Source organism: Candidatus Neptunochlamydia vexilliferae (assembly GCF_015356785.1).
Taxonomy (GTDB): domain Bacteria; phylum Chlamydiota; class Chlamydiia; order Chlamydiales; family Simkaniaceae; genus Neptunichlamydia; species Neptunichlamydia vexilliferae.
Genome location: NZ_JAAEJV010000003.1, coordinates 1 through 95,838, shown reverse-complemented (window position 1 = coordinate 95,838; position 95,838 = coordinate 1). Strand labels below are relative to the sequence as shown.

Annotated in this window: 74 protein-coding genes and 2 pseudogenes; 32 read left to right on the top strand and 44 right to left on the bottom strand. The window is 45.4% G+C overall.

The features are described 5' to 3' along the window. Nucleotides 1–188 precede the first annotated feature (188 nt). Nucleotides 189–443: pseudogene (gene tnpA / locus NEPTK9_RS01450) on the bottom strand (IS200/IS605 family transposase); the annotation flags it as partial. Nucleotides 444–466: 23 nt separating this feature from the next. Here tnpA and NEPTK9_RS09950 point away from each other — a divergent pair. Together NEPTK9_RS09950 and NEPTK9_RS09805 are read left to right on the top strand one after the other, a co-directional pair. After that, nucleotides 467–592 (top strand): annotated as a pseudogene (locus NEPTK9_RS09950) (helix-turn-helix domain-containing protein); the annotation flags it as partial. Between the two features lie 16 nt (nucleotides 593–608). Further along, complete coding sequence (locus NEPTK9_RS09805; protein WP_267239219.1) at nucleotides 609–743, top strand: hypothetical protein; 135 nt, start codon at nucleotides 609–611, stop codon at nucleotides 741–743. Between the two features lie 396 nt (nucleotides 744–1,139). On the opposite strand, the gene NEPTK9_RS01440 is transcribed toward NEPTK9_RS09805, so the two are convergent. Beyond that, nucleotides 1,140–1,661: a hypothetical protein gene (locus tag NEPTK9_RS01440; protein ID WP_194847047.1), complete on the bottom strand. Its 522-nt coding sequence runs from the start codon at nucleotides 1,659–1,661 to the stop codon at nucleotides 1,140–1,142. 272 nt (nucleotides 1,662–1,933) lie between these two features. On the opposite strand from NEPTK9_RS01440, the gene NEPTK9_RS01435 reads away from it, so the two are divergent. Then, nucleotides 1,934–3,319 (top strand): dihydrolipoyl dehydrogenase, encoded by a 1,386-nt coding sequence (locus NEPTK9_RS01435; RefSeq protein ID WP_194847046.1) that lies wholly within the window; start codon nucleotides 1,934–1,936, stop codon nucleotides 3,317–3,319. A 15-nt stretch (nucleotides 3,320–3,334) separates the two neighbouring features. Here the strand turns inward: NEPTK9_RS01435 and NEPTK9_RS01430 are convergent, their stop codons facing one another. From NEPTK9_RS01430 to NEPTK9_RS01415, 4 genes are read right to left on the bottom strand one after another with little or no spacing between them, the layout of a single operon-like run. Further along, entirely contained in the window at nucleotides 3,335–4,519 is a 1,185-nt protein-coding gene (locus NEPTK9_RS01430) for an amino acid permease (protein ID WP_228546959.1), read from the bottom strand. Continuing rightward, complete coding sequence (locus NEPTK9_RS01425; RefSeq protein ID WP_194847044.1) at nucleotides 4,519–5,064, bottom strand: isochorismatase family protein; 546 nt, start codon at nucleotides 5,062–5,064, stop codon at nucleotides 4,519–4,521. Before NEPTK9_RS01425 ends, NEPTK9_RS01430 begins: the two co-directional genes overlap by 1 nt. Further along, the gene (locus NEPTK9_RS01420; protein WP_194847043.1) at nucleotides 5,061–6,506 is read right to left on the bottom strand and encodes a nicotinate phosphoribosyltransferase; all 1,446 of its coding nucleotides are present in this window, start codon (nucleotides 6,504–6,506) and stop codon (nucleotides 5,061–5,063) included. The genes NEPTK9_RS01425 and NEPTK9_RS01420 overlap by 4 nt, the downstream gene beginning before the upstream one ends. Continuing rightward, nucleotides 6,503–6,853, bottom strand: coding sequence for a hypothetical protein (locus tag NEPTK9_RS01415; protein ID WP_194847042.1), 351 nt, complete (start codon nucleotides 6,851–6,853; stop codon nucleotides 6,503–6,505). Before NEPTK9_RS01415 ends, NEPTK9_RS01420 begins: the two co-directional genes overlap by 4 nt. Before the next feature lie 80 nt (nucleotides 6,854–6,933). Here NEPTK9_RS01415 and NEPTK9_RS01410 point away from each other — a divergent pair, with 80 nt between their 5' ends. The 4 genes from NEPTK9_RS01410 to NEPTK9_RS01395 all read left to right on the top strand — a co-directional run bounded on the left by NEPTK9_RS01410 (nucleotide 6,934) and on the right by NEPTK9_RS01395 (nucleotide 17,945). Further along, entirely contained in the window at nucleotides 6,934–7,923 is a 990-nt protein-coding gene (locus NEPTK9_RS01410) for a hypothetical protein (protein ID WP_194847041.1), read from the top strand. A gap of 71 nt (nucleotides 7,924–7,994) precedes the next feature. Then, a complete protein-coding gene (locus NEPTK9_RS01405) occupies nucleotides 7,995–12,059 on the top strand; it encodes an ankyrin repeat domain-containing protein (RefSeq protein WP_194847040.1) in 4,065 nt (1,354 codons plus the stop codon). Nucleotides 12,060–12,068: 9 nt separating this feature from the next. Beyond that, complete coding sequence (locus tag NEPTK9_RS01400; RefSeq protein WP_194847039.1) at nucleotides 12,069–12,920, top strand: endonuclease/exonuclease/phosphatase family protein; 852 nt, start codon at nucleotides 12,069–12,071, stop codon at nucleotides 12,918–12,920. 90 nt (nucleotides 12,921–13,010) lie between these two features. Beyond that, nucleotides 13,011–17,945 (top strand): putative nucleotidyltransferase substrate binding domain-containing protein, encoded by a 4,935-nt coding sequence (locus NEPTK9_RS01395; RefSeq protein WP_194847038.1) that lies wholly within the window; start codon nucleotides 13,011–13,013, stop codon nucleotides 17,943–17,945. A 110-nt stretch (nucleotides 17,946–18,055) separates the two neighbouring features. Here the strand turns inward: NEPTK9_RS01395 and nth are convergent, their stop codons facing one another. The 5 genes from nth to ruvC all read right to left on the bottom strand — a co-directional run bounded on the left by nth (nucleotide 18,056) and on the right by ruvC (nucleotide 22,641). After that, entirely contained in the window at nucleotides 18,056–18,664 is a 609-nt protein-coding gene (nth, locus tag NEPTK9_RS01390) for an endonuclease III (RefSeq protein WP_194847037.1), read from the bottom strand. Continuing rightward, complete coding sequence (gene mnmE, locus NEPTK9_RS01385) at nucleotides 18,661–20,022, bottom strand: tRNA uridine-5-carboxymethylaminomethyl(34) synthesis GTPase MnmE (protein WP_194847036.1); 1,362 nt, start codon at nucleotides 20,020–20,022, stop codon at nucleotides 18,661–18,663. The genes nth and mnmE overlap by 4 nt, the downstream gene beginning before the upstream one ends. 20 nt (nucleotides 20,023–20,042) lie before the next feature. Further along, complete coding sequence (locus NEPTK9_RS01380; protein WP_194847035.1) at nucleotides 20,043–21,197, bottom strand: ATP-binding protein; 1,155 nt, start codon at nucleotides 21,195–21,197, stop codon at nucleotides 20,043–20,045. Nucleotides 21,198–21,375: 178 nt separating this feature from the next. After that, a complete protein-coding gene (gene ruvA, locus NEPTK9_RS01375) occupies nucleotides 21,376–21,981 on the bottom strand; it encodes a Holliday junction branch migration protein RuvA (RefSeq protein WP_194847034.1) in 606 nt (201 codons plus the stop codon). 144 nt (nucleotides 21,982–22,125) lie between these two features. Continuing rightward, a complete protein-coding gene (gene ruvC, locus NEPTK9_RS01370; RefSeq protein WP_228546956.1) occupies nucleotides 22,126–22,641 on the bottom strand; it encodes a crossover junction endodeoxyribonuclease RuvC in 516 nt (171 codons plus the stop codon). A gap of 45 nt (nucleotides 22,642–22,686) precedes the next feature. Between ruvC and waaF the strand changes: the two genes are divergently transcribed. From waaF to NEPTK9_RS01345, 5 genes are all read left to right on the top strand, one after another. Then, the gene (waaF, locus tag NEPTK9_RS01365; RefSeq protein WP_228546955.1) at nucleotides 22,687–23,721 is read left to right on the top strand and encodes a lipopolysaccharide heptosyltransferase II; all 1,035 of its coding nucleotides are present in this window, start codon (nucleotides 22,687–22,689) and stop codon (nucleotides 23,719–23,721) included. Beyond that, on the top strand, nucleotides 23,718–24,629 hold the full coding sequence (locus tag NEPTK9_RS01360) for a glycosyltransferase family 9 protein (protein ID WP_194847032.1): 912 nt from the start codon (nucleotides 23,718–23,720) through the stop codon (nucleotides 24,627–24,629). Before waaF ends, NEPTK9_RS01360 begins: the two co-directional genes overlap by 4 nt. Next, nucleotides 24,622–25,371, top strand: coding sequence for a UTP--glucose-1-phosphate uridylyltransferase (locus NEPTK9_RS01355; RefSeq protein WP_194847031.1), 750 nt, complete (start codon nucleotides 24,622–24,624; stop codon nucleotides 25,369–25,371). Before NEPTK9_RS01360 ends, NEPTK9_RS01355 begins: the two co-directional genes overlap by 8 nt. Before the next feature lie 28 nt (nucleotides 25,372–25,399). Then, on the top strand, nucleotides 25,400–26,398 hold the full coding sequence (locus NEPTK9_RS01350) for an NAD(P)H-dependent glycerol-3-phosphate dehydrogenase (RefSeq protein ID WP_194847030.1): 999 nt from the start codon (nucleotides 25,400–25,402) through the stop codon (nucleotides 26,396–26,398). Between the two features lie 114 nt (nucleotides 26,399–26,512). After that, entirely contained in the window at nucleotides 26,513–28,006 is a 1,494-nt protein-coding gene (locus tag NEPTK9_RS01345) for an NAD(P)H-hydrate dehydratase (protein WP_194847029.1), read from the top strand. On the opposite strand, the gene NEPTK9_RS01340 is transcribed toward NEPTK9_RS01345, so the two are convergent. Further along, nucleotides 27,941–28,906 (bottom strand): NAD-dependent epimerase/dehydratase family protein, encoded by a 966-nt coding sequence (locus NEPTK9_RS01340; RefSeq protein WP_194847028.1) that lies wholly within the window; start codon nucleotides 28,904–28,906, stop codon nucleotides 27,941–27,943. The genes NEPTK9_RS01345 and NEPTK9_RS01340 overlap by 66 nt on opposite strands. A gap of 6 nt (nucleotides 28,907–28,912) precedes the next feature. Between NEPTK9_RS01340 and NEPTK9_RS01335 the strand changes: the two genes are divergently transcribed. Continuing rightward, nucleotides 28,913–29,950: a polysaccharide biosynthesis/export family protein gene (locus NEPTK9_RS01335; RefSeq protein WP_194847027.1), complete on the top strand. Its 1,038-nt coding sequence runs from the start codon at nucleotides 28,913–28,915 to the stop codon at nucleotides 29,948–29,950. Then, nucleotides 29,947–32,454: a hypothetical protein gene (locus tag NEPTK9_RS01330; RefSeq protein ID WP_194847026.1), complete on the top strand. Its 2,508-nt coding sequence runs from the start codon at nucleotides 29,947–29,949 to the stop codon at nucleotides 32,452–32,454. The genes NEPTK9_RS01335 and NEPTK9_RS01330 overlap by 4 nt, the downstream gene beginning before the upstream one ends. Here the strand turns inward: NEPTK9_RS01330 and NEPTK9_RS01325 are convergent. Both NEPTK9_RS01325 and NEPTK9_RS01320 read right to left on the bottom strand, forming a co-directional pair. After that, nucleotides 32,451–33,386 carry a hypothetical protein gene (locus tag NEPTK9_RS01325; protein ID WP_194847025.1) on the bottom strand — a complete coding sequence of 312 codons (936 nt, stop codon included), beginning with the start codon at nucleotides 33,384–33,386 and terminating at the stop codon, nucleotides 32,451–32,453. The two genes, NEPTK9_RS01330 and NEPTK9_RS01325, sit on opposite strands and share 4 nt — an antisense overlap. A 28-nt stretch (nucleotides 33,387–33,414) precedes the next feature. Next, the gene (locus NEPTK9_RS01320; protein WP_194847024.1) at nucleotides 33,415–34,845 is read right to left on the bottom strand and encodes an O-antigen ligase family protein; all 1,431 of its coding nucleotides are present in this window, start codon (nucleotides 34,843–34,845) and stop codon (nucleotides 33,415–33,417) included. A 257-nt stretch (nucleotides 34,846–35,102) separates the two neighbouring features. Between NEPTK9_RS01320 and NEPTK9_RS01315 the strand changes: the two genes are divergently transcribed. Beyond that, entirely contained in the window at nucleotides 35,103–36,224 is a 1,122-nt protein-coding gene (locus tag NEPTK9_RS01315) for an RNA-guided endonuclease InsQ/TnpB family protein (protein ID WP_228546953.1), read from the top strand. Between the two features lie 12 nt (nucleotides 36,225–36,236). On the opposite strand, the gene rho is transcribed toward NEPTK9_RS01315, so the two are convergent. The 14 genes from rho to NEPTK9_RS01245 form a co-directional block, all read right to left on the bottom strand. Then, nucleotides 36,237–37,463: a transcription termination factor Rho gene (rho, locus tag NEPTK9_RS01310; protein WP_420887660.1), complete on the bottom strand. Its 1,227-nt coding sequence runs from the start codon at nucleotides 37,461–37,463 to the stop codon at nucleotides 36,237–36,239. Between the two features lie 113 nt (nucleotides 37,464–37,576). Next, a complete protein-coding gene (gene coaE / locus NEPTK9_RS01305; RefSeq protein WP_194847022.1) occupies nucleotides 37,577–38,161 on the bottom strand; it encodes a dephospho-CoA kinase in 585 nt (194 codons plus the stop codon). 2 nt (nucleotides 38,162–38,163) lie between these two features. Then, nucleotides 38,164–40,800 carry a DNA polymerase I gene (polA, locus tag NEPTK9_RS01300; protein ID WP_194847021.1) on the bottom strand — a complete coding sequence of 879 codons (2,637 nt, stop codon included), beginning with the start codon at nucleotides 40,798–40,800 and terminating at the stop codon, nucleotides 38,164–38,166. Between the two features lie 27 nt (nucleotides 40,801–40,827). Continuing rightward, nucleotides 40,828–41,871 carry a S49 family peptidase gene (locus NEPTK9_RS01295; protein WP_194847020.1) on the bottom strand — a complete coding sequence of 348 codons (1,044 nt, stop codon included), beginning with the start codon at nucleotides 41,869–41,871 and terminating at the stop codon, nucleotides 40,828–40,830. Between the two features lie 64 nt (nucleotides 41,872–41,935). Then, a complete protein-coding gene (locus tag NEPTK9_RS01290; RefSeq protein WP_194847019.1) occupies nucleotides 41,936–43,138 on the bottom strand; it encodes a dicarboxylate/amino acid:cation symporter in 1,203 nt (400 codons plus the stop codon). Next, nucleotides 43,135–44,187, bottom strand: coding sequence for a PDDEXK nuclease domain-containing protein (locus tag NEPTK9_RS01285; protein WP_194847018.1), 1,053 nt, complete (start codon nucleotides 44,185–44,187; stop codon nucleotides 43,135–43,137). The genes NEPTK9_RS01290 and NEPTK9_RS01285 overlap by 4 nt, the downstream gene beginning before the upstream one ends. Nucleotides 44,188–44,429: 242 nt before the next feature. Then, nucleotides 44,430–44,936, bottom strand: a complete 507-nt coding sequence (locus tag NEPTK9_RS01280) for a CDP-alcohol phosphatidyltransferase family protein (protein ID WP_194847017.1) — start codon at nucleotides 44,934–44,936, stop codon at nucleotides 44,430–44,432. 6 nt (nucleotides 44,937–44,942) lie between these two features. Then, entirely contained in the window at nucleotides 44,943–45,551 is a 609-nt protein-coding gene (locus NEPTK9_RS01275) for a DedA family protein (protein WP_194847016.1), read from the bottom strand. A gap of 53 nt (nucleotides 45,552–45,604) precedes the next feature. Continuing rightward, nucleotides 45,605–47,182, bottom strand: coding sequence for an Npt1/Npt2 family nucleotide transporter (locus NEPTK9_RS01270; protein WP_194847015.1), 1,578 nt, complete (start codon nucleotides 47,180–47,182; stop codon nucleotides 45,605–45,607). 314 nt (nucleotides 47,183–47,496) lie between these two features. After that, nucleotides 47,497–48,666 (bottom strand): phosphoglycerate kinase, encoded by a 1,170-nt coding sequence (locus tag NEPTK9_RS01265; RefSeq protein ID WP_194847014.1) that lies wholly within the window; start codon nucleotides 48,664–48,666, stop codon nucleotides 47,497–47,499. Continuing rightward, nucleotides 48,663–49,412, bottom strand: a complete 750-nt coding sequence (locus NEPTK9_RS01260) for a putative quorum-sensing-regulated virulence factor (protein WP_194847013.1) — start codon at nucleotides 49,410–49,412, stop codon at nucleotides 48,663–48,665. The genes NEPTK9_RS01265 and NEPTK9_RS01260 overlap by 4 nt, the downstream gene beginning before the upstream one ends. A 16-nt stretch (nucleotides 49,413–49,428) precedes the next feature. Further along, a complete protein-coding gene (gene yihA, locus NEPTK9_RS01255; RefSeq protein ID WP_194847012.1) occupies nucleotides 49,429–50,013 on the bottom strand; it encodes a ribosome biogenesis GTP-binding protein YihA/YsxC in 585 nt (194 codons plus the stop codon). Beyond that, complete coding sequence (gene tsaE / locus NEPTK9_RS01250) at nucleotides 49,994–50,413, bottom strand: tRNA (adenosine(37)-N6)-threonylcarbamoyltransferase complex ATPase subunit type 1 TsaE (protein ID WP_228546952.1); 420 nt, start codon at nucleotides 50,411–50,413, stop codon at nucleotides 49,994–49,996. Before tsaE ends, yihA begins: the two co-directional genes overlap by 20 nt. Beyond that, nucleotides 50,397–51,122 carry a DUF2709 domain-containing protein gene (locus NEPTK9_RS01245; protein ID WP_194847011.1) on the bottom strand — a complete coding sequence of 242 codons (726 nt, stop codon included), beginning with the start codon at nucleotides 51,120–51,122 and terminating at the stop codon, nucleotides 50,397–50,399. The genes tsaE and NEPTK9_RS01245 overlap by 17 nt, the downstream gene beginning before the upstream one ends. A gap of 213 nt (nucleotides 51,123–51,335) precedes the next feature. On the opposite strand from NEPTK9_RS01245, the gene NEPTK9_RS01240 reads away from it, so the two are divergent. The 3 genes from NEPTK9_RS01240 to NEPTK9_RS01230 all read left to right on the top strand — a co-directional run bounded on the left by NEPTK9_RS01240 (nucleotide 51,336) and on the right by NEPTK9_RS01230 (nucleotide 58,218). Continuing rightward, complete coding sequence (locus NEPTK9_RS01240) at nucleotides 51,336–54,719, top strand: tetratricopeptide repeat protein (RefSeq protein ID WP_194847010.1); 3,384 nt, start codon at nucleotides 51,336–51,338, stop codon at nucleotides 54,717–54,719. Nucleotides 54,720–54,903: 184 nt separating this feature from the next. Then, nucleotides 54,904–56,640, top strand: coding sequence for an arginine--tRNA ligase (gene argS / locus NEPTK9_RS01235; protein ID WP_194847052.1), 1,737 nt, complete (start codon nucleotides 54,904–54,906; stop codon nucleotides 56,638–56,640). Nucleotides 56,641–56,796: 156 nt separating this feature from the next. Beyond that, nucleotides 56,797–58,218 carry an AAA family ATPase gene (locus NEPTK9_RS01230; RefSeq protein ID WP_194847009.1) on the top strand — a complete coding sequence of 474 codons (1,422 nt, stop codon included), beginning with the start codon at nucleotides 56,797–56,799 and terminating at the stop codon, nucleotides 58,216–58,218. Here the strand turns inward: NEPTK9_RS01230 and NEPTK9_RS01225 are convergent. Genes NEPTK9_RS01225 through NEPTK9_RS01215 form a run of 3 tightly spaced genes read right to left on the bottom strand, consistent with a single transcriptional unit; the run spans nucleotide 58,213 to nucleotide 61,495 of the window. Beyond that, complete coding sequence (locus NEPTK9_RS01225) at nucleotides 58,213–59,166, bottom strand: KamA family radical SAM protein (RefSeq protein ID WP_194847008.1); 954 nt, start codon at nucleotides 59,164–59,166, stop codon at nucleotides 58,213–58,215. The two genes, NEPTK9_RS01230 and NEPTK9_RS01225, sit on opposite strands and share 6 nt — an antisense overlap. Nucleotides 59,167–59,180: 14 nt before the next feature. Further along, the gene (gene murA / locus NEPTK9_RS01220; RefSeq protein WP_194847007.1) at nucleotides 59,181–60,539 is read right to left on the bottom strand and encodes a UDP-N-acetylglucosamine 1-carboxyvinyltransferase; all 1,359 of its coding nucleotides are present in this window, start codon (nucleotides 60,537–60,539) and stop codon (nucleotides 59,181–59,183) included. 8 nt (nucleotides 60,540–60,547) lie between these two features. After that, complete coding sequence (locus tag NEPTK9_RS01215) at nucleotides 60,548–61,495, bottom strand: ATP-grasp domain-containing protein (RefSeq protein ID WP_194847006.1); 948 nt, start codon at nucleotides 61,493–61,495, stop codon at nucleotides 60,548–60,550. Nucleotides 61,496–61,851: 356 nt separating this feature from the next. Between NEPTK9_RS01215 and NEPTK9_RS01210 the strand changes: the two genes are divergently transcribed. Together NEPTK9_RS01210 and ispF are read left to right on the top strand one after the other, a co-directional pair. After that, on the top strand, nucleotides 61,852–62,487 hold the full coding sequence (locus NEPTK9_RS01210; protein WP_194847005.1) for a hypothetical protein: 636 nt from the start codon (nucleotides 61,852–61,854) through the stop codon (nucleotides 62,485–62,487). A gap of 31 nt (nucleotides 62,488–62,518) precedes the next feature. Next, nucleotides 62,519–63,001 (top strand): 2-C-methyl-D-erythritol 2,4-cyclodiphosphate synthase, encoded by a 483-nt coding sequence (ispF, locus tag NEPTK9_RS01205; protein ID WP_194847004.1) that lies wholly within the window; start codon nucleotides 62,519–62,521, stop codon nucleotides 62,999–63,001. Here ispF and NEPTK9_RS01200 read toward each other — a convergent pair. From NEPTK9_RS01200 to gltX, 3 genes are read right to left on the bottom strand one after another with little or no spacing between them, the layout of a single operon-like run. Then, complete coding sequence (locus tag NEPTK9_RS01200) at nucleotides 62,982–63,326, bottom strand: hypothetical protein (RefSeq protein WP_194847003.1); 345 nt, start codon at nucleotides 63,324–63,326, stop codon at nucleotides 62,982–62,984. The genes ispF and NEPTK9_RS01200 overlap by 20 nt on opposite strands. A 26-nt stretch (nucleotides 63,327–63,352) precedes the next feature. Beyond that, nucleotides 63,353–64,354, bottom strand: coding sequence for a flavodoxin domain-containing protein (locus tag NEPTK9_RS01195; RefSeq protein WP_194847002.1), 1,002 nt, complete (start codon nucleotides 64,352–64,354; stop codon nucleotides 63,353–63,355). Further along, nucleotides 64,332–65,825: a glutamate--tRNA ligase gene (gltX, locus tag NEPTK9_RS01190; protein WP_194847001.1), complete on the bottom strand. Its 1,494-nt coding sequence runs from the start codon at nucleotides 65,823–65,825 to the stop codon at nucleotides 64,332–64,334. The genes NEPTK9_RS01195 and gltX overlap by 23 nt, the downstream gene beginning before the upstream one ends. 319 nt (nucleotides 65,826–66,144) lie before the next feature. On the opposite strand from gltX, the gene NEPTK9_RS01185 reads away from it, so the two are divergent. Next, nucleotides 66,145–67,293 (top strand): ATP-binding protein, encoded by a 1,149-nt coding sequence (locus tag NEPTK9_RS01185; RefSeq protein WP_194847000.1) that lies wholly within the window; start codon nucleotides 66,145–66,147, stop codon nucleotides 67,291–67,293. Here the strand turns inward: NEPTK9_RS01185 and tsp are convergent. Then, nucleotides 67,274–69,190 (bottom strand): tail-specific protease Tsp, encoded by a 1,917-nt coding sequence (gene tsp / locus NEPTK9_RS01180; protein ID WP_194846999.1) that lies wholly within the window; start codon nucleotides 69,188–69,190, stop codon nucleotides 67,274–67,276. The genes NEPTK9_RS01185 and tsp overlap by 20 nt on opposite strands. 297 nt (nucleotides 69,191–69,487) lie before the next feature. Here tsp and NEPTK9_RS01175 point away from each other — a divergent pair, with 297 nt between their 5' ends. Continuing rightward, entirely contained in the window at nucleotides 69,488–69,922 is a 435-nt protein-coding gene (locus tag NEPTK9_RS01175; protein ID WP_194847051.1) for a helix-turn-helix domain-containing protein, read from the top strand. 293 nt (nucleotides 69,923–70,215) lie between these two features. On the opposite strand, the gene NEPTK9_RS01170 is transcribed toward NEPTK9_RS01175, so the two are convergent. Next, complete coding sequence (locus NEPTK9_RS01170; RefSeq protein WP_194846998.1) at nucleotides 70,216–75,123, bottom strand: tetratricopeptide repeat protein; 4,908 nt, start codon at nucleotides 75,121–75,123, stop codon at nucleotides 70,216–70,218. A gap of 204 nt (nucleotides 75,124–75,327) precedes the next feature. On the opposite strand from NEPTK9_RS01170, the gene NEPTK9_RS01165 reads away from it, so the two are divergent. Together NEPTK9_RS01165 and NEPTK9_RS01160 are read left to right on the top strand one after the other, a co-directional pair. Further along, entirely contained in the window at nucleotides 75,328–75,621 is a 294-nt protein-coding gene (locus tag NEPTK9_RS01165) for a hypothetical protein (protein WP_194846997.1), read from the top strand. A 68-nt stretch (nucleotides 75,622–75,689) separates the two neighbouring features. Beyond that, nucleotides 75,690–76,874: a hypothetical protein gene (locus tag NEPTK9_RS01160; protein ID WP_194846996.1), complete on the top strand. Its 1,185-nt coding sequence runs from the start codon at nucleotides 75,690–75,692 to the stop codon at nucleotides 76,872–76,874. 534 nt (nucleotides 76,875–77,408) lie between these two features. On the opposite strand, the gene recJ is transcribed toward NEPTK9_RS01160, so the two are convergent. Both recJ and secD read right to left on the bottom strand, forming a co-directional pair. Beyond that, the gene (gene recJ / locus NEPTK9_RS01155; protein WP_228546949.1) at nucleotides 77,409–79,148 is read right to left on the bottom strand and encodes a single-stranded-DNA-specific exonuclease RecJ; all 1,740 of its coding nucleotides are present in this window, start codon (nucleotides 79,146–79,148) and stop codon (nucleotides 77,409–77,411) included. A gap of 61 nt (nucleotides 79,149–79,209) precedes the next feature. Further along, nucleotides 79,210–83,925 carry a protein translocase subunit SecD gene (secD, locus tag NEPTK9_RS01150; RefSeq protein ID WP_228546948.1) on the bottom strand — a complete coding sequence of 1,572 codons (4,716 nt, stop codon included), beginning with the start codon at nucleotides 83,923–83,925 and terminating at the stop codon, nucleotides 79,210–79,212. Nucleotides 83,926–84,073: 148 nt separating this feature from the next. Here secD and uppS point away from each other — a divergent pair, with 148 nt between their 5' ends. The 7 genes from uppS (at nucleotide 84,074) to NEPTK9_RS09945 (ending at nucleotide 88,677) form a co-directional block, all read left to right on the top strand. Further along, the gene (gene uppS, locus NEPTK9_RS01145; RefSeq protein WP_194846995.1) at nucleotides 84,074–84,847 is read left to right on the top strand and encodes a polyprenyl diphosphate synthase; all 774 of its coding nucleotides are present in this window, start codon (nucleotides 84,074–84,076) and stop codon (nucleotides 84,845–84,847) included. Continuing rightward, nucleotides 84,848–85,705: a phosphatidate cytidylyltransferase gene (locus NEPTK9_RS01140; RefSeq protein ID WP_194846994.1), complete on the top strand. Its 858-nt coding sequence runs from the start codon at nucleotides 84,848–84,850 to the stop codon at nucleotides 85,703–85,705. 169 nt (nucleotides 85,706–85,874) lie between these two features. Beyond that, nucleotides 85,875–86,549 carry a (d)CMP kinase gene (gene cmk / locus NEPTK9_RS01135; protein ID WP_194846993.1) on the top strand — a complete coding sequence of 225 codons (675 nt, stop codon included), beginning with the start codon at nucleotides 85,875–85,877 and terminating at the stop codon, nucleotides 86,547–86,549. Nucleotides 86,550–86,632: 83 nt separating this feature from the next. Next, nucleotides 86,633–87,193 (top strand): 1-acyl-sn-glycerol-3-phosphate acyltransferase, encoded by a 561-nt coding sequence (locus NEPTK9_RS01130; RefSeq protein WP_194846992.1) that lies wholly within the window; start codon nucleotides 86,633–86,635, stop codon nucleotides 87,191–87,193. Between the two features lie 285 nt (nucleotides 87,194–87,478). Next, on the top strand, nucleotides 87,479–87,826 hold the full coding sequence (locus tag NEPTK9_RS01125) for a helix-turn-helix domain-containing protein (RefSeq protein ID WP_194846991.1): 348 nt from the start codon (nucleotides 87,479–87,481) through the stop codon (nucleotides 87,824–87,826). 341 nt (nucleotides 87,827–88,167) lie between these two features. After that, a complete protein-coding gene (gene trxA / locus NEPTK9_RS01120) occupies nucleotides 88,168–88,473 on the top strand; it encodes a thioredoxin (RefSeq protein ID WP_194846990.1) in 306 nt (101 codons plus the stop codon). Continuing rightward, on the top strand, nucleotides 88,474–88,677 hold the full coding sequence (locus tag NEPTK9_RS09945) for a DUF2905 domain-containing protein (protein WP_420887659.1): 204 nt from the start codon (nucleotides 88,474–88,476) through the stop codon (nucleotides 88,675–88,677). It abuts the gene before it with no gap. A gap of 545 nt (nucleotides 88,678–89,222) precedes the next feature. On the opposite strand, the gene NEPTK9_RS01110 is transcribed toward NEPTK9_RS09945, so the two are convergent. From NEPTK9_RS01110 to NEPTK9_RS01085, 6 genes are all read right to left on the bottom strand, one after another. Then, the gene (locus NEPTK9_RS01110) at nucleotides 89,223–89,675 is read right to left on the bottom strand and encodes a tRNA (cytidine(34)-2'-O)-methyltransferase (protein ID WP_194846988.1); all 453 of its coding nucleotides are present in this window, start codon (nucleotides 89,673–89,675) and stop codon (nucleotides 89,223–89,225) included. Between the two features lie 15 nt (nucleotides 89,676–89,690). After that, complete coding sequence (locus tag NEPTK9_RS01105) at nucleotides 89,691–90,467, bottom strand: FKBP-type peptidyl-prolyl cis-trans isomerase (RefSeq protein ID WP_194846987.1); 777 nt, start codon at nucleotides 90,465–90,467, stop codon at nucleotides 89,691–89,693. Nucleotides 90,468–90,681: 214 nt separating this feature from the next. Further along, the gene (gene aspS / locus NEPTK9_RS01100; protein ID WP_194846986.1) at nucleotides 90,682–92,481 is read right to left on the bottom strand and encodes an aspartate--tRNA ligase; all 1,800 of its coding nucleotides are present in this window, start codon (nucleotides 92,479–92,481) and stop codon (nucleotides 90,682–90,684) included. Then, entirely contained in the window at nucleotides 92,471–93,769 is a 1,299-nt protein-coding gene (hisS, locus tag NEPTK9_RS01095; RefSeq protein ID WP_194846985.1) for a histidine--tRNA ligase, read from the bottom strand. The genes aspS and hisS overlap by 11 nt, the downstream gene beginning before the upstream one ends. Nucleotides 93,770–93,787: 18 nt before the next feature. Then, nucleotides 93,788–94,249, bottom strand: a complete 462-nt coding sequence (locus NEPTK9_RS01090) for a hypothetical protein (RefSeq protein ID WP_194846984.1) — start codon at nucleotides 94,247–94,249, stop codon at nucleotides 93,788–93,790. A gap of 71 nt (nucleotides 94,250–94,320) precedes the next feature. Then, nucleotides 94,321–94,902, bottom strand: coding sequence for a hypothetical protein (locus NEPTK9_RS01085; RefSeq protein WP_194846983.1), 582 nt, complete (start codon nucleotides 94,900–94,902; stop codon nucleotides 94,321–94,323). Nucleotides 94,903–95,030: 128 nt separating this feature from the next. Between NEPTK9_RS01085 and NEPTK9_RS01080 the strand changes: the two genes are divergently transcribed. Beyond that, nucleotides 95,031–95,838 (top strand): hypothetical protein (locus tag NEPTK9_RS01080; protein ID WP_194846982.1); only part of this gene is annotated, 808 nt, incomplete at its 3' end.

Below are 95,838 nucleotides of genomic sequence, written 5' to 3'. Positions count from 1 at the left end.
ATAAACACGATATGGTATTTACAATCCCATTTAGAATGAGATAAACTCTCAAAAGACGATGTTGTATTCATAATTTTTTCCTTTGTTGGTCTGCCAAGCCCAACAAGGAAAATACAACATCGTCTTTTTTCACTAAATCTTAAGGCCAAGCCTTGAAAGTCCACTGGTCAAACCAGTGGCTTAACTGTCAATGAGTTAACTAAGTTAGAGATAGCAACCTTTGGAGGGTAGTTAATAAGTAGATGTACATGATCGTACTCTCCTTCAAATTCTATAAGCTCTGCTTGAAAATCTTGGCAGACCTTTTGGAAGATTTCTCTTAGCTCCTTAAGAACCCTTTTCGTGAAGACCCTCTTTCGATACTTTGTAACAAAGACCAAATGAGTATGTAATAGAAAAACACACGACCTTCCTCTTCTTAAATTTTTTGTTGACTTAGGCATAGACCAAAGAGTAAAATGTCTCTATGATTATTCGCAAAGCCTTTCGATTTCGCATTAATACAAACAAGGAATTAAACCAGCAGCTATCAGAATATGTTGGGTGTTGTAGGTTTTTGTGGAACAAGGCATTAGCATTAAACCTTTCTCGTTTAGAAGAAGGGTATAATGCCACCAATAGACATAGACACAATGAAAAAAGCTTCTATGGCAGTAGGAAGAAAATTAGCAGTGATTATGCATCGGATGATGTTGGATAAAACAGACTTTGTATATGGAGAAGAAAAGAAAAAAGCAGCATAGGGTTGTGGATATGTTCACAAACAAAGTTTGCAAACAGACCCACAACCAGCAGGGCTTCGGTCATTCATAAGTTCACAGCAGGCTGTAAACTTATGAACAACCTCGCCCTAGAAGAAGAACTATAAACCTTCCTTTAAATAGAAAGGAGGATGCAAAGAGAAAAAGCAGAAGCTAAAAAAATTATGAAAAACCCGAGGAAAGAGTAAATGACGAACCTGAGTTGGCTCAATTGGAAGCCGTCCAAAACATTGTCTTGCTCATTCTTCGAAAAGTATGTTGGGGCGAGGAAATTTTAATATTCCTCAAGGAAGACCCCGGAGAGAACCATGGACGTTTTTCATAAAAATAGGTTTTTTAAGGAAAAAGCTTGACTTCTGCGCGATTAGAGAACTGATGTTACTTAACGCAGCGGGCTTCGGCGATCTTTAAGTAAGAGTAAAGCGCTAGATCATACTGCCTCTCAGCAAGGGACTCGATCATCACCTTGTGATAGTTAAGACCCTTATCGTGAGGACACCGATCCCCAAGAGCACTTTCCATAAAGGCAAGCTCTTTTTGGATCCCTCCCTTATGGAGAACATAAGAGGTGTTGTAGCGATAATACTTATCATCGACCGAACACTTGAGAAGACGCCCTAGAGAAGATACGGCCTCCCCTAGATCCTCTTGCTCCCCACTCTCAAAGGAAGAGATGAACTTTTCTGCTAATGCAGAAATTTCTGGGTTCACATCCTTTTCATAGACATGAAGCCTTTTGGCAAACGCCTCTCGCTTGCTTTGGTCGATAATCTGCGATTCTTCCCTAAGCATCCCAAAAACCGCTTCGGTAAAGCCATAAAGATCTTTTGCTCGATCTTCTTTTTCATCTGCAAAGGCTGCAACGCCAAAGACTAAAAAAATGAATATCCACTTCTTCATAAGTCAAATCCTACTTTTTTCCCTCATTATAACCCGGAGTGCTACTACTGTCAATTGCTTGAATTTTTCTTTTCCTCCAGGTTCAGAGGGGCAAAATGACCCCTACTTTAATCAAGTATGTGGTCATTTTGCCCCCATAAACCTGAAAAAAAATCGAAAATCCCCTCATTTGACAGTAGTAGCACTCCGGGTTATACCGAAAAGGGAATAGGGATGCAACAGGGGTAAAAATTTCCTTGAAGTTTGGAGTACAGAGGACTATTTTAAGCCTTATGACAAGTAAACATTATGATGTGATTGTGATTGGATCGGGTGGGGGCACCAAGCTGGTGACCCCGGTCGCCAATCTGGGGAAGAAGGTGGCGATCATTGAAAAAGGTCCCCTTGGGGGAACCTGTTTGAATCGGGGGTGTATCCCCTCTAAGATGCTCATCCACACCGCTCAGCTCGCCTCTCTGATTCGAGATGCGGTCCGCTTTGAGATTCAGATGGAGGGCTCTTTTGAGATCGACTTTAAGCATTTGGTCCAGTGTGTCTCTGAAACCATCGACAAAGAATCAGAAAGCATTGCCCCTTATTATCACGACCACCCCAATATCGACTACTACCCCTACGAGGGCCACTTTGTTGATAAAGAAGTGCTCGAGGCGGGAGGAGAGCGGCTCACCGCCGATAAGATTTTCTTAGCGGTAGGCGCGCGAGCTGCCATTCCTAAAATTCCTGGATTGGAAGGGACCCCCTACATGACCTATCAAGAGGCACTCCGCAACCTCAAAAAACCGAAAAAATTGATTGTGATCGGTGGTGGCTTTATCGCAACAGAGCTCGGCTATTTTTTCTCTGCGATCGGTGTGGAAACGGAATTTTTGGTGAGAAGCATCCTCCTTAGACCTGAAGATGATGATGTGCGGGAAGCTTTTCAAGAGGCGTTTGCAAAACAGGTCAAGCTCCGCCTCAAGTGTGACTTCCAAGAGGTGGAATATAAAGATGAGACCTTTACCGTCACCTATAAAGATGGGGAGGGAAAGATTCAAAAAGCGGAAGGAGATGCCCTCATCGTCGCCACAGGGATTAAGCCATGGACCGATACCCTTCATCTAGAAAGGACCGATATCGAAGTCGATGAAAAGGGCTTTATCAAGGTCGATGATCACTTAAGGACGACGCAAAAAAATGTCTGGGCTCTTGGCGATTGCGTGGGCAATTATCTTTTCCGCCACTCGGTCAACTTTGAAGGGACCTACTTATTCCGTACCCTCTTTGAGAGTCCCAGCGACCTCCCCATCGTCTACAAGGGTGTCCCCCACGCTGTCTTCTCCTGTCCGGAGATCGCGGGGGTGGGAAAAACGGAGCGCGAACTCAAAGAGACAAAGGTCCCCTATATCGTCGGAAAAAATAGCTACGCTGCGAGCGCTCGTGGCATGGCTCTTCTTCCAGAAACGGGGTTCGTGAAACTCCTCTTCGAAAAACATTCTTTAAAGCTCCTAGGTGCTCATATTATTGGGGAGGAAGCGTCCAACATGGTCCACATGTTGATCCTTGCCATCCAGATGGATGCGACCCTCCACGATCTACTTGAGATGATTTACATCCACCCCGCTCTTCCCGAAATTGTCCGGAATGCGGCTCGCGATGCTCTCAAACAAATTCAATCATAAAATAAGCTTGATTTATTAAGAAGACATAAAAACTATTTTAAATTCTATGGCAATTACAAAGAGGGTATAGACTGTTAAAAGGGCTAAAACCCCTTTATTTTCGAGCCAGGTGAGGTCTGCCTTGAGCTTATAGCTATATTTTCCGATCCAGAGGAGCCCTATCGGGAGGAGACCATTGAGAAAAGCCTCTCCAAATCCCCCTGCCACGCCAAGAGCCGTGGTAAAAATATCGGGGTTGAGGGCAGCTAAAGTAAAGGGAGGGATGAAAGTCAGTAGGGTGAGGCCAAGCCGCTTGAGCCCTGTCCGCTCTTTAAGCCGAAACCCATCGCCAAGGAAGTCAACCATTGAAAAGGCTACCCCCAAGGTGGAGGTGACGATGGCAAAGAAGGCAAAAAAGCTCCCCACTCGGATGAAAAGGGTCTCCCCGGTTACCGACTGAAAAGCGGTGGTGATGGGAACCCCTTCTCGGAGCGCCTGAGCAATCGTCTCTTGAGGAACGGCTCCGATAATGAGCCACTGCCAAACGATATAGACAATAAGGGGGAGGAGCGATCCCCAAAAGAGGGCGAAGCGGAGCGCCCGCTTATCCCTTTTGAGATAGGTGCACAGAGAGGGAATCACATTATGAAACCCAAAAGCGCTAAAGAGGACAGGCATTGCAAAAAGCATTGAAGACCATTTCGTCGAGGTGAGCCGCTCTGTTTTCACGTCCTCTGCTCCACTTCCAATGAGGACAAACCAAGCGGCGATCATTGCTATACTCATCATGATATTGACCCGATCGATTGACTTGGGACCAATGGCTACTACAGCTCCAAAAACAACCCCAAAAAGGGCAAACATCTCCCACCCGGTAAAGGTGATTCCAAAAGCTGAAAAACCCTCGGCTAAAAGGGGGGCTCCCGCGGCAAAATAGGCGATCATTAAACAGTAGTAGAGGAAAATAAACATTGCCCCTGAAAAAAGGCGTCCTCCCTTCCCTAAAAAGCGGTGGGCAATGGAGAGGACATTGCTCCCATCAGGCATCCAGAGGGTCACCTCTAAAAAAAGGAGGCCGGTGCAATACATAAAAAACCAGACAATCGTCGTGACCAAGATCCCGGGTAAAAAGCCTGACGCCCCCGTCACAAGGGGGATCCCCAGCATCCCTGCTCCAATCATCGTCCCTGCAATGAGAAAAGTGCCGCTAATGACCCGCATCAAGAGACCTCTTTTGAGGTGATGATTTTAGCGCCAGCTTTTTCCATTTCTTCTAAAGCCCCCTTTTCATCATGGACGGCGCGGCAGCCATCTTTAAGTACTGTCACCTCGTAGCCCAGCTCAAGGGCATCGAGAACGGTAAACTTGACGCAGTAGTCGGTGGCAAGGCCCACGATATAGAGCTCGGTCACCCCTTTTTCTTGGAGAAAATCGTCGAGGCCACTTTTTGTTTTTTTATCATTATCAAAAAAGACGCTGTAGCTATCGACTTTGAGATCAGTTCCCTTATGGAAGTAACGGTCGATGTGATCTCGCTTGAGCTCTTTGACAAGAGCGGCTCCATGAGTTTTTGCCACGCAGTGGACGGGCCACTGCCCAAAACTGATATGCCCTTCTGGGTGCCAGTCTTGGGAAGCAATGGTATAGTCAAACTTCCCCACTAAGCGGTTAATAATGGGAACCACCCGATCTCCTTCGGGAACGGCAAGGGCTCCCCCCGGCATAAAGTCATATTGAAGGTCAACAATGATAAGGACCCGTGTCATGGATGCCCTTTGATGTCGTCTATAAGGCGCATTTTAAGATCGTAAACCCCCTTTTCAAGGCCGACAAAGTAGATGTGGGGGTTGAGGAACCGGCGGTAGTGAGGGTCAAGGGTCTCGAGCTCTTTTTTGGTGTTGGCTTGGATCTCTTGTAAAGAGGGGGAGGTGTAGACCTGTTTCCCCCGCTTAAAAATAGGGATGAGAAGATCGCGCCCTTCCCCACTATCGATTTGCTTCCGTCTTGTGGGATCAAGGGGATCGATCAGCTCTAAGTTTTTTTCGCAGCCCATTTCCATGTCGTAGAGCATATCACAAAGGGCTTTTTTCTCTCGATCATAAAAGCGGCGGACCTGCAAAATCCCCGGATTGGTTGTCTTGACAAGCTGCTCTGAAATTTTGAGCTTGTAGACCCACTCCCCTTTCTCATTTTGGATAGCGGCAAGTTTATACACGCCATCGAGAGCGGGCTGATCTGTGGCAGTGATCAGGTTGGTCCCCACTCCCCAAACATTGATCTTTGCCCCTTGCTGTTTGAGATCGCGGATGATGAGCTCATCGAGCTCGTTGCTCGCCATAATTTTGGCATCTTCAAAGCCCGCATCATCGAGGAGTTTGCGGATCTTGATGCTCAACTGCGCCAAATCGCCTGAATCCAGGCGAACACCCAGCATCTTGGTCTTCTTTTTTTGGGCCACTTTAATCGCTTTTTTGACCCCTTCCACGGTGTCATAGGTATCGACAAGATAGATGCAGTTATCGGGGAGGACATCGGTATAGGCATCAAAGGCCTCTTCCTCTCTATCAAAGGCCATGATCCAACTATGGGCGTGGGTCCCCTTCACCGGAATCCCAAAATATTTCCCGGCAATAACGTTGGATGTCGACTGACACCCTCCGACAAAGGTGGCCCGCGTTCCTGAGAAAGCTCCATCAATTCCTTGGGCGCGGCGGAGGCCAAACTCGATCACCTCATCCTCTTCTGCTGAAGCGCAGATCCGGGCTGCTTTGGTGGCGATGAGAGTCTGGAAGTTGACGATGTTAAGAAGGGCGCTTTCGAGAAGCTGCGCCTGCAAAATGGGTCCGCGGACAAGGATGAGTGGCTCATAGGGGAAAACGGGGGTCCCTTCGGGCATCGCAAAGATGTCGCAGTTAAAGGTGAAGGTGCTGAGATAGTCGAGAAATCCTTTTTCAAAAAGGGGCTCTCCATTCGGAGATGTTAAGCTTTCTAGATAGTCAAGGTCTGACTTTTCAAACCGAAAGTTTTTGATAAATTCGATTGCTGTTTCAAGGCCAGCTGCTAGAGCATAATTGCCTCCAAAGGGACGTTTACGAAAAAAGAGAGTAAAGACCGCTTCTCGATCCATCATCCCCAGCTTCCAATACCCATAAGCCATTGTCAGTTCGTAGAGGTCGGTTAAAAGGGCAAGGGAAGATTTATAAATCATGGTTGGGGGTTATAATCGATGCCTTGCTGCTTTAGGATGGTTACTTTGCGCGCTTCCAATTTATCGATTTCTTCTTGGTAGCGGGCGGCGATTTCTCGGCTCGTATCGGCCTCGTTCCAATAGCGTCTAGCATCATTGAGGTTATGGGGTTGGAACTGGAGGCGATCCCCCTGATTTTGAGCCCAGGCGGCGTTGGCGAGCTCTTTGTTCCTTAGGTCGGTGAGTTTTGCGACTGCTTCATCGATCGTTGTGACCTCTTGCTTCCAGTTCGAGGGGGGCTGCTCCTTGACAAGAGCCATCCCTTGAAGGGAAAAGCAAAGGCATGCTAGTAAAATCCAAAATTTCATTATCATTGCTCCGGTTTTATACTCATATATTTACCTGATCTCCCTTTTGAAGAAAACCTCTTTGTGGTAAAATTTCGGCTATGAAGACATTTTTTTTCCTCTTTATTTTTTTAGCGCACTCCTTATTTGGGCTCACTTTGAAGGATAAATTCGAAGTGGCCGAAGTGGGAAGTTATATCGTGACCGAGCAAAATCAGCTCGTCTCTCTCTTGCACCTCCATACAGTTCGGGACCATAAGCTCATTTTTGAAGAGATTAGCATTCCCCTCCACAAGGCAAAAAAGATCGATTGGAAAAGATGGGTCGAAAAAGGGTCCCCCGGCAACACCTCTTGGATCCTCTATGAAATGGACCTAGAAAAAGGAGCGGTGACCGAATGTTATTCAGTGACACGAAAAGCGTGGGTGCGTACTGAAGAGATGAACGCTTTTTTGATTCCCCTGTTCTCTTTAAAACTCCAGGCACTTTCTGAAGAGGAACGTTTCCAAAAGGGAGCAACGGCCACCCCTGGAAAAGTAGGACATCGCCCTTGGGGCCCACCCCAAACAATCGAAGGCAAAAAGATCAAAGACCCCGAGTATGATGTTTATACTACCCGGTGGCCCCATGACGAGAGCGATCTTTCCGATAAGCCGATCGTTCTTTATTTTGATAAGAGTCACCCCACCTTTCCTTTCCCCTACTGGATGCAGATCCGTGATGGAGCGCTAAAGTTTAAGATGCGGGCTCTTGACTCGGGAAGTGGCCTCTACTCCCCTTTTACCGACATTCCCAGGCGGAAACCTTTTTTTACCCGCTCTGCCCAAAAAGTAGATGGAAAAGTTGTTCTAAGCCTCCATAGTCCTACCTACTATACCAAGCTCGATCTTCTTGCGATTGATATGAGCGCTACCCCCCGTGTGACCCACCTCATTCCTTTTGAGAAAAAGGTCGATGGAGAAGCTGTTTCTATACAGATCGATGAGGAAAAATTGCGCTCTCTTCTTACCCCAGGACATACCCATCTTTGGGTTGTCTCTTCGGAAAACCCCGATATCGCCGTCGAGTCTCCTTACTCTTTTGTTCCCTAAACTTTTTTGTTGACTCAAAATAAATAAAAATTAAATAATCAATTATGTTTTTATTAAGTAGAGGTAAAGAAATGGCAAACCTAATCGACAATCAAAATATTTTTTTAAAAAAAACCTTTCAGCTAGAGCAACGCATCTGCGATAATGAGATCAAGGATAAAAGCTCTGTTTTTGTCAAAAAGGAGTTTCAAATCTTTAAAGCTCTCAGCACTTTGAGAAAAAAGCGACAACTCCCCGACTTTTTAAAAACCCTAGATTTTCCGGAAAAATATCTCTATCCCCACAAGGAAAAGCAGTGGTACCAGTATGAAAAAGACTCTTTAACTCAAAAACACCCACTCTTCGCCACCTTACAAGAGAAGGTTCAAACAATTGATGAGCTGCTGAAAGCTAAAAAATATGAGAGCATGACTGACTCCCTAAAAAAAATTTCTCTCTGCTATAAAACCTATATCGAAGCAGCCTGTCAATCCAAGGGAAAGGCAAGAACAGCCCTTTTCCAAGGACCTGCTAGACTCATTGCAAAGGTTAATGGCTTTGTAACCTGCAAAAATCTCACACAAGAGCGGGGAAGAGCTTTGATCTCTAGAGGCCCATACTTCGGAGATACCCGTTCCAACAAACACGGATCAAGCGCTGTCTACCACGATCAAGAAAATAATGTATTTTACAAAAGGGCCGTTATTAATCCACTAACCCCTGGTAAAGAATATGCTGTCACAGAGTTCAACTACCTGTTTTTTGGTTTTGGGGCACCTCCAACCTCACTCTTTAAAGTACAAAATGTCTTTATTAGAGAGCCCCAATCGCCGGCTAAGGTCAAAGGAAATCTCTTTATTAATCTTCTCTCAAGAAACACCAGCTCTGAGACCACACAAAAGGAATTTATCGAAAGTCATGCGGAGTTTAAATCCCATCCTTTTAAAGAACATCATATCCAAGAGCTTATTCAAGCCTCTATAGGAATCAAGGGGCAAAGCTTTCATACATTTTTGCAAAAAGCTGATAAAGAAGAGGTCCGAAACAATATTGATCCCTACAACTTTTCAACAATGGTCATCCTTGCTCTTACACTTCGCCCCGATGATGCAAGGGCAGATAACTACATCTTGCAGAAAGGGAAAAATGGGAAAAAAGCCTCTATTATTGGAGTCGATAACGATAGAGTCATGAATAAACCGACTCTCAGATCCCTCAAAGGAACCCATGTTGTCCGCTTAAGAACGGTTCTCTTTCTTCTCCCAATGATGGAAGATATAATCGATGAAAAATTTGTCGAAAACTTCATCCATATCGATATCGAAGCCCAATTTTTCAATTGGCTTCAAAAGCTTAGAAAATACAATACCCGGTTCGTCAAAGATCTTCACACCTCAGGAGCTCTGAGCATGGGAGAAATAAAAGATCTTGATCTCCCTCTGCGCTTATCTGATAAAAACCTCTTCTCGTTGTACCATACCATGAAGCTCCTCCAACAGTCGCTAATTAAGAATCCCAAACAAACCCATAACGACCTTTTCAAACTTACCTTTCCTCTTATCCATGAAACCTACCAAGTCGCTCTGAATAAAACAAAAGGAAACATTCTTGAGGCACAAAGACTCTTTTTCCAGTGGAAGACGCTCCCTATTGAAGAGCTCCTTGAAAAGCCGATAGAAACCATTAAGAAACAGGCCCAATCCCTTCCCGGTCAGTATGAAGAACAAGAAAAGCACCTAGCTGTAAGCATCGAAGAGCTCACCCCCCTTTTCCTAAAAAAAGCCCTTGCTGCAGTTGACGGTAAAAAGCAGCTCAAGATTGTTAAAGAGTCTTGGCAAAAACTCCCTCAAAACCAATCCCTTCCACTTGTGAAAACCCGATTTGCCGACCACGACCTTTTAGAGCTGATTGAAGACCTCAAACCTCAAGAGGTTATCATTGAAGAAGCTTCAGAGATCACACCCAATGGAGTGGTGACGCTGATGAGCCGCAACCCTCACCTCAAGGTTGTTCTTGGAAAAAACAAAAAATTTAATGGCCCGTCAATCATCAAAACCATCGAATTTGCTAAAAAAGAGGGGCGCTCTCTTTTCTACAAAATAGGGCGTGGAAAATATAGCCTTACCCAAAAAGATCTCACCAACCTGATGCTAGAAGCCCTTAAATTGGGAGATATTCCCTTAGCAACCGCCCTCACTGAGTTTGGGGTTAACCTGCAACGAAACACCGATAAAAAGGGGTCCACACTCTTCCACTTGATCGCAGAAAAAGGACGAGCAGAAAGCCTCCATTTCCTCGCGAAAATTGGGTTTTCAGTCCATATGACAAATAGCGATGGAGACTCTCCCCTCCATTTTGCCGCAAGAGGAAACCGCGTTGAAAACCTCCGGGCCCTCTTTGAAATCGAAGAAGAGCAGCAAAAAGAGGGAGGGCTCGAGCTCAGAAACAAAAAAAGAGAAACCCCTTTCAACACCGCAACATCGAGCGATGCTAAAGCCCATGATGCAGGAGCTTTCCTCCTAGAAAAAATCACTCAAAGCCCCCAGCTAAAAAAGCACCTCAGAAAAGATCCTGAAGGGTATACCCCTCTCCACCTAGCAGCAAAATATGGAATGAAAGAGGCCGCTAAACTCTTCCTAAAAACATTTGATATCAATACTAAAGGCTATTACGATCGAACACCCCTCCATATGGCCTCCTTTAACTCTCAGTTAGAGATGGCCCAGTTCCTCCTCGAAAATGGGGCCGATGTCAATGCACAGGCTGCTAACGACGCCTCCAAAACCCCCCTTCATGATGCAACACTTCATGCAGACCTTGCCATGGTTAAACTCTTAGTTGCCGAAAAAAAACTCGACTTCTCAAAAACCGATGTCAAGGGAGACTCCCCCCTCCGCTATGCCGTTGAAGGGGACCTTGTCGAAATAGCCACACTCCTTCTCACCCACCCCAACTACAGTTCCCCACAAAAAGGACCCAATAGCCTCGATGAACTCATCGAACGAGGAAAAAAGGTAGGAAGCCACCGGGTCCTTCCCATTTTATATACCCAAAAAAGTTTAGAAATCCTCAAGAATGTCTCCACAGAAGGAACCACACTTAGCCACTATACGATCATCCAAAAGCTCTACGAAAAAATCACCTCAACTCTCCTCAATCCCAAGCTTAAGGACCTTTCCAAGGAAACCATCTATGTTGCACAAGACAAAGGAACCAAACAACTTCTAGAAAGCACCTACATCCCTTTATCAGCAAACCTCCAGCCCGAGGTCTTTGAAATCGAAGGAAAATCCTACTCCCTACAAAACCCCACCTTGGGAGATGGAGCCTGCGCCATCCATGCCCTTATCGGACAAGTCTCCTCAGAAGGATGGTGGACCTATATTTCAAAAGAGGCCGCCCTAAAAAAAGAAAAAGTGCAGGAAGGAGCAAAAAAAGCCTTCCTATCCGCCCTTGCCGATACGATCAAAAAAGGAAAACACCAAGAGCTTGTCACCACCTGCCTAAAAGACTTCTTTTCAAACTTCCCCAACTATAAAAAAGAGCGTGAAGCCATCCAAAAAGCGGTAGATGAAGAAACAAAAAAACTCTCAGACCTCTACTTAGAAATCATCGAAGACTTCTCACCTTCCCTTATGCGACTCATTAGACGAGGAGCGAAAAAAGGAACCAAAAAATTCAAAGAGTGGGAATCTCTAGACAATGAAGAGCTTGTAAGTTTACTAAAAAAGAACCCTCAAGCCTGCTTTGATGCCTTTGAGCCGATTCGTGACCTTCTTTCAGACGATTACCTCTCTGCAGACCATCTCTCTAAGCTCAAAAAAACCATCCAAGAGCGAGAAAACAAATGGATCAAAGCAGACCTTAGGATTGAGAACTTTCTCCTCAAACAGATCGACACCTACAAAGCAACTGCCCTTTCCCCAAGCTACTACCTCACAGATAACGAGCTTGCCCTAGCTGCGCACCTCTTTAATAAAAAGCTTCTCCTTCTTTCCGAAGAGAGCAAAAAACCACGAATTCTCGGAGCTAAAAATGGCCAAGAAGTTGTTATCTACCACAAAGGAGTCCACTATTCCCGCCTGACAGCCAAACAAGAACCCAAGGGAAAAACAAGCACCTCTGCTGCAAGTTGCAGCCATCTATCCAACAAATAGGAGAAAACCATGACCGTTACCCTAGCCACCTATAACACCGCCTCCTACTCAGACTACCTCGCTATTCATAAACTGGACAAGAAAAAATTTTCCGAAGACACCCGCAATGAAATGGGAAAAAAAGTGATCGCTCTACTAAAAAATTATGGAGCTGAAATCTTTGCCCTCCAAGAGAGCTGGGATGCTCTCGACCATTGGCTCGACCCCAAGGAGTATCATTGGATCGGGAGAAAATCGGGAGAGGCTATCGTCTGGAACCCCAAACGATTCACCCCTCTTGCCGGAAGTCTCCAATCGGGAGACATGTTCATTGCACTTGACCTCCTCGACCAGCAGACAAACAAGGTAGTCAGGATCGCCTCCATGCACATCATCGGCTACAATCTCGAAGCACTCCAATCGAAAGATCATCCCCAACACCAAGATACCCTCCATACCCTCCAAAAAGAGACCGAGCCCAAGCTCTCTCTCATCCTTAAAACCCTCACAGCAGAAAACTCCTACAACCTCTGTCTCATCGGCAGCGATACCAACTCAGACCCCTCCATCTATACCGGCATCCACGAATGTTTCCAAAACCAAGGCTTTTCCTATACAAACGCTCAAGCCTCCACCAACTACAACCCCTTTTCCCAAAAGCTCCCCAAACGAAACCTCGATTTCATCTTCACCAGCGAAAAAGCCTCTACCTACCTCCCTCTCAAAGAGCTCAAGCTTGGCGATCCCCAAAACCCAAGCGACCACCTCCCCCTCATCCAAACCATCGGTCTCCCCTCCAGCATCCTCAAAACCCTTACCTCTTACTTCACCTCCCATAAACCCCTAAAAAAAGTTAATAAGCAGTTCATCTCAAACCTTTAACCAAGGAGCCAATTGCAAAATTACTGGTTAATCGATTTTTGCGATTGGTTCAGATAGCTATTATTAAGCTTTTAATCCAGGAGCCATCCCATGTCCATCATTGCCTCATCCTCTTCAAACCACTCAAACAGTTCCCCCTTCCTACAAAGAATCAAAAAAAACATCACCCAAAAAAAGTACCAAGATGGAGTGGAAAACATCCAACTCGCCTTGCAAGATCTGAGCAAAACCTCCCTCTCGGATACCAAAGCGCTCTACCGTATGGTCCTCGACCTTATCCCAAAACTCGATCGAGAAAGGTTTGACAAGCTCTACTCTTCACTACGCCTTCTCTTAACACACTCCCCATCCCTGAGCGAAGAGCAGCTCCTCCTCGCCCAAGCCTGTGGAAAAAAGCAGCTCAAGCTTGCCCCACAAAGGAACTTTCAACTTTGGACCCTTGCGATGAGTCACTACGCCCAAGCGCTCAACATCGCGAGCCGTTCCCATCCAAAATACCTTCCCTTACTCCACCAAGAAGCCTCCAGTATTTTGATTAGGGTGGTTGAAGGAACCGTTAAAAGAGGGGTAATTGGAGAAAGCTTAGAAAGTGCCAAAAACCGAGGAGACACAAAAAAGTACCAGCGAATTTTAGAGGGAATCTTTAAACTCAAAAATTACTGCCCCGAAGAAAAGCACCACTCCTTGATCAAGGAGCTTCATAAACAAGCTCGCGCCGTCCAAACCTCCCTCAAAGAGAACAAAATCAAAACATTTGGCCCGTTTGCAAGTCAAATTAGCCAGCTGGTCGATGCCCCCTTCCCAGCGCAATCGATCCCACTCACAGAAAAGTACCGGACTGCCCTCCACATCTTCCGCCAAACCTTTGCCCAATCGTCTCCTAAAATCGGAGACTTTCAAAATGCGATCACCAGGGCTTTTCACCGCTTCTTTACCCCTCTTCTTGAGGATGCCTTCGCCATCCTCGGACAGCCCCCCTGCCACTACGACATCCGCGCCATGGGCTCCCTCTCCCGCTCAGAAATGTGCCCCTACTCCGACCTCGAATACTTTATCCTTATCGAAGACGAAAAACACCTCCCCTATTTCCAAACCTTGAACGACCTCCTCCACCTCCAAATCACCAGCTTGGGAGAAACCGCCTCCTCAAACATCATCTTCACTACCCTAGGAGAGAAAAACAAGTCAGGCTTTCACCTCGATCCCCCCGGAGTCACCTCAGAATTCATCCGCACCCCCAAAAAAATGGGAGAACACCTCCGCCCCGTCGATCAGGACCGTTATTACGCCCCCAATAGCCTTAAAAACACCCTCTTAAAAAGTATTTCGATAGGAGCTTCTACCGATACCCTTTTCAAAGCATTAAACGAAGAGATCATAAAGACCTTAAACGACAAAGTCCTACGAGAAAGACGCGCACAAAAACTCATCGAAAAACGTCTCCAAGACTACCCCGAAGCCTGGAAGGGAGGATTGCTCTTTGAGATAAACCTCAAAGAGCAATTTATCCAACCTCTCTACCACCTATTAAGCGATCTTGCTCTCCACTTCAACTGCCGAGAAAAAAACACCCTTGATATCTTGAACGACTTGAGTTCCAAAAAGGTTTTTGATCAAGATAGTACACACCTCATCAAACAAACCCTTACCGACCTCTACCGACTTCGTGTGCGGTCTCATCTGAAGGCCGGAGAGCAAAAAGAGACCCTAAAATTCCAAACCCTAACCCAAAAAGAGCAACAGCTCCTTCTGAATGTACATTTTCTCATCTTAAAGCCCCTCTACGCCCATCTCAAAGAAACTACAAAGCACTTTCGTAACATCTCCCTGCTCGACCTCAGCTTTAAAGAGATTGAAAAAGCCATCCACCTTCCCAACCCCAAACTTTCCAAGATGTGCCAAATGACCAAGCACCTCGAAGTCTTTGTCACAGGCCTGGTCGACTTAAAGACCTTTACGAAGTTTCACCAAGGATATTACGACAGGATCAATCGAGAAGACCTAAGAGCGGTTTATCTTGATGCCCTCGATCGGCTAAACAAAAAAAAGACCCTCGAAAGGCTCGCCCTTATTCCCAGTCCAGATGGAACCCGCCAATCAAACCTCAGGAAAGAAAAAGCCTTCCAAGCCTCCCTCAAAAAACTCACCCAACAGAACCCCACCCCCATCAAAATCAGCAGCCCCACCCTCGGTCAATGCTACCTCAAAGAAAAGGTAGGCAAACAAATCTTCGACTCCCATAACAACATCCAAAAACAATACAAAGGTAGCCTCCACAACGTCGCCCGCCTTAAGTGGGAAGGACTCGACTTCCACGTCAAACAAAAACCCAGCCATCCCCTCATGGAATATGCCATCTACAACCTCACCTCCCGCCTCTCTGGAGAGGGGACCCCCTTAACAGAACTCGCCCGCCTAGAACCTCCCGGCAAAAAACCCTATCCCATCCTCATCTCAGAAACCATCCCCGGAGAAAACCTCAAAACAGCCCTTAGCAAAACAACCCCACAGCTCGATTCAAAACACCTCACCTGGAACCTCCTCACAACGATCCTCACCCGCCCCGGAGACGGCAGAACCTCCAACTACATCCTCAACCAAGGAAAACTCCACTGCATCGACAACGACATCGCCTTCGTCGCCCCCATCGTCAAAAACTGGGGCCGATCAACCATCCACTTCTGCTCCGTCCTCTTTTGCATCGATCCCCAATTTAAGCTCCATCCCGAAGTAGTAAAAGACTTCCTCAACCTCGATCCCCAACTCATCCTCACCAGCTGGGTCAAAGACCTCGAAGCCAAAGAAAAAGAATACACCACCCTCTTTACCCACAAAGAACGACAAAGACTCTACAACGAAGACAAAGATAACCAATTCACCCCCACCCTCCTCTTCCGAGAAGGAGAAATGGCCACCCTCTGCACTCAGTTCAAAACCCTCCAACAAGCCCTAAAAAAGCCCCAAACCGCTAACACCCTCCTCTCTCACCTCGTCAACCTCCACAAAGACGATTTCAGCACCAGCCTCATCGGCCCCTATATCCAAAAAGCCTACACCTTCAAATCAGGCTCCGTCGAAACCCGCCTCAAAAAAGCAACCGGAGCTCGCGAAGACCGCTCCAAAACCACCCCCCAAGCCATGAAAGCCACCCTCGGTAAAATCCCCAAACACGAAGAAATCGAAAACCACAAACTCTACACCCTCGAAAAAGCCAAACAAGAGCTCATCGCCTTCCCCATGAAAGGACAAGGCCATCTTCTCAAAGATGGCCTTGAAATCAACTTCTCAAAGCTCCCCACCCCAAACCGCCAACGCCTTCTCTTCGAAAGCCTAAGCCTCCTCACAAACAAAAAAATGACCAACTTCCGTATCCCCCACTGCACCATCCTGACCCCCGAAAAGCTCACCCCATTTTTCCACCACGGCCTAAAAATCCTTGACCTCCGCGGTTCCAACTTAGAAAGTCTCAGCGACCTCCCCAAAGAAGCTCCCAACATTGAAAAACTCTACCTCAGCGGCTCCCCAAAGCTTCGATATTTTGAAGACCGAGGGTTCTTTAGCTCAACCTCTCTAGAGCTTCTCAAACTTCAAGAACTCCACATCGCCCGATGTGACAGTCTCACCTCCATCCGCCTAAAATCCCACTCCCTCAAAGTCCTCAAAGCCAATAAAAACCCCAATCTAACAACCCTTATTTTAGACATTCTCCATCTGCCAAAGCTCGATCTAGAAAACACCCCCCACATCGATGCCCAAGCGATCCAAGAAGCATTGAGCCAACAGGGACGTGTTAGACAGTTTAACAAAGGACCTAACGACAAAGAAAATCAAAAAGCCATCCAAAATTTCATTTCCTCGTCTTTAACCCAACTCGACCTTAGCCAGGGAAAACTAACTCCTCCAGGTCTCCAGGTAATCGCAGAGATCGTAAAAAAAAGCCGAACCCTTATCGACCTTAAGATCTCCGCTGACGCCACTTCCAAAGAAGGTCTTGCCCCCCTTATACAAGCAATTATTGGAAGTTCAACGTTGACCACTTTAGAACTTGGTAGAGGACCGCTTGATCCTCAAGCGGTTCCCAGTATGATCCAAATGATCGAAAAAAATCGCAATTTAAGACGGTTAGTACTTTCCTATTTTCCACTATCGGAAAAAGAGGTCGCTTCCTTGATGCAAGCTGCCACAAAAAGCAAAACCTTGGTGACATTTGATCTCCTTGGAAATGCCATTCCCTGCGGCATGGAAAAAGCCCTATACAAAAGCCTTCAAGAAAACCAGAAGCAGACAAAAGCTCTCCTCCAAAGCAGCTCCTCTTCCAGCTCAAGCGCCTCAAGCAGCAGCTCCATCTCAACCTTAAGGTCTAGCTCCCTTTCTTTCCCCATTCCCCCAATGGCCTTTGGACCCAAAGAGTGGGAGAGATACTTTGGGCCAGTCGGAGAGGTACCCCCCTTGCCCTTGAATATCGAAGAGATCCTCAATAGCCCCTGTTCGATCTGGAGCGGCAAAAAGGTCAAGGAGACCCATCTCCTCACCCTCATTCCCAAAACGGTCAACGGAAAGTCCTTGACCCTAAATGCCCTTCAAGCGCTCATCGAAAAGCCTCTAGGGGGTGGCCATGCCACAAAGTGTCGGACTTACATTGCCTACGTAGAAGAGCTAGGAGATCAAGGGGTTCTCTATTCCCACTGGCTCCTGATGAGCCACGACGTTATCCCCGATAGTCGCAATAAAAAGTATAATGACCAGAAAAGCCTCGTCAAAGCCCTCAGCCAAAAGAGCCAGAAACCCTATACCCTTCCCAAAGCGCTCGAAGCAGCGGTCACGATTCTCATGGAGCACGCCCGCTCAGGAAAAAGGCTCTACAGCGGTAGCCCTTTGACCTATACCCGTTGTCAGGAGAAGGTGAATAATAACAAATGGCCTGCGGCCATTGGCGGCTTCGCCGCCTCGGGGCTCTGCGTCCCCCACTTCGGCTGGAGCGACTTCCCCTTCCTCGGCGTGGCTGCTGCCAGAGAGTTCCACTAGGTATTAGTTCTTGGATTCTTAGTTTTTAGCCAGATTTTTAGTTATTAGATTTTAGAAACTTAGAAAAAAACTTGCCGCCGAAGGCGGCCGAATTTGGATGTGGCGATCGATTACTTGAGGGCTGTGCAGATCGGGCAGGTATCGACTTGGTGCTTTTTAGCGGGACAGTATTCGCGGGCGTAGTAGATGATTTGGAGATGGAGCTTTTTCCAGGAAGACTCGGGGAAAAGCGCTTTCAGGTCCTTTTCGGTTTGCTCGACGTTTTTACCGGAGCTAAGGCCCCATCTATGAGCGCAGCGGTGGATGTGGGTGTCGACGGGGAAAGCGGGGGTGTCAAAGGCTTGGATCAGGACGACCGAGGCGGTTTTGTGGCCGACGCCGGGAAGTTTTTCAAGCTCTTCGAGAGTAGAGGGGACTTTTCCCTGGTGGGTATCGACCAAGATTTGGGAGAGTTTTTGGATGTTGCGGGCTTTGGTGGGGGCGAGGCCACAGGGGCGGATGATGGTTTCGATTTCTGAGACGGGGAGTTGGGCCATGGCTGCGGGGGTGGAGGCTTTTGAAAAGAGTGTGGGAGTGATCTCATTCACCTTTTTGTCTGTGCACTGGGCTGATAGGAGGACAGCGATTAGAAGGGTATAGTGGTCTTGGTGTTTCAGGGGAATCGGGGGATCGGGGAAGAGTTCGTCGAGGATTTTCTGGATCGTTTCGGCTTTACTCATTTTCCTACGCAAAATTTAGAGAAGATGGCGCTCAAGACCTCTTCTGTAATGTTCATCCCAATAATGGTTCCCAGCTCTTTTAATGCCAACCGAATATCAGAAACCAAAAACTCTGGAGAGATCTCGGTTTGTAAACCCGACAGAACTTTTTCAAGAGCTTCGATCGCGTTCCCAAGGGCTTGATGGTGCCGCTCACTCGTTAAGATCACCTCTTCTTTGGAAGGAGGTCCCTCCTGCCAAATCACCCGATGGATCTCACTTTTTAACGTTTCGATTCCCTCCCCCTCTTTAGCCGAAATCTTGACCTGATGGGAATAGGGGAGCTGTGGAAGCGCGCCATGCTCTAAATCAACCTTATTCCAAATCGCAATCGTCTTCTTTTCAGGTAAAGCCAGCGCAGGTGGCTCCGGATCGGTCACATCACACACGACCAAGATCAGATCAGCCCCTTTCGCCGCCTTCTCAGAGCGGCGGACCCCCTCTTTTTCAACGACCTCTTCGGTTTCCCGGATCCCTGCCGTGTCGATCAGCCGGAAATTCATTCCCGCTATCTCCACATCCTCTTCTAAAACATCGCGCGTCGTTCCCGGAATGTTTGTGACGATCGATCGCTCTTTTCCGCTCAGAGCATTCATCAGGGACGATTTTCCCACATTAGGAGCCCCAATCAAGCAGAGAGAAAACCCAGTCCGGACCATCTTTCCATCATAAAATGTTTGATGTAAAGTCGCTTTACATCTGATCAGCTCTTGTAAATCTCCGCAAAGCTCTTCTTTCGAGGCAAACTCGAGTCCCTCCTCCGGAAAGTCAACCCAGGCCTCTAAAATTGCAGCGATCGAGGTGAGTCTTGTCTGGAACTCACTAATCTTCTTGTAAAGCTTCCCTTCGAGGTGACTTTCAGCCGCCTGCCAAGCCAGCTCACTTTTTGAAGCGATCACCTGTTGGACCGCCTCGGCCCGCGTCAGATCGATCTTTCTATTTTGGAATGCTTTGAAGGTGAATTCTCCGGGAAGAGCTGCGCGCGCGCCCGCCTTAAGAGCGGCATCCAAAACTTTTCGGGTAATGATGACCCCACCGTGGCAGTGGATCTCGACCGTATCTTCTCCCGTATAGGAGCAGGGATTTTTCATGACGACGGCAAGTCCCTCGTCGATCACTTCTCCATCTGCCCCCAAAATTTTTCCGAAGTGGACGGTGTGGCTCTTATACTTCTTGATCGGTCCCGAAAAAATCTGATCGGCAACGTCTAGGGCTTCGTCCCCTGCAATCCGGACAACAGCGATCCCTCCCTCGCCAGGAGGGGTGGCAACAGCGGCAATGGTCTGCCCAGGTTCATAAGTGCGGTGATTAAACTCCATAGTGGGGACAATTTTACCCTTTACGGAGGACTTACGTCAAGCAATTTGGGGAGGCGCTTTAAGGCCTCTTCAAAGGGGAGGAGGAGGATGTTTCCTTCCTTGCGCACCCACTTTCCCCCATAGATGAGATAAAGCTCCGCTTCGGGATAATCCTTTTGAAACGCACGTAATCCTTTGAGATCTTTAGGAGAAATATTATCAGATCTTTTAATTTCAAAGGCATGGAACCCTTTTTCTCCATACAGAATGAAGTCAACCTCTTGACCGCCATATGTGCGCCAGAAATGGATTGAGTAACCGAGTTCCTCATAGTCATTCAGGAGGCGAAGCTCATGAAGAAATAATGTTTCTAAAGCAATTCCTTCAATCTCAATGGAAGAATCGAGGGTGCCACGAGGGCGAAGGGTTCGGAAAATCCCCACATCTGTGAAGTAAAATTTTGGATGGGCGATCAAGCGCCTTTTTGCCCTTTTTGCAAAGACGGTAAGGCGCATCCCAATAAGTAGATCGTCGATAATTTGAAAGTAGCTTTCGACAAGCTTGTGGTTTGCCTTGATTTCCCGTCCAATTTCGGAATAGTTTAGAACCGATCCTTGAGAGAAGCTCGCGATTTCAAGCATGTGGGAAAAGGTTCCTAGGTTTCGGGTGAGTCCTTCTTGGAGGACTTCTTGGCGGAGGTGGGTATTGATATATGTTTCAAGATAAAGCCCCGGTTTAGCACCTGTATAAACAAAAGGAAGCTGGCCATATTTTAGAGAATGATCGAGGTTAAACTCCGCCCCAAGTTCTCGGTAAGAAAGGGGGTGCATGTGGAACATCAATGCGCGGCCAGCTAGGAGATTCACCCCTTTTTTATGGGGGCTTCGAACGCTTGACCCTGTTAAGATAAACTTATATCCTTTCGACTCGATCAGACGATGGACTTCGCCGAGCAGCTGTGGAACTTTCTGAATCTCGTCGATGATCGTCCATTCACTAGGATTTCCTTTGATCAATGTTTCCAAAAGGTAGGGCTGCGCAAGAAGCTCAGAATACTGCCTTGTGTCTAAAAGGTCGATATAAAGGGCTTCAGGAAAGGTTTCCTTTACCCACCAGGTTTTGCCTGTTCCCCGAGGCCCAAACAGGAAGAAGCTCTGGTTTAGAGATTTTGGAAGTTTTAAGAGTCGCTCAAGCATGTCGTTTTGGAGTTTTAATCTCCATTATACAGCTCTTTTTGGATTTTACAAGTCCTTTTTGAAAAAGTTGCATTTCATTGAAATAAAGGTGTTTAGGTTTTAAACCCTTTTGGAAACGTTTAAAAATGGAGGTGGAATCTCCAAATTTCGTGACTTTTTGGAGATTCCGTCTCCATTTTTACATTCCTGAGAGGGAAGTTTTGATCAAAAGGCTCAGATCGGGTGGTCCATCGAAGTGAGTTAAGGCTTTTTTGACAGCTTGCTGGGCATGGAGAGAGCTGTAGCCAAGATTCATCAAAGCGGAAAGGGCGTCGTTGACCGTTTGATCTTCATCGGAAATTCCTTTTTGGGGGGTAGCGGGTAGAGGAGATTTTTTGAGCCCTTTGAGGACTTTATCGCGGAGTTCGATGATGAGACGCTCGGCAGTTTTCTTCCCGATGCCGGGGATTTTGGCAAGGAGGGAGGCGTTGGCGGTGGTGATGGCCGATTCGAGGGCTGAGTAGTCGAGGTGGCCGATGAGGGCAAGGGCGGTTTTGGGGCCGATCCCTGAGATGGCACTTATTTTTTCAAAAAGATCCCGCTCTTCTTGGCTAAGGAAAGCAAAGTTGCGGTGGGAATCTTCCCGGATTACCGAAGAGATATAGAAAAGGACCTCTTCTCCAACGGGGGGCATCGCTGAAAAGACGCTAAGAGGAGTGTGGAGAAGGTAACCCACCCCGCCCACATCGACAACGGCTTTATTGGGGGTGAGTGAGGCAAGAGTTCCTTTTAAATATTCAAACATTGAACCTATCCGTAAATTATAATATTCTTGATTTTCAATTGATTTCTAGCAAATTTTTGGAAGCTGATTTGAGCACATTGTCCAAGAGACAAGGGCGAAGAATCAGCTTCCAAAAAGATGCAGAAAGCATGGAAAGAAAGGATGTTAGAGTTTGCGGATGGGTTCATAGGGTACCTGTTTTATAGAGTTTGCATGGCAGATTGCGAGGGCTAGTGCATCGGCGGCATCCTCGGGTTTGGGAGGCTCAGCCAAGTTGAGGAGGGTTTGGGTCATCCTTTGGACCTGCTCTTTCGAGGCGGTTCCCGTTCCTGTAACAGCGAGCTTTGCCTTTTTGGGGGCATATTCGAAGATGGGAATTTTCCGTTTGGTCGCGGCAACGATCGCAACCCCTTTGGCCATTCCGAGCTTGAGGGCACTTTGGACATTCCGCCCCACAAATTGGGTTTCAAGGGAGACCGCCTCGATCGGGTAGGTCTCAAGGAGATGCTCGATCCCCTCATGGATCAGCCCATACCTTTCATGGAGAGAGAGGGTCGTTGGAGGGCGGATGCACCCATAGTCGAGAGGGGTGTAGGTGCGGAGGTCGGTTTCGATCACTCCATACCCAGTAATCCGGGTTCCAGGATCGATCCCTAAAATAATCACTTTTTTTTGGCTCATATTTTCATTATGACGTCAAAAGACATTTCTGTTAAGATTGAATGTATGAAAATTATTGTACGGATGCCAAACTGGATTGGAGATCTGGTGATGGCGACACCCATTTTAATCGATTTGCGCAAGGCCTATCCCGATGCAGAAATCACTGCAATGTGTCAGGAAAACGTTGCCCCGTTACTTGAAAAAGAGCTGGCGATCGATGAGCTTTTTCGGTTCAGCCGCGCAAAAGGTTTTTTCCGCCGGATCACAGAAAGAAATATTGCGGGCAAATTAAAACGGGGAAACTATGACATCGGAATTTTGCTCACAAACTCTTTTTCTTCGGCATGGCGTTTCCGGCAAGGAGGGGTGAAACAGATCATTGGCTATCGGGCTGATGGGCGGAGCTTTTTACTGACAACACCGGTTGCATTTTCAGAAAAGCGGAAAGAAAAGCACCTCGTCGAAACCTATAAAGAGATCTTGGCTCCTTTGGGAATTCCTGTTTCTGATACACCCTCACGCCTCATTGTCAGCGATGAAGAAGTGGAGGAGGCATGGGACATTGTAAAGCGGCTTTACATCTCCCCTGATGCAAAGATTATTGGGATCAATCCGGGTGCAGCCTACGGCACGGCTAAGTGTTGGCTTCCCGATCGGTTTGCTGAGGTGGCAAAAAATCTTGTCCGCGCGGATACGAAAAATGTGGTGATCTTTTTTGGAGATCGCTCCCACAAAGAACTGATTGGAAATATCTGCACCGATCTTGGGAGTCGGGTGATTAACTTGGCAGGACAAACAGATTTGCGGCAACTCCTTGCTCTCATTAAGATTTGTTCGGTTTTTTTAACCAACGACAGTGGTCCGATGCACATTGCCGATAGTTTAGATGTTCCCCTCATTGCCCTATTCGGTTCGACAAGCCCTGCTATTACGGGACCGTACAAACAGCGGCACAACATCATCCAAAAAAAGGTTCCTTGCGCCCCTTGCTTTAAGCGGGTCTGCCCCATCGACTTCCCTTGCATGAAAAAAATTGGAGCGGACGAGGTGACCGAAATGGTTTTGGCAAAGCTTTCCAATGTCGTGGAGGCAAAATGATTAAAAAACTACTCGCCCCTTTTCGCCCCAACCCTTTTGATAAGCTTTTGAAGAAGATGGCCCATGAAAATAAGAGTCGGTTTCTTGTTATTTGGAATCGGGGACTGGGCGATATTCCTCTAGGACTTTACGCTCTTGTCTATCGGATCCGGAGCTACATCCCCCATGCATCGGTCACCTTTATGACCCGGAAAGATCTCGCCGACACCTTTACAATGCTCGACAATGTTCAAGTGATCGTGGGGGAGAGTTGGGAGCGGGGAAAACCGTTTGATATTGAGGCAACGCTGAAGGAGCACCAACTGAGCTCTAACCTATTCGATGTGGTTTTGGAAAAACCCGAACCCACTCGGTGGTTGAAGTGGCAGCTCGGAAACCTCATTCCAAAGCTGAGTTGGAACGACAAGTGGGACAGCCTTGCCGACCAATATGATCTAGATCCCAATGAAACTTATATCGGGTGCCACGTCCAAACAGAAACAGGGGGCTACTATGGCTATGAAAAAAATTGGCCCGTTGCCTCTTGGCGTGACCTCTTTAAGAAAATCGGTGAGGAAAAAAAAGGGAAGGTTCTCCTTTTTGGAATGGAGCAAGACCCCGCTTTTCTCATGGACCATGTCATTGACCTTCGAGGAAAGACAAACCTTTTTGAGATGCTTTCGGTGATTAAAAACCGGTGTCGCTACCTCGTTGTTCCCGACTCAGGGGTTCTCTCGATCGCCTACTATGTCAATGTGAACTACCCGATTCGAGTTGTCTCTCTTTGGGCCGATCCGAGGCAAGGGGTTTTGAGGCAAAAAGTAGACTCTCCCAACGAGGAGTTTGAGCACATTCCCCTTCATGGAAAGAATAACAATGTCGCAAATATCTCCGTTGATACCGTTTTTAACGCATTGGCTTATGAGTAAGGTAGGAATACTCATTTTAGCAGGGGGAAAAGGGACCCGTCTCGGTTGCGAGGGGCCCAAGGGATGCGTGAGACTCCCAAGCTATGGCAACCAAACCCTTTTCGAAATTCTCCTGAAGAAGGTTGAGGCACTCAACCTTCCGGTTGCGATCATGACCTCTTCATTTACCCACGAGGCCACCCTTACCTACCTAGAAAAAGAAAACTACTTTGGTTTGACAAACGTCAAACTCTTTTCCCAAGGAGTCTCTGATGGAAATGGGCGGGCACTTAGCCTCCTTTATGCTTCGGGGATTCTGGAAGAAGTCTCCTTTATTCAGGTTCTTCCGATCGATAATCCTTTAGCCAAACCTTTTGACCCGGAGCTTCTTGCCACTCATGAAAAGGAGGGGGTGGAGCTCGTCCTCCGTGCTGTAAAGCGAACAAGTTATGAAGAGAAACTAGGGGTGATTGGAGAAAAAGAGGGGAGATTGACAATCTTAGAGTATACCGAGAAGCCTCCAGGTATTCTCAAAAACCCCCTTGGCAATACGGGGCTATTTTCTTGCACCATGGACTTTGTAAAGCGGACCGCAAACATCCCTTTGCCAGAGCATCCCGTTCAAAAACAAGAAGGGGGAAGGTGGATTTTTAAAAAAGAAACTTTTATTTTTGATCTTTTTCCCCACGCCAACTCCTTTAAGCTCATCACCTCCGATCGAAAAAAATGTTTTGCCCCCATAAAAACCCCAGATGCGTTATAATAAGCCTAAAAATTATAGGTGACAATCAATGAGAATCGGATATTTAGGGGCAGGTGCCTGGGGCTTCTGTCTTGCAAACCTCTTGGCAGAAAAGGGGTATGAAGTCAAGCTCTGGACGGGGAATATGACCCTTGCCGAAGCGCTTAAGCGGGGAGAATCCCATCCCAAGCTTCAAGACCACCAAGCTGAAGAGAACCTCGTCCTCACCACCGACATCAAAGAGGCGGTCACCGATGTGGACCTCATCGTTGAGTCAGTGACCTCTAAAGGGCTCCGTCCCGTCCTAGAGCAACTTAAATCCCAAGATCTTTTAGGTCCCCCGATTGTCCTCACTTCCAAGGGGATCGAGCAGGGAACCGGTCTTCTCATGTCGGAAGTTGCCCTCGATGTTTTAGGGGCAGACTATAAAGAGCGCATTGGGTGCCTCAGTGGCCCTAGCCTTGCCGCAGAGGTGATGCGTAAACTTCCCACCTCTGTGGTTGCCTCCGCCTACAACCCCTCACTGATGATGACCATCTGCGAAACCTTTACCACCTCCTGCTTCCGCGTCTATCCCAACGAAGATATGCGTGGAGTGTCCTTTGGGGGTGCGATGAAGAACATCATCGCCATTGCCTGCGCGATTTCCGACGGTTTAGGCTACGGCGAAAACACCAAAGCCGCCCTCATGACCCGCGGTCTCCATGAAATCCGAAAGCTAGGGGATGCGATCGGCTGCTCTGCCGATGCTCTCAATGGTCTTTCGGGGATGGGCGATCTCTGTGCGACGTGCCTCTCCACGCTGAGCCGGAACTACATCTTCGGAAAACTCCTTGCTGAAGGGCATACCCCTGATGAAGCGCGAGAGAAAATCGGGATGGTTGTTGAAGGGGCCTATACCTGCGCCTCAGCTTTAGAGCTTAGCGCCAAAACCGGTGTTGACATGCCCATTACCGAAGCGATTCATGCGATCATCTACGAAGGAGTCAAGCCTCAAGAGGCTGTTGATGCCCTCCTTGGCCGCGCCGTCAAGCAAGAGCATCTTTAGGGCAATTTTTCTTCTGTTTTTTTACCTATTAGGGCAATTTTCCGTCGATTTTTTGCCATAACGGGGTAATTTTCAGGGATTGAAAAAAACTTTTAGTCGTCCGATACTGATGGAATGACACAGTTAGAAGGATACAAGGTGGTGCGCGCCGAGGAAATGGCGCGGGTCGAACGGGCGAGCATCGAGGCGGGAGCCTCCGGTGAGGCCTATATGCTCAAGGCAGGCGAGGGAATCGCGTCGCGAGTCGAGCAATTTATCAAGCAAAAAGATTTGGAAAGGCGGGTCACCCTACTCGTTGGCAAGGGAAACAATGGGGGAGACGCTTTTGTTGCGGGAACCCTGTTACTTGGGAAGGGGTTTGTGGTCGAGGCTTACCAGGGTGTTTCACTAGAGGAAGCAAGTCCGCTCTGTCAAAAGCAGGGAAAACTTTTTGCTGAGGCAGGGGGAGTGATCTCCTCGGAGCTTGAGCTTAAGGGGGTGATTCTCGATGGTCTTTTGGGGACCGGCTTTTGGGGCAAGGTCGAGGGAAAACTTGCTGAAGTCATTGAAAAGGTGAATGGGGCGGAGCTTCCTGTTTTAGCAATCGACATCCCATCGGGTGTAGATGGAAACACAGGGGCAGTTGAGTCGGTGGCGATTCAAGCAAAGGAAACCTTTTTCCTCGGGATGCCGAAGCTCGGGTTTTTCATGGGGGAAGGGTACAACTATGTGGGGAGGTTGAGGGGAATCGACTTTGGGCTGGAGGCGGAGTACTTGCATGAGGCGCGGGCCGCCGCGCATCTTGTCAATGAGTCCGCTTTACATGAGCTTTTGCCTCCGCTTAAGCGGACGCGGCATAAGTATGAGGCGGGTTATGTGATTGCGATTGCGGGTTCGCCGGGCATGCCGGGAGCGGCGATGCTGGCATCGCTCGCGGCGCTTAAGGGGGGAGCGGGGATCGTTCGTCTCTTTCATCCCGAAGGGATGGAAGAGGAGTTGGCGCCAGCGGCTTATGAGCTGATTCGGGCACCTTATCGGTGGGACGATCCTTCGGAAATTTTGGAAGAAGCGAAGCGGGCAAAGGCGTGTTTGGTGGGACCAGGCGTGGGAAGAAGTGAGGAGATGGGAACCTTTTTACGAGAGAATGTAAAGCGGCTTTACATCCCAATAGTGATCGATGCAGACGCCCTGTACCATTTGAAAGAGTTTCCGAAGGGGGCAATTTTGACTCCTCATAAGAAGGAGATGGCCCACCTTTTGGGAGGGGAAGAGGTGAACCGGGAGAGTTGTCAGGCTTTTGCCGAGAGGGAGGGAGTCACGGTTGTGTTAAAGGGGGCGCCGACATGGATTTTCCATCCGGGAACGTTGCCGTTGATTATTCCGCGGGGCGATCCAGGAATGGCGACGGCGGGAACGGGCGATGTCTTGACTGGGATGATTGCAGCCTTTTTGGCGCAAGGGGTTTTAGGAAGAGAGGGGGCGGCTCTTGGGGTTTACTTGCACGCTCTTTGTGGCGAGGAGGCGGCAAAAAAACTCACCTCTTATTGCGTTGTTGCAAGTGACTTAATGGATACACTGCCTGAAATTCTTCAGAAACCATTCGGTGAAGTGGAGGATGCCGACTGCTAGAGGCGTTTGAGGTGTAAAGCCAAGCCCTTTTTGGGCTTTGGTAATGCCGGCGTAGGTGGTTGTGACATCGCCGGGTTGCATCGGTAGGTAATCGATCTTTGCTTTTTTTCCAAGGGATGTTTCAAGGAGCGCGATCAGGGTCATGAGCTTTTCTGGTTTGTTATTGCCGAGGTTGTAAATCTCAAAGTCATCGCAGTGGTCTAGGGCGGCAGCGGTTCCTTCGACAATGTCATCGATATAGGTAAAGTCCCGCTCCATCTTCCCATTGTTGAAGACGGGGATGGGGGTATCGTTTAAGATTTTTTCGGCAAAGGAGTAGTAGGCCATGTCGGGGCGTCCCCACGGGCCATAGACAGTGAAGAAGCGGAGGCCCACCATCGGAATGTGGTAGAGGTGGTGGTAACTTTTGGCGAGGAGTTCGCCCGATTTTTTGGTGGCAGCGTAGAGGCTGATGGGAGTGTCGGTGGGGTCGGTTTCCGCAAAGGGCACTTTGGTATTGCCCCCATAAACCGAGGAAGAGGAGGCAAAGACGAGTCTGACACCATCGAGTGTGCGACACAGCTCAAGCACTTGCAAAAAACCGTCGAGGTTGGTATCTGCGTAGGGCTGCGGATGATCGATTGAATAACGGACACCGGCTTGTGCGGCTAGGTGAACGATGTGGGTGATCCCTTTTTCTTTGCACAGGGTTTCAAGGTTTTTAATGTTTTGGATGTCATGGTTAATGACTTCTATTTCAAGTGCTTTTAGTTTGTTTGCCCGTGCAAGTTTCAAATCAGGACTATAATAATCATTGAAATTATCACATCCAATGACATAATCTCCTTTTTTATTGAGGAGTGTTGCTAGATGAAACCCAATAAAGCCCGCAATTCCGGTAATAAAAATCTTTTTTTGCATGTCCTAATGATAGCACAACTGATGATTTTCTTAGGAGGATGTTCGAATACGCCCTATAAGGGAAGTGATGTGGTGGGGGCGGATGAGTTTGTCATCGACTCCTATAAGATCAGCGCAGGAAAGTTTTCGATTTTGGAGATGGAGGGAAAGCCGCTAGTGACCCTCGATCCAGACCTTCTTGAGGAATATACAAACACGATCGATAATGGGGATACCTTAAAAGTTTCTCTTTTTCAGCCGGAAGGTGGAGAGCTTGCTGGAGCAGTCCGCACCATTGGTGATACGGTTGGCTATACGGTTTCAGATGGGAGGATCACCCTTCCTGACTTAGGATCCATTGAAGTCAAGGGACTCACTCTATCGGAAGCGAAGGAGCGGATCCAAGAGGCCTATGATGATGAGGTCGATGGGATCGAGGTTTTCCTTGCCTTTTCGAAGCGGAAAGTTAAGAAGGTAGAGCTAGCAGGGATGGTGAGTCAGTCGACGATCTCGGTCAATGGCAAACTCCGTCTCTTTGAGGTCCTGGCAAAAGCGAAAGTTCCCCCCAATGCGAACCTCTTTAAAAGCTACCTTGTCCGTGAGGGAAAGCCCATTCCTGTCGACATGAACAAGCTTGTTAAGGGAGGGGACATGAGCCAAAATGTGGTGATGCGCGGGGGTGATAAGCTTTACATCGCGGAAAGCTCGGCTTCGACCCTGATGGTAATGGGGGAAGTGCGGAAAGAACTTGTCATTGATGTCCCTTCGGGGTCGCTCCCCTTGCGGACCGCTTTGGCAATGGCTGGGGGCATTCCCTACACCGGCGACAAGGGGGTGATCCAAGTGATCCGGGGCAATATTTTACGTCCCAAGATTTACACCCTCAACTGGAAACATGTGATCCGTCTTCCCACCTCAAGTATGCTTCTCATGCCGGGCGATATTGTCTATGTGGCGGCAACGCCGATCACCGAGTGGAACCGGTTTGTCACTCAAATCTTCCCCACTCTGACTGGAATCGAACTCTTTAAAAAAGGGGTGGCAGCAGTGGTGGCGATCCAATGAACGGTTTGATTACCTTTACCGATATAAAAGCCCTTTTCTTTCGGAAGAAATGGCTTGTCTTGGGAGGAGCACTCCTCCTGACCACCATTGGCGTTTGGAAACGGGGACAGCTCCCCCTCGAGTATGAAATCGCCGCAACCTTTAAAGATTCTAGATCAAATCAAGCGGCTGGGGCAAAATTTGATACTTTTTTAAAAACTCTAGGCGCTTACCAAGAAAAAAGTAGGGGGCAAGCCTTCTTTATATCGTCCCTTATCTTGGAGCCGACTGTTGTCAAGCTGGGTTTACAAGCTAAAGTTTCTCAAACGAGCGTTTGGGATCAATTTTGTGATGCTTGGAGGGTGGAGCTTGGCAAAAGGGTCAAAAAAAGGGAGCCCCTTCGGTTTGAAAATGTCCATTACACGCGCGATAAAACAAAGCGGTATGAGATTTTTTTTACCTCTAGGGAGTCGTTTGAGATCCGCGACACCAAGGATCATTTTATCTGCGCAGGAAGTGTGGGAGAAGAGATCTTTTTTGAAGGAACCTCTTTGACTTTAGTGCGGGTTCCAGGAGATCTTGCCCTGAGAACCCCCTATCCCCTCACTTTTTCTCCGCTGCTGCAAGTCATCGAAACCATCCGCTCTAACCTAGAAGTTGAGCCGGTGGGGCAAGATGATGCGATCTTGGGGCTAGAGCTGATCTATCCCGAATATGAGATGGGGAAAAAGATCGTTAACACGATGATGGCAACCTATGAAGCTTATCTAGCCACCGAAAATGAACGGATCAGTGACGCGCAGGTTGCCTATCTTGAGAAAAAACGGGACCGCTTTTGCGCGCAACGGGAAGAAGAACTTAAAAGGCATGCCACTTACCTCAAAGAAAAAGGGGGATTGGCTTTAAAAGCAGAGCTTCCTTTTCTTCAAAAGCAAAAAGAGGATTACTTAGGAAAACTGCGGGCCCTTGAGCTGGAGCGCCTCGGTACTGCATTTCAAAACCGGAAGGAGCTCCACCACCTCACCAAAGAAAGAGATGCCTTAACCCTCTCCCTTGCTGAGGTAGAGTCTTCCGCCCCCCTCCTTCCCATAAAGAAGAAGCCCTTTGAGGGGAACATCCGCCTGACCTCTCTTCAAGAGGAGATAGAAAAAAAGCGGCTCACCTATGGAGGGGTACGAGGAGAAGAGTACCGAGGGATCGATCTGCCAGGAGCGCGGAAACTCCTCCTCACCTACTTGGAAGAAAGAGATAGCCACCTCTCTAAGATCAAGCAGCTGACATTTGCAAAAAAGGAGCTCGAAGGGGAGGAGGCTGAGTACATTTCCCTTGCCGCAGCCTTCCCCGATCCCACCAGCCAGACATTAGTTAAAGAGATGGGAACGCTCACGCAGCAGCTCCGAAAAAAGAGGAGCCTTACCGAAAACGAGCGGAAAAGAATCGAAAAAAGGCTCGCCCTAAAAAAAGAAGACTTCCTCAAACATATCGACCAAACCCTGACACTTACTCGCCTTGAAAAAGAGCGGGCCGAGGAGCGGATCACCTCGGTTCAACGGGCCCTTCTCGACCTTTTGGGGCAAGAGATCTCCCTTATCGAGCAGCAAGTCGAAGATCAAACCGAGGAAAAACTCGCCCATCTCGAAGGAGAAAAAAAACTGATCGAAAAAGAGCTTGCCCAAGTAGACAAAAAGCTCCAAACAGTTCCTGATACCTGGGTCAAAGAGCAGCAGCTCGAGTTTAGCGCTGAGATGAACCGGGGCATGCTCGAAGCCCTGGTCCAACTTGCCCTTTCGAAGAGTATCGAAAACAACCTCAAAGTGGTCGAGTCGAAGCCCCTTGACTACGCCTATGCCTCCCCCCTTCCCAAGGCCCCCCTTTTAAAACTCTTTGGGGGGGTGGGCGCTTTGCTTGGAGCACTGATTACCTTTGCCCTCTGCATGCTCTACCACTTCCATAAAGGTTTTCCTCTGACCCTCCACAACCTAGCCCTTAGAGGAAAAAAAGTCCTTGGATCGCTCGATAAACAAGAGCTCGAGACCCTGCGTCATCTCTCTCTTCTCATTGAAAAAAAACTTCCCGCCGCTGTCGCCCTCATCTTAGGCAAAGAGGAGGATTATGCCCCCTCCCTCGCCAAACTCCTCACCAAAGAGGGAAAAAAAGTCCTTGTGATCGGTCTCCATGCCTCCCAAAAAAATGTTCCCGGCCTCATCCACTTCTTGGAAGGGGAGGCAAAAGCTCCGACGATTGAGAAAAAACCGTTTGGGGATCTGATAGTATTGGGGGGAAATACGTCCTATATTAACGAGGCGCTAAAGGGAGAAAAGTTTGCGACATTCCTTAAAGAGCTTAAAGAAACCTACGACGTGATTCTTCTTCCTCTGCAAGCCGACTTAACAAGTGCCCTACCGCAGACCTTCTTTGCCCACGCTGACCTGATGGTCCTCAACCTAGAAGGGGCCTCCGAGAGAGAGCTCGCCCCCTACTTCACCTGGGAAAAAGAGGGGCATAGCCTTGCCTTTTTGGGTTAATCGCTGTCTGAGTCTGAGCTTGACCACCCTGAATTTTCATCGTCACTACTGGATTGATCTAGAGAAACTGACTGGTTTATGTTTTTGAGCGCTTCTACAAGGAAGGCATTTCCCCTTCTTTGAAGCTCAGTCCCTATGGCATCCAGATGGTGCTTTAGCCGGTCGTGTTTTTCCTTTAGAATCGCTTGCCACTCGCTATTTTTAGAAGAGCTAACATTTTGAGCTGTAGACTGAAGAAGGCTGTTATCAAGATTACTAACAGTAAACTGGATTTGTTGCCAATTTTGAGTGTTTTGTTTAAGCTGTTGTTCAACAAGCCCCAGAACGCTGTTTAAACTTTTTAATCCAGATTTTATTTGGTTTTTAAGTTTAATTAGGTCATCTATTGAAGCATTTTTAATCTCTTTACCATTAATTAGTTTTTCAAGATCTTTTTTAAAGTTGTTAACAGATCTTAGTTGTCGAGAGTTTTGTAAGAGTTGGCTTAGCACTGAAGTTTTTATCTGTTGAGATGCTTTAGTTACCCTAGCGCCCAATTTAGCTCCACGAATAAGGTTTTCAAGGTCCTTTTTTTCAAGGACAATGCTTTGTTTGCTTGAGGAGCTAGAAGAGCTACTTGAAGGAGTTTGCTGGTTGTTGAGTTGTTTTTCTCTCAAGCTCTTGATTTTGCTTTTTGCATCGTCAGTTGTGGTTATATTTTCGTTTGGGAGAAGCCTTTTTAGCTCTTCAAGGGAAATCGATGCTTCTTTGGGTGAGTTCTCAAGTTCAGGGCGCGTTCGGTCCTGGGGTTTTCTGCAAGCAAAATAGACCGCTAAAGCAGTAAAAAAAGCGCTGGCTACAGCTGTTACAGCATGGGTTACAAATGTTTTTGTGGTTACGAAATCTTTTGCTTTGAAAAATGTTTGTGTAGAAAAAATGCCTTTAATGTTCATCAATAAACTCCTATAATTTTTACAAAAATTATAGAGGATTAACTGATTTAGAGCAAAATAATTCTTTTTTTTGTGTAACTCCTAGAAAACCACAGAAAATAAAGAAGAGGGTTCTTCCTGAGGGGTAGGTCCAGAGAAAGTGGTCGACAAGGCCCGTGAGGAGGAGGGCTAGGAGGGTCACACCCAAGAGGAGCGTTAAAGGGGTCAGCCTTTCTTTTAAGAAAGGCTTATAGAGGGAGCCGATGAAAAGGAGGATCATTATGAGTCCCAAAAGGCCGGTTTCGGAGGCGATTTGGAGGAAGAAGTTGTGGGCAAGGGCGCCGGTGGGATTCGCTCCAAGGAGCTCGGATTGGATCGTTTCGTAGGGAAAAATGGCGAAGCCATTATACCCGATGCCGAGGAGGGGGTAGGCAAGGAAAAGGGTGAGGGCGATTTTGTAGAAGAGGAGGCGACCGCCGTCCGAAGCGGCAGAAAGGGCGTTCGTATTGACAAAACCTCCGCGGGTCGCAAGTTCTTTGAAGAGTATGGCGAGTATGGCGAGAAACATGACTCCGATCCATCCTCCAAGCTGAAGGAAGTATTTTCTCTCTTCGACTGAAAAGAGGCTTTTCTTAAAAAAGCCGATTCCAAAGAAAAGGCACGTGCCGAGCCCCCACGCAAAGATGGGTCCCCGTGAAAAGGTGAGGGCAAGGGTGAGGATTTGCAAGGGGAGGAGGGCAAGGAGGAGTTTCCGTTTCTTGCTCGTGATAAAAAGTAAGTAGGTGATGAAGAGAGACACGGCAAGATAGGCCCCAAGCATATTGGGGTGGTCAAAGGTGCCGTAGGCACGGAGCATCGCGGTATGCCCTTCTGGGATCCAGGGAAGCTTGGCAAAAAAGCTTCCGGGACTTACGGGATAGACGGCGATGTTTTCCATATAAGGGGTAATTTGCGGTTCGGAAAGGAAGGAAAGTCCAAGGCTGTGCTGCATCACAAACTGTCCCGTCCCAATGAGACACTCAAGCGTGGCAACGGCAAGAAAGGCCCATAAAAGAGAGGGGAGCCACTCTTTTTGGACCAGGGTATAAACAAGATGGAAAACAAGGAACCCCAGGGTAAGGTTGATCAAGGTCGTGTATTGAAAGAAGTAGCTCGAAAAAAGGGAAAAAATAATGGAAAGAAGGGCAACTCCGGTATAGAGGGTGAGGTAGCGGGAGTGGCGGTTTAAAAAGAGCTCTTTGAGGCGGACCTCTTTAAAAGAGAGGGCGCCGACCATGAGCCCCAACGCCCAAAAGTCGGTGAGGTAAAAGTGGATATATTTGTGGAAGAGGGGAGGGATCTGAAAGGAGAAGGGGGCAACCCGTTCAAAGGAGTGGATAAAGGAGACCGAAATCCCCCGGAACACTTGGTAAAAGGTGTTCATCAAGGGGAAGGCAGCGACAAGAAGGAGGGTAAAAAGGTAGAGAATTTTTCGTTTCATTTCTTTTAATTATGATGCTTCACGGTGATTTCTCTCTACTTCTTTCTTGGGTTTTCTTGAGTATTTCACTCAAAGAGAGTAGTCTATGGAGAAACTACTAGGTATTATATGCTTGCTCGACAACATATTGGGACAGTTTATCACCAGGACACAAGAATACTCGGTCTTTTAGGGCCGAGGTGAACTGTGCCAGTAAAAATAACCCTTTTAGAAATTAACATTTGACACCCTCTTAAGACGAATGGTAGAATGCTCGTATGTTAATCCGCAAGTCCTTTCAATTCAGACTGTATCCGACTAAGAAACAAAAGAGGTTGCTGCAGGAGTGTCTAAACGAGTGCAGATGGCTCTATAATGAACTTCTTAGTGAGAGAATCGTTGCCTATGACGAGCTGGAAATGCACCTCTCAAAATATGACCAGATGATGTTTTTGCCTTTGCTAAAAGGGGAAAAACCCTCTCTTGAAGGAGTTCACTCACAGGTATTGCAAAACGTTGTCGATCGACTAGACAAAGCCTTTAAAGCCTTTTTTCGAAGATGCAAAAAGGGGGAAAAGCCCGGCTTTCCCCGTTTTCGAGGCATGCACCGTTATAGTAGCTTTTGCTACCCCCAAAGTGGCTTTTCCGTTGTAGAAAATGAGCTAAAGCTCTCCAAGATCGGAAAAATCCGTATCAAGCTCCACCGCCCCATCCAAGGGACTATTAAAACATGTACCCTTCGCAAAAATGCCTCAGGAGAATGGGAAGTCTCATTTTCCTGCGAAGTCCCCGCAAAGCCCCTTCCCCAAAAAGAGAGCAAAGTAGGAATCGATGTGGGGCTAGAGCAGTTTGCAGTCCTATCCGATGGAGATACAGTTGCCAACCCAAGATTTTTCAAGAAGGGAGAAAAACAGCTAGCAAAAGCCCAAAAAAAACTTTCCAAGCTAGAAAAAGGGACAAAACAAAGAAGAAAAACAGGGAAAGCAGTTGCAAAGATCCACGATAAGATCCGCAACCAGAGAAAAAACTTTTGCCACAAAGAAGCAAAAAAGATCGTAGAAAACTATCAATATATTTACCTAGAAGACCTAGAAGTCAAGAAAATGATGGAAGGGTCCTACTTTGCAAAAAATATTGCAGATGCAAGTTGGAGTCAGTTTTGCCAAATTTTAACCTACAAAGCGGAAGAGGCTGGTAGACAGTTAAAATTGGTAAACCCCGCCTATACAACCCAGATGTGCAGCCAGTGTGGACACATAGAAGCCAAAGAGCTCAAAGAAAGAAAACACAACTGCCGAAAATGTGGATACAAAGCCTCGCGGGACCTCAACGCAGCACAAAATATTTTGGCCCTCGGACTAGATGGCCTGGGAACAATCCCTAGAAGCCCTCGCCTTTAGGCGAGGGAGTAGTCACTCTTTCATCGAGAGCAAAAATTCGGCGTTGGAACCTGTTTTCCTGAGGCGATTCCTTAGAAGGTTGATCGCATCAAGGGGAGTCAGGTCTGCGATTCCCTGTCTTAAGAGATAGATCTTATCAAGCTCTTCGGGATGGAAGAGAAGGTCTTCTTTTCGGGTTCCACTTCGAACAATGTCGATAGCAGGCCAGACTCTTCGATCGGCAAGACGGCGATCGAGAACCAGCTCCATGTTCCCTGTTCCTTTGAATTCTTCAAAGATCACCTCGTCCATCCGTGAACCGGTTTCAACAAGTGCGGTTGCGATAATGGTCAGGGATCCCCCCTGCTCTACGTTTCGGGCTGCTCCGAAAAAGCGTTTTGGCTTATGAAGGGCTTGGGCATCGACACCTCCGGTGAGGATCTTCCCTGAGTGAGGCTGAACGGTGTTATAGGCGCGGGCTAGGCGGGTGATCGAGTCAAGAAGGATGACAACGTCTTGGCCATTCTCAACAAGAGAACGGGCCTTTTCGATGACCATCTCGGCGACTTGGGTGTGCCTTTCAGGAGGTTCATCAAAGGTGGAAGAGACGACCTCTCCTTTGACGAGCCGTTGCATGTCGGTCACCTCTTCGGGACGCTCGTCGATGAGAAGGACGATGAGGGTCACTTCGGGGTGGTTTTCAGCGATCGAGTGGGCAATGTTTTGCATGAGGATCGTTTTTCCCGACTTGGGAGGGGCGACAATCAGTCCCCGCTGCCCTTTTCCAATGGGGGCGCTGAGGTCGAGGATCCGCATGTCGAGCTTATCTTTGGTCGTTTCCATCACAAGGCGCTCTTTGGGAAAGAGGGGTGTGAGGTTGTTAAAGAGGATCCGCTCTTTGGATTTTTCGGGGGTTTTCCCGTTGATCCTATCCACTTTTTGAAGGGCAAAATACTTCTCTTTGTCCTTTGGTGAGCGGATGGTTCCGTAGATGGTGTCTCCTTTCTTGAGATCAAAACGGCGGATTTGGGCGGGAGAAACATAGATATCTTCGGCAGAGGAGAGGTAGTTATAGTTGGGAGAGCGTAAGAATCCAAACCCATCGGGAAGAACTTCAAGAACTCCTTCTCCAACGAGAACCTCGTCAGGCATTGCTGACTTGAGCTTGACCACTTCGAAAACCATCTGCGATCGGGTGAGTCCCCCAATGTTTTCGAGACCAATGTTTTTGGCATAGACAGCGAGCTGGTCGATATTCATCTGCTGAAGGTCAGCAATCTTGGTAATATTGGGGTTTTTAGAGGGTTTTTTGTGGGGATGGGGGTTACGGGGCTTTTCTTTTTTTGTAGCGGCGTTTTGCTGTTTTTCTTCGTTCATCGAGAACTTATCTCCTTTATGAGTTCGAGGACTTTTATTCCTAATTCTTCGATTGTGCCATCGTTATGAATGACATAATCAGCCTTGTTTGCTTTTTCTGAAATCTTCCATTGCCGTGCCATCCGCTTTTTGTAGGACTCTTCGGTGAATCCTTCCTTGACAAAGCGCTTCATCGCTTCTGCTTCATCGAAAACCACTGCAATGGTGAGATCAAAATCTTTTTCCTTGCCAATCTCTTGCACTAAGGGGAGCTCGACAATAAAGAGCTCACATTCCCCTGCTTGCTGATAAGCTTCTTTGATCTTTGCAAGCAGTTTGGGATGCAAGATTTTTTCTAAGGCTTCTAACTTTTTTGGATCGTTAAAGACGATCTCTGCAACCTCTTTGCGATCGATTTTTCCATCTTTCAGAGCGTCGGGGCCTAAGAGGGTGGTGACTGCTTGAATGGTTGGGGGATCCTCTCTTAGGAGGCGATGGATAATTTCATCGGAACTGAGGTAGTAAGCTCCATGCTTTTTAAGAATGTGGCAAACGGTGGTTTTTCCCGAGGCAATGCCACCCGTTATTACGATTTTCTTCAATTTTAACACTCCCCCCAATTTTTTCCAACATCAATGTTCACGGTAAGGGGGATAGAGAGGGTGGTGATCTTTTCCATGATGGTTTGGACCTTCTCGCGGACAAGGGGGATATTCTCGTCGGGAAGCTCAAAAATAAGCTCATCATGAATCTGGAGGAACATATGGGCAAGCTTCTCATCCTTAAGGGTTTGATCGACCTCGATCATCGCCTTTTTGATGATGTCTGCCTGGCTTCCTTGAAGGGGAGTATTGACCGCTAGCCGCTCAGCAGCGGCTCGGATCATCCCATTGCTACTTTCGATTTCTGGGATGGGCCGTTTCCGTCCAAACATGGTGGTGGCGACCCCCGTTTCTCGAACTTTTTCTTTACACCCTTCGATAAAGGCATAGACGCCGGGGTATTGTTCAAAATATTTCTTAATAAACTCAGCGGCCTCTTTGACATCGATGCCGAGCTCTTGGGAAAGGCCGTAGGCTTGCTGGCCATAGATGATCCCAAAGTTGACCGCTTTTGCGCCAGAGCGCATCTCTTTGGTAACGGCATCGAGGGGAACATCAAAGACGGCTGCTGCTGTTGAGGCATGGATATCTTCTTGGTTGTTAAAAGCGGCAACGAGCCTTGGGTCTTGACTGAGGTGGGCGAGGAGGCGGAGCTCGATTTGAGAGTAGTCGGCAGAGAGGTAACTCCATCCTTCCCTTTCAGGGAGGAAAGCTTCTCGGATTTTCCGCCCCTCTTCGGAGCGGATCGGGATATTTTGGAGGTTGGGATCTTGGCAGGAGAGACGTCCTGTTGCGGTCACCGTCTGCATAAAGGTGCAATGAATCCGCCCCGTATCTTCATGGACTTGAAGAGGGAGCGCTTCGGTATAGGTCGAACGGAGTTTTTCAAGGGCGCGGAACTCTAACACTTTCCCCGCAATAGGGTAGTCTTTTTTCAAACTTTCTAAAATATCGGCGCGGGTACTTTTTTTCTTTCCCCCCATCGGGATCTGCAGTTTGTCAAAGAGGATTTCACCAAGTTGTTTGGGCGACTTAATATTAAAAGGTTCTCCGGCAAGTTGGTGGATTTCCTCTTCGAGGAAGGAGAGTTCTTCGCGGAGAAGGTCGGACATGGAATAGAGCTTCTCTTTATCGAGATACATCCCATACCGCTCCATCCTCACAAGGACGGGGATGAGGGGGAGCTCGATCTGATAGAGAACGTCTGATAATCCCTCCCGTTCAACCTCTTTTTCAAAAAGCTCTTTAAGGCGGCAGGTGTAATCGACATCTTCGCAGCAGTAAGGGCCCACCTCTTCAATGGGAACCTCCCGCATCGATTTTTCATTTTTTCCCGAGCCGATCAGCTCTTTGATGGGGGTTTTGACCTTTCCAAATTTTTCAAGGGCGAGGGTATCTAGGTTGTGGCGGTTATTTTGGGGAGCAAGCAAGTAGGAGGCGATCATCGTATCGAAGGCGATATTTTTAAGCTCGATTCCATGGTTTTTAAAGATGTGGATGTCATACTTGATATTATGACCATAAAATCCAATAGCGGGATTTTCCAAAAGGGGTTTGACTTTTTCGATTACCTTTTGAAGTCCTAAGTTTCCATTGGTGGGAACATACCATCCTTCCTGTGGTCGGACGGCAAAGCCGACTCCCACCATCTCCGCTTCCATCGGAGCAAGGGTACTTGTTTCGGTATCGACACAGATGGCGGTTTCTTTTTCAAGCTGCGCTATGAGGGTATCTAACGCCTCTTCGGTATCAACAATCGTATAAGAAACGGTCTCTTTAACAGGCACTTCGCCGAGTTCCTTTAAAAGGGTATTGAAGTTTTTCTCTTGGTAGAAGGCTCTTAAGTCATCAATATCGGGATTCTTGATATGGTAAAATTTTTCCTCCATTGGATAAGGGACATCGACGATGAGCTCTGCGAGCTTTTGGCTCATGCGGGCATCCTCTTTGTGGGCACGGATCTTTTCTGCCCGTTTTTGGTTTTGCATCGTATCGAGGTTGCTGAGCATATTTTCTAGGGTCCCGTACTCTTGCAGTAAAGATGCAGCTGTTTTGGGCCCAAACCCTGGGATGCCCGGAATGTTATCGGACTTATCCCCCATAATGGCGAGATAATCGACGATCTGTTCTGGCTTTACACCGTGGAGCTCTTCCACTTTTTTCCGGTCGACAAGGAGGTTGTCCTTGTGGGTGTTGAGCATAAAAACCCGATCGGAAACGAGTTGACAGAGGTCTTTGTCGCTCGAGCAAATAAAGACCTCGATCCCTTTTTTCTCGGCCCATTTTGCAATGGCGCCGATGAGATCATCTGCCTCGACCCCTTCTTCAGAAAGGTAGGGGATCCCTTCCATCTCACAAAATTTATGGGCCCAACCGAGCTGATAAACGAGATCTTCGGGCATTCCTTCCCGATTACTCTTATACTCTTTGTAAATTTCTAAGCGGGAGGCTTTATTATTGGGGCCATCGAAGACAGCGACGATACTTTCGGGAGAAAAGTCTTTAATGATTTTCTGAACGGAGCGGATGAAACCGTAGAGGGCACCTGTCGATTGCCCCTCCTGGTTGGTCATTCCACGGATGGCATAGTAGGAGCGGAAAAGAAAGGAGACCGCATCGAGAATATATAGATTTTTCATGGCATAGCATTATTGATGATAAGCATTTTATTGAAGGGCGGGGGAGTAGAGGTAGAGGGGGCGATTGAGAAGCTCAGAGGGTATATCAGCAGGCAATTGTATCTCGTGTTTGACCTTCCCAGAAAAGATCGGGGATTTTCCTTCAATGAGACCTGATAATACAGGATGAATCACTTTAAGTTCAACAACCTGATACTCACCGGAGATCTCTCCCTCTTTGACGAGGGCTGAAAGGGCGCTATTATAGGAGCTATTGGCATCGTCGATATAGCCATACTCCTGGGCTTTGACCGGATCGTAGACCTGGGCGCCATATTCGTTGATCAATTTGTTTTTATCGAGGCGGGGACGGGCATTTGCAACGAGGTTTACAAAGACATTGTAGTCGTAGGCAACGATGTTAACGAGAGACTGATCCTCGCCTGGCTTCCACTCTCTGTAGGGACTAAGCATATCTTTGTCGATCCCTTTCGTAATGGTCCGCTGTTTTACCCCATATTTTTCCATAAGGGTAGCAAAATTAAAGTTAGGCCCCATGAGAACTCCGACCGATCCAACGACCCCTAAAGGGCCGGAAAGAATTTTATCGGCGCTACAAGCAATCATCATTCCTCCCGAGGCGCATAGTCCATCGACATAGGCATAGACCGGTACTTGGTGCTTTGTTTTGTACTCAACAAGTTTTGTATAGATGTTGTGGGCATCAATAGCTGTTCCTCCGGGAGAGTTAATGTGCAGGAGGACAGCTTTTACCCTTCCCTTTAGCGCTCCTTCTTGAGAATCGAGGAGTTGGGACATGATTGTCTTTGAATTGAGGTCGCGACTTCCAATAACTCCATGGATGTTGATCTTGAGAATAACGGGGGCAGAGTGGGGAAGGAGCTCCCTGTTTCCATTGGCATCGGCAGCAATCACCATTTGCGTTTTGTCGGATACAAGGCTGGGTTTTGCAAGGCTCCCAATGACAATCCCAAGGATCACCAGACCAATAATAACACCGATCATTCCTGCAAACGTATTGCAAAGCGCTCTGACCGCTGAGACAAAAATCGATTCACGTCGTACTTCCATAAAACTGCCCTTAAATGTAATTTGAACTTATCTACAGATGCTAACAGATTGCATACATTACGTTCTACCCCACAACTTGTTTTGTTGTCACGCGAACCTCCTGATCGACAACAGCGGTGATGCAACTGTCTGACCAAACGTTCAGGGCTGTTTCAACCATGTCGAAAAGAGCATAAAGGGGGAAAATCATTCCCATCATCTCCAGCGGAACTCTCATGCCAACAAGAAAAGCAGAAGTCAGGAAAAAGCACCCCATCGGCACCCCTGCGTTCCCAATCGCTGCAAAGCTAGAAAGGAAAATCCAAGGGACCATTTGCCAGATAGTCAAGGAGATCCCTTGACTCGAACAGACGAAAAAGAGGGTGATCAAAATAAAGGCAGCGCACCCATTCATATTGATGATGGAGCAGAGGGGAAGGCTAAAGCGGGCTGTTTTATCAGAAACCCCGAGTCGATTTTTAGCGCATTCGAGTGTGAGAGGGAGGGTAGCGTTCGAAGACTTTGAAAAGAAGGCCATGCTTAAGGCGGGGAGCATGGCCCGCGCCGTTTTAAGAGGGGGATGTCCTTTAAGTTTCAAGAGAAGGGGGAGGACGATAAGCCCCTGAATCAAGTTGGCACCCACAACGCAAAGGCCATAAAGTAAAAGTTGCTCTAGTTTTTCGCTATGTTCACGGATACTTTCAACGAACTGGATAGTGAAGGCGAAAATTCCGAGGGGCATGAGGGAAATAAGCGCTGATGTGATTTTAAGAAGGGCTTCAAAAAGAGCTCCAAAAAAATTGCTGAGTAGGGCGTTTTTCTCTTTGGGAAGTTTTAGAATCGCAATGCCTAGGACCGCTCCAATAAAGGCCATTCCAAGGACATTATTTTCTAAAAAAGGAGCAATCGGATTTTCCGGGATGATCTTGGTTAAAAAGGAGAGATAATTTCCTTCCATGGGAAGGGGAGCTTCACCACCACTCCCGACCGGTTTTACAGCTAAAAAGATCGCCAGTCCCACAGTGGCGGCGATCAGTGTTGTTAAAACGGTATATTTTAAGATCCTTCGGAGGAGGTAGCGTGCTTCGGCAAGGGTGGTCATCCGCGTTAAGGTAGAGACGATCGCTAAAAATATCATCGGCAAGCTGATCAATTTAAGCATATTAACAAAAAGCTTGCTAATCAACGTTGCAAACGCGGTCACCGGAGGAAAGTCAAGGAAGCCACCAGCGATCCCTAAAACAAGAGCAAGGAGCATCCCTATATTAAAAGAGGAATCTTTATTCATGATTGGACGCTACATTTTTTATCTTCAAGCTCGGCTTCAAGCTCTTCAATAGTTGGTAAATTTCTTTTAAGTTCTGTTTCAATTTCTTCGATAAGACCCACTTCATAGTGAGCTACCCCGATTGGTTTATTAAAATCTCTCAAAGCATATTCAACGGTAATATTTTTTTTCGTTTGGCAAAAAATCATTCCAATCGAAGGCCTATCTTCAGGATGTCTAAGCTGATCGTCAACAGCTGATAGATAAAAATTGGTTTGACTAACGTCTCTTGGGTTAAATTCTCTTGCTTTGATTTCTATGACAATATAACGACGTAACTTAAGGTGGTAGAATAGTAAATCTAAAATATGTTCAGATTCCTCTATATTCAATTTAACTTGACGCCCAACGAAAGCAAACCCCTGACCAAGCTCAACTAAAAGTTTTTGAATATGGTCAATTAACCCCTGCTCCAATTCTTTTTCTCTATAGTCTTTCGATAAAGCAACAAAGTCAAAATTATAAGGGTCTTTCATAACCTGAATAGCTAGATCTGATTGGCTTTTGGGTAGGGTTTTTTTGAAATTCGTAATAGCTTTTCCCTGTCGTTTATGTAAGTTAGAGTCAATCCATTTGGATAACATGCTCCGACTCCACCCATTTTTTAGGGATTGCTCTGCATACCATTTTTTATCATTTTGGTTTTCAATCTTTTGCATGATCATAATATTATGACCCCAGGGAATTAGGGAAACAGCTGTTTCCCTAATTCCCTCTGGATAGCTTTCTGCAAATTGACGCATAAATTTCAGGTTTCGATGAGAAAAACCGGAGGCATCTGGAAAAGATTTTTTTAAATCTCGTGCGATCTTTTCAATTGTTTTTGATCCCCAAAATTCCAAAGATATTTTCTCGGATAACATCTGCCCAATCTTCCAGTATAGATCTGTAAGCTCCTCTGTGATAGACAGAGCTGCTCGAAGTTGAGCATCCTGAATATTTTTTTTAAGGTGTCCCAAAAACTGAGCATAACTCGCTGGATTAACAGTTTCGATATTTTTTACATTCATTTGGCTTGTTTTTCATGAAGTAGTTTTTCAAATAAATTTTGATGCTCTTTGTGACATATAATATCCTGAAAAGGGTAGCACGGGGCCACATTTAGGGTGATAAGTTTCGATTGCTTCTTTAAAGACAGGGATTGCTCAACTTTTTCATGGTTCAAGGGGGATTTTTTCTCTCTCATGCCTTGCTGGCCTCCGTGTAAAATAGGTGTCTTACGTCTGGGAAAAAAGGGTACCACAAAGAGAGATTAATTAGAAGCAGCACGCTTTTTAAACTGGAGGAGCTCAACGAATGCAAGACATCCGAAGAGGATGAAGAGGTAGTAGAGCTGAGGAGGGAAAGAAATTTTTAAAACGATCCCAATGAGGACGATAAACTGGGCTGCCGTTGTCACTTTTCCCCAGCGAATTGCCTTGACCTCGAGGCTTCTCCAGGTTCCTGTCACCCCCAGGTAGGAGAGGAAAAGGAAGAGGAAGAAGTCACGCGAGAGCATCATTGCTGCTTGCCATGGAAGGATTTGGCTCTCAAAAAGGAGAACGGCTAGGATGACATAAACAAAAAATTTGTCCATGACAGGGTCAAGAACAGCGCCAAAGCGGGAGGTAAAGTGGTAGCGACGGGCCAGGTACCCATCGACGCAGTCGGAGATCATTGCTAAAATGAGGGCAAGGACACGCAGCGAGGTGCTCTCGACAATAAAGAGGAGGGCCAGTGGTGCCCTCAAGAAGGAAATCGTATTTGGAGGATTTAACATCGCTACTTAAAGTCTCTTATGGGATTGTCGTTTCTGTTTCTTATACCAGACAAAGGCAATTACCGTCACACCGAAAGCTAAAAATATAAAAAGATTTACCATTTTTACCTTTGCAAGGAGCAGTTCATAGTTTTGCCCCAGCAAGTAAAAGCCAAAAAAGCAGACGCTTGCCCAGATCGTGCAGGCTAAGGCGTCCCGTCTAATGAAATTCTTAAAGTTTGCTTGACTTATCCCTGTTGTCATAAAGATGCAATTGCGAATCCCAAAGGGGATAAATCGTCCAATCATGAGGGTAAGAAGGCCATATTTTTCGTAAAATGTCCCCATTTTTTCTAGCCGGTGCTCGGGAAGAAGTTTGGCAAAGTAAGGGAACTTTAAAAGCTTCCGCCCCACCTTTCGGCCCATCCAGTAGCAAATCCATGCAGAAAAGTAGGTGCCAACAAGGACACTGATAAAGAGGGGGATCGTATGTTCTGGAATCGTTGTTGCAGCAAGGAATGCGGTGACAACCATGATCACATCAATACTAATCGGGATATTGAACCCCGCTAGCAAGATGAGAAAAAATGAAATCCACGGCGCGTAGGCGCTGTTTTCAACAATAAAATTAATCATTTGTTGCATGAGTTAATTATCGCATATAAGCAGTATTAATACCATTCAAGAAATTAGGTGGCAGAGGTTCGTTGTGTGGTCGGTTCTTTCGCTGAGGCAGCGGCTGCTTCTTCAATGTCAAGCTTCTCATCTTGAGCGGTGAGGCGGTTGAACTGCCTTCCAAGCGATTTGGTGGCGACGATCCACCCAAAGACGACAAGAAGGAGGAAAACACCCACAAAAGGGGTGCTTAAAGAGACACTTCCAAAGACCATGAGAAGCCCTCCATGGATGATCGATCCTCCCGTTTTTCCGAGTCTGGAGCCCACCCCATCGATTGCAGCTTTCCCTTTAAGTTTCGACTCCGAGCTCAGAGGGATGAAAGCGATTTCTTTTGTGGCGTCGAAAAGGGTGTATTTACACCCTCGAGAGAAGACATTTTGGACCGTTCCAAAAAGAACGCCCAAGGCAAGAGGGGTAAAGCCCATCGCAGCGCTCCATGAAATCAGGCTGGGGTGATCACTTAAAAGGAGGAATCCAAAGAAGAAGACTCCGGTAACGAGAAGGGCAATGGGAGTGATGAGTGCGCTAAAAGTCCACCCCATTCGGCGGATCATGTTGCCACTGATAAAAATGGCGATGAAAGTAGAGAGAAAACCGATCGCTTTTAAGACCTTTCCCATGTAAGCGTTAAAGTCATTGGGGTTAGGGTAGGCAACGCGAATCTGATCTTTCCAGATAATTTCAACCATGTTGATCGCGAGGTTAAAGCCAATGACAAGGACTGCAATGCAAAGAAGGTATTTTGATTTAGTAAGGTACGCGAAATTTTTCCGCATCCCCATTTTCACTTTTTTGCGGGCGGCATGGTGTTTTACCTGCTCCTCTTTCATTGTAGGATCTTTCTGGAGAACTGAAGTGTGGTACCAGCGGAAAAGGGCCATTGCAATAAGGCCGGTAAAGACAACAATGGTGGTGACAAGTCCCAAACTTTGTCCCCAGGCATCGGAGCCAAAAATAAAGGAGAGGTCGAATAGCTGTCCCGAGACGAGGATTGCAATTTGCCCGGCAAAAATGGCTGAGATATTGGCTCCTACCCCTAAAATTCCGTAGAAGCGCTTGGCATCTTTGACCGTCATGATTTCATTAGCAAAGGCCCAGAAAAGGACTGACATAATTGCTGTTCCCCAAAGTTCTGACACGACATAAAAGAGGGTGAAAGACCAGTTGCGGACCATCGCAATGAGTCCTCCAAACCCTTGGGGGCAGATCGATTGGAGCCCGTCACAAAAGGCATGAGGGTGGATTACATCGTGCAAAGGATAGAGAACCACTGCAAAGAAAATGAAGAAGGAGAGGAAGCTCCCGATCATTATATAGAAAACTTTTTCTTGAGAAAAGCGGTTAAAAAGGCGGGTAAAGAGATAGGTGACTACAAGAGCCATCGGCAAAATCACCCAGATTTTGATGAAGGGAACAACTGCGGCTCCTGCTTCATTGGCGGTGATAACAAGGGCATCTTTAGCAGCCTTTAAGAGACTATAGTTGAAACAAATTAGGGCGTAGAGAATAAGAAGGGGGACAAATTTTTTGACTTCCCGACGATGAATCGGCCACAAGAAAGCGCGCCAGCGACTAAATTCGGTCGTCATAACGCTCCTTATTGGTGAAGGGAGTGCCTGTTCTCACGGACACCACCTCAAGAGTTTTTTTAACATCATTTTCCTATGTAAAAAGGTCTCTTTAACCCCGCAGGGTATTAGGGAGCTGGGCAAAAATAACTTATACATTTCTGCAACCATAACATCTTCATCTGCTTTGTTGCAACTCCTTGAAAGCTAATAAGCTTCCTGCGGATTTGCGCCGCGCAGCTAAAGCGCTATGGCACCAGAAATGCATGAGTTATTTTTGCCCAGCTCCTAGGCCCACTATTATACCGATATGCACATATTTGACAATGCTATTTCTAGCTCAAGGCATCAATTCCTACCAAGTGACCATATTCGATGAATTCGAGGGTCGCCCCTCCCCCTGTGGAGAGGTGGGCAAACCCTTTTTCTAGCCCGAGGAGGTTAATCGCTGCAATAGAGTCTCCTCCGCCCACAATGACGGTTCCTTTTGTCATAGATAAATTTTGAGCCAGCCGATGGGTCCCATGGGAAAAAGGTTTTTCCTCAAAAACCCCCATCGGTCCATTCCAAAAAATTGTTACACCTTTTTCAAGCTTAGCGCTCCAATTTTCGACCGTTTTAGGGCCGATATCCATCCCCTTCCATCCTTGAGGAATGGTGCGATTGATTTGAACCGATTTTCCATTAGTTATGACAAAGTCTTCGGGAAGGTAGACCTCTATTCCTTTTTTTCTGCACATTTCAAGGAGCTGTTTTCCCTCTTCAAGTTTTTCATCATCACAAATCGAATCTCCAATCGAAATTCCCTCTCCCTTTAAGAAGGTAAAGGCCATTCCACCTCCAATAAAGAGGGCGTCGATCTTTTTAAGAAGGGCTTTTAAGACTCCCAATTTGGTTCCGATTTTTGCTCCTCCGATAATCGCATAGAAAGGGCGTTTGGGCTCTAAGACAATACGGGAAAGGAAGGAAAGTTCACTTTCTACAAGAAGACCCATTGCACTTTTTTCGGGGAAAAACTGTGTGATCGCAAAGGTGGAGCTATGTTTTCGGTGGGCAGAGCCAAAGGCATCATTCACATAAACATCGCCAAGCTCCGAGAGCTCTTTTGCAAACGCTGGCTCCTTTTCAGGATATTGTTCTCCCTTATGGAAGCGTAAGTTTTCGAGTAAGAGAACTTCGCCTGCACCGAGCTGAGAGGCGATGTGCTTCACCTCCTCTCCGACGCAGTCGGGAGCAAGTTCTACCCCTCTTTCTAACAGTTCGCTGAGTCTATCAGCACACGGTTTTAATGACAGCTCTGGGTTGATCTTCCCATCGGGGCGGCCAAAGTGGCTCATCAAAATCACCGTGGCTTCTTGATCTAAGGCATACTGAATCGAAGGAATGGCTAGGCGGATCCGCGTATCATCGGTAATATTTCCGTGAGGGTCGATCGGGACATTGAAGTCGACCCGCATGAGCACTTTTTTCCCCTTCAAGTCGAGATCTTTGATAGATAGGGTCATAAATTTGAAAAGGGGTTAGAGGCTTGTGAAAAAAGATTTCCCTGTTTCCGTTTTTTTAGTTCGGAGCGCAAAGAAAACAAGAGATCTTGATCAAAGTCTTGGTGGGCTGCCCAACGTAAATATTCAATGGGGATTTCTCCAAAGGGGCGTCCTTTATGTTTTCCCAAGGGCATTGCTTTGAGTTGTACCGGTTTTTCGAGCCGTTTTATCAGCTCTTCGGTTGTTTTAAATTTCCGACTTAGGTGTTTGAAAACTTCGATGTTGACGGTGACATCGCCCATTGCACGGTGAGCCCCTTCTGCTGCGATATTAAAATGCTTGCGCAAGCTTTGAAGAGAGTTGGTTGGGCTTTCTCCATACAGGCGAGCCATTCGCAGGGTATCTAAAAAGCGGGCCTTTAAAAGTTTTGAGCCATGGCCCGACCGTTTCGCTTCGGCATCGAGGAGGGCAAGGTCAAAGGGAATTGCATGTCCGACAACAATATGGTCTCCAATAAAATCGAGGTATTTCCCAATGACCTCTTTGATCGGCGGTTTGTCTTTTACCATGTCGTCGGTAATGTGGTGGATTTCAATTGTCGTCTGGGGAATGGAAATGCTAGGGTTGATAAGATCCTCAATCGTCTCAACGACCCCATCAAAAGTAAAGCGGGCGGCAGCAATCTCCACGATCCGATCTTTTTCAGGGTCCAGCCCTGTGGCTTCACAGTCGAAGCAGACAAAGGTGTCTTTATGAATTAGTCCCATTGAACCTATCCTTAACTTATAATGCTCTATTGATCTCGTGGATGAGCATTTCTCTGCACTTCCCTTCTTTTATAGAGTACAATAGGGGAGGGAATCGGCTCAAGGATTTCTCACCTTCAAGTCTTTTTAAGGCTTGCCCTTTTTCTTTTTGGTTGAGCTTATCCCCTTTGGTTGCAATCAGAAGAAGGGGTGTTTGGTGGTAGTCGGCCCACTCTAAAAATTGTCGATCCTCAAGGGTCAGTTCCCGCCGTGAGTCGACCAAAAAAAGGATCAGCTTAAGGGAACGCTCTTTCAAATACTTTTCAATCCAGAGCCCCCACTCCTCTTGAAGCGACTTGGAGGTTTTTGCATAGCCATATCCAGGAAGGTCGACTAAAAGAAGAGCGTCGTCGATCACAAAGTAGTTAATCCGCTGCGTTTTTCCAGGAGTGGACGAAACTTTAGCGACCATTTTTGAGCGAAGTAAATGGTTGATCAATGACGACTTTCCCACATTGGACCGTCCCACAATGGCAATTTCAGGAAGGCCGCCATCAGGGAGTTCATCAGACTTCAGGGCAGAGGTTAAAAACTCTGCTTTTTTAAAGGGGATTTTTTTCACAGATAATTTCTCTCTTTCCCTCTCCGAGGTAGCTAATATGAATGGAGATCCGCTCCTTTGGCAAAATCCCTTTAACCTTTTCAGGCCACTCGAGTAAGCAAAGCCCCTCAAAGTAGTCGCCTAAACCCCGCTCTAGGAAAGCCTTTTCATCTTGAAGGCGGTAGCAATCGAAGTGATAAACGGTCTCTTTTCCTTCATAGATGTTTAAGTAAGTAAAGGTGGGGCTGGTCACTTCGTGAGGAGAGATCCCAACAACTTCGCTGACGATCCCTTTAATAAGGGTGGTTTTGCCCGCGCCCAAGTCGCCGCTCAAACAAAGAGTCGCATCCGCAGAAAGCTCTTGTCCGATCTCGCGGCCAATCTTTTCGGTCTCTTCAGCAGAGTTACTGATTCTCTTCAACCCAACGCTCAACATGGGTCTTAAACGCATCTTCTTTTGCCATCGCATCGACGAAAGCAGAAATTTTGGTGTCGTCGAGATGTTCTTGGATAAACTCCATGAAGTGATCTTCGATCTTGAACCGGTTTTGAGAGGGGACATCGACAAGTTCCATCTCTTTTAGCTGATTCTTTTTAAAGTCGTCGATGACCGCTTTCTTGCTGCCAAAGAGTTTTCCAGTGACTCCCGAAGAGAAGACGATTTTAGTGATGGGTTCTCGCCGCTTTTGAATATAATTTTTAATCACCTCAGGATCTTCAGAAACGAAAAAGCGCTTGACCTTCATCCCATCAACCCGCTCGGTATTTTCAGGACATTTGGAGACCCAATCATAGATCGCATCTTGAGGATTGGGGTGGGTATTGTCACCAAAGACTTTGCCGGTGAAGGGACAAATATAGATTTTTTTTGTCGCTTCGTTGACCGATTGGGTGCCGACTTGGATCTTGATCTCGGTTTCTCGCCAGAGCTTTCCTGCCTCTTCAAGGGTCTTTAAAAGTTCTGCTTTACTTTGGTAGATCGTTTTTTCGCGGATGAAAAGGACCGGTTCGATATGATACTTCTTCTCAAGGAAAAAGAAGTAAGTCGTTAATAGATCAGCCTTTCGGTGCTTCTTGAGGTAGTCAAGAAGGAGCTCTTTCAAACTTTTTGTAATGACGGAGTTAGCCATCTTTGGTTTTCCTTATTCTGGTTAAGTCCTCCAATCTTACCCCGGAGTGCTACCTAATGTCAAGTGAAGGGATTTTCGTCTAAGCGATCGAGTAAAAGAATCGGAGAGGCCCAATTCTTACTCGATCGCTTAAAAAATAAAAATATTTCTTGCGCTAAATCTATAGATATATTTAAACTTTTTTCTAGGCAGTCAAACAGTTAAGGTATTTATATGAGTTCATCATCTTCAAACAGTTCATCAAACCAACAGCAAGGTGTGCGTATGGCAGACTACCTGGGCCCGGTTTTAAAAGCTGTTAAATCGGGATCGGGAAATGAGCAACAGTTTCAACAAGCAATTAATAATTTTTCAATACCAAGCTCTCAGGATATTTGTGAAAAAATAGGTGATTTTATAAAAACAAACAAGATCAATGTTCCAAATCAAGGCTACTTTCATATCCATAAAATTTCAAGAGATAAAGAATTTCAAACTCTTATAGGGAAACTGACGGGCATTGAGGCTAATGAATTTAGCGGAATACAGTATCGGAAGTATTTGGGACACCTGAAGCATATGAAAGGAAGGCTTGTATCTGTTTATGAACTAAGACAGGAAAGTGAAGTAATTGAAAAGATTAGTCAGGTGGATCTATCAAGCGAGTCAATATCTAAAATCAGCATCTTTAGAGAAGAACATAAGGTAGAACGCTGGGATCCTGAAGTATTTTTATATTTAAGGATTCAATCTTTCGTTTTAAAATATTTAGAGGTTAGTTCGCAAGAATATACCTCGATTCATGGAAAAAAAAGGGTATTAAAAAATTTAATTATCAATCAAATTAATAGTGATTTAATTACATTTTTTCATGTCTATTTTTTGAAAATGATAAAAAATAAAAAATTGGCTGGTTGCTTAAATAAAAAATTAATAAACAAAGTTTTTAGTTCGAAACAAAATGACAGTTTTTTCGTTTTGCAAGCTGGATATAAAGGTCACTGCATATATGTAAAATGTAGCAAAAATGTAACAGATGATAAATGTCAAATCGCTATTTATAATACATACACATGTAAGGATCCAAGCGCTACAAAGACTTTTCTTAAAAGTCATGTCGAATCCGATACCAAAAGTTACTTTGGGTGGCATAGACGGTTTCCTTATGTGGTTTTGATGACAGAAGAAGCAGCGCTAAAATATTTGAATGAGCTTTGTAAGTGTGTGAAAGACGAAGAAAAACTTGCTATACCTAAAATTTACATTCAGAGTACTGAAGTCTTAAATAAGCAGCGTCTAGAGCAAGAAGGCTATATAGCTTATGATTTACAGACGGCTGCTAATTGTGTTGTTGCAAGTCATAATGCAGTTTTAGCTGACAATCTTAAATCAGCAAATATTACTGCATATTTAAATAAATTTGAGTCTATTTTAGCAAGCTTATTAATAGCCGGTCAAGATATTTATGCAATAGCGGACACAAAATATGATACAGACATTCAAAATGCGCACTCCCTTTACGCAGAGGCTCTTGAGAATGAAAAGCTTTTAAAAAATTTAAACGTTTCGAATCAGTTGCAATCAAACACATGGGCTCAAGCTTATAAAAAGTGGAGCAACGCTTATGAACAGTATAAAAAAGCAGCAAACCTAGGTCATACAGCTGCAAAAGCAAAACAGGGGTACTATCTTTTTTATGGTTTAGGCGTAGCACCCGACATTGATCTAGGAGTCAAATTGCTCCATGAAGCTGCTCAAGAAAACTGTCCTTTTGCTCAAGCGGCTCTTGGAAGAGCTTACCAAGACGGTATAGGGGTTAATGTAGATCGGAACAAGGCTGCTGAATACTTTCTAAGGGCTTCTATTGGAGGAGACTTGTGTGGGCGGTTTTTTCTAAAAGCTCTTTCAAATTTAATGCCTGGAATTGTAGGGCAATATCAATATTTGATCGATAATGTAGAGAGAGACTTAGACAATGCTATAAAAAGTGGCAATCTATATGCCAAGCATGCAAGACTAATAAAAGCTTTAAAATGTAACGAGAAGCAAGCTTTTGATATCCATAATAATGCAGTCTTCCCAGAAGGGGCCGCCTATCAGTTATTTTACACCTTCTATAGCGTGCTAAAAAGTGGGAAGCCTGTAAATAATGCGAGTAGTATTCTCTCTGAGTTGCAGAGTCTTGCAGACAAAGATTATTTGTATGCTCAACTTTTCTTTGCACAGCTTTGCATTCTTATGTTAGAATCTCCGATAAGAGTTGGTGTGAAATCAACTCCGCCTTTGGATGAAAGAGCTGAAAAATATTTAAAATTAGCTGCAGGTAAAGGCTTTGATAAGGCTCTCTATAGCTTAGGCGACCTTTACTTTAATCGTCTCACAGGCTCTGAGCGCGGTAAACGTCTGAAAAGCGGATTAAAATGCTTTGAAAAAGCAATGGACCATCAAATTCCCGCTGCTATGTACTGGGTGGGCTGGGCTCACTTAACAGGTCATAAAAAAGATAAAAATAGATGGTTTGAGCTGCTAAGGCGTGCAGCGGGACTAGGCCATGTGAAATCTATGCTGCAGCTTGCTTCCTATTACTACAGGCCTAGATCCCTTTGCATACCAGATACTGAGCAGGCATTTAAGTATGCGAACAGGGCTGGGGATTTGGGGAGCCCTATAGGATATTTAATGGCGGGTTATTGTTGTCTTAAGGCCTTACAAGAGAAAAAGAACCTTGGTCAAACAGACAAAATTAATGAGCTTCAAAAAGCAAGGCAGATGTTCCAAAAAGCTTCTACAATAGACTGTGAAATTCCTTCCCTCCAGTGGGATTCAAAGTTTATACTGGCATATACTTGCTATTACATGTATGAGATTGATCAAAACCAGTTTGGTACAAATCTGAACCTTATGAAACAACATCTTAAGGTTGCAGCAGAACATAATCATTACTATTCGAATAGAATGTTATCGAAATTAAGTTTTAAAAATGCTGGAGGCTCCAACCAGCAGCAAAATCAACAAGAATTTTACACTAAGGCTTTAGAAATTGAACTAGATTGTTTAGGTATACAACAAAAAATTAAAAATTATAAAAAACAAGGTGCACTATTTGTGGTAAAACAGCTTGAAAAGCAACTACATAGCATAAGGCCCCAAACACCTGAAGAGTTACAAAATTCTGGTGTTAGTAGTTTTACTGGTGGTTTTCAATTTCCTATTATAAATATTTGGAAAAAAATAGAAGGAAACCATGATCTAATCAGAAATAACCAGCAAAGTCGGTCTTGTTCTTTTTACACTCCCTTGATTATGAGTCTTTTGCAAAAAACCATTAATCATAACAAAAAATTAAATGATAATAAATTGAACAGACTTTATAAGTGTTTTAAGGGACTTTATCAAGAGGGTAGTTTTGCTTATAACCATTTGGTAAGCTGTTGTGCGTCTAAAAAAACCTCACAACAACAAACTAGTATTATTAAGAACGATAGTAATGAAAATACAATTAATGAATTTTTCAAAGACCAAAATGCAGTAGAAAATTTTTTCAAACAGCAAACCTCAGATAGTTCAAGCAGCAGTAGCTCCTCATCTTCCTCTAGCTCTATTAGCTTTTCAAATTAGCGATAGATTATTAATCTGCTTTTTGTAGGTCAGGTAGTATATTTAGAGGTATTAAGGGGAGGATGCTGCTGTCCAGATAAGTGTGTGTGTTTTTGCATATTAAGCAAAACTGCATGTGTTTATGGGAAATTTTGAAACCTCTCCCCTTGACAATTTCGGTGAATACCCCCATCATCACCTCCTTATGGAGAACTTATCAGAGCAGCTGCAAGAGCAGGCAACAAAAATATTAAAAGAGCTTTTTCCTACTGTAGAGCCAGGAGCTGACATCACCCAAAGCACCAACCCCCGTTTTGGCCACTATCAGTGTAATTCGGCAATGAAGCTTGCCAAACAGCTGAAGGAAAACCCCCGCAAAGTGGCTGAGCAGATCAAAGAGAAGTGGGAATTGGGGAAAATGATTGAAAAGCTTGAGATCGCAGGGCCTGGCTTTATCAACATCACCCTCAAAGAAGATTTTCTCTCTAAGGAACTGACCGCGGTTGCTGCCGATCCCCGTCTCGGTGTTCCCCCTCTCAAAGAAAAGAAAAAAGTGATCGTAGAGTTTTCTTCTCCCAATGTCGCCAAAGAGCTTCATGTGGGGCATCTTCGCTCGACCATCATTGGAGAAAGTCTTGCTCGCCTCTTCGAATTTTTAGGACATGATGTTCTCCGCCTTAACCACATTGGCGATTGGGGAACCCAGTTTGGGATGCTCATTACCTACCTGAAAGAAAAAGAGCCTGAGATCCTTGCCGGTGAAAAAGAGACCGACCTCTCCTCACTTATGCACTGGTATAAGGAGTCGAAAAAGATCTTCGATGCCGATCCCGACTTTAAGAAGCGGGCCCAACTCCAGGTGGTGAGCCTCCAAGGAGGGGAAAAAGAGGCGCTGGCAGCCTGGGAAAAAATCCGAGAGATTTCTCGCAAAGGGTTTCAAGAGATTTACGACTTTTTAGATGTTTCCCTTGAAGAAAGGGGAGAGTCCTTTTATAACCCGATGCTTGCCCAAGTGGTTCAAGACTATGAAGCAAAAGGGGTTCTTGAAGAATCGGATGGGGCCAAATGCGTTTTTCTAGAAGGATTTAAAGCCAAGGATGGAAGCCCCCTCCCCCTCATTTTGCAAAAATCGGATGGGGGTTACAACTATGCAACAACCGATTCAGCAGCGCTCCGCCAACGGGTCCAAGAGGAAAAAGCCGATCGGATCATCTATGTTGTCGATGCGGGGCAGCAGCTCCATTTTCAGATGGTCTTTGGAGCGGCCACTAAAGCGGGCTACTACGACCCTGAAAAGACAGAGGTGGAACATGTTCCTTTTGGGGTGGTCCTAGGCGCCGATGGAAAAAAGTTCAAGACCCGCTCCGGAGAAACCGAAAAGCTCATCGACCTTCTTCAAGAAGCGGTTCGTCGTGCCCGCCTTCTCCTCGAAGAAAGGCGGGAAGAAGCGACCGAAAAAGAGCTTGATGAGTCGGCAAAAATTCTTGGTGTTGATGCGGTTAAATATGCCGATCTTTCATGCCATCGGGTGAAAGATTATCTCTTTAGCTACGACCGGATGCTGAAGTTTGATGGAAATACCGCCGCCTACCTTCTCTACTCTTATGTCCGGATTCAAGGGATTAAGCGGAAGTGTAACAAAGATATTAACGCCCTATTTGCAACCACTCCGATTGTCCTCACCCACCCGACAGAGATTGCGCTCGGGCTCCATGCCCGCCAATTTGGAGAGACCCTTTCCCACATGGATCGGGAGCTTTTACCCAACCGTCTTTCCGACTACCTCTACGAGCTAGCCGAAAAGTTCCATGCCTTCTTCCGCGATTGCCGCGTCGAGGGCACCCCCGAAGAAAGTAGCCGTCTTGTCCTTTGCGAACTGACCGCTCGGATCCTCGCCCAAGGGCTTCAGATCCTCGGCCTCAAGACTTTAGATCGTATGTAAAGTATCACTAAATCAATAAATATCGATCTAGTGATAGATTTTTTCTGAAAAAAAGTATCATTAAATCAATGATTGTTGATTTAGTGATGCAAAAAAAGGGCAAAAAAAGTATCATTAAATCAACAATCATTGATTTAGTGATGCATAGGAACTGACATGTTTATAGGTAGAGAAGAAGAGCTTAAGTTACTTAAAAGACAGGCTGCAGGTCGATCAGCAAGATTTATAGCAATTAAGGGAAGGAGACGTATTGGAAAAAGCTACCTTATAGAAGAATTTTCAAACAGTTTTTCAAAAAAATATTTGTTTACAGGCATTCCCCCAACTCCTGGGGTAACAAGTCAGTCTCAAAGAGAGGAGTTTATTCAACAGATGGTTGGTCAGGGGCTTCCAAATATTAAAGGTAATGATTGGAGTGAAATTTTTTCAACCCTTTCTAAGGAGGTGCAAAAAGGGAAGGTTCTGATTGCTTTGGATGAAATTTCTTGGATGGGATCAAAAGATCCTGTTTTTCTCGGAAAACTTAAAATTGCTTGGGATCGATTCTTTGAAAAAAACCCAAAGTTAATCTTAATCGTAGCTAGTTCAATTTCCGGTTGGATTGATAAGAATATTCTAAACAATACAGGTTTTTTTGGACGAGTTGATTTAACGCTTAACTTAAGAGAGCTTTCAATATCAGAGTGTTCAAAATTTTGGGGAAAGAGGGAAAAATCTATTTCTCCGTTTGAAAAGCTTAAAGTTTTAAATGTAACAGGGGGTGTTCCGAAATATCTTGATGCGATTGATCCAAAGTTAACAGCAGAAGAAAATATCAAAAGGCTTTGTTTTACAGAATCAGGACTGCTTTTTAATGAATTTAACCGGATTTTTCATGAACTTTTTTCTAGGAGAAGTGAGGTTTATAAAGACATTGTAGAAGCTTTGTCTAGCAACCACTCGCTTTATCAAGAAGAAATCTGTAGCAAAATAGGAAGGGAGAATGGAAGGGTTATTTCGGAGTATCTTAAGGACTTAACAGAAGCAGGTTTTTTATCTGCTGACTTTACTTGGGATATTAAGACATTTAAAATAAGTAAACTAAGAAAATATCGGTTGAGTGATAACTATCTGCGCTTCTATCTCAAATATATTGTTCCAAATAAGCAACAGGTTTTTAGGGGAAAGTTTAAAAGTAGCTCACTTTATACTTCTACTCAGTGGGAATCGATCATGGGTTTCCAATTCGAAAATCTTGTCATTCATAATAGTCATGAGCTTTTAGAGAAGTTAAATATCTGCTCCTCTGATTATGTATTTGATGGTCCTTTTTTTCAGACACGAACCAAAGCTAGAAAAGGGTGTCAAATAGACTACTTGATTCAATGCAAAGATACCCTTTACCCTTGTGAAATCAAGTTTTCAAAAAATCCTGTTGGGATGGAAGTTGTTGAAGAAACCAAGAAAAAATTAAGTACCCTTTCTATTCCTAGACTATTTTCTCTCCGACCTGTCCTAATCCATATTGGAGGATGTACTCAACAAGTTATAGAAGAAGACTATTTCGACCATATTATCGACTGGACAGAGCTTTTATAGGGGAGTTTTGTGGGGCTCGTGCGCTACTTCTTGCACATAGGTGGGAACGGCATACCCAGGAAGCTCTTTCCTTAAGGCGGCGATGAGCTCTTTTCCTTTTTCTATGGGAACTTCAAAATGGTGGGCCTGCTTGACCCGGTCCAATTGGTGCAAGTAGTAGGGGAGAATTCCGTGTGCCGCTAGCTTTAAGAAAAGCTCCTTAAGGGCTATGACATCGTCATTCACTCCATGGAGTAAAACGGTTTGACTTAGAAGGGGGGCTCCCAAGTTTTTCAGTGCGGCAAAGACCTCCCCATCAAGTTCATTGGTGTGGTTGGTATGCAACACAAAAATCGGCTGGAGGCGGGTCTCTTTTAGTAAACTCACAAGCTCTTCTGTGATCCGCTCGGGGATCCCAATGGGAAAGCGGGTATGAAACCGGAGAAGTTTGAGGTGGGGAATTGTTTCTAGCGCCCTGATGAGCTCCCCAAGTTTTTCGTCGGAAAGGGAAAGGGGATCGCCCCCGCTCAGGATCACTTCGTGGATCGAGGGGTCACTCTGTAACATCTCGAGCTCTTTTTCAAAGGTTTTGGGTCCCCCTTCGTAAGGGTAGTTTTGTCGGAAGCAAAAGCGGCAATTCATGACGCAGGCGCTGGTGGTGATGAGAAGGGCCCGCCCTCCATATTTTTGGAGGAGGTGGGGCGTTTTTTGAAAGGAGGCGTCGCAAACGGGATCGGATGAAAAGCCAGCAGTTTCCTTTGTTTCTTCGACGATTGGAAGAAACTGGCGGAGGATCGGGTCGCTTAGGCTATTTTTTGTCACTTTTTCGGCGAGTCTTTTGGGGAAATTCAGCGGGAAGGGGGGAGCCTTTAAAAGTGTTTCTCTTTTTTCAGGGGCAAGCTCGAGAAAGTCGGCAAGCTTGTCGATTTGGGTAAAGTTTTCCCTTTGCAGGGCGCGCCAATTGGACATGAGAGCATTATAACCTAGCTAGAGCTAAGTTGCAATTCCTCTTTAGGGGCTTTAACACGGGTGATATTGGCGCCCAGTCCTTGGAGCTTTTCCTCTAGGTGCTCGTAGCCTCTATCGAGGTAAGGGAGTCCCGAAAGGATACTCTCTTCAGGGGCAAGAAGGGCGGCCATGACATAGGCAAAGCCCGCGCGAAGGTCGGGAATAACAATCTCTTTTCCCCGAAATGCTGTCGGCCCTTTGACGATCAAGCTATGCTCATAGTTTTGATTCGCAAAGCGGCAAGGACGGTCACCCAAACACTGGGTAAACAGTTCCATGTGGGCTCCCATTTCTTTCAGCGCTTTGACATATCCAAAACGGTTTTCATAAACCGTTTCATGAACAACCGAGCTTCCTTCGGCTTGTGTAAGAAGGACAACAAAAGGTTGTTGCCAATCGGTTAAAAAGCCGGGGTGGACATCGGTCTCTAGGTGGAGTCCTCCCTTGAGGGGACCTTGATAGAAAAACTCTATTCCATTTTCCTTAACGGCAAACCCTCCATTGATCCGGCGGAGTTTGTTGAGGAAAGTGACCATATGGGGTTGCTCTGCCCCCTCGACAAAGACCCGCCCCTTTGTGGCGATCGCTGCCATTCCAAAACAAGCGGCTTCGATCCGATCGGTGATCACCTTGTGCTCCACCTCATAAAACTGGGTCGTTTCTCGGACATAGACGGTTCGATCGACATCGACATAAATCACAACGCCAAGCTTTTGCAAGAAGAGGATGAGGTCGATCACTTCAGGCTCCATCGCAGCCCCTCGAATGGCGGTTTGCCCTTTCGCGCGGCAGGCGGCAAGGATCGCATTTTCAGTCGCCATCACAGAAGGGTAGGGAAGTTCAACAATGGCCCCCTTCATCCCTTCAGGAGCATGGGCAAAGTAGGCTTGCTCTTTTTTAATGGTGCGATATTCCACTTTTGCCCCCAATTTTTCAAGGGCCATGATGTGAAAATCAACAGGGCGTTTTCCAATTTTGCACCCTCCCACCGTGGGGACAATAATGTTTTCTTTTGTCCGCCCTAACAGCGCTCCCATCATCAAAATGGGGATCCGATTGGCTCCTGAAAAGTTCAAGGGGACATAAGAAGACTTCACCTCTTTGGTGATCACCTCCATCCGCCCCTCTTCCTTCTCCCACTTCACCTCCATTCCAATCTCTTTGCAGAGGTTGACCGTTGTTTCAACTTCAGAAATATTGGGAACGTTCGTGAAAATGCACTTTTTATCGGAGAGAAGGGAAGCAACAAGCATCTTTGAAATAGCGTTTTTAGCGCCTGCTGCTTTGACATGTCCGTTTAGAGGGGTTCCCCCAGTAATTTTTAATCGATCCATAAACGTGACTATAACAGGACGAGCTGTTTCTGAAACGGAATTTTTTTGTCTGTCATTAAAAAGCTGGGAAGGAGCCCTTGGGTCCCATTTTCATAAGCCAAACTTTTCCCCAATTTTAAGGCGAGCCACCCCATCGTTTTCCGGGTATTGATCTCCACTATCGGATGGAGTTTATTGTCGTAAACCATTGCGTCGATTCCAAGATTGCCTCGGAAACCCCGTGCCCAAAGATGTTTTAAGGGAGACTGCACTTTTTCTAGATGCTCTTCTAAAAAGGGAATGTCTTGACCCACATAGGTGCGACTATAATTTCCCCACTTTGTATTTTCTAAAACCGTCGCTCCTAAATAGGTGATCTCATCGCCAAGGACCCACTGCGTTGAAAAATCCATCTGCCTGTTCACCCAAGGCTCTCCAATCAGCTGGTGTCCCCGCTCAAACTCTTTTAGGACTTGAGCCTGAGCTTTTTCATAATCCTCTGGCTTTTCCAAAATGATCCGCCGTCTTCCTGCCATTCCATAGCAAGTCTTAAGCACTTTTGGGTAGGGTCCCTCGGCAATCCATCCTTTTGCTTCTTCGGGATGGTGGAGCAGTTTTGCTCCTGGAAGGTTGGGGCTGTGGGTAAAGGAGAAAGCTTTGGAGGCGACCTCGCGTAAACAATCGGGCACTTTATAGGGGAGGGGAGACCACCGCTCAATCGCCTTGGACCATCCCCAGGTCTCAATCCGATCATACCCCTCGATCTCATCTTCAAAAAGATGGACGGCAATTCCTTCTGGCACTTCGGGAGGATGGTGGGTGACAACGACCCCATCGCCCGGCTTGGCATACAAAAAGGGGAGAAACTGGAGCTGCAAATAGTTGGGGTGGACCATAAAAGAGTCCTTAACCCCCATTTTTGACCGGTTTTCAAGCTCCCATTCAAAGTTTACATTACAAACATGTAACGTCTTCATTTTTAATCCTTATTTGTCAGAAATTTTACCCTTGGTTGCCACCTACTGTCAACTGAAAGATAGGTGCATAAATTTTGATTGTGAAAAATTTTTAATCAGCTTAGAGTGTAATCTTTCGATTAATTCCTTTGGAGGTGCTTTTGGAAATGGAAATTTTTAAGTATTTTTTGTATGTTTTTATTGCATTTCTTACCCCATATTTTCTTGCAAAGGGGGTATGGGGCTTGATCCAAAATAGAGGGAAGTACACTTTTAAGGTTATTTGGCACAGTTCTGCTCATTTATTTGGTGTGACTGTTTTGATTATTGTTTTTATAAAATTAATTTTTATGAAGTGGTATTGATATGAAATTTTTTTGTTTTTACTATTGCTGCCGGCTTTAAGTTTTTGCTGTGTTGAAAAAGATGATATTTTAAAGGAATTTTCCTTGAATATGAGTGATGCGGATATCGATGGGGCCTTCTATTCCATCGATCAATGGAAAGAACTGTATCCTGATGATGTTCATATGGCAGAAGTTTGTAGAGCATTTTTGTTATTGCTAGATGGAAAACTCGATCAGGCGAGATTTTTATTTGAGATTCATTTTCCTGAGGTTCTTATTCAAGATGGACAACTTGCTTCGCAAAGTCAAGTAGCAGGTCTTTTTTATCAAATCCTTGAAACATGTGATTCTCCTTTGACTTTAGATGCTTTAGGTTCTGAAGCTAAAGTGTCTTTATGTAAAAAGCGCTCTAGATTCTGGAAGGGCAAAGCTATTCTGGGCATGGTAGTAATGGCAACAGGAGTGGTTGTTGCAGCTGTAAATCCCCCTGTTGGATGGGGAATGATAGTTTCATCGATACCAATGGTTATGGAGGGAATCGAAAACTCCGAAGATTATCATGAAGAAATGGATAGGAAAAGGTCAGAGCGAATGCGACAGGAAGCAGAGCTAGATCGCACTTCGCATTTTTCTAAGCATAACAGCATGAATTTGGTTATGGTATGATGACTTTAATGGGTTCGTGTAAGGATTAAAAATGAAGACTAAAACTGGGATTGGGCAAGATAGCCACCGTTTCCTCCCTGAAGGGAGCAAGAAAAAATGTATTGTCGCTGGGCTTCCCTTCGAGGATGCTCCAGGACTCGACGCCGACTCGGATGGAGATGTCGTCTTTCATGCCATTTGCAATGCAATCACCTCGATCACCCATGTCCCCATTTTAGGAAAGGTTGCGATCGATCTTTGTCGTAAGGAGGGGATTACCGATAGTCGCGTCTACCTTGAGAAAGCGGCAGAAACTTTGGGAGACCAAACGATCGAACATATCGCCTTGACCATTGAAGGAGGACGTCCCAAATTTCAAAAACGGGCTGAGGAGATGCGAAAAAGTGTTGCTGATCTGCTCTCTCTTTCAGTCGAGCAGGTGGGGATTACCTTTACCTCTGGAGATCGCTTAACGGCTTTTGGTCGGGGAGAGGGATTGATGTGCTTTTGTGTGGCTACGATTGCTTCTTCTTAGCTTGAATTTTATGGTAGGTTTTGAAGAAGACGGTGACTATTTTGATGAGCTTTATCAAGGTCAAAAAACCAAGAGAGGTTTTAATCATAGGACCTAGTTTAATCTTTTTCCCATAGTAAAAAGATTTCGCCCCTTTTTTATCCCAGCAAGCGGCGATAATGGTAAAGACGATGGCGCCCATCTGGGCATAATCGGCATAAGCCTTCCGATTGCTCCAAGCTTTTAGACCCTTTTTGTGTTCACCTCGGCTTTTAACCTCTGAGTTTTCTGCATAGAATTTTGCTGCAGATTTAACAGGAATGAGTTTTGTAAGTTCAAAAGACATAAGCACAATTCTAACACACCTAAGAGTTAATAGACATCCAAAAGAAATCTTTTTTCTTTTCGAAGGGTTTTAATGAAATTTTTTGCATTGGCAGGAGAAAGAGCGCCATGCGTTTCGATAATGGTTTGTAGGGCATGTGTCACATCCTTTGCCATGCGGCGGGCATCGCCACACACATAAAAGTGAGCCCCTTCTTGAAGCGCTTTCCAAACCATCACTCCCCTTTTAAGCAGGTGGTGTTGGACGTAGGTCTTTTCCTCTTGGTCACGAGAAAATGCGAGGTCGAGATGGAGAAACTTTTTTTCTTTGAGCTCTTCTAGATAAGACTCGTAGTAGTAGTCGTGGGCCCTATGACGCTCTCCAAAAAGGAGCCAGTTTTTCCCAGTAGCTCCTTGAGCTTCCCGTTCTTGAAGAAAGGCGCGGTAGGGAGCGACACCTGTGCCGGGGCCAACCATGATAATCGGGACATTAGGGTCATCAGGGAGGGTAAAGTGGGCCGTTGGGTGGAGGTAGGTATAGATTGGAGTTTTTTCCACCTCAGCAAGATCGCAAAGAAAATGGGAACCCAACCCTTTCCGCTCAATGTCTCCCACTTTGTAGGTAAATGTTGCAACCAAAAGATCGACGCGGTTTGGGCTCACTTGAGGAGAGGAGGCGATGGAATAAAAACGGGGGAGGAGAGGGGGATATTTAACCAGGAGGTCTTCAAGGGAAACCCCTTCATCAATGCGGAGAAGGTTGACCTTGGTTTTAAGGAAGTGCTCAAGCGAAAGTGTTTTCCCCGAGCGAGGATCGATGACCTCTTCCACCCCTGTTTTTCCAAGTGCCGCAAGGAGCGTTGCCACATCTTCAGGGCTATTTTCTGGGTAGATGGCGATAGCATCTCCCGCTTTGTAGGTCATTCCTGAGTCTGCAAGGTCTAAGGTGACGTGGTAGGTCTTCTTTGTTGATCCCTCTTTATTGAGAAGGTAGCGCTCAACAATTTTAGCGGGGAACGGGTTTTCTTTATTGTAGAGCACCTCTTCCATCCCACTTCTTTTTCAGCGCTGCCATCTTTTTGTTTGAAATCCCTCCAAGGAACTCAATGCCGTGGAGGAGGCGAGCGCGGGTTCGGTCTTTTCCTAGAATATCGATCGAGTCGAAAAGGGGTGGCCCCTGGTGTTTCCCCGTAATGACAGCAAAGAGGATCCGCATCACCACTTTTTTGTGGTTGACTTCGAAAAATTCAGCCATCTCGCGCGATCCTCTTTCAAAACCGCTCCGACTCCAGTCCTCATTTTCCTCCATGCTCCAAATCATTGCTTGAAGGAGGGCAGCCGATACTTCTTTTTCTGTTCCCTTTGGAGAAAGAAGCTCATCGCTCAGCTCAATATGGTTGACGAAGAGGAAATTACACAGCTCCATAAATTCGCCGAAAGTTTTGATCCGGGTATGGATAAGGGGCATGATTTTGGCCATCCGCTCATCGGAAAAGCCCCACGCTTTAATTTTTCCCCAAAGATCTTGTTCGGGGATATTATTGATCAGGTATTGCTGGTTGATCCAATCGAGTTTTTTCACATCGAAGAAGGCGCCTGAAACCCCGACATGTTTGACCGAAAATTCTTTGATGATCTGATCGAGAGAGTAGATTTCCCGATCTTCAGGCATGCTATAGCCCATGAGCGTTAAGAAGTTGACAAAGGCGTCAGGGAGATAACCACTTTCCTTATAGTAGAAAACCGAGGTGGGGTTTTTCCGCTTCGAAAGTTTTTTTCCGTCGGCGCCAAGGAGGAGGGGCATATGCATAAACTGGGGGCGATCCCACCCAAAAAGGTCATATAAAAGAACATGTTTTGGGGTCGAAGCCATCCACTCATCTCCTCGGATCACATGGGTGATTTTCATGAGGTAGTCATCGACAACATTAGCCAAATGATAGGTGGGGTAGCCATCGGACTTGAGGAGAATTTGGTCATCAACATCGCTCCAGGGGCAGGTGATCCGCCCTTTCGTCATGTCTTCGTAGGTGCATTCTCCAGTAAGTGGCACCTTCAAACGGATCACATAGGGTTGCCCTGCTTTTTCCCGACTTGCGATTTCCTCTTCGCTTAAGTTCCGGTAGCGGCGGTCGTAACCCATTCGCTGCCCCATCTTTGCGCTGAGCTCCCGCATTTCTTTGAGTTCTTCAGCTGTGGCAAAACATTTGTAGGCATGTCCCATATCGAGAAGCTTTTGGCAATGCTCCCGATAAATTTCGGTCCGTTCCGATTGCTTGTAAGGGCCATGCGGGCCACCCACTCCGGGGCCTTCATCCCATTCGATGCCGAGCCACTGGAGCGCCTTATAGATGCTCTCTTCATACTCGTGGCGGCTCCGGCTTTGGTCGGTATCCTCGATCCGGAGGAGAAATTTTCCACCATGGTGTTTGGCAAAAATTAAATTAAAGAGAGCCATGTAGGGGGTTCCTACATGGGGATCACCGGTTGGTGAAGGGGCAATACGGGTACGAACTTCCATAAATCTACTGTTGTACGCGTTTACGGGGCTTAATCCCCTTGAAACCGGGTCTAGCACATTATCTTTCAAACTGTCCTCCTCCCCTATAGCGCCTGCGGCTATGGGGTCGTTGGACAGCTTAAAACCTAACGTACTACCCCCTAGTTTCCCAGGGAATGCACCCCGCAAACACGTACTATTGGTTAAAAACACCTATTCTATAGATTTTAAGGATTAATGCCAATCCAAAGAAAACGGGGTTGACTTTCCCAGAAAAACCATTAAAATGGGAAGAAATAACCCAAAAAATAGGTATTTTTGGGTAGTTATGTATGCAAAAATGTATAAAAGATTCCTGGAAAAGCCCCTAAAAGGGGATCATAGCTTCTTTCTTTTTGGCCCTAGAGGAACAGGAAAGACCTCTTGGCTCAAGTCACGGATTCCAAACAGCTTATATATAGATCTTTTGGATCAAGAGGTCTTTTTTGAGCTCTTAAAAAATCCTCATAAAGTCGAGGAGATGATACCAAAAGGGTTTAAGGAATGGATCATCATCGATGAAATCCAGAAAATTCCCCCTCTTTTGAATGAAGTGCATCGCATGATCGAAAACTACCGTTACAAGTTTATCCTGACGGGGTCGAGTGCGCGCACCTTAAGACGGAGGGGAACCAACCTTTTAGCAGGACGAGCTCTTTACTATAAGATGTTTCCTCTTACAGCGCTTGAGCTAGGAAAAGATTTTAGCCTTGAGAAGTCGTTGAGGTTTGGGCAACTGCCAATCGTTCATGCGCAGTCTGTAAACCCAAGGGATTATTTAAAGTCTTACACCCATGTCTATTTGCGGGAAGAGGTGATGCAGGAAGGGCTTGTCCGTAACATCGGTTCTTTTGCAAAATTTTTGCAGGTAGCGAGTTTTTCTCAAGGGTCGACCTTAAATATGACGCAAATTGCAAAAGATATTTCTATCGAAAGAAAAACAGTCGAGGAATATTTCCAGATTGTTGAAGATCTTCTTTTAGCAAGTCGTATCCCTGTCTTTACGAAACGGACAAAACGAAAAACGATTACCCACCCCAAGTTTTATTACTTTGATGTTGGAGTGTATCGCGCGTTGCGTCCTATGGGGCCCTTTGATGCACCAGAAGAGGCTGAGGGACCTGCTTTAGAAACTTTAATGCTTCAAGAAATTCAGGCAATGAATCACTATTTTGAGCTTGATTATGAGATTTATTTTTGGAGAACAACGGATAAATTAGAAGTTGACTTCATTCTCTATGGCCCTAAAGGGCTTATCGGTATCGAAATTAAACGTTCAAAAAAGATACATTCTAACGATTTAAAAGCACTTAAAGCTTTTCAGGAAGATTATCCTTCAGCAAAACTCTACCTCTTTTATGGGGGAAGTAAGCGCCTTTATTTCGATAAAATAGAAGCCATTCCCTTCCAGGAAGCATTGCAAACCCTTCCTACCCTGCTTGGAGCATGAGGATCAAATCTTTCATAATGTTAAGAGATTCCTCGAGCTGGAGGTCGTTTTGCCCATACCGCTCGGCTGTTTCCGGATCAAATTCTTCCTTACGAAGCTCTTTGAGAAAATTTTGGTAGTTTTTGTTTTGCTCGATGCGGAGAGAAGAATTCTTTTTAAGAGCTGGAAGGTAGCTGCCATAGAGATCGACATACTCTTGCCGATTTTTACTATAAAGGCGCATCATTTTCCTTCGGTGAAAGGGGTGAATATCATAAAGGTTATCGACAAAGTTGGGGGAGATCTCATCGTTTTCTAAAGGAAATTTAGCGAAGGACTCTCCAATTTCAAGTTCTGTGAGGCTTCCAGGAACCTCAACATCTACTTTGGTTCCGGTCAATTGGGGACTTTTTCCCGACACAGTGTAGTAGAGGCCTCGCGTGACCTTATATTCTCCTTGGGGGTTCACCTTATGGATGTTGCCCGCCTCTAGCGTGAAGGTTTGATAGCTTCCCTTTCCCCAAGTGTAGGGGTCACCGACGAGGATGGCACGCCCATAATCTTGGAGCGTTTGCGCCACAATTTCAGCAGCTGAAGCGCTCCCTTTATTGGTGAGAACAAGCAAGGGGCCATCCCAGCTGACGTCGCTGCTAAAGTTGCGGAGGTGTTGGATATTACCCCCCGAATCTTTGATCGAAACAACCACTCCTTTTTGGATAAAAAGGCCGGTTACAGCAACAGCGGTCGGGAGAATTCCTCCTGCGTTTCCACGAAGATCGAGGATTACCCCTTGCAAATTGTCCTCTTTTTTAATCGCTTCAATCGCCTCTTTGATATCGGTTGCCGCTGAAGCAGTGGAGTCTTGGTAAAAAGAAAAGAGGCGGATGTGGGCAATCACCCCATTTCCATAGGGGAGTTTTGCCGTTTCAAAACGGGTTTCCTTAAGAACGATTTCATCGCGGACCACTTCGGTATCAAACTTCTCCCCCGTTTCACGAAGGATCGTCAGGTTCACCGCTGTTCCCTTAGGACCACGAATCAAACTCACCGCTTCGACGATGTCCATCCCGACAACAGGTTCATGGTCGACCGCAATGATCTTATCTCCCGCTTTCAGTTTTCCATCTCGAAGAGCAGGTCCTCCATCTAAAAGGCGAACCAATGTAAATCCTGTTAAATCATCGCGCAGCTGTGCCCCGATTCCAAAAAGACGTTGCTGCACCTGAACCATAAACTGGTTCGCTTCTTGGGGAGTGAAGTAGACGGTGTGGTTGTCTAACCCTCCGCAGAGACTTTTTAGAAAGTAGGCAAACATCTGCTTGTTTTGGAGCTTTTTTTTCCCTCCTTGGATCACCTCTTCTTCTCTTGAAGACCGCCTTTTTGAAAGGCGTTGCATGAATTGCTCTTTTGAGTCGACTTCAAGCTTATCGGCGGTTTCGAGCTGGAGAGCGCGAAGAGCTAGGAGGCGCTCTTCGAGCTCCCTTTCATTTTGAGCCCACTTAACAGCTTTAAAATCAATATTTTTTGCGCTTTCAGGAGACAGAAGTCCCTTGATTTTCTCCTCTAAATCATTCCGCCGATGAATCGCCCCTACCATCACCTGATATATCTTCTCATAGAGCTCAAAACGCTCTTTTTTATAGTTTTGGATGATCTTATCGACAAGTTCCTCGCTTGGCTCCGTCCATTTTTCAACTTCTGAGGCTAGAAGGTAGGTCTTTGTGGGATCAAGCTCGTTAAGGAAGTTTTTGAGGGTCCTACGGGCAATTTCTGGGGTCATTTCCTTGCAGCTGACGTGTCCTTTAAGAATTTCTTCAGATTTTTTGTAGGTGGTGTGGGCAGTGAGTTTTGGAGGCTTAGCTTCAGCACAAACGGCGAAAAGGATTAAAATGCTAAATATTAGGGGTTTAAGTTTCATTCAAATCATTCCTTACTATCTCAGATTTTCTGCCTTTATCTTACAGCAAATCAATGGTTTAAGTCTATACCTAATCAAATAATTTCTATGCCTTGAAATTATTTTTTTTCATAATCCCATCTAAATCAAAAATTTGTGAAAAAGTAAAGAGAAATAGATTGCTTTCAACTCATTTTTTTGGGATAATAGGAGGTCTAAAGGTTAGAATATTAACAAATCGTTAAAAAACCAGGTTTTTTGGAAACTAGACCTTTAGCTTGGTTTTTTGACCCATTTTTTTGGATTGAGGAGAAAAATATGGATATGGAAAACAATGTTGGAGCAGAAGTCGCTTCACGAAAAGTGGTTTCAATTACTGAAGCTGCGCGAATAAATGGTGTAACGAGACAAGCCATTTACGTTGCGATTAAGCAGAACAAGCTTAAAGCAAGCAAAGACTCGACACGTTGGACAATTGATCTAGATGATCTAGAAGATTACCGTCGCAATAAGTATTCTAGAACAAAGTCTACTTATGAAGGCGAGCTTCTTTTTGATAACCAAAAAGGTTTTTACTCAGTCAACCAGGCAGCGAAGATGCTCGGCGTTCCTGCGCAGAAAATCTATTACGCGACACGTGTTGGCATGTTGAAAGCTTCTCGAAAGGGAGCAGCATGGGTCATTCACGTTGATGACATTAAAGAGTATCAGGAGAAGTACCTGAGCAGACTTTTGGAAACGGAAGCGATGTAACTCGAGTTGTTATCTTTTGGTCCGAAAAAAATCTCAAACCGTTTGCGGTTTGAGATTTTTTTGTCGCCTCAAATTTAGTAGAAAATCTCTATGTTTGCAACGTAACAAAGACCAGAGTAGTCCTCCTCCCGGACCAAGCTCTCCTAAAGATATTGTACCTAACCTCTAAGGACGTGTCGAAAAAGTGGGTGCCTCCAGTTAGGGGTTGAAAGAAGCCTCTCATATTTTGGGGTGGCCTATTAAGAAAGGCTGCCTGCTTTGGGAGGCATTTAAGTGGGGTTTACACAGTTGCCTTACATCAGATAACACAGTCCTTGGCTTTCTTGGCTTTTCATAGAAGTGACCTTATTCTTTGCGTCTTCATAAGAAACTGTAGTTGGGTGATTAGGACCAAATATACGTTTAGCCATTTCATATGCCAGTACAAGATTTTGAATCGATTCCTCTAGATTAATTTTAGAATATACCGCTCCTAAAGAATAGAAACAATTTGCAATATTTGGGTGGTCCTGGTTTTTATGAAGTCTTTTTTCCATTGCAAGGGCTTCCTTAAATTTTTCTAGTGCCTCTTGATGCCTTTCTAATCCTAATAATAAGGATCCCATGACGAATAGAGAATTTGCAATATCTGGGCGGTCCTGGTTTTTATAGATTTTTTTTTGAATAGCGAGAGCTTTTTGATAGCTTCCCAAAGCCTCTTGACTTCTCCCTAAAGCAGTAAGTGCGGCTGCCTTTCCATGGAGCCTTCCAAAGGTTGCTAGATTGAACTTATCTTTATAGAGTGTTTCCTGGAGTTGGCGGAGCTCTTTACAGACTTCTAAAGTATCTTTATACCTCTTTAAACTAACAAGTAAATTCATTTTAATAATTAATGAGGCTTCAGCTTCTGGATGGACCTGATTTTTTAAGAGCTTTTTGTGAATCATAAGAGATTCTTCAGTTTTTTCCAAGGCTTCTTGGTATCTTTTTAGGCCGAAAAATGCTGATGCTAATATTTGTAAATTTCTTGCAGTTTCTTGATTAGGCTGACATCCATAAATCTTTTTTAGTATAGAAATAGCTTCTTCAACTTTTTCTAAAGCCTCTTCATGCTTTCCTAATTCATCAAGTTTTTGCCCTATGTATTTTAGTATATGAGCTGCCGTATCTGAGTGGTACTGGTTATTATCAAGCCTTTTTTGCATTGCAAGAGCTTCTCTATATTTTTCTAAACCTTGCTGAGGTTTTTCCGTACTACAGAGTATTCTCCCTAGGCTAATCAGAGATGCTACAATCTCTTTGTGATCTTGATTTTTATAGAGTCTTTTTTGCATGGAAAGAGCCTTTTTAGTTGCTTCTATGGCCTCCTGGTACCTTTTTAAATTACAAAGTGTATGTCCTATCATATATAAAGAGTTTGCAATATCTATGTGGTCCTGATTCTTATGCAGCCTTTTTTGCATTGCAAGAGCCTGTTCATGATTTTCTAAAGCCTGCTGAGGATTTTCTAAAGAATCAAGTGTAGATCCTAAGCGGCTTAAAGCTTTTGCTATTTTTTCATGGTCTTTATTTTTATATTTTTGATAATAAGCTTTTAAGGCTTCAGTTACTAGCTCTTTAGCTTTATCATATTTTCCCTGGTAGTGTGCGATATCTGCGTTGACTTTTTTTAATTCTGGAATCTCTAGGTTTTTAGTTTTGGAATAATGCTCCGTTATGTAATTTAGGTGGAGAATAAGTTGGATAGCAAAAGGTAATTGGTCTTTATTCATTTGTTTTAAATCCCCGCTAAAAGATATTAAAAGTTTTACAGCTTCTTCCAATGATTTTGAGGTGGGGGTACTAATTGAAGAACTCTGTTTCCCTTTTGAGGAGCTACTAGAGAAACTTACTTTTCCTTTTGAAGGGCTTGATTGGTTTTGAATAGTTTTTTTGATAATGGCTTGTTTTGTCCTATGCATAGATATTGACTCTGTGACTTCATTATAATTAATGAAGTTAAGGTCAGCAAGAAGAGATAGGATACTGTCAGCCAAAAACTCCCTGTCTACTAGTTCCAGTGTTTTTGTTGTGGTTTTCAGCCATCTGTCAAAAAAGGCGCGAGGAATGCTGTCGGGATGGAGGTGAGCACAGACTTGTAGCCAACGGTGGGCAAGTGCACCCGTCGGTGTTGTTTGGAGTTTTTGTAGTGAGAGGGTTATTGTAGCATAGGCTGTGTTGGGATACCTTTTGTCTGTTTTGAGCCTTTTTAGGACTTCCGTTTTTTGTTCTTGTATAAGCTTTAAATACCTTGGAATGCTCATGGATCGGGTTTCAGTAATAAAAGAAGCTGCTTGCGCTAAGCTGACTGGTAAGTAATCCAATTCTTTTGCAAGGGTTTTTAGATCCTCAAGGTTTGACCTTCCTCCAAGTATTTTTGTTAGGAGGGAGACACTTTCTTGGGGAGATAAAGGGGTGATTTCAATAGGGTTTTTAGTATTAAAAAGAGTCTTTTTTTGAGTAGTAATCAGGATTTGACCTCTTTTAGTGGAAGGAAGGGGAAGGTTCTCTTCTGCATTGTCATAAATAAGAAAAAATGGCTTTTCAAGTTTAATTTTTTCTAACAGAGTGTGAACGGTATTAATAACAGTCTGGCGAGAAGCTTTGATACCAATTGGGCGCTTAAGTTTTGCGGCAAGCTCTCGATAAGAGCTTTCTAGGTTATTTAAAGTGTCGGCTTTTATGGTCCAAATAATGGAGAATTTATCTTTATGATCATGGGCAAAGGCATTAGCTAGCTCGGTTTTTCCACATCCCCCTTCTCCCGAAATAACTATGGGTTCGCTTTCAAAAGAGGTTGTTTGACTTGAGGATGCATTGCTTTGGAAGTTGAAAAGTCGTGACTCTAAAAGGGAGAAAAGTTTCTTTCGTTTGATGTAGTAAGGAAGTTGGGGCCTTAAATGACAAGGAGAGTTCCCTTGAAGGCGGAGCATAGGTAAAAGGAATAGGTTATTGAATTGGAGGTTTTTTCCTTGTTGCTTGTTAAAAAAACTTCGGGTGGACCTTCTTCCTGAGTCGATTAAATTTTGCTGTTTTTCTTTAGAAAGGCCAAACTCTAATGTTCCTACCCCCTCATTACTTATAGAAATGACGCGGAATTTGTTATACGGAGTTAATTTACGGATTTGGACTTCTGCACTTGTATAGAGATTGAAGATAGAAGTTAAAAGCTGCCCAACTGTTTTGATTTCACCAGGCGGATTAAACACTTCTTCACCCGGTGTAAAAAGGCTAAAACCGAGGGTTCTTTTATTGAGTTTATGATAATTTCCGACATCTTCAGAAAAAGAGGACAGAGATTGAAATTTTTTCTTGTCAAAAGTTTCTATTGGGAAGTTATAGAGCATCCCTCCATCGGCATAGGAGCCTAAATCGTTACGTGGATAAACCGATATATTTGGGTTATTTGGATCAAATCTATCTGGATCTTTAAAGTGAAGAGTATGAGCTTTAAATGCACCGGGAATAGACATTGAAGCTCTTACAGCATGGGAGATGATAAGGTTGCTCCATTTAGGATCTTCAGAGCTCATGTGGGTAATAGCATTTTGGCTTCCCAGCTGTGTTGCAAAGAGATGTAGATGCTTGAAAGGTTTTCCTTTTTCGATAAGTGCATTAAGTTCTCCTAGTGTACACTGCCTGATTCCTGTCTTTTCATAGATAAGGTTTTCAATCCATTCTTGAAAAACCTTTCCGTCGCAGATTCCTGTGGTATTGTAAATAGATTTAACCGCATCCAACAACATTTTTTTTGGGTTCCGTAAATGACGAAAAGACTTCAAAAGAGTTTTTATTGTTCCTCCAAAAGTGGCATTTTTGAGCGCTTGTTCTATCTTTTGCTTAGTGAGAGGGTGATCCAAGAAGGTACTGAAGTCTGTTTTTGATAAGATGCTTTCCATTTCTTTTGAGGAATACCCTAGAGCCATAAGTACGGAGTTAATAGCTCCTGCTGAAGTCCCTGCACATCTTTTGATCCCCGAGATTTTATTGTTCTCTTCAAGAATCTTAACTGCACCAACGTAAGCAATACCTTTAGGTCCCCCCCCTTGGAATACACAATTTTCAACGGGGTGTAGGGTAAAGTTGGGGGGAGCATTTTTTTTTGCTATTTTACCTTTACTGAGATTAGATAGAAGCCCATAGGCTGAGCGTCCTAACGTATCTTTAGCATCTTTGAGAAGATCAAGGGGACGAATATTGTTTTGGTCACTAACATTTATCTTACATCCAAAAAAAGTAAGAAACCGGATAGCTCCCCGTTCTCTTGCTAAGGCAGCGTGGTGCATTGCTGTTCTTCCTTGGAAATCTCTAGCCTCTAAGTTAATTTTTTTTGTCTTAAGAAGCACAAGGGCCTCCTCAAAACCTAAAGCAGCTGCTAGAATAAAAGGAGTGCGGCCCTCTTTGTCTTGAGACTCAAGGTTTTCTTTTACTAATTCGTAATGTGTGTTTAAAAGTGATTTTAGGATACTATCTTGCTTAAAGTGGATTGCTAAATGCAGGATACTCCCAAATTCTTCAAATTGCATATTGAGGTTCAACTCTGGCTTTTTTTTATGATTTTCCAAAAGAAGTTCAACGCATTCAGCGTGGCCCAACATGACCGTAATAGCAAGAGGTGTCAGTTTAAAAAATGTATTTTCTCCTAAGGTAAGCCTTGTTCTTGCTTTTAGGTTGGCTCCATTTAAGATTAGGGTTTCCATAGCCTCTTTTTTTCCATAAATTGCTGCTGTATGAAGGGGGGTTTTACCATTAGAAGCAGCGCTGTCTAGATCAAGGTGTTCAAAAAGAATAGCGAGTATTTCCGGGTCATGGGTCATTGCTGCATAGTGAAGAGCTGTTCTGCCTTCGGAGTCTTTGGCATGAATAGCAATATCTTCTCTAACCATTTCCTTTGCAAGGAAGAGATCTCCTTGCTTAATAGCTTTTTGGAGCAAAGAAATACCTAATTGATTTGTTAGAATGTCTAATTGACCCCCAAGTTTTTTAAGCTGAAGCCAATTTTTTTTTCGACAAGCTTTAAAAGCTTTCTCAAAGCAGTCTTGTTGAGTAAAATCCTTATTATTTATGTTAAGCATATTTCCAATCCTTTTTAAGGACTCTCGTGGTAATTGAGGTAACAAAAGTGCAGTTTTATTGCTGCTTGAAGAAGAAGATGATGATGATGATGAGCTGGAAGAGGACATTCGGAACTCCTTATATTTTAGTTAGAATGCATATTAAATAAATACAAGATTTTTTTTCAATATTTTTTTTCTGAGAGGGTGTGATTGGGGTGTCAAAAATCTGACTAAACTGAAGAGTTTTTGACCTAAAAGTTGAGGCTGTTCTTATTCCAAAAAGATTTATGTGCTATAAGTGCAATATTTATTTGTACATAAGAGGAATATATGCCCAAGACATCAAAAGCAAAAAATATGCCTGCTCGCCCAGATAAAACAATCGACTGGCTAGGTAAAAGTAGAGAAGAGTGGAAACATAAAACACTGAACAGTAAGGCTCAATTAAAGGTTGCAAAGCAAGCTCAGAAGAGAGCCCGTGCTAGTCGAGAGAAGTGGAAAGAGGAATGTGAGAGGCTGAAGGCGGAGCGGGCAAAAAATAAAATAACACAGGCAAAACAAGAGGTAGAAATTAGAAAGCTTAAAGCTGCGTTGATGCAATTGGAGCAAGAAAAAGAAGATTAAAAAAAAAAGCGCTAGTAATACCGGGGGACCCCCGATTGAAGCGGCACACCTTTACACAAGGTATCGTAATGTGGGGATTTCACTTTCTTCGGACAGCCTGGGCAGGGTTTAGGTTAATTTCTTCCCTTTTAAAAAAGCTTATGGTTCGTGAAAAAATCGATAGGGCTCCTAAACCAGAAACCTTAATCCAGTGGGATCTAAAAATAGGGCTCCATAAACTAGAGCGTCCGAAAGCAGCTGACCAAGAGTGGGTCTGGATGGCAGACCATGTTATTCGTCTTGGCTCGTACAAGTGCTTTGTAGTCGTCGGAGTTAGGATGTCTGCTTTGAGAGCAAAAAGCGACTTGACAGTGACTCTAGAAGACTTAGAGCCTATGGCAATCCTTCCAATGCAAGTATCGAACGGAACAGAGGTAGCAAAGAGACTAGAAGAGACAATTAACAAAGTAGGCTTTTCTCCTGCTGGCTTAGTCATCGATCATGGCTCAGACTTGCATGCAGGGTCTAAATTAGTTGCTGAACAATATCCCGGTATGGACCTCAAATATGATGTCTGTCATAAAGTGGCCTGCGAGCTAAAAAAGCGTTTAAAAACGGATAGTTGGGAGATAATGACGAAGAGTGCGACGGAAACAAAAAAAGCCTTGTCAATGACTCCCTTTACAAAATTTGCTCCCCCTCAACAAAGATCAAAAGCAAGATATATGAACCTAGACACTCTTGTGGCTTGGGGAGATAAAATATTGCAGAAATACGATGAGCTACCAACAAAAGTACGAGAAAAAACAGCATGGATATTGCCCATAAAGAAGGATGTCCTTCTATGGAAGGAATGGCTTGAAATTGGACGCATAACCAGAGATATAGTTCGTAAGGAAGGTTTTTATGAAGGTGTGGAATATTTGCTAATGGATCAAATTATTAAGATGAACTTGTCCGAAAGTTCAAATGAATTTGCAGAGATATTAGTAGACTATGTCAGTGCTGAGAGTTCTGGGATTTTCTATGAAAAGCGAATGATAGGATCGACAGAAGCCCTGGAAGGACTTTTTGGCGGCTACAAGAGGTTAGCTGGCAATAACAAAATGAGCACAAACGGATTAGGTCGTCTAATTCTATGCATGAGTAGTCGAATTGGGGAGTTTTCCGAAGATCTTGTGAGCGAAGCTATGACGAGTATAAAGTGCAAAGATGTAAAGAACTGGTTGGATCAAGCATTTACCCTTGACAGAGGCTTTAAGGAAGAAAAATAGGAACAGTCGACAGGAGAAGAGGTTTGCGATTTTTGACACCCCAGGTGTGATTAAAATCCGTACTCTATGAAACCCCTTGGAAGCGGCTGGGGCATTTTCCTGAGAAAAGGCTAATAGGTGTTTGTCAAATTTTCTAATAAGCTGGCCAAATCTGGTAGAAAACTTCCCGAAAGAAAGAGGGTTTTCATAGAGTACGGATTTTAATCACACCCTTTCTGAGAGGCTTTCCCGCAGTAAACAATTTTGGAATTTTCTCCATGAAGTTTTTTTTCAGATTTTTTAGAATTAATTTGTAACTCTTTGATTATTAATTGGGGGCAAATTTTAGGCTTTTTTGAACTGAAAACTGCCTTCTCTGGGAAAAGCGATCACAGTTAGCAAAAGTTTGGGGTAAAGTTTTTTTAGAAGAGGTATTTTCCTCTATGAGAATTTAACAGTGAGAAATTCTCTCTGAGAGTTTGAGCATTTATTTTTAAAGCTTTGCCTATTTCAAGGCAGGCAAAAAGTATGAAAAAGTAAGAGCAGCGTCCTACCCTATTTAATTTTGAAGTCTTTGACGAGGAGCTGAATGCTTGATTTGCTTAAGAAAACATTAACGTGGGGGGTAAAGGCGATTTGGAGATTGAGATTCTTCTTGGTGAGCTGAGAACGATAACCACTCAGACCAAACCCGATCCCCTCAAGCATCCGTTCATTTTGCTCGAGGTAAATCTTAAGGTGCATTTTTCCTATCACTTTGGGTGGCCAGGTTTGGGTCACGTCGGTATAGAGGATTGGCGGGGGATTCCCCATTCCGTAGGGCTCAAGAAGTTGCATCGAGTCAAGAAACTCAAAAGTCAGGTCTTCAAAAAGCACCCGCGCATCGAGATGAAGCTTCGGAACGATATCATCATTATTGAGCACTTGGTTGGCACACTCGATGAAGCTCTTCTTAAACTTTAAGATATTTCCCTCTTCAATCATCAGCCCTGCTGCATAGTCATGTCCCCCAAAGTTGAGGAGAAGATCGGTATTTTTGCGCAATGCTGGGAGGAGAGGAAATTCAGGGATCGTTCGGATCGACCCTTTTCCAATACCCCCTTCAACAGCGATGATCACCGTGGGGCGGTTATATTGCTTGGCAATGCGAGCAGAAATGATGGGGATAATTCCGGGGTGCCACTTGTCTGAGTGGAGGACAAGAGCTTTTTGATCGAGCAGACTTGGGTGGGCATGGATAAAGGCCTTGACATCATCGGAGTCATGTCTTTCGATCTGTTGCCTTTTGGTATTATTAGCATCGAGCTCTTTCGCTAAGTGGGTGGCAGCTGTCGAATCATGGATAAGCATGAGCTCCACCCCTTTTTCAGGATCGGCAATTCTCCCTAAGCTGTTGAGGCGAGGGGCGATCTTAGAAGCGATGTCGGTTGTACTGATCGTATTGGGCTTGACCTCACAAATTTCCATCAGCTGGAGGAGTCCAATCCGTTTGGTTTGAGCAAATTGGCGGAGGCCATACCGGACAAGGACCCGGTTTTCCCCTTTTAATGCTCCCATATCAGCAACTGTTCCTAAGGCAACGAGATCGAGAAATCGCTTGAGGTCAATTGTCGAAGAGCTGATTTTTCCAGAGGAGACAAGTTCATTGGTTAAAGCATGGGCCAGCTTAAAGGCAACGCCCACCCCTGTAAGATCGCGGTTGGGATAGGTGCTATTGATCAGCTTGGGGTTGAGAGTTGCAACGCAGTGGGGAATCTTATCGGTCGGCTCATGGTGATCGGAAACGATCACATCGATATTATTCTTAACCACCTCCTCGATCTCTTTAGAAGCAGTGATTCCACAGTCAACAGTGATGAGAAGTGTGCATTTTTTTTCGAGGGCAAATGTGATCGCATCGGTTATCGTCGAAGAGTTAGCAGAGGTGCGGTGGGGGATATAGTAGTAGGCGGTTCCCCCAAGGAGGCGAATGAATTCAACAAGGAGGGTTGTTCCTGTGATTCCATCGACATCATTATCGCCATAGATGAGGATCGGTTCGTTTTTTTGGAGAGCGTAGATCACCCGCTCGACAGCTTTATTCATGTCCATGAAAAGGGAAGGGGAGAGGAGGTTGGGAAGCTTCGCATAAAGAAAGCTGTGAATCTCCTCGAAAGTAGAAAACCCTCTAGAGACAAGGATCTGCGCTGTTACCGGGTGGATGTTAAACTCCCCAATAATAGACTCACACCAATCGGGCTTATAGTTTGGATAAACCCATAGTAGGTGTTTTGGATCTTCTTCGTCCGCTTTCAAGTAAATTCCCGCAATTTGTGTTCACAAAAGATGGTACCATTTTTTTGTGACTTTGGCCATTTTAATTTTCGTACATGGCACTTTTTCCGTTTTTTGCTTTTTCCTTTTTATGGAACATAAGAAGGAGGGGAGCAGCAACGAATAGAGAGGAGAAAGTTCCAAAGACAACACCGATCACCATCACAAGAGAAAGACCGAAGATGGCACTTCCCCCTAAGAAGAGGAGGGCAAGTAGGACAACGAGGGTCGTTCCCGATGTCATTACCGTTCGGCTAAGGGTGACATTAAGAGCGTGATTGACAACATCTTTGAAAGAATGTTTTCTCATCTGTTTTAGGTCCTCACGGATCCGGTCAAAAATAATGATCGTATCGTTGAGGGAGTATCCGATGATTGTCATAAGGGCAGCAATCGTATTGAGGTCGATCTGAATCGGAACGCCCAATGCATGGAGGATGCTCATGAGGGCGATGGTAACAGCAACATCGATGGCAAGCCCCAGTGTGGCACTGATCGCATACTTAAATTCGAAGCGGAAGGTGATGTAGGCCAAGATGCAAAGAAGGGCGATCGAAAGGCCTAGGAGTGCATTATTCCGCATTGCATTGGACATTTGACCACTGATACTTGTCCAGCTGCTATCTAACTTCTTTAGCGACTCTGATGAGATGGCGATCCCCTCTTTTTCAAGAGCGTCGACAAGCCACACAAGGCGGGGGTTATTTTGGTAGGCGTAAGCAGCTCCGCGGTTTTCCACTTCAAGAGGCATCTTGTAAAATGGTTTTCCTGACTGGTCCAACCCTCTCCCTAAGAGAATTTTCAAATTATTGGAAGGGGATAGAGAGCGGACTTGGAAGTCTTGAGCTGAGATGCCAGCAGCAATCAACGCTTTTTGAACGCTATCCTTATAGTCGGGATCTTTCTTTGCTTCGACCTCTAAAGAGACGGTGTATCCTCCTGTGAAGTCCATTCCAAACATCGAGCTTCTTTGAGAAACGAGGAGGTAACCACCCACAAGGGCAAGGGCAATCACGCTGTAAAGGCAGATCTTGCCTCTCTTTAAGAAGTCAATATGGGTCTTCTTGATCAGGTTTGCCATCTTGAGCGCTTTGTTCTTCGGGTTTTGGACCCATCTTGAGAAGAAGTAGCGGGTTAAGAAGAGGGCGGTAAACATCGAAGAGGCGATACCAATGATCAAGGTCACAGCAAATCCTTTGATCGGTCCTGAGTCAAATTGGAGGAGGATTAAAGCGGCAATGATCGTGGTGACGTTCGAATCTAAGATCGCTGAAAAGGCTTTTTTATAACCGGCATGGACGGCAGAAGCGATTCTTCCTGAAACGGAAAACTCTTCTCGAATCCGCTCAAAGACGAGGACGTTTGCGTCGACCGCCATTCCGACCGTTAAAATAATCCCTGCGATTCCCGCAAGGGTGACTGTTGCTGAGATATTCTGGAGGGTGCCCCAAATGATGAGGAGGTTAAAGAGGACAGCAACCGAAGCGATTACCCCTGCAAAACGGTAGTAACCTACCATGACACAAATCACTAAAACCAAGGCTAGGATCGTCGCAATGATTCCCATTGTTCGATCTTTAAGGCCGAGCTCAGGGCTCACATTCTTTTCAGATAAAATATGGGGGGCAAAAGAAAGCGAGCCTGCCTTGAGGTCAGCTTCTAGTCGGTTCACTTCCCTTTGAGTAAACTTTCCTGAAATAGAAACGTTATCTCTAAGGGGAGAGCTGATAGCTGCGGTATTGACAATCGAGCCATTGAGGATCGTAGCCATGCGCCAACCATTCCCTTTGGAAAATTTGCTAAGGGGGGTCCCTTGAATCTTTTCCTTTGAAAAAGGAGATGTCCAAGTATAGAGCTCATTTCTTGGATTGATTTTTTGCCCATCAGAAAAGGTCTGCGATCCCTTGACGTTAAACGCGAGGAAATTTCCTTGAGAGGGGTCATAGCCAGCATGGACATTGGTGAGGTTAGATCCTTCTAAGGCATAATTTTTCATCACGATAAGAAGGGGGTAAGGTTGCCCTTGCCAATCAGCGTAGTTATCACCTCGGAAAACGGCAATCTTAGAGAGTCCATCGTTAAACTGACTTGTCGATCCCTCATTATTAGAGGAGGCAAGGCGTAAGCCTTGACTATAAAGGATTTTAGCCGCTTCACTGACCGGTTGTGCCATTTCGGTATCCATCGTATCGCCATAGAGATGTTTCCAAGCGATTTGGTTGAGGCTTTCGACATCTTTTCGGTTGGTGACAACAGCTTCATTCCAGACCCCTTGGAGGAATTGGTGAATAGCTGGAGCTAAATCTTGGTTGTTACCCGTGAACTTTTCGTTGACGACATGAAAGTACATCGAAGAGGCTTTAACAAGGTCTGCTGCTGAAAGTCCTTGAGCGCTTGGGAAATCGAGGGTGATATTGGAGCCCTCTTGGCGGATGCTCACTTCTGAGACACCCATCTTATTCACCCGCTGATAAAGCTCGTCGATCCCTTGCTTGATGTCGGCATCGTTTGTGACCACTTTATTATTGGCGTCGCGGAGCTGAATTTGAACCGTTTTTCCTCCAGAAAGGTCGAGTCCCCAGTGGAGGATTTTCCTTTCGTCACCTCGGAAGTATTTCCGGGCGCTAAGAGCTAAGTTGCTCCATAGCGGGTTTTTTGTAGGGGCGGGAACATCATGTTTTGCATGAAGATCGGTGCTTACTTGAGCGGTTTGATACTCATCGCGCCATTTGAGAAGACTCTCATGCTGCTCTGTTTCAATCCGGTTAAGGGATAAAATCCGTTGTTCAGCATTGGTGAACTCAAGCGTTGCAAACTTTCGTGTTCCATGAACATGAAAGTTTTCCCGTGTTGCATTTAAAACGGTGTGATAAAAATCTTCTGCTTCAAAGATAAAGTCTTTTGCAAATGCAGCGCTTAAAGGATAGGTGGTTCCGGGGTATCCTCCAAAGCCGTTGTTATGTAAAAGAGTACGGAGCTGGCCAAAGTCTTTCATGAAGGCTTGCGCCTCTTTGGAGTCGGGGTGGCTGCTCAATTTGTTTAAAATTTCCTGAGTTCCCTTTGCGATGACGTAAACGGAGTTCCGTCTAAAGCCCGCAGGAGGCTCTCCTTCAAATTGGGCAGGGGAGTAAATCACAAGGCCAATTTTTTGAGCGCGAGGGGGGAGGTTTTTAAAGGTCTCGTAGTCATAAATGGGGAAGGCGCTTCGCTTCAAATCGGGGTGGGAAGGGGTCCACTCTGTTTTTAGGAGGTGGAGGAGTTGCTGACTTTGCTGCTTGGCAATTGCTCCTAGGTTCATCACAAGGAGGCTGCTGCTATTTGTGAGGTCGCTTAACTCAATAGAAAAAGCGTGAAGGTTTGGCTTAAGCTCTTCTCCCGTTTCTCGAGAGATCCGCGCAATTTCGTTATAAATGAGTTGATCAAGAGAGTCACTTAAATAAGACTTAGACCGCTCTAGTTCTTTTTTGTAGGAAAAAACATCTTGGTGGAGCTCGAGGTTGATCGTTTCATTATTCCAATCGATGATGATCGATTTTATGAGGGGACTTTTTCTACTGGCATCCAGGGTTTGAATCCCATTTTCATACCCAAACAAGCTCAATAATTGGTTTTTGCCTGCGCCAGCATTCCCATCTTTAACTCCCTCTGCATCGCCCCTATCTTCTAGATAGGGGACTGCTTCGAGAGAGCTAAATCTGGGGCGCTGGCTTTGGGAAATTCCCAATTCTTGAACTTGTTTGGGTATAGAGGCTGACTGAGCAAGGTCTTGTTTAAGCTGTGCATAGGTCCAAGGGGCTGGGCCACTTGCAAAAGCTGCTGCTTGTCGCTTTAAGATCCCAATGGCAGAGGTCAGGTGGTCTTCGCGTGACCGTAAGTAGTCGAGTTGTTGCGTTTCTTGAGACTCTAAGAATCCCCCTGTTTCCCGGGCTTTTACCTCTTTATTTTCAAAGGTAATCCGGTCAAGCTTGATCCGATCGCGGTAGTTTTCGAGGGAAGCTGTAAATTGGGCAACTGTTGCCCGTCTATTGTCGATTTCCCCCTGGGTGAGGGTAGCGTAGTAGCGCTTTGCCATTGGAGAGCTTTCCCCAAAGACTTTGGCATAGGTCAAGACATTTTGGGTGAGGACTTGAAAAAATTCTCCAATACGAGGGTTGCCTTGATGGTGCAGGGCGGTTTCCATATATTGGGCATTTTCGCTGATTCCTCCAACGGCAAGACCGAGTTGCATGAGTCGATCATCGACAATTTCGTGGTAAAGGGGAGCGATGGCCCCTGTGTCATCCCGTTTTTTGGTAAATTTAAAATATTCTTCGGCCTGCGCTTTGTCGAAATGGATAGGAATATTTCTTTGGATTGTAACCGTGGAGGATTCGGTCTCCTTCTCGTGGGGCACAAGAGCAAGTTGCGCAGGGATGAAAGGGATCAAAGCACCTGCTCTAGGGAGGCGGTTTCTCATCGCATTGGCATCTTCAACCGTTCCATATTCGACATGAATGAGCTGTGGATTATCGGCATCGAGAGTGACCGAAGTGGCATTCAATTTCAAAAGTTTATTGTAGGATTTAATCCAGCTCAGGGCTTCATCTTCTAAGGCATTGACCCGCTCCATCGCCCCTTTTGCAACTGTCGTCGCCTCTTTTTCCCCGATCGGGCTTTTTAAAGGGCGTGCATAAAAACTAATTGTGGGGAGGATGTTGTAGATTGTAAGAATTACAACAACGGCTATCAGGGCAAACTGCCATCTTTTCTGCTTTTTCATCGTCTAAATAGATCCTTTCTTAAAGGGGTATCCTACCTAATTTTGGGTGATTATGTCTAGAAAAATCGATAGAGCAAAGAAATATTTTTTAGCATACTTGCTATGAAAACCATCGACAAAAATCTTAAAAAAGGTAGAATTCTTGGGAATGGGTAATAACGTAAATGTAACAGAGGCGATAGAAGAGCCGATCTATACCGAAGAAGAGTTTGCTGCGGTTGATCCGCAACTCGTTCCCCACCATGTTGCGATTGTCATGGATGGGAACCGGCGGTGGGCAAAAAAGCAGGGGAAACCAGGCGAGATGGGGCACTGGTATGGGGCTGAAAACCTTGATCTCATTGTCCGCGCCGCTTCAGAACTTGGGATCAAAACGTTAACAGCCTACTCCTTTTCAACAGAAAATTGGAATCGCTCTCCCCATGAGGTAGAGGTGCTTATGCAACTCCTAGAGGCTTACCTTATTAACAAAAGGGAAGAACTTGTAAAAGAGGGAGTGAAGCTCCATACAATTGGAGATATTGAGCGCTTTCCATCCCCTGTCAAAAAAGCTTTAGAGGATACGATTCAAGCGACAAAAAATTGTGATCGGATCGACCTGGTCCTTGCCCTAAACTATGGGGGAAGAGATGAGATCCGGCGGGCGATGCTCAAAATGGAAAAGGCAGCTGCCCGTGGTGAGTTTGAATGGGAAAACATTACTGAAGAGACGATCTCTTCTTACTTAGACACGGCTCCTTGGCCCGATCCCGAACTTCTTATTCGACCAAGTGGGGAGCAAAGGGTGAGTAATTTCTTAATTTGGCAAATTTCCTATAGTGAGATTTATGTAACCGATGTGCTTTGGCCCGATTTTTCGAAAAAAAATCTCCTTGAAGCAATCATAGAATATCAAAACCGGAGCAGGAGGTTTGGCACCTAAATGCATTTTCAAGATTTATCAAAACGGTTTATAACTTCGATCATTTCCTTAGCGATATTGGGCTCTATTCTTTTTTTCTCTTATGTTCCCCTTGTAAAATGGGTGATTGCTCTTTTTGCTGCAGGGGTTGGTGGCATGGGAATTTGGGAGTATTGCCGTTTAGCAAGGCTCACAACAAAAAAAGGGTTGACGGAGCTATGTATCGCTGTGGGGGCTTTGACGATTCTTGGCTTTTTTGTCTCCACATTTGATTCCACTTTTGCTCTTCTCCCCTTTATCCTTATTTTCCTAGGGGCGATTTTCTTCTTTATCTACCACTTCGATAAAATTACCGACTCGATCAGCTCAATTGCAATGAGCCTATTTGGTGTTTGCTATGTGGCGATTCCTTTAGGGCTGATCCTCAAAATTCTTTACCTTGTTAGTCCCTGTAAAGTAGAGCATGAAGGGCGGTTTTGGCTCCTTTATTTGCTTGTGGTGACAAAGATTACCGATGTAGGAGCCTATTTTGGAGGGCGCCTCTTTGGAAATCGGAAACTGGCATCACAGCTGAGTCCTGGAAAAACGGTGACGGGAGCTATTGTGGGGTTTTGCTCAGCCATTACTTTTAGTTTGATTTTTTATCTCTTAAAGGGATGGATGCCCAACCTTCACCTCTCATTAGTTGAAAGCGTTTGGCTTGGCGCGCTCCTGGGCTTTTTGGGACAGGTTGGCGATTTAGGGGAGTCACTCTTTAAGAGAAATGCTGACGTCAAAGATAGCAATCGCCTCCCTGGTCTTGGAGGGATTTTAGATATGCTTGACTCTCTACTCTTTACCACCCCCGTCATTTACTTCTTTTTATATGTGTGTTCATGAACCTATCCGTAAACTCTAATACCCTTTCTTTCCATCCTTTCTGCACTTTTTTGGAAGCTGATTTTTTGCCCTTGTTTTTTAAACAATGTGCTCAAATCAGCTTCCAAAAATTTGCTAGAAAATCAATTGAAAATCAAGAATATTATAATTTACCGATAGGTTCATCATCATGACAACTATTACAATTGATGGCCCGGCGGGGACAGGGAAATCAACCGTTGCAAAAAGACTTGCAGATGCCTTGGGCTTTACCTATTTTGATACAGGAGCTCTTTATCGAGCGATTAGCTGGCAAGTCCTCACCACCGGCATCTCTCACCAAGATAAGGAGGCTTTAGCGGCTCTTTTAAAGGATTTTACCTTTGAAATCCGGATGGCTGATGGGAGTAAACACTACTTTGTAGGCGCTACCGATGTGACAAAGGCGATTCGAACAAAAGAGGTGACAGCAATTGTTTCTGAAGTCTCTGCTTTGGAAGAGGTCCGTGAAGCCTTAAAGCCGATGCAGGTAAACTTTTCGAAAGAGACCGATGTTGTCTTTGAAGGAAGAGATTTGGGAACGATCGTTTTTCCCAATGCTCACCTGAAGTTTTTCCTCACAGCGCGCGCTGAAGTGCGAGCAGAAAGGCGTTTTAAAGAGCTCCAAGAAAAATTTCCCGATCAATCCTTTTCCTATGAAACAATTTTAAGTGAAATTAAAAACCGCGATGCCTTTGACTCTTCACGAGAGCTTGCCCCACTTAAACAGGCAGAAGATGCTATTTTAGTCGACACTTCTGACATAACCATTGAAGAGGTGGTAGAGCAGATGGAAACAGAATTTCATAAAAGGGCTAAAAAATGAAAAAGCCGACCCTTCTATATAGATTTACCATCTTTGTGATCACGTGTTTTTTCAAAATCTTTTATCATCATAAGGTTTATGGAGTGGATCATTATCCTGTAGGGAGCGCACTCATTGCTGCAAATCACGTCTCTTTTTTAGATCCTCCTGCTGTTGCGATTTCATGTCCTGGAGAAGTTCATTTTCTTGCAAGACGCTCCCTTTTTAAATCCTATTTTGGGAAATTGATCGCCGCTTTAAATACTCATCCTGTTCAGCAAGAGGCGACCAACCTCCGAGTAATGAAAGATGTTTGTCTCATGCTCAAAAAAGGGGATAAAGTGTTGATGTTTCCTGAGGGAACCCGCTCAAGAGACAATATCCTGAAAGAAATTAAACCAGGTATTGGTCTTCTTTTATCTAGAAGTGAGTCGGTGATCCTTCCCACCTATATTCATGGAACCTATGAAGCGTGGAGTCGGGATCAAAAACTCCCCAAGCTATGGGGGAAAACAGCTGTTATCTTTGGGTCGCCCATCGACTGGAAAGATTACGCAGATATGGATCGGAAAGAGGCTCAAGAGCTCATTGCGCAGAAACTCACAGAAACGCTCAACGGACTGCGCAAGTGGTACGAAGAAGGGGCAGAAGGGATTCCCCCCTAATTTCCTTAAAAACGCCTTATTAATTTACTGTTTAGTAAAATAAACGCCTCTTTTTATTTACGAAAACGTTTATTTTTGTAATCGCTGACAAAAATCAAAACAATATTTATACTGAAATTGTTTTAGGAAAAACATCCTGTACCGAGGGAAAAAGCATAAAAATTTTGTCTAAGTTCCATTTAACCGGTTATTTGTGCAAAAAGCACAATCATTATGCAATCAATAAAAAAGGTAATTTTTTATGTTTAATATGATTTTGAACAATAACTCTTACGAAGTAAGAATATGAAAGACTACCTTTTTAAGAACAACCTCTCAGTGAAACAGGTCGCAGGAGACCTGGATATCTCAACCTCTTACCTCTACCAATTGATTCGGAGAGAGAGAAAACCTTCAATAGAACTTGCTCAAAGAATTGAAGAGTATACTCAAGGCGATGTGACAGTCGGAAAGCTTCTTGGGTTTGAAGGAGATGAGATCACCCCTCTTCTTGTAGAATCCTCGATGGAGAAGTATTCGAAGGAGTGTCGAGAGCGGTTGACTCGGCTTGAAGATGAGCAGAGCAACTTTAAAGAAAAGCTCGATGCCATTGAAACGCGCCTTTCAAGACTTGAGTCAGAGATAACACCTTAAACCCCGGAGTGCTACTACTGTCAATTGTTTGGATTTTTCTTTTCCTCCAGGTTCAGAGGGACAAAATGACCCCTAATCTATTGGAGTATGTGGTCATTTTGCCCCCATAAACCTGAAAAAAAATCGAAAGTCCCCTCAATTGATATTAGTAGCACTCCGGGTTAAAATGGATTGGTTAAGCTCCTCCTAGGGGGAATTTCTTTGTTGTCCTCCTTGCAAAATCTGGGGAAAGCGACTTTCTCAAGAATCCCTTTAATGAATTACCTCTGACTTGAGTCAGAAAAACTCGACTGAAATAGCAAGATCTTCTAAAATGATGGAACAACATTTAAGGAGATGAAATGGAAGAAGTACAAGACGATAGTTTCGAAGCTTTGATCAAGGAAGGAGTCACAGTCATTGATTTTTTTGCAGAGTGGTGTGGTCCTTGTCGGATGCTCTCCCCTGTTCTGGAGGAAGTTTCCGAAGAGCTTAAGGGAAAAGTGAAATTTGCAAAACTTGATATCGATAAAAATCATGTGACAGCAAAAGCGCATCATGTCACTTCGGTTCCGACGCTCATCCTTTATAAGGATGGAGAAGAGAAAAACCGCCTTGTTGGCCTCCGTGATGCAGCAGCCATTAAAGACTTTGCCCTTTCTGCGTAAATGGGAAGGCTCATTGGACTTACAGTGCTCTGTATTATCATTATCGGAGCGCTTCTTACCTTTGATATTCCTCTAAACTGGATCGGTCATCTTCCGGGTGACTTTTCAATTGATTGGAATGAGACAAAGGTGATCATCCCTGTAACCACATCGGTTATTTTCAGCCTAGTCTTATCAGCGATTTTATTTCTTTTCGCAAAGTGAAGTGGTGGTTTGTTTGGAGGCAAACTTAGGAAATTAACCAGTTAAAAACTCCAAAGAGCCATATATAGACCTGTCGGGGGCTACGCCCCCCGCCACCCCCGTTGAGCTTCAATCTGGCAAGCCAAATCGACCTTCCTCGGGGGGCCGTGCGAAGCACTGATCCACCCACTCGTTCAGATCGATTTTGCACAGCCATCTTGAAGCCGCGGACAGCTCACAGCATGGCTTTTCTCCGCCTCCGGCTTCGAAGCCATGTCCGTTCGCTGGAGAGTTTTTTTTCTTCTCCAGCGAACTGACGTGAGTTCAAGCCCGGAGGGCGCAGAAACGAACGCGGTGAGCTGTCCGCGGCTTCAGGGCGAACCTGTAAAATTGGCATGAAGGAGGGGTGGATCAGTGCTTCGCACGGCCCCCCTCCTGAAGGTCCGATTTGACTGTTCGCTTGAAGCTCAACGGGGGTGGCGGGGGGCGTAGCCCCCGACAGGTCTATATATGGTTCTGTAGAGTTGTCAGCTGGTTTATAGAGTAATTTTTATACAATGCTAACGTTAACTCAACAAATAAAGATTTTGTCTGAGAGCTTCGTAGAGGACAATCGCTGCGGCATTTGATAAATTGAGACAGCGACACCCCTCTTTCATGGGGATGGTGAGGAACTTTTCGGGCCACCGCTCGAAAAATTCGGGGGGAAGCCCCGCGACCTCAGAGCCAAAAATGAGAATCGAGCGCTCTTCAAACTTTGCTTCGGAGTAAAATTTGGTCGCTTTACTCGATAAAAAATAGAAGGGATAGGGGGCTTTTTCTAGGTAGTCCATCAGATCATCGATGATGGTCACCTTCACCCCTTCCCAATAGTCAAGGCCAGCGCGACGCAAGCTTTTGTCATCAGTCTTAAACCCGAGTGGGTGGACCAACACAAGCTCACTTCCTGTGGCATGACAAGTGCGGACGATGTTACCGGTATTTGCAGGAATTTGGGGGTGGCAGAGGATAATGATCATTGCGCACCCCTAGGTTTAACGAATAGCTTCCTCATCATCGATGGCAATTTCCTTCGCTTCTTCGCTTGGGATGGTTGTCATCGACTCTTCTTCCTGAGGAGTTGCGTTGGCTTTGACAAGTTCGATGTCAAAGACAAGGAGAGAGTTAGGGGGAAGGTAACCACTGGTTCCATACCCTAGCTCGGGGTGGATATAAATGGTTCGCTTTTCGCCTTCCTTCATCCCGATGATTCCTTTGCTAAAGCCAGGGATCACCTCGTCTAGGGCAACCAGCTCATCTTCTTGGGAAGCTCCAAAGACCTTGCCATCTAGGAATTTTCCTGAGTAGCGAATCACAGGAGAAAAATACTCCTCAACAACCGCTCCCTCTCCTTGACGCTCAATCTTGCACTGCAGCTTATTTTCCTCGAGCTGAACAACACCCTCTTCTTTGGCGTTTTCCGTCATGAAATGATCTGCTTTTTCGAGGTTTTCCTGGGCAAGCTTTTGGAAGGCCTGCTCCTGCACAATCGAAATGGCTTGGACACACTCATTTTCGTTCATCGGTGGCTCTTTTCCAGCAAGGGAATCTTCGATTCCTTTGATGACATCGGTCATATTAAACTCAAATCCGAGAGAATCGAGGTTTTTTCCAATGAGGTGGCCAAAGGCTTTTGAAATCTTATCGATATCAACTTCTTCTTTGGTTTCCTTTTCTGCAATGGCTTCTTCTTTATTTTCTCCATAACCTACTGTAAGAAGTAGAGAAGCCATAAGGGTGAAAACAAATAAAAATTTCTTTTTTGCAAACACGTCAAATTCTCCTAAATAACGCTTAGTTTCAAGGTTCCACTGTATTGAACTGGTGAATTATATCCAAGAGATTTCTTTTGGCTCTCGAGTAGGTACGCGTTCAGGGGGTGCATTCCTAAGGAAAGCGGAGTAGGCGCTACAGATTTTGTGCCAAATGACGACCCCATAGCCGCAGGCGCTATAGGGGAGGAGTGCGGTGCAAAAGATGTGGTGCCTACTTCCGCTTTGCTGGGAATTGCCCCCCTGAATGCGTACCAATAGAAACCTCAAGCTCATCGAGTTGCCTTTGGCTCACCGATGCAGGACACTGCATCATGACGTCACTTGCCTTTTGTGTCTTAGGAAAGGCGATCACATCACGAATGTTCTCTGTTTTAGTGAGTAACATCATCAGGCGGTCAAACCCAAGGGCAATCCCTAGGTGGGGGGGAGTGCCATACTGAAGCGCCTCTATAAAGAAACCAAATTTTTGGTTAACTTCTTCGGCGTTAATCTTTAAGGCGTCAAAAACCCGCTTTTGCACTTCAAAATCGTGGATCCGTTGCGACCCTCCTCCTACCTCGTAACCATTGATAATGATATCGTAGGAATGGGAACGCACCTTTAGGGGATCGGTCTCTAAAAGGTGGAGATCGTCGGGGTGGGGCATGGTAAAGGGGTGGTGGAGTGACTGGGGTCTATTTTCATCTTCGTCCCACTCAAAACAGGGAAAACCATTGACCCAAAGGAAGTTATAAGCGTCGGGGTTGATCAGGTTCCGCTCTTTAGCGATGAGGCGGCGCAGGTGATCAAGCGATTGGTTAACAGTTGCTTCACCTGCTGCTGCAAAGAGGAGAAGATCACCTGTTTGGGCCCCTGTTTTTTCCTCTAACTCTTTGAGCTGCCCTGCAGAAAAGAATTTGACAATGCTAGAGGTAAGTCCCTCTTCTTGTCTTTTCATCCACCCAAGGCCGCGGAGGCCAAATTTTGAGACAAATTCGGTATATCTATCGATCTCTTTTCGAGAGATGGTGGCGCCCCCTTTCACACAAAGTGCTTTGACACAGCCCCCATTTTCTAACTGCTCCTTAAAGACCGAAAACTCTGAGGCTTTAGCGATTGCATCAACCCGAACAAGAGGCATACCGAAACGCAGATCGGGACGGTCGGTTCCATAATACTCCAAACAGTCGTGGTAGCTCATCGAAGGGATCTCATCGGGAACGGTATAATCAAGGCAGACTTTAAAAAGATCTTTGAGGTAGCGATGAATGAGGGTGGTCATATCTTCTGGATAGGCAAAGCTCATCTCCAGGTCGATTTGGGTAAATTCAGGTTGCCGATCAGCGCGTAAGTCCTCATCGCGGAAGCAAGGGGCAACCTGGAAATAGCGGTCCATCCCTGCGACCATTAGCAGTTGCTTAAAGATTTGAGGAGACTGGGGAAGCGCATAAAAATTGCCTGGATAAATCCGTGAGGGGACGAGGTAGTCGCGGGCCCCTTCTGGAGTGGAACGTCCCATAATCGGGGTGTTGATCTCTAAAAAACCTTCGGTATTAAAAAAGGAGCGGGTGGCCATCATCGCCTGATGTCGCATGGCAAGTTTTTTTGCAACTCCGCCGCGGCGAATGTCGAGGTAGCGATATTTTAAGCGGATATCTTCATGGGTTTCAGTTGTATCATCACAAATGGAAAAAGGGGGCGTTTTAGCTTTCGACAAGACTTCAAAGGTGGTCACCTCGATCTCAATCTCTCCCGTGTCAAGCTGGGGGTTTGTCAGTCCCTCTCCACGCGCCCGCACCTTCCCTTCGGCGCTAATCACCCATTCTGCCCTTAAGCTGGAGGCTGTGACGTGTGCCTCTTTGGAAATTTCGGGATCGAAGATGAGTTGCGTGAGTCCAAACCGGTCACGAAGATCGATAAAAATAAGTCCTCCATGGTCCCGTCTTCGGTGGACCCATCCCGATAGGGTCACCACTTTTCCAATCTCTTTTTTTCGGAGTGCGTTGCAGGTATGCGTTCTTCTATAGTCCATCTTTTTTCCGCTCTTTAGTCAAAAATTCAACAAGGGTATCTAAGGGGATATCTTGGGAGGTGCGCAGGTTCATTGCTTTGACTTGCGCTTTATTTTTAGCAAGCTCCTCTTCCCCGATAATAATCGCAAAGGTTGTGTGAGATTGTTCCGCTTGCTGAAGTGCCTTTTGGATTTTTTTAGCAAAAATGAGTGCGCTAGATACCCCTTGGTGGCGTAAACCGTAGAGATGTTTAAGGGCCACCTTTTTTGCCTCTTCTCCAAGGGGAATAAAGGTGACAAAAGGACCTTTTTTCTCAGGAAAAGGGGCGTTTTGCCCTTCCATCGTTTGGAGGATCCGCTCGATCCCTGTTGAAAAGCCGATGCAAGGGAGGTCGGGTCCTCCAATTGCAGGGAGGAGACCATCGTAGCGTCCCCCGGCGCCAATGGTATTTTGCGCACCCAGAACCCCTGAGGTCACTTCAAAAACGGTATGGTTGTAATAGTCGAGTCCCCGCACCAGTTGGGGAGCGATCGTAAAGGGGATTCCTTGGTCTTTAAGTAAACTGCAGAGCTTTTCGAAGTGTTTTTCACTTTCTGAGCTTAAGAAGTCGAGGATAGAAGGGGCCGATTGGAGCAGTTCTTTTTCTTTAGGATCCTTTGAATCAAGAATCCGCAGGGGGTTCTTTGTAAAGCGGGCTTTACTTTCCTCTGAAAGGGAATCGAAATGGGGTTTCAAATAGGCAAGAAGTTCTTTTTTGTAGGTTTCGCGGCAAGAAGGTTCGCCAAGGGTGTTGACCATCACCTGCAGATCGGTAAGGCCCAACCTTTGATAAAGTTGATAGAGGAGATCGATGGTTTCCAAGTCTTGTTCGGGCTCTTTATTTCCGATCGCTTCAATTCCGAACTGGTGGAACTGTCGAAACCGGCCAGCCTGGGGGCGATCATGGCGGAAGAAGGGGCCAATGTAGAAAAACTTGTGGTGAGAACCCAGTTGCTGCAGTTGTCCTTGAGCAAAAGCGCGCATCACCGAAGCGGTCCCTTCAGGGCGGAGGGTGATCGACCGCTCTCCCTTATCTTGAAAGGTATACATTTCTTTGGTGACAATGTCAGAGGTTTCGCCAACCCCTCGAACGAATAGCTCAGTTTTTTCAAAGACAGGCGTGCGGACTTCTCGGTAGCCATAATCTTCTGCGAGTTGCCGCATGACAGACTCGACATATTGCCACCGTGCCGTTTCCTTCCACTGATCTTCTTTCTTAGGTTGATCAGGGAGGATGTCAAAAGTTCCTTTAAGAATAGGGTATTTCATGTAAAGACAAATAGGTCCTTACTTTTTGTTTTTTCGTCTTTCAACTTCGAGACCCTCATTAACAGTCTGATCGATTCTACCCAGTAAAATGTAGTTTTGTAACCCAGAAAGGCCTTGATGCATTTCAGTTCTAAGCTGATTAAGGTCATTGCGAAGCTGCCCGTTTTGGGATTGCATTTCGCTGCGGAGTTGATTGATTTTATTCTCAAATTTTGTGTCCATAGCTTCAAATTTTGAATTTATGTTTTCAAACTTTGAATTTATGCTCTCAAACTTTGAATTTATGCTCTCAAACTTCGAGTCCATGTTTTCAAACTTTGAATCGACATTTTCAAATTTCGCATCTATTTTTTCAAACCTAAACTCTATCCTGTCAAATTTTTTAGAAAGCAGTTTATAGAACCAACCTAATAGCCCTAATACTCCAACCAGGAGCCCCCCTATCTGAGACCAATTGACCGTTATGCTTACAGGATCCATAAGTGAATGAGTTCCTTGTGGTTATTTAGGTTCTACTATTTCCCATTAAATTCAATATAACTATAAAGTCTTTAGTAAAAATTGTCAAGGAGGGCAACCCAACGTGAAAGGGTGCTATTTTCCCCGTAAAGACGGTGGTCGGTAAACAAGTGCCTAAGGATCTGACGAAAGGGGGTCGGGAGCCAGGCTTTTCCCACCTGTTTGGAGAGGTAAAAACCAAGCTTATGGTCTTCATTTGGGGGGTAATTATCGACCTCTTCGATCAACTCTCTAAGGTTTTTGAGGGTTTTCCGATTTTTTTGAGGTAAATGCTCAAGGACTTGCACATTCTGGAGAAACCGACTCCAAGCTTCGGAAAAAGCTCCACAAAACAGTTCGTTTTCACTCTGGTTTGCATCCATTAAAAGGCGGAAAAGATTTCGTAAGGCTTCGGTCTCTTCAGGTAGAAGAGAAGATTTCCCTAGGGCAACTCCCTGGATTTCCTTTTTTAAAAACATCAAAAAAGCTACATAGGTCTTTAATCCGCAATCATTTTTGAACCCCTCCTGGTACGAGCGATCCTCTTCCCGCTTATCGGCTTCAATAGGACTCACGCGGATTTCTTCTTCTTTACGCCCTTCGGAAGGGCGAAGGGGTTCTGGAAAAAAAGTCATGACATTTACCTCTTACGATCCTTCTCACACCATAGTATTCCAAAGAGTTTTTCCTTGCAAAAAAAGATTAGATCCATAAAATAATTTTCTATTTGCAAAGCATTAGCCCCAAACTAAGGAGTATTTCTATGGCCTCTTCAAGCTCTTCCTCAACCCACACCCCCTCCAACCCGATCCTTTCCAGCTACATTTCCGACCGCGCAGCCCTAGGGCTTGCGATCAATAGGCTCTCCAAAAAAGAAGATCCGTTCGGCAAGCTCCTCTATGAGCTTGCCGAAAAAAACGTCGATCCCCAGTGGCTCAAGACCCTCCACCGCCCAGAAGTGCTCTTCACCCACACCTTCTTCTCAAGCGCACCCCAAGAAGAGGAGAACCTCTTCGAAAAATTCACCAGCTTCTTCTCCAAAAAAGCCCCCGACGGCCCTCAGACCCGCCTCACCAAGCTTTTACGCCTCAGGCTCTCCAACAACCACCCCTACTTCCAAAGGATCAACCAACAGATCAAAAAGCTCGAAAAAGCCGCCCGAGAAAGACCCGACCTTAGGAAACATCAGCAAGCAATCAAAAGCCTCATCCAGCACTATCACCAGTTCAAACAAGACATCATCAACCAGCTCGCCAATAAACGACTCAACAAACTCGCCGGTCCCGTTCTCCTCTGCCAAAACGGCGCCCCACCCCTACGCCTGCCACAGAAACTCGGCCGCCGCCTCTGCTCCATCGGCAAACAGGGGCAAGGAAAAAAAACCAACCTCTACGGCGCCAGCGCCGTCACCCAACTCGAAGGGATCTTCTTCAAAAGAGCCCAGTTCAACCCCCTAAGTCCCGGAGAAGAATTCCTCGTCAAATCCTTCTCCACCCTCCTCTCCCCCACACATGGAAGCGCCGCCACCCTCCTCCTCAAAATCAAAAACATCTGGACCCAAAACGCCCAGT

Coding starts and splice junctions, on each gene's coding strand:
- trxA (WP_194846990.1), top strand. CDS start 88,168: ATGGAAGAAGTACAAGACGATAGTTTCGAAGCTTTGATCAAGGAAGGA.
- secD (WP_228546948.1), bottom strand. CDS start 83,925: ATGAAAAAGCAGAAAAGATGGCAGTTTGCCCTGATAGCCGTTGTTGTA.
- aspS (WP_194846986.1), bottom strand. CDS start 92,481: ATGGACTATAGAAGAACGCATACCTGCAACGCACTCCGAAAAAAAGAG.
- ruvC (WP_228546956.1), bottom strand. CDS start 22,641: ATGAGCCAAAAAAAAGTGATTATTTTAGGGATCGATCCTGGAACCCGG.
- tsp (WP_194846999.1), bottom strand. CDS start 69,190: ATGAAACTTAAACCCCTAATATTTAGCATTTTAATCCTTTTCGCCGTT.
- ispF (WP_194847004.1), top strand. CDS start 62,519: ATGAAGACTAAAACTGGGATTGGGCAAGATAGCCACCGTTTCCTCCCT.
- NEPTK9_RS01085 (WP_194846983.1), bottom strand. CDS start 94,902: ATGACTTTTTTTCCAGAACCCCTTCGCCCTTCCGAAGGGCGTAAAGAA.
- NEPTK9_RS01160 (WP_194846996.1), top strand. CDS start 75,690: ATGTGGGGATTTCACTTTCTTCGGACAGCCTGGGCAGGGTTTAGGTTA.
- NEPTK9_RS01280 (WP_194847017.1), bottom strand. CDS start 44,936: ATGTTAAATCCTCCAAATACGATTTCCTTCTTGAGGGCACCACTGGCC.
- NEPTK9_RS01240 (WP_194847010.1), top strand. CDS start 51,336: ATGAGTTCATCATCTTCAAACAGTTCATCAAACCAACAGCAAGGTGTG.
- NEPTK9_RS01170 (WP_194846998.1), bottom strand. CDS start 75,123: ATGTCCTCTTCCAGCTCATCATCATCATCATCTTCTTCTTCAAGCAGC.
- NEPTK9_RS01415 (WP_194847042.1), bottom strand. CDS start 6,853: ATGAAATTTTGGATTTTACTAGCATGCCTTTGCTTTTCCCTTCAAGGG.
- hisS (WP_194846985.1), bottom strand. CDS start 93,769: ATGAAATACCCTATTCTTAAAGGAACTTTTGACATCCTCCCTGATCAA.
- NEPTK9_RS01290 (WP_194847019.1), bottom strand. CDS start 43,138: ATGAATAAAGATTCCTCTTTTAATATAGGGATGCTCCTTGCTCTTGTT.
- NEPTK9_RS01350 (WP_194847030.1), top strand. CDS start 25,400: ATGAGAATCGGATATTTAGGGGCAGGTGCCTGGGGCTTCTGTCTTGCA.
- NEPTK9_RS01275 (WP_194847016.1), bottom strand. CDS start 45,551: ATGATTAATTTTATTGTTGAAAACAGCGCCTACGCGCCGTGGATTTCA.
- uppS (WP_194846995.1), top strand. CDS start 84,074: ATGGGTAATAACGTAAATGTAACAGAGGCGATAGAAGAGCCGATCTAT.
- murA (WP_194847007.1), bottom strand. CDS start 60,539: ATGGATCGATTAAAAATTACTGGGGGAACCCCTCTAAACGGACATGTC.
- argS (WP_194847052.1), top strand. CDS start 54,904: ATGGAGAACTTATCAGAGCAGCTGCAAGAGCAGGCAACAAAAATATTA.
- NEPTK9_RS01215 (WP_194847006.1), bottom strand. CDS start 61,495: ATGAAGACGTTACATGTTTGTAATGTAAACTTTGAATGGGAGCTTGAA.
- NEPTK9_RS01175 (WP_194847051.1), top strand. CDS start 69,488: ATGGATATGGAAAACAATGTTGGAGCAGAAGTCGCTTCACGAAAAGTG.
- gltX (WP_194847001.1), bottom strand. CDS start 65,825: ATGGAAGTTCGTACCCGTATTGCCCCTTCACCAACCGGTGATCCCCAT.
- NEPTK9_RS01360 (WP_194847032.1), top strand. CDS start 23,718: ATGATTAAAAAACTACTCGCCCCTTTTCGCCCCAACCCTTTTGATAAG.
- NEPTK9_RS01380 (WP_194847035.1), bottom strand. CDS start 21,197: ATGCTTGAGCGACTCTTAAAACTTCCAAAATCTCTAAACCAGAGCTTC.
- rho (WP_420887660.1), bottom strand. CDS start 37,463: ATGAATATCGACCAGCTCGCTGTCTATGCCAAAAACATTGGTCTCGAA.
- NEPTK9_RS01230 (WP_194847009.1), top strand. CDS start 56,797: ATGTTTATAGGTAGAGAAGAAGAGCTTAAGTTACTTAAAAGACAGGCT.
- NEPTK9_RS01125 (WP_194846991.1), top strand. CDS start 87,479: ATGAAAGACTACCTTTTTAAGAACAACCTCTCAGTGAAACAGGTCGCA.
- NEPTK9_RS01405 (WP_194847040.1), top strand. CDS start 7,995: ATGGCAAACCTAATCGACAATCAAAATATTTTTTTAAAAAAAACCTTT.
- NEPTK9_RS01245 (WP_194847011.1), bottom strand. CDS start 51,122: ATGGCTAACTCCGTCATTACAAAAAGTTTGAAAGAGCTCCTTCTTGAC.
- NEPTK9_RS01435 (WP_194847046.1), top strand. CDS start 1,934: ATGACAAGTAAACATTATGATGTGATTGTGATTGGATCGGGTGGGGGC.
- NEPTK9_RS01410 (WP_194847041.1), top strand. CDS start 6,934: ATGAAGACATTTTTTTTCCTCTTTATTTTTTTAGCGCACTCCTTATTT.
- NEPTK9_RS09805 (WP_267239219.1), top strand. CDS start 609: ATGCCACCAATAGACATAGACACAATGAAAAAAGCTTCTATGGCAGTA.
- mnmE (WP_194847036.1), bottom strand. CDS start 20,022: ATGGAGTTTAATCACCGCACTTATGAACCTGGGCAGACCATTGCCGCT.
- ruvA (WP_194847034.1), bottom strand. CDS start 21,981: ATGTTTGAATATTTAAAAGGAACTCTTGCCTCACTCACCCCCAATAAA.
- NEPTK9_RS01315 (WP_228546953.1), top strand. CDS start 35,103: ATGTTAATCCGCAAGTCCTTTCAATTCAGACTGTATCCGACTAAGAAA.
- NEPTK9_RS01185 (WP_194847000.1), top strand. CDS start 66,145: ATGTATAAAAGATTCCTGGAAAAGCCCCTAAAAGGGGATCATAGCTTC.
- NEPTK9_RS01140 (WP_194846994.1), top strand. CDS start 84,848: ATGCATTTTCAAGATTTATCAAAACGGTTTATAACTTCGATCATTTCC.
- NEPTK9_RS01295 (WP_194847020.1), bottom strand. CDS start 41,871: ATGGAAGTACGACGTGAATCGATTTTTGTCTCAGCGGTCAGAGCGCTT.
- NEPTK9_RS01420 (WP_194847043.1), bottom strand. CDS start 6,506: ATGATTTATAAATCTTCCCTTGCCCTTTTAACCGACCTCTACGAACTG.
- NEPTK9_RS01090 (WP_194846984.1), bottom strand. CDS start 94,249: ATGGATCCTGTAAGCATAACGGTCAATTGGTCTCAGATAGGGGGGCTC.
- NEPTK9_RS01340 (WP_194847028.1), bottom strand. CDS start 28,906: ATGCAAAAAAAGATTTTTATTACCGGAATTGCGGGCTTTATTGGGTTT.
- cmk (WP_194846993.1), top strand. CDS start 85,875: ATGACAACTATTACAATTGATGGCCCGGCGGGGACAGGGAAATCAACC.
- NEPTK9_RS01355 (WP_194847031.1), top strand. CDS start 24,622: ATGAGTAAGGTAGGAATACTCATTTTAGCAGGGGGAAAAGGGACCCGT.
- NEPTK9_RS01320 (WP_194847024.1), bottom strand. CDS start 34,845: ATGAAACGAAAAATTCTCTACCTTTTTACCCTCCTTCTTGTCGCTGCC.
- NEPTK9_RS01260 (WP_194847013.1), bottom strand. CDS start 49,412: ATGGGACTAATTCATAAAGACACCTTTGTCTGCTTCGACTGTGAAGCC.
- nth (WP_194847037.1), bottom strand. CDS start 18,664: ATGAGTAAAGCCGAAACGATCCAGAAAATCCTCGACGAACTCTTCCCC.
- NEPTK9_RS01400 (WP_194847039.1), top strand. CDS start 12,069: ATGACCGTTACCCTAGCCACCTATAACACCGCCTCCTACTCAGACTAC.
- NEPTK9_RS01335 (WP_194847027.1), top strand. CDS start 28,913: ATGATAGCACAACTGATGATTTTCTTAGGAGGATGTTCGAATACGCCC.
- NEPTK9_RS09945 (WP_420887659.1), top strand. CDS start 88,474: ATGGGAAGGCTCATTGGACTTACAGTGCTCTGTATTATCATTATCGGA.
- NEPTK9_RS01395 (WP_194847038.1), top strand. CDS start 13,011: ATGTCCATCATTGCCTCATCCTCTTCAAACCACTCAAACAGTTCCCCC.
- polA (WP_194847021.1), bottom strand. CDS start 40,800: ATGAAAAATCTATATATTCTCGATGCGGTCTCCTTTCTTTTCCGCTCC.
- NEPTK9_RS01165 (WP_194846997.1), top strand. CDS start 75,328: ATGCCCAAGACATCAAAAGCAAAAAATATGCCTGCTCGCCCAGATAAA.
- NEPTK9_RS01425 (WP_194847044.1), bottom strand. CDS start 5,064: ATGACACGGGTCCTTATCATTGTTGACCTTCAATATGACTTTATGCCG.
- NEPTK9_RS01325 (WP_194847025.1), bottom strand. CDS start 33,386: ATGAACATTAAAGGCATTTTTTCTACACAAACATTTTTCAAAGCAAAA.
- NEPTK9_RS01330 (WP_194847026.1), top strand. CDS start 29,947: ATGAACGGTTTGATTACCTTTACCGATATAAAAGCCCTTTTCTTTCGG.
- NEPTK9_RS01200 (WP_194847003.1), bottom strand. CDS start 63,326: ATGTCTTTTGAACTTACAAAACTCATTCCTGTTAAATCTGCAGCAAAA.
- NEPTK9_RS01195 (WP_194847002.1), bottom strand. CDS start 64,354: ATGGAAGAGGTGCTCTACAATAAAGAAAACCCGTTCCCCGCTAAAATT.
- waaF (WP_228546955.1), top strand. CDS start 22,687: ATGAAAATTATTGTACGGATGCCAAACTGGATTGGAGATCTGGTGATG.
- NEPTK9_RS01265 (WP_194847014.1), bottom strand. CDS start 48,666: ATGACCCTATCTATCAAAGATCTCGACTTGAAGGGGAAAAAAGTGCTC.
- NEPTK9_RS01270 (WP_194847015.1), bottom strand. CDS start 47,182: ATGACGACCGAATTTAGTCGCTGGCGCGCTTTCTTGTGGCCGATTCAT.
- NEPTK9_RS01430 (WP_228546959.1), bottom strand. CDS start 4,519: ATGCGGGTCATTAGCGGCACTTTTCTCATTGCAGGGACGATGATTGGA.
- NEPTK9_RS01285 (WP_194847018.1), bottom strand. CDS start 44,187: ATGAATGTAAAAAATATCGAAACTGTTAATCCAGCGAGTTATGCTCAG.
- NEPTK9_RS01225 (WP_194847008.1), bottom strand. CDS start 59,166: ATGTCCAATTGGCGCGCCCTGCAAAGGGAAAACTTTACCCAAATCGAC.
- NEPTK9_RS01440 (WP_194847047.1), bottom strand. CDS start 1,661: ATGAAGAAGTGGATATTCATTTTTTTAGTCTTTGGCGTTGCAGCCTTT.
- NEPTK9_RS01110 (WP_194846988.1), bottom strand. CDS start 89,675: ATGATCATTATCCTCTGCCACCCCCAAATTCCTGCAAATACCGGTAAC.
- NEPTK9_RS01345 (WP_194847029.1), top strand. CDS start 26,513: ATGACACAGTTAGAAGGATACAAGGTGGTGCGCGCCGAGGAAATGGCG.